This is a genomic window from Haliea sp., assembly GCF_041395985.1.
Lineage (GTDB): Bacteria > Pseudomonadota > Gammaproteobacteria > Pseudomonadales > Halieaceae > Haliea.
In genome coordinates, this window is the sequence record NZ_JAWKZJ010000003.1 from 1 (window position 1) to 115,343 (window position 115,343).

Consider the following 115,343-nt stretch of genomic DNA (forward strand, 5'->3'; position numbering starts at 1 on the left):
GGGAGTTCGGCAGCTTTCACGCGCTGGTGCGGGATTACAGTGGGGATATCACGCCGGGGGCCATGCTGCAGATTCTCCAGGCCAGCGGCAATGTCGAGCTGGTCGATGGCAGGCCCAATCTGAAGACGCGGGCCTACATCCCCACGGCCACGCCCCTCGAGCGCATCGGCATTCAAGTATAGGAAAAATAAACGGCCTGTCGGGAGTAGATTTCCTCACTGATACTGCCGACTGAACTGGATAAATTCGCGAAACAATTCCCGATTGCCCTGAAAAGTTTTTCGTTGAGGTGACCGTGCAATTCATATTCGTCCATTCCTGAACGAGAGCCCGCAGCAGTCCGTGCCATGGGGTTTTCAGTGGCGTCCCTGCTGATTCAACTCCGTTCCGGCGAAAAGAGACAGCGTGGCAGGTGGCGCCCTGGTTGGCGGTACCAGAAGGGGCCGGGCAGGAGCTTCCTTTTCCTTCTCGCGAAGATGGGCTAGGATCTGGTCGATGACGTCCTGGTCCTCAATACAAGCGATGACTCTGACGGATCCGCCGCAGCGGCTGCAGACTTCAATGTCGATATTGAATACCCGTTTGAGTCGCTGGGCCCAGGTCATGACGACATGGCGCTCAGTCGGTGAGACGACGTCATTATCGGAAGGACGCATTACCCCTTTGCCTCGTTTTGCCGGAGTGACCTCCCCACGCCATCGGTGGTTCGGTGCCAGTACTCCGTGGTAGCGAGTGAGATTGACCCTGGGCTTGGGAACCAGTGCCGCCAATCTGGCCATGAAATCCACCGGATCGAAGGCCACTTGTGTCGTTCCATCCCGGTACGGTGTCTTCAGGCTGTAAACCACCTTGCCTGTGGAACTCAGTGAAAGTCGGGGAACTGCCACCGCTGGCCTGGCGATGTAACGGCACAGGCGCTCTCGCTTGTCCTTTTGATGCCCCTCACAGCTCACCCCGGCGTGTAGCGAAAATCCGTTGGCTTTGGCCACCCGCTCCAGTCCGGGATCAGGCCGGTCCAGTGGACGGATGGTGCGGATCATGAAGGCCTTGCGCCCCTGCTGCGGCCCGACGGCGATGCGATAAGACACGGAACTACCCAGTAGATGAGGCATGGCATCCGTGTCGTCTGCAGGCTCCAGTTCCAGCCAGGCGCTCTCGGTGTCCTGTTCCAGCAAGCCCTGGCGTTCCAGGCAGCGACCTACCCGTTGGCTGATAAGCTGAACCAGGTCCTCAAGTTCGCTTTTATCCGGCGTTTTGAGGCGTTGAAACCGGGGTGATCGATCGCCTCGATATACATAGACGCCATCCAGAAACAGGATGTGAAAATGTATATTGAGGTTTAGGGCTGATCCGAAGCGTTGTATCAACGTTACCGCACCAGTCGCCCCGTCCTGGAGTCGGTATCCAGCCTTGTGGATCAGATGTGTAGAAATTGCGCGGTAAATAATGCCCAGCACCTTGCCCATTGCTTGGGGATGGGCAGCGAACAGGTAGCGTAGCGGAAAGGGGAAGCTGATCACCCACTGGCGAAGCGGTACATTGGGAAACACTTCATCCGAGAGAAGGGCCGCTGTCTCGACCATGCGGCGGGCGCCACAGCTGGGGCAGAATCCTCGCTTCTTGCAGGAGAACGCCACCAGGCGCTCGAAGTGACACGTATTGCAACGCACGCGAAGAAACCCGTGCTCGAGGCGACCGCATTTGAGATACGCTTCAAATTCTCGATGGACATGAATCGGCAGACTTTTGCCCTGGGCTTCCAATTGCTCAACCAGGGCTGGGTAGTGTTTCTCTACAAGTTGGTAGAGCAGAGTTTGCTCTGGGCGATGGCGTTCATAGGTGGCGTGACCAAGGGCATGCCCATAAAAAGGGGCAGCCCCTCCTGTGCCTGGTGACAGCATGCTGCGTCGACTCCAACAGAGTTGAAGTCAAACACAATGGGGCCGTGAGCTTTGGCGGGGAACATCCGAAGTATCCAACCGCTTGGTTATATTCGAGCAGATCTGGTCACGCCCACCGACTCCAGTCTATGAGTCAGCACCCATAGTCGGATGCTCTAACGAGTTATAAGGCTATGAAATTTATTGAGCTTCTCGACACATAGGTACCACTTTATTCGTAAGCGCTCAATAAACCACGCTCTACCGCTCTATTGATTTCACCGTCACCCTGCGGTCTTCATTTTTCTATGGAGACTGCTCGTGACAGACACCGCTGAAGATTCGTTGACCGAACGCCAACAATACTGGCTGCAACACATCAAAGCCTGCGAGGCGGCCGGTGTCAGCTCAAAAGCCTATGCCGATTCGCGTGGATTGTGCGTCAAAGCACTGTATTCCGCTCGCAAAGAACTGGCTCGCAAGGGAGTCTTGTCCCGGCCGTCCCGTCATAAATTCCAGCGAGTTGAGATCTTTGATTCGACACCAATTGCTGAAGGCCTCTGTCAGATACAGCTTCCCAACGGGGTCTCCGTCTCGATCCGCGGAGATGTTGGCTCTGCGATACTAACTCAGGTTTTGACAGTGGCGGCGTCGCTGTCATGATGCGACCCTCGAACGACATCCCGGTCGTGCACTTGTGCCGCGATGCCATCGACTTCCGCAAGGGCATCAACGGCCTGGCAATTCTGGTAGAAGAACTGTTGTGTCTGGATCCGTTCTCGGAGCAACTGTTTGTGTTCTGCAACCGCTCACGGGATCGCATCAAGATTCTGTACTGGGAAGGCAGTGGCTTTTGTCTATGGCAGAAGCGGCTCGAGAAAGCTCGATTCCACTGGCCTCGACGTGATTCCAATGCTGTGGTGGCTCTGACGTCTCAGCAGCTCAACTGGCTGTTGGATGGCTATGACATTACCCGCATGAAGCCGCATCAAAGACTGCAATTTACTCAGGTTTTATAGGGGGCAAGGCTCGGTTCCGGTATAATGCCGGGCATGTCCAGCCTACCCGATTCCCTGCCAAACGACGTCGACGCACTCAAAGCCCTCGTGCGTCAGCAGGCGGAGATCAATGACGATCTCATCCGGAAAAATCGGCAACAATCGAACCAGATTTTCTCCCTTCAAGAGCAATTAAATCTCGCCCTGGCGCGACGTTACGCCGCCAGCAGCGAGAAGGTCTCTGCCGATCAGATTCGCCTGTTCGATGAAGCCGAGGCTGATGTCGATGAACTGGAATCATCAGATGTGGACTCGTTGGCCGATGGTGATGACGACACCATTGAGGTGCCTGCCCATACCCGCAAAAAGCGCGGTCGCAAGCCGTTGCCAGACACGCTGCCGCGGGTCGATGTCGTACACGAACTGCCGGAGTCAGAGCAGGTGTGCCCTCATGATGGACAAGCACTTAAAGTCATTACCGAGGTGATCTCGGAGCAGTTGGATATTGTGCCAGCTAAGATCCAGGTCATTCGCCATATTCGCAAGCGCTACGCCTGTGACTGCGGTCAGTGCATCCGCACAGCTCCGTTACCGAATCAGCCCATCCCCAAAAGTTTGGCTTCACCGGGTCTGCTGGCACATGTCACCGTTTCCAAGTATCAGGATGCCTTGCCCCTGTACCGTCAGGAGCAGATTCTGCAGCGCATCGGCGTGGATATCCCTCGGGCGACACTGGCGAACTGGATGATCCGTGCAGGAGAACTGATTCAGCCGCTGATCAACCTGCTCCGGGATCGATTACTGGGTTATGACGTGATCCAGATGGATGAAACGCGGGTGCAAGTCCTGAACGAAGCCGGCAAGGCGGCACAATCGCAATCCTATCTCTGGTTGCAACGGGGTGGGCCACCGGAACAACCGGTAGTGCTGTTCGATTACGACCCATCCCGCAGTCAGTCGGTACCGCTACGTCTGTTGTCAGGCTATCAGGGTTACTTGCAGACCGATGGTTACGCGGGTTACCACGCGGTCATCCGTCAAAACGATCTGGTGCATATAGGATGCTGGGCGCACGCCCGTCGCAAGTTCAGCGAAGCCGTCAAAGCTCAGGGCAAGAAACCGAAAGCCGGCAAGGCACAGCAGGGGTTATCACTGATCCAGAAACTCTACCGGGTGGAGCAACAGGCCAACGAGTTGTCGGCGGATGAGCGCAAAGCTCATCGACTGCAACATGCCCGTCCCATTCTGCAGACGTTGAGGGAATGGCTCGACAAGAGTTTGCCGCAGGTGCCACCAACAACCGCCGCGGGCAAAGCGCTGAACTATCTGAACAACGAATGGGAGAAGCTGATTCGCTATCTGGATGACGGTCGTCTGGAGATTGATAACAACCGAGCTGAAAACGCCCTTCGACCGTTTGTCGTTGGCAGGAAGAACTGGTTGTTCAGTGATTCGGTCAAGGGAGTGACCGCCAGTGCGAATCTGTACTCGCTGATCGAAACGGCGAAGGCGAATGGCCTTGAACCTTACGCCTACCTGCGTCAGGTTTACACGCTGCTACCGAGAGCGGAAACCGTCGGGGATATTGAGGCGCTACTGCCGTGGATACTCCGGCAAGAAACCGCGAGCTGAAAGATACCGGGAAGGCAGCCGCCTTCCTGGCTGCACCAACAATCCTTTGCAGATCTCTCATTCTGAGAGTGCCTTCCTGGCAAGCGGGTTTATCCTGAGCTCGCGAAAATCGACGATACCGTCCCCAAGAAAAATCAGCAACCTTGTCAAAGCGTCAACACGTGGATTACCGATCGCTTACGGAGAAACCCCATAAAAAACCCCGAAGCACAGTGTACTTCGGGGTTTGGGTTTAGAAGCCTGGCGATGACCTACTCTCACATGGGGAGACCCCACACTACCATCGGCGATGCGTCGTTTCACTACTGAGTTCGGGATGGGGTCAGGTGGTTCCAACGCTCTATGGTCGCCAGGCAAACTGGCTTGACCGAGTCGGGTCTTACGCGCGCCTTGCGCTGCCCTCGTCTTGTCAAATAGGGTGGTAAATCAAGCTGATACCGCTGTTCACGCGCTGTACTGACGTACATCTCGCCATGACTACTGGCGCTTACATCCATCTCACTACGACTTGTCACAACATCCAGCGCTCGTGTGGCATACGCCACGCAAATCACTTGGATTATATGGTCAAGCCTCACGGGCAATTAGTACTGGTTAGCTCAACGCGTTACCGCGCTTCCACACCCAGCCTATCAACGTTGTAGTCTTCAACGGCCCTTCAGGGGGATCAAGTCCCCAGGGAGAACTTATCTTGGGAGGGGCTTCCCGCTTAGATGCTTTCAGCGGTTATCCTGTCCGAACATAGCTACCGGGCAATGCCACTGGCGTGACAACCCGAACACCAGAGGTTCGTCCACTCCGGTCCTCTCGTACTAGGAGCAGCTTTCCTCAAATCTCCAACGCCCACGGCAGATAGGGACCGAACTGTCTCACGACGTTCTAAACCCAGCTCGCGTACCACTTTAAATGGCGAACAGCCATACCCTTGGGACCGGCTTCAGCCCCAGGATGTGATGAGCCGACATCGAGGTGCCAAACACCGCCGTCGATGTGAACTCTTGGGCGGTATCAGCCTGTTATCCCCGGAGTACCTTTTATCCGTTGAGCGATGGCCCTTCCATACAGAACCACCGGATCACTAAGACCTACTTTCGTACCTGCTCGTCTTGTCAGACTCGCAGTCAAGCGCGCTTGTGCCTTTACACTAACCTCATGATTTCCGACCATGATTAGCGCACCTTCGTGCTCCTCCGTTACTCTTTGGGAGGAGACCGCCCCAGTCAAACTACCCACCACACACTGTCCTCGACCCGGATAATGGGCCTGAGTTAGAACCTCAACGTTACCAGGCTGGTATTTCAAGGTTGGCTCCACAATGGCTGGCGCCACTGCTTCAAAGCCTCCCAGCTATCCTACACAAGTAAAGTCAAAGTCCACTGTGAAGCTATAGTAAAGGTTCACGGGGTCTTTCCGTCTAGCCGCGGGTACACTGCATCTTAACAGCGATTTCAATTTCACTGAGTCTCGGGTGGAGACAGTGTGGCCATCGTTACGCCATTCGTGCAGGTCGGAACTTACCCGACAAGGAATTTCGCTACCTTAGGACCGTTATAGTTACGGCCGCCGTTTACCGGGGCTTCGATCAAGAGCTTCGCCGAAGCTAACCCCATCAATTAACCTTCCGGCACCGGGCAGGCGTCACACCCTATACGTCCACTTACGTGTTTGCAGAGTGCTATGTTTTTAGTAAACAGTTGCAGCCACCTGGTCACTTCGACTCCCCTCAGCTTACGTAGTAAATACTTCACCAAAGGGAGCGTACCTTCTCCCGAAGTTACGGTACCATTTTGCCTAGTTCCTTCACCCAAGTTCTCTCAAGCGCCTTGGTATTCTCTACCTGATCACCTGTGTCGGTTTACAGTACGGTCAGCTTTTACCTGATGCTTAGAAGTTTTTCCTGGAAGCAGGGCATCAACCACTTCTCCCGAAACTCGCGTTAAGGGATCGTCATCACGTCTCAGGGTAGCGAACTCCCGGATTTACCTAAGAGCTCCCCCTACACGCTTAAACACGGACAACCAACGCCGTGCTGGCCTAGCCTTCTCCGTCACTCCATCGCAGTAAAAGCCGGTATCGGAATTTTAACCGATTTCCCATCGACTACGGATTTCTCCCTCGCCTTAGGGGCCGACTCACCCTGCCCCGATTAACGTTGGGCAGGAAACCTTGATCTTCCGGCGGGGAGGTTTTTCACCCCCCTTGTCGTTACTCATGTCAGCATTCGCACTTCTGATACCTCCAGCAAACCTTACGATTCACCTTCAACGGCTTACAGAACGCTCCTCTACCATACACAACCTATAAATAGATCGCATATCCGCAGCTTCGGTTATCAGTTTAGCCCCGGTATATCTTCCGCGCAGGCCGACTCGACTAGTGAGCTATTACGCTTTCTTTAAAGGGTGGCTGCTTCTAAGCCAACCTCCTAGCTGTCTGAGCCTTCCCACATCGTTTCCCACTTAACTGATATTAGGGACCTTAGCTGGCGGTCTGGGTTGTTGCCCTCTCGACGACGGACGTTAGCACCCGCCGTCTGTCTCCCGTGATAAAACTTACTGGTATTCAGAGTTTGCATCGGGTTGGTAAGTCGGGATGACCCCCTAGCCGACACAGTGCTTTACCCCCAGTAGTCAAACACGAGGCACTACCTAAATAGTTTTCGAGGAGAACCAGCTATCTCCGGGCTTGATTAGCCTTTCACTCCGATCCACAGCTCATCCCCGCATTTTTCAACATACGTGGGTTCGGTCCTCCAGTGCCTGTTACGGCACCTTCAACCTGGCCATGGATAGATCGCCCGGTTTCGGGTCTATTACCAGCAACTAAAGCGCCCTATTAAGACTCGGTTTCCCTACGGCTCCCCTAAATGGTTAACCTCGCTACTGACAATAACTCGCTGACCCATTATACAAAAGGTACGCAGTCACCCCCCGAAAGGGGCTCCCACTGCTTGTACGCATACGGTTTCAGGTTCTATTTCACTCCCCTCTCCGGGGTTCTTTTCGCCTTTCCCTCACGGTACTGGTTCACTATCGGTCAGTCAGGAGTATTTAGCCTTGGAGGATGGTCCCCCCATATTCAGTCAAGATAACACGTGTCCCGACCTACTTGTCGCAAGCTCAGTACCACAACGCAGTTTTCGTGTACGGGGCTATCACCCTCTATCGCCGGACTTTCCAGACCGTTCCACTAACCGCACTGCTATTACTTGCAGGCTTCTCCCCGGTCGCTCGCCGCTACTGGGGGAATCTCAATTGATTTCTTTTCCTTCAGGTACTTAGATGTTTCAGTTCCCTGAGTTCGCCTCCTTAACCTATGTATTCAGTTAAGGATACCTGGCTTACACCAGGTGGGTTTCCCCATTCGGACATCTCCGGATCAAAGTCTGTTTGCCGACTCCCCGAAGCTTTTCGCAGGCTACTACGTCCTTCATCGCCTCTGACTGCCAAGGCATCCACCGTATGCGCTTAGTCACTTGACCATATAACCCAAGTTATCTGATCTCGAGACAGTTCCCTGACACCCTTGTGATCATGTCAGGTACTTGAGATGCAGGCCGATCAAAGCCTGCACCCGCCGGATGTTGTGACGCTTAAGTCACAGTGTTGTACAACTCGTTTGGATACGCCGAATTGAAGAGCGTATCCAGAACAATATCTTAGGATCGTTCCCACCACACAAACCCCCAAAGGGATCCAAGTGCCAGGCTACAATCCTTAGACTCAGCTTGATTTACCTTGTTAAAGAACATCTGGTTGCCAGAACCAGTTGTAAACGCTCTGTCACACAAAACGCTTACAACTGAACTGATGACGAGAGGACGATAAATGGTGGAGCTATGCGGGATCGAACCGCAGACCTCCTGAATGCAAATCAGGCGCTCTCCCAGCTGAGCTATAGCCCCATAAATGGTAGGCCTGGGCAGATTTGAACTGCCGACCTCACCCTTATCAGGGGTGCGCTCTAACCAACTGAGCTACAGGCCTATGAGTCAGCACCCACTGGCAATCTCCTGCCCTTAGGCAAGTCTCTCATCAACCAAACAAAACGAAGACAAATGTGTGGACACTCATTGAGCAGTGCACGGTCGTTTAAGGAGGTGATCCAGCCCCAGGTTCCCCTAGGGCTACCTTGTTACGACTTCACCCCAGTCATGAATCACTCCGTGGTGATCGTCCCCCCGAAGGTTAGACTAACCACTTCTGGAGCAACCCACTCCCATGGTGTGACGGGCGGTGTGTACAAGGCCCGGGAACGTATTCACCGCGACATTCTGATTCGCGATTACTAGCGATTCCGACTTCACGGAGTCGAGTTGCAGACTCCGATCCGGACTACGAAACGTTTTCTGGGATTAGCTCCACCTCGCGGCTTTGCTGCCCTCTGTACGGTCCATTGTAGCACGTGTGTAGCCCAGGTCGTAAGGGCCATGATGACTTGACGTCGTCCCCACCTTCCTCCGGTTTGTCACCGGCAGTCTCCTTAGAGTTCCCAGCATTACGTGCTGGCAACTAAGGACAAGGGTTGCGCTCGTTACGGGACTTAACCCAACATCTCACGACACGAGCTGACGACAGCCATGCAGCACCTGTCTCAGAGTTCCCGAAGGCACCAATCCATCTCTGGAAAGTTCTCTGGATGTCAAGACCTGGTAAGGTTCTTCGCGTTGCATCGAATTAAACCACATGCTCCACCGCTTGTGCGGGCCCCCGTCAATTCATTTGAGTTTTAACCTTGCGGCCGTACTCCCCAGGCGGTCTACTTAGTGCGTTAGCTGCGCCACCAAGAAATCAAGTCTCCCAACGGCTAGTAGACATCGTTTACGGCGTGGACTACCAGGGTATCTAATCCTGTTTGCTCCCCACGCTTTCGCACCTCAGCGTCAGTATCGAGCCAGGAGGTCGCCTTCGCCACCGGTATTCCTCCACATATCTACGCATTTCACCGCTACACGTGGAATTCTACCTCCCTCTCTCGTACTCTAGTCGGCCAGTATCGGGTGCAGTTCCCAGGTTGAGCCCGGGGCTTTCACATCCGACTTAACAAACCGCCTACGCGCGCTTTACGCCCAGTAATTCCGATTAACGCTTGCACCCTCCGTATTACCGCGGCTGCTGGCACGGAGTTAGCCGGTGCTTCTTCTCAAGGTAATGTCACAGCTGAAAGGTATTAGCCCCCAGCCTTTCTTCCCAAGTGAAAGTGCTTTACAACCCGAAGGCCTTCTTCACACACGCGGCATGGCTGCGTCAGGCTTTCGCCCATTGCGCAATATTCCCCACTGCTGCCTCCCGTAGGAGTCCGGGCCGTGTCTCAGTCCCGGTGTGGCTGATCATCCTCTCAGACCAGCTAAGGATCGTCGCCTTGGTGAGCCTTTACCTCACCAACAAGCTAATCCTACGCAGGCTCATCCGATAGCGCGAGGTCCGAAGATCCCCCGCTTTCCCCCTTAGGGCGTATGCGGTATTAGCTTGGGTTTCCCCAAGTTATCCCCCACTACCAGGTAGATTCCTACGCGTTACTCACCCGTCCGCCGCTCTACTCAACCCGAAGGCCTTTCGCGCTCGACTTGCATGTGTTAGGCCTGCCGCCAGCGTTCAATCTGAGCCATGATCAAACTCTTCAGTTTAATCTTTAACCTCTACCCCAAAGGGCAAGAGGGGATGTTTGCGCGGTAACCCCGCGATAACACCCAAATCTCGGCTCAGACACAGTTCGTAATCATATATCCATAAATGAATCGATGAGTCACTTGTTGTGTCTGAATAGTCGTACAACTATCCCAACAAGTGCCCACACATCTGTCTTCGTTTCTTTGTTAAATAGCTCGGAAGCGCTATGGCTGCCGTGTTTCCGTTGGTGGTTGCCCCCAACCGAGGATGCGCATTATACGTATCGGCGAATGCCCTGCAAGGGCTTTTCCGAAAATATTTGAAAGTATTTTCCACGGGGGCTCAAAGCCGAGCGGGGGCACGCCCGCGGCGTGCTCCCGAAAGCTCTATCAGGCCTCGCTCTGGCGTGCCTTGCGCCAACGCTGCAACTGCATGACCGGGCCAGAGGCCGCGTAGACCAGAAATGCGAGCAGAAACACACTGGGCGGGTCCAGCGTCACCAGGCTGAACACGAGGACCAACAGGATCATCGCGACAAAGGGCACACGACCCCGAAAGTCCACGCCTTTGAAGCTGTAGTAGGGAAAGTTGGCCATCATCAGCAGCCCGAGCACGGTTGTCAGCAGGGCTACCAGCACCGCCACTTCGAAGGGCAGGTCCGGTCCAGTCCAACCCAGATCGTGGCAGACCCAGACCGTGCTCGCCACCACCGCCGCCGCCGCTGGGCTCGCAAGGCCGGTGAAGTAGTTCTTGTCGGCGGTGTCGATCTGCGTATTGAAGCGCGCCAGCCGCAGCGCCGCACAGGCAACGTACACAAAGGCTGCGCTCCAACCGAATTTGCCCAACTCACCCAGAGCCCAGCTGAACATGACGAGGGCCGGCGCCACACCGAAGGACACCATGTCGGACAGACTGTCGTACTCCGCGCCAAATTTGCTCGACGTGTTGGTCATGCGGGCGATTCGCCCATCGAGCCCATCGAAGATCATGGCGAAGAAGATCGCCACCGCAGCGCTTTCGAAATCACCGCGCATGGCCGCAACCACGGCATAGAAACCGGCAAACAGGGCGCCCGTGGTCATCAGGTTGGGCAGCAGGTAAATGCCCTGCCGCCGCACCGTGCGGCCATCCTCGGAGACCTCCTCCTCGTGCTCATCCACGATCAGCTCGAGCGACGGGGTCACGCCTTGTAGCTTCCCGTCTATATCGGCGGCCTTGCCTGTCTCGCCCTGTGCCTTGTCGTTCATAGGATTGCCCATCTCTTCACTACCGTGAGTATATCAAAGAGCGCTGTCGTAGGTCTGTCGTGCCACCTCCCACAGGGATTTGACCCTGGGATCCTCAAGCCGGCTATTCAGACTACACAAGCCGATATCCAGCGGGGGCAGAGGTTCCCACACAGGAACCGCGGTCACGCGCGAGGCCATGCCGCTGGCCTGAATCACGAGTTCCGGCGCAATACCCACCCCCAGACCCAACCCCACCATAGCCACAATCGCCTCATGCCCGGCCACCTGGGCATAGATACGCGGCCGGCTGCTGCGCCTGTCCAGCCACCCATCCAACAGGTCCTTGGTTACCCCACGCTCGGGCACAATAAACGGGATACCGCTCCAGTCGAAGTCAGCCGCCGCCACGTCGCTGGCGAGCAACATACGGCGCACCGCACAGTCGGCTGCGGGCATACAGACCACCATCGGTGACTGCAGCAGTGACAGAAAGGCAAGGCGTGGCGGCAGGTAGCCCGGCCGCCCACTCACCGCGACGTCATCCTGGCCGGACAGCACTCGATCCACACCATCGGCCTGGTCACCAGTGTGCATCATGAGCTCAACACCGGGCTGACGCTGACGGAACGCTTCCAGGATCGGCGCGAGAATGCTGTAACTGGCGGTCACAGAGCAGTAGAGGTTCACCTCTCCTGCCAGTTGCTGGTCGCCGCGCAGCTGTCGCCGCAGGTTCTGCCAGTCGGACACGCTGCGCTGGGCATAGTCACGGAGCGTGCGGCCTGCGGGGGTCAGCTGCATATTCCGCTGATCCCGCTCCAGCAGCGACTGCCCGAGCTCGTCCTCCAGGCGCTGCACCGTCCGACTGACGGCGCTCACACTCATGTGCAGGCGCTCCGCGCTGCGGCTGAAATTGAGGCTGCCGGCGACCGAGAGAAATACCTGGAGTGCTTTTGTGTCCATCATCCTACTTTGCGATAAACGCAACACAGTTTCAACTATTTAGCTTTTTACGCAACGAATGCTTTGCCGTATCCTTTATCAATCAACACTCAACTCAGGGCCTCATCATGGGACAGAATTACTTCAATACGCTGCCGCTGCGTCTGCAGCTGCAACAACTCGGCAAATGCCGCTTCATGGATGCATCGGAGTTCGCCGATGGCGTCGAGAAATTGCGCGGCAAGAAGCTGGTTATCATCGGCTGTGGCGCACAGGGCCTGAACCAGGGCCTCAACCTTCGCGATAGCGGGCTTGATGTGTCCTACACCCTGCGCGACAGCGCCATCGCCGAAAAACGGCAATCGTGGAAAAACGCAACCGAGAATGGCTTCACGGTAGGCACCTACCAGGAACTGATCCCGCAGGCCGACCTGGTGCTGAACCTCACGCCCGACAAACAACACAGCGCTGTTGTCGCCGAGGTCATGCCGTTGATGAAAAAGAACGCCTGCCTCGCCTATTCACACGGCTTCAACATCGTCGAAGAGGGAATGAAGATCCGTGAAGACCTCACGGTGATTATGGTTGCACCCAAGTGCCCCGGCACCGAGGTGCGGGAAGAATACAAGCGCGGGTTTGGCGTACCAACCCTGATTGCGGTGCACACCGAAAACGACCCGCGGGGTGAGGGTCTGGAGCTGGCAAAAGCCTATGCCGCGGGCACGGGCGGCCACCGCGCCGGCGTCCTGGAATCCTCCTTCATCGCGGAAGTGAAATCCGACCTGATGGGCGAGCAGACCATTCTCTGCGGCATGCTGCAAACCGGCTCCATCCTCTGCTTCGACAAAATGGTGGAGAAAGGTATTGAGCCCGGTTACGCCTCCAAACTGATCCAGTACGGCTGGGAAACCGTGACTGAAGGCCTCAAGCACGGCGGCATTACCAATATGATGGACCGCCTGTCCAACCCCGCCAAGCTGCGCGCCTTTTACCTGGCGGAAGAACTCAAGGACATCATGCGCCCGCTGTATGAGAAGCACCAGGACGACATCATGACCGGGCACTTCTCGCGCACCATGATGGAAGACTGGGCCAACGACGATGCCAACCTGCTCAAGTGGCGCGCCGACACCGCAGAAACGGCTTTCGAGAACACGCCCAACACCGCAGCGGAAATCAGCGAACAGGAGTTCTACGATAACGGCATCCTCATGATTGCGATGGTCAAGGCCGGCGTCGAACTGGCCTTCGAGACCATGGTCGCCGCCGGCATTATCGACGAATCCGCGTACTATGAGTCCCTGCACGAAACACCGCTCATCGCCAACACGATTGCGCGCAAGAAGCTGTACGAGATGAACGTGGTAATTTCCGATACCGCAGAGTACGGCTGTTACCTCTTCGATCACGCCTGTCGTCCGCTGCTGAAGGACTTCATGACGAATATCGACACAGACGTGATCGGTAAAACCATCGCCGGTGATAACGGTGTCGACAACCGGGAGCTGATTGCCGTGAACGAGAAGATCCGCTCACACCCGGTGGAGATCGTGGGCAAGAAGCTGCGTGGCTACATGACGGCGATGAAACGTATCGTCTGAGGGTTTCAGGCGCTGGAACATCCGTGGGGCCCTTCGGGGCCCTTTTTTATGGTGATGGTTGTTCGGGGCAGGCTTTGGTGCGTGCCGGAATCGGGGGCGTGGCGGAATCATGGGCGTGGCGGGCGCCAACGCCCTTCGCGCGGAAGGATGGTGCATTGAATGGGCTGGGAAAGTGCCAGCCTGTGGCTACAGGGAGAGCTTATAGCTTTGCTATCGGTCACCTAGACTTTATCGAACAAGCTTGCCACTGCTGAGCGATTCAAATCGCAGAACGCGATGGCCGCAAGGGCCGGGCGGGAATGTCGACGGCCATGGATGGCCGTCGCCAAGCGCACATGGATGTGCTCGTAGCGGTTCCCGCCCGGCCCTTGCGGCCATCGCGTTCGCCACCCAACCCCCACTCAACCCACGGACCAGGAAAGCCCCGAGCCGAGCACCCTAGAGCCTGAGCACTTTCTCCCCACGAGAGATCCCAGCCACCCCAGACCGCACAACCTCGAGAATATCTGCCTCGGCCATCGCCGCCACGAACGAATCGAGCTTCTCCCCCGTCCCGGTGAGCTGGATGGTATAGGTATTGGGCCCGACATCCACAATCTGGCCACGGAAAATGTCCGTCGTGCGCTTGATTTCGTCGCGCATGGCGCCACTCGCCCGCACCTTGATCAGCATCAGGTCGCGCTCGATGTGCGCACCCTCGGAAAGATCCACCAGTTTGACGACATCCACCAGCTTGTTCAGCTGTTTGGTGATCTGCTCCATGGTCTTGTCGTCACCGGTGGTGGTCAGTGTCAGGCGGGACAGCGTGACATCCTCGGTGGGCGCCACGTTCAGCGTCTCGATGTTGTAACCGCGCTGGGAGAACAGGCCGATAACCCGCGACAGCGCACCCGGCTCGTTTTCCAGCAGAATGGAAATGATGCGTCGCATGTCAGGTCCTCTCGTTTTTGCTGAGCCACATATCCTTCATGGCACCGTTGGGCGCGACATGCATCGGATACACGTGTTCCATGGGGTCGATAAAGATGTCGAGGAACACCAGCCTGTCCTTCATCGCAAACGCCTCCTCCATGCGCTGATCCAGTTCCTCGAGGCGTGTCACCTGTATCCCGACGTGACCGTAGGACTCCACCAGCTTCATGAAGTCCGGCAGTGAGTCCTCGTAGGTGCTCATGGCATAGCGCCCCTCGTACTGCATGTCCTGCCACTGCTTCACCATACCCAGGTAGTTATTGCGCAGGTTGATGATCTTGATTGGAGTGCTGTACTGCTTGCAGGTGGAGAGCTCCTGGATATTCATCTGGATACTGCCTTCACCGGTCACGCAGGCGACTTCCATATCCGGGAAGGCCAGCTTGACACCCATCGCTGCGGGCAGGCCAAAGCCCATCGTCCCCAAACCGCCCGAGTTGATCCAGCGCCGTGGCTTGTCGAACTTGTAGTACTGTGCGGCGAACATCTGGTGCTGGCCGACATCGGACGTCACATAGGCATCACCGCCGGTCACGCGATACAGGCTCTCGATAACCTGCTGCGGCATGATGCGGTCACTCTCGTCGTAGCGACGCCCGGTCCACAGGCCGTGCTTGGCACGCCACTCATCGATTTGCTGCCACCAGCGCCCGAGGGCCGCCGTGTCCGGCTGTTTGGGGTCTTTTTCCTGCAGGCTTTCGAGAATGTCCAGCAGGTCCTCAAGCACCGACTGCACCGGCCCGACAATGGGAATGTCCGCCGCCACAGTCTTCGATATCGAGGTGGGATCGATGTCGATGTGAATGATCTTGGCGCCGGGGCAGAAACGCGAAACCGTATTGGTGACGCGATCGTCGAAGCGCGCGCCCACCGCCAGAATAACGTCGCTGTGGTGCATCGCCATGTTGGCTTCATAGAAGCCGTGCATGCCCAGCATGCCGAGGAACTGGCGGTCTGTTGCCGGGTAGGCCCCAAGCCCCATCAGGGTGTTGGTCACCGGGTAATTGAGCTTGCGCGCCAACCTGGTGAGCAGCTCACTGCTCTCTCCCAGAATAACACCCCCCCCTGCGTAGATAACCGGTCGCTTGGCGCTCAGCAGCAGCTTCGCTGCCTTGCGGATCTGCCCCGTGTGGCCACGCTGGGCGGGCGCGTAGGAGCGCAGCTTGACGGTTTCAGGGTAGTGGTACTCGAATTTCGCGTCGGGGCGCGTGCAATCCTTGGGAATGTCGATGACCACGGGGCCTGGACGGCCGGTGGTGGCGATATGAAACGCCTTGCGAATGGTCGCCGGAATATCCTCGGCACGGCGAATCATGAAGCTGTGCTTCACAATGGGGCGAGAGATGCCCACCATGTCGGTTTCCTGAAACGCGTCTTCGCCGATCAGGTGGGTCGCTACCTGCCCGGACAGGACCACCATGGGTATCGAATCCATGTAGGCCGTGGCGATCCCGGTAATCGCGTTGGTCGCGCCAGGGCCCGAGGTGACCAGCACCACCCCCGGCTTGCCGGTGGCGCGCGCATAGCCGTCCGCCGCGTGGGTCGCAGCCTGCTCGTGACGTACCAGTACGTGAGGCACCTTGCTGGTTTTGAACAGGGCGTCATAAATGTGCAGGACCGCACCGCCCGGATAGCCGAATATGTACTCTACGCCCTCGTCTTCGAGCGCTTTCGCGATCATCTCGCCGCCGGATAACAACTCCACAATGTCTCTCCCACTAACATAAACGCTCGACGCGTAACCCTCGCCGAAGCAGTTCAAGTTGCTGTGTGGACGTTGCGGAAGCCGGTACCTGACCCGGCACCTGGCTGGCGACGCCACCCCCTGGGCGCGATACACTGCTCGAGACCCGCCACCGGCATGCTGCGGCGGCGCTCCGCGGAGGAAATCGATCACGAACACCCGTGTATCGGTCGCCCTGCGAGGTAGCGCAGTGTCTGGCCCTCAATCCCGCCAGTGCGGCGCGGATTGAATACGGGACTCATGAACAGCCGCTGTGAATAATGACATCACAACGGTAGACCAGTGGCCGGGGGTACCCGGAATTAGTCGTTACCACTCAAGAGACCCGCCTATTGTTTGCGCGGCGCGCAGGCTTGTCAACGTGAAAAAACCGCAGAGGATGGAATTTGCCTGAACAGGCGCATTGCGCCTCCGCCCGGGCTGGGGTACTTTAACCACGAACGCCTTCCAGAACAGGGACAATGCGTGTGAAATCAGCACTCCGCAAGGGTCTCGGCAGCGCCCTGATAATGCTGTTGGCTACGGCCAGTCTGCCACTGGCCGCCGCAGACACCCACTACCGCTGGCAGGATGGCCGCGGCAACCCGGTGTACAGCGATAGGCCACCGCCAAAAGGCACCGAGTATGAGGTTATTTCCTCACGCTCGGGGCTGAAGCGTGTGGTGAGTGCTGATGAAGGTGCTGTCCCCCCGGAAGTCGTACCGCGCCCGGGCAACCGGTTTGACCAGGTCGATGAGTCCGACATGGCGCGCAGCAAGAAAAACCCGGAGTTCTGTGAGACAGCCCGCAATAACCTCGCCACGTTGAACAAACCAGGGCGCATCCGTCTGCGCAACGACCAGGGCGAGCTGCGGTATCTCGATGAAGAGCAGATTGCCGCTGAACGCGCGAAGGCAGAAGAGGCTATCCGCCAGTACTGCGACTGATCCGGCGAAACATGCGCGCCTCCAGCGTGTCACGCGCACCTGAGTGAAGCCTCCCCGACTGCAATCGGCGCTGGTCGTGCTGGCTGTGGTACTCCTTGTCGGGGCGTTACTGGCCTGGGCAATCCACCCGCAACTCAGCAGCAACCGCCGCAGCGATGCGATGAACAGTCTGCTCCGCGCACAGCTCCTGCAACAGCGCTGGCAGGCGACGCATGGGCGTTTCGGCAGTGTGCAGGACATCTGGCCTCACCCTGAGGGACTTTCGCTGGCCGGACACTATGTCCTTGGCGACGCCACGGGTGTTCTGCCCGAAGGCCCGAGTGAAGCGGCTTACGCCATGCAGGCAACACCGCGAGGTCGCCGGGCCGACGACCCCTGCGGCACCTTCGTGGTGACACAGGACGGTGTCCTGCTGCAAGCGCCCTGGGCCGGAACCGCATGCTGGTCGCGGTGAAACGACCAGCAGTGACCCGGCTCAGGCTTTGCTGAACGCGCTGCCTTCGCCTGCCACATCCACCCGAATCGTATCGCCCGGCACAAACTCGCCGGACAGGATACGCTGTGCCAGCGGGTTCTCCAGCTCCTGCTGGATCGCGCGCTTCAGGGGCCGGGCACCGTACACCGGGTCGTAACCGACGGCTGCGAGGCGGTCCATGAAGGCATCGGTAATCTCGATGGACAGCTCACGCTCTGCCAGCCGCTTGCGCAGCCACTGTAGCTGGATGTCGGCGATATGCCGTATCTGGTCCGCGGCCAGCGGATGGAAGACCACGGTCTCGTCGATACGGTTGACAAACTCCGGACGGAAGTGTCGCCCGACCACACCCATCACCGCCGCTTTCATCGCCGGGTAGTTCTCCTCGCCCGACATTTCCTGAATCAGGTCTGAGCCGAGGTTCGAGGTCATCACGATCACCGTGTTGCGGAAATCGACCGTACGCCCCTGGCCGTCAGTCAGGCGCCCGTCGTCCAGCACCTGCAGCAGGATATTGAACACATCCGAGTGGGCCTTTTCGATTTCATCCAGCAAGAGCAGGGAATATGGGCGCCGACGCACGGCCTCGGTCAGGTAACCGCCTTCCTCGTAACCCACATAGCCGGGCGGTGCGCCGATCAGCCGGGCCACTGAGTGCTTCTCCATGAACTCGGACATATCGATGCGCACCATGGCCTGCTCGCTGTCGAACAGGAACTCGGCCAGGGCCTTGCACAGTTCGGTCTTGCCAACCCCGGTCGGCCCAAGGAACAGAAACGAACCGTTGGGGCGATTGGGGTCGGAGAGGCCGGCGCGCGAGCGACGCACGGCATCGGACACCGACTTGACCGCCTCGTCCTGGCCGACAACCCGCTGGTGCAGGAAGTCTTCCATACGCAGCAGTTTCTCACGATCACCCTCCAGCATCTTGGATACCGGTATGCCGGTCCAGCGGGAGACCACCTCGGCCACCTCTTCATCGGTAACCTTGTTGCGCAGCAGCGTGCGCTCATCGGTTTCGGCTGCCTGTGCGGACGCCAGCTGCTTCTCCAGCTCCGGTATGCGCCCGTACTGCAGCTCGGACATGCGGGTGAGGTCGCCGGCACGGCGCGCCGCTTCCAGCTCGAGCTTGACCTGTTCAAGATCACTCTTGACCTGTGCCTCGCCCTGCAAGGAGGCCTTCTCGGCCTTCCACACTTCCTCCAGATCCGAGTATTCGCGCTCGACCTTGTCGATCTGCTCGGTGAGCAGTTCCAGCTGCTTGCGGGCCCCGGCATCGGAGTCCTTTTTCACGGCTTCACGCTCGATCTTGAGCTGAATCAGGCGGCGCTCAAGGCGATCCATGGCCTCAGGCTTGGAATCGATCTCCATGCGGATACGGCTGGCGGCCTCATCAATGAGGTCGATGGCCTTGTCCGGTAACTGCCGGTCGGTGATATAGCGCGTCGAAAGCCGGGCCGCAGCGATGATGGCGCTGTCGGTAATATCGACCGAGTGATGCACTTCGTAGCGCTCTTTCAGGCCGCGCAGGATGGCAATGGTGTCTTCCTCACTGGGCTCATCCACAAGCACTTTCTGGAAGCGCCGTTCCAATGCCGCATCTTTCTCGATGTACTTCCGGTATTCGTCCAGGGTAGTGGCGCCCACGCAGTGCAGTTCGCCGCGCGCCAGGGCAGGCTTCAGCATGTTCCCGGCATCCATGGAGCCCTCGGCCTTGCCGGCACCCACCATGGTATGCAGTTCATCAATGAACAGAATGACCCGGCCTTCCTGCTTCGAAAGCTCGTTGAGCACGGCTTTCAGGCGCTCCTCGAAGTCGCCACGATATTTGGCACCCGCCAGTAGCGCACCGAGGTCCAGCGACAGAATACGTTTGTCCTTCAGGCCCTCCGGTACTTCGCCGTTGATCACGCGCTGCGCCAACCCCTCGATAATGGCGGTCTTGCCCACACCGGGCTCGCCGATAAGCACCGGGTTGTTCTTGGTGCGGCGCTGCAACACCTGAATCGTGCGCCGAATCTCGTCATCACGGCCGATTACCGGGTCCAGCTTGCCCTGCTCGGCCCGCTCCGTGAGGTCGATGGTGTATTTGTCCAGCGCCTGCCGGGACTCTTCGGCTTCCGGGTTGTTCACAGCTTCACCTCCACGCATTTGTTCAATCGCGCCCTGCAGGGCGAGCGCGGTCACACCGTGCTGTTTCAGCAGCTCGCCGGCGACGCCCTTGCTCTCGACCAGCGCCAGCAGGACCAGTTCGCTGGAGATGTAGGTGTCACCGCCTTTCTGTGCCAGCTTGTCGCTGACGTTGAGGATGCGCGTCAGGTCGTTGGAGACATGCACATCACCGGCATTCCCACTCACCCGGGGCAGGCCCTCCACCGCCTTGTTGACGCCTTCTGCGAGACCGGCGACGTTGGCCCCGACCTTCTGCAACAGCGGCCGGGTGGAACCACCCTGCTGCTGGAGCAGGGCGGCCAGCAGGTGCACAGGCTCTATAAAATTGTGATCCTTGCCCAGGGCGAGTGACTGGGCATCGGCCAGTGCAAGCTGCAGCTGGTTGGTCAATTTGTCCATTCTCATTGCTCAATATCTCCTTGCGCGCCAGTCGAAAGTGCTGGCAGTGCATCAATCCATGAGCAATCAATGGGGGCCAAAAGACCCTGTTTCAAGTGTGGGTTCAGGCAGAATCTGACGCGCGATTGAGGTAGATCAAGGTCGCCATGCGGCCGGTCACCCCGTCGCGCCGATACGAGTAGAAACGCTGGCTGTCATTGAAGGTACAGAATTCACCACCGTAAATGGCCGGCACGCCCGCGGCCTGCAAACGCAGCCGCGCCAGCTGGTAGATATCGGCATAGAAATGGCCACTGCGCGCCGCCGGGAGGAAGGCCCGAGCCGAGTCGGGGCCGGTGCCACCGGCAAGAAACGCGTCCCGGACTTCGGCACCTACCTCAAAGGCCGCCGGGCCTATGGCCGGCCCCAGCCAGGCCAGCACATGCTCAGGGGCCACCGGCAGAGCGCGCACGGTAGCCTCAAGCACCCCCGCTGCAAGGCCACGCCACCCGGCATGTGCCGCCGCCACCACGGTCGCCCCACGGTCGCAGAACAGCACCGGCAGGCAGTCCGCTGTCAGGACGGCACAGGCAACACCCGCCTCATGCGTCCAACTGGCATCCGCCTCGGGTACCTCGCCGGCACACTGCGCAGGCACCACAACCGCGCCATGCACCTGCTCCAACCACTGCACCCGGGTGCCTGCGGCGAGGCAGGCCTGCAGCCGCTGTCGGTTGCCCGCCACAGTCGCCGCCTCGTCGCCGACATGATCTCCGAGGTTAAGCGTGTTCCACGGCTTGCCGCTCAACCCGCCCAGGCGGGTGGTCGCCAGCGCCGACACCGTCGCGGGCGCTGGCCAGTCAGGCGTGATCAGGCCGGGCCTGTACACCATCTTCTTCCTCCAGCACGGCCAGCAGGACCCGCATGTCCTCGGGCAAGGGACATTCAAACTGCATTGCCTCACCGCTGACAGGGTGCAACAGACCCAAAGATTCGGCATGCAAAGCCTGGCGCGGGAAACCCCGAAGCGCAGTGATCAGTCGCTCCGAGGCACCGCGGGGGATACGCGGACGCCCGCCGTAGGCCGGGTCGCCGACCAGCGGATAGTGTCGATGGGCCATGTGCACACGGATCTGGTGGGTGCGCCCGGTTTCGAGATTCACGGTAATGCGGGTGTGATGGGCAAAGCGACGGGCGATGCGGTAGTGCGTGACCGCCGGCTTGCCGCCACTGACCACCGCCATTTTCTTGCGCTGCCGCGGATGCCGCCCTATCGGCTCGTCGATGGTACCACCGCCGGTCATGGCCCCGATACACACGGCACAGTACTGGCGTTTGACGGTACGCGCCTGCAATTGGGCAACCAGGTGATGGTGCGCAGAGAGCGTTTTAGCGGCCACCATCACGCCCGAGGTCTCCATATCCAGCCGGTGCACAATGCCACCGCGGGGCAACTGCGCCATCGTCGGCGCATGCCCGATCAGGGCGTTGACCAGGGTGCCATCGGCATGCCCCGCGGCCGGGTGCACGACCAGGCCCGCGGGTTTGTTCAACACCAGGATGCTCTCGTCCTCGTACAGGATATCCAGTGCGATGCGCTCCGGCTGCCAGCTGACCTCGTCCTCCAGTGCGGCGTCGACGGTGAGCGCCGTGCCCGCCCTGACCTTGTCCCGCGGTCGGCAGACCTTGCCGTCCGCCAACAGTTCACCGCGCTTGATCCAGGTCTGCAATCGGGAGCGGGAGTATTCCGGAAACAACCTGGCTGCTGCCTGGTCGAGCCGCTCGCCGTCGAGAGCAGCCTCCACTTCAGCTGTGCCACGGATCCTGTCTGTCATCGGAATTCCTGTTTATGCCCCGCAGGCGATGTGGTTAAATAGCGTCCTCAGTACATCCCTAGTCTATCACGCCAGCGGTTGCCACTTTGTTGAAATCACTGAAAGTTACTCCGTTCCTGCTGCTCCTCGCCCTGCTCGTCGGCTGTGCCGGGAACGATGAACTCGACGATCTGTCTGCCGACAGCGGCGAACAGCAGATGTATGAAAACGCCCAACGCTACCTGCGCAGCCGTAATTACGACCTCGCGGTGCGCAGCCTGCAGCTGCTGGAGTCACGCTATCCGTTTGGCAAATACGCCGAGCAGGCGCAGCTGGAACTGATTTACGCCCACTACGGCGCCTACGAGCACGAGGCCGCAGTAGAGGCCGCGGACCGATTCATCCGCCTCCACCCCCAACACCCCAGCGTCGACTATGCGTACTACATGAAAGGACTGTCCGCTTACTCGGCAAAGTCCGACATCTTCGCGCGCTTCCTGCCGACCGACGAGAGCAGCCGCGACATGAAACATGCGCGGGAGGCCTTCGCCGAGTTTGCCCAGCTGGTGGCCCGCTACCCCAACAGCCCCTATGCGGCGGACGCCAAGGCGCGCATGGTGCACCTGCGTAACCTGCTGGCGCGGCATGAAATTCTGGTGGCCAACTACTACTTCCGTCGCGGCGCCTATCTGGCCGCCACGAATCGCGGGCGCTACGTGGTCGAGAACTTCCAGCGCACACCCGCCGTCGCCGATGGCCTGGCCGTCATGGCCCAGGGCTACATCCTGCTCGGGATGAACGACCTTGCCGAGGATGCTATTGAGGTGCTGAAACTCAACTACCCGGATTACCCCGCCCTGGACAAGGACGGCAACTTTCGCTCGGATTACTCACTGGACGGGCCGGAACGCTCGATCATAAACCGGGTCACACTGGGCCTGTTCGATCCGCCAGAAGTCCCTGAGTTCGATACGCGGGAACTCTACCGCCAACCGCGGTAACTACTCGCCGGGTGTCCAGGCAGAAGTGATCGGGTAGCGCCGGTCGCGGCCGAAGCCGCGGCGCGTAATACGGACCCCGATAGGTGCCTGGCGACGCTTGTATTCGTTGAGGTCCACCAGCCGCAACACCCGGTGCACCTGTTCGGCTTCCATGCCAGAGGCAATGATGGCCGCGGCACTGAAATCCTGCTCCACATACAGCTCCAGTATGCGGTCGAGTACCGGGTAGGGAGGCAAACTGTCCTCGTCCTTCTGGTCAGGTGCCAGCTCTGCCGATGGCGGCCGGTCAATCACACGCTGGGGAATGCATGGCGCTATGCTGTTACGGTAGCGCGACAGTTCGAACACCAGGGTCTTGGGCACATCCTTGAGCACATCGAAACCGCCCGCCATGTCGCCGTACAGCGTGGAATAACCCACGGCCAGTTCGCTCTTGTTTCCGGTGGTCAACACCAACAGGCCCTTCTTGTTGGAGATCGACATCAGCAGTACACCGCGGCAGCGCGCCTGCAGGTTTTCTTCCGTGGTATCCACAGGGGTGCCCGCGAATTCGTCCTGCAGGGCGGCCATGAACGACTCGTAGATCGGCTCGATGGAAATGACCTTGTGGGACACGCCCAGCAGGGCAGACTGCTCCGCAGCATCCTCGACGCTCATTTGCGCGGTGTAGCGGAAGGGCATCATCACAGCCTCCACCCGCTCGGGCCCCAGGGCCTCAACGGCAACCGCCAGGGTCAACGCGGAATCAATGCCACCCGAGAGACCCAGCACAACGCCACGAAACCGGTTTTTATTCACGTAATCGCGCAAGCCCAGTACCAGGGCCTGCCAGGTAGCCTCCAGCTCGTCCAGCGGTGGCGCCTGCTCCTCACCTGCCAGACAAAGCACTTCGCCTTCGCGGTGCGCCGTCAGCCAGTACTCCCCCTCGACAAAGTTCGGCGCTGTGGCCACCCGGTTGCCCTGTGCATCAACGGCGAAGGAGCCGCCATCAAACACCAGCTCATCCTGCCCGCCCACCTGGTTCACGTAGACAATGGGGCACTGGTTGCTCCGCGCGCGATCCGACACCAGATCCCAGCGCTCGATGCGCTTGCCGCGGTGATAGGGTGAGGCGTTCAGGTTGAGCACCAGCTCGGCACCGGCACGTGCGGCTTCACGTACCGGCCCCGGCTCCCAGATATCCTCGCACACCGTCAGTCCGACGCGAATGCCCTCGATCTGCACCACACAGGGACTGTCGCCCTTCTGGAAATAGCGCATTTCGTCAAAGACCTGGTAGTTCGGCAGGCACTGCTTGCGGTACTCCGCAACGATTTCCCCCCGATGCAGCACCGCAGCAACGTTATACAGGGCGATGCCCTCCCGACGCGGATAACCCAGCACCAGCCAGCTGTCACCGGTCATCGCCGCCTTGATCGCCTGCAGCGACTGGTTCACACGCAGCTCAATACTGGGACGCAGCAGCAGGTCTTCGGGGGGATAGCCGCTGAGTGTCAGCTCGGGAAACACCAGCACCGGGGCGCTGACCTGACTCTCGGCCCGTCGCATGGCATCGATGACGCGGGCAGTATTCCCCTCGAAATCGCCGACGAGGGTATTCATCTGCACCATGAGTATGTTGAGCCTGGACATGGAGTTTCCGCGTTTGCTGTGAGAGAGGCTGTATTTTCCGGGAAAGCGGGCCCGGCTGCCAGACCCGGGCGCGAATTACTCGCCCGCGGCAGTTGCGCCACGCCCCGGCGTTTCACAGCCTGCGCAGCCTGTTACACTAATCGCTCCACTGGACTCAGGCTCGATTGCCGCGTGACTCGACCCGCGATTTTGACCCGGCCTCCCCCACGGGCGGTCTCGCAACAGAATGTTCTGTTGTTTCGTATCTACGTCGCCTACCGCTCGATGTTATCCGTGGTGCTGCTGATCATGTTGATAAGCCCCAACACGCGACAACTGGTCGGCGCGCTGAATCCCCCACTGTATGTGGGCGTCGCGTCCGCCTATCTCGCTTCCAGCGCACTCCTGCTCGCGGCGTTGGCGTGGCAGTGGCGTTTCAACCAACGTGCACTGTTTGGCGTGTTCCTGGTCGACATCATCGCCGTCGTACTGATGGCAGATGCCAGTGGCGGGATGATCAGCGGCCTGCCCGTATTGCTGGTCGTCACCGTGGCGGCCTCGTCGGTGATGATCCCCAACCGTACGCTTGCGACGCTTCTGGCGGCCCTCAGCTCACTGGCCATCCTGTCTGACACCGTCTGGCTGATTCTGCGCAACAGCCTGGAGCTCAATGCGCTGTTCCCCGCCGGGCTACTGGGACTGCTGATCTTCGGCGTCTCACTGATGGTTCAGTTCGTCGCCACGCGCCTGGGGCGCGCCGAGGAACTGGCCCGGAGCCGGGCCAGCGACCTGTACAACCTGCAGCGCCTCAACGAGCAGATCGTGCAACACATGCAGACCGGTATTCTGCTGGTCGCCGACAGTGGTGCCGTGCGCGTAATGAACAAGGCGGCCAGTGTGATGCTGTCGCCAGAACGCCCGATCACCATGGAACAAGGGCGAAAGCTGAGCGACTACAGCGAGGACCTGGCGCAGCAGTTCCAGCACTGGAGAGAAACCCAGCAGCACCGCGCACAACCTTTCAGGGTCGCCGAGGATGCACCGGCTGTCATTGCCCACTTCCGAGAGCTCCAGTCCGGTGGCGAACGGGAGACGTTGGTATTTATTGAAGACTACACACCCATTACCCGCTACGCACAATCGCTGAAACTGAATTCTCTGGGGCGCCTGACCGCAAGCATTGCGCACGAGATCCGTAACCCCCTCGGCGCCATCAGCCATGCCGCTCAGCTGTTACACGAGTCTTCCGGACTGTCCGAGCCAGACCGGCGCCTCACCGACATCATCCTGCAGCACAGCCGGCGGGTGAACCAGACCGTAGAGAGCGTGCTGCAGATATCGAGGCGCGAACCGCCGAGGCCGGAGTACATCCTGCTCGCCGAATGGCTGCCGAATTTCGTGGGCAACTACCTTGATTCGGGCAAGGACATGGCGGAAATCACCATCGATTGCAGCTACCCGGACCTGCTGGTCGAGTTCGACCAGGAAAACCTGCAACGCGTGCTCACTAATCTGCTGGACAATGCGCTGCGCCACAGCCGAATGGCCATCGGCAAAGAGACCGCCCGCATCGAGGTCAGCCTGGACTTCACCAAACACCAGTGCCTGATTGACGTGATCGACGCAGGGACCGGCGTTCCCGCCCAGGAGCAGCCCCTGTTATTCGAGCCGTTCTACACAACGGTCAGCGAAGGCAGCGGCATGGGTCTGTTCCTGTGCAAGGAGTTATGTGAAATGAACAATGCCGACCTGTACTTTCGCAGCACCACGCGCGGAGAAAGCTGTTTCCGGGTGGCGCTGAACCAGAGGGACCTGTAGCAAGATGAGCGCTCAAACCGTCCTTATCGTTGATGACGAACCCGACATTCGCGAATTGCTGGCGATTACCCTGAACCGCATGGGTCTGGAGTCCTTCAGCGCCGCGACGCTGGATGAAGCACGCAAACAGCTGGCCAAGGTGAAACCCGACCTCTGTCTTACCGACATGCGTCTGCCTGACGGTAATGGCATACACCTGGTCGAGTACATACAGCAGGAGTTTCCCGACATGCCGGTGGCCATGATCACCGCGCACGGCAGCGTGGAGACCGCCATCGCCGCCCTCAAGGCCGGTGCCTTTGACTTCATCAGCAAACCCATCGAACTCGAACGTTTGCGCAGTCTGGTCAGTTCAGCGCTACGGCTCAACGAAGGCACACCCTCCGTCGAGCCTGAAGCCGACGGAGACGACCTGCGCCTGCTGGGCAGCGCGCCGCAGATCGTGGCACTGCGCGCAAAAATCGCCAAGCTCGCGCGCAGTCAGGCACCCGTGCACATACAGGGGGAGTCCGGCGTCGGCAAGGAGGTGGTGGCCAGGCTGATTCATGCCAACGGACCGCGCGCCGCAAAACCCTTCATTGCCGTGAACTGCGGCGCGATTCCCCAGGAACTCATGGAAAGCGAGTTTTTCGGCCACCTGAAAGGCAGCTTCACAGGCGCCAATCGGGACAAGCTGGGCCTGTTTCAAGCAGCTGAAGGAGGCACGCTGTTCCTCGATGAAGTGGCAGACCTGCCGCTGGCGATGCAGGTGAAACTGCTGCGGGCAATTCAGGAAAAAGCCGTGCGGCCGGTGGGGGGCAGCAGTGAACAGGCAACGGATGTGCGGCTACTCAGTGCGACCCACAAGGACCTCGCAGCAGAGGTGGCGGCGGGACACTTCCGCAACGACCTCTACTACCGTATCAACGTGATCGACCTGCGCGTGCCCAGCCTGCGTGAGCGCAGCGGAGACATTCCGGAGCTGGCGAATGCCCTGCTGCGGCGCGTTTGCAGAGATCTCGGCGTCGATGCGCCGGCCATAGCGCCAGACGCCATGGCGGCCCTGCAACGTTGTACATTTCCCGGCAACGTTCGCGAACTGGAGAACGTACTGGAACGCGCCGTCGCGCTGGCGGACGGCGACACCATCAGTGAAACAGACCTGCAGTTCACCGACCGCCTCGACACGGCGCACAAGCTGCTGGGCGAGCCGAGCGAGACTCCCCTTGACATTACTGCGGCCTTTGGCAACCTCGAGGGCTATCTGGAGGACATTGAGCGCCGCATACTGCAGGCGGCGCTCGAACAGTGTCGTTGGAACAAAACTGCCACTGCGCGCCTGCTGGGTATCAGTTTCCGCAGTCTTCGCTACCGCCTGCAAAAGCTGCATATCGAAGACTGAAACGGGCTACCAGCAGGCATTGCTGCCGGCGTAGCCACTGTTCGCGTAGACACCGGCTGCGTCCAGGCTGTAACTGCCACAGCGCAGGTCCCCGGCCTGGTGCCCCACGGGCTGGGCCCATACCCGAAACTGGTAGGGGTCATGCAGCGGCTCAAGGGATATCTCGTAGAGCGCGTCCTGTTCAACCTCTTGCCCACCAGGCCCCAGACCGACACGCTGCTCCCTGCTGAACCCCAGCTCGACAAGGCTTGTCGCATAGCGCCGGTGATAGAGCAGGAATTCCTCCTGTCGACCCGCAATCACCAGCAGCGCACTGGTCGCCACCTTGCGTCGCCCCCTGAAGACCTGTTCGCTGTACTGTGGCACGGCAATCACCAGCAACACCGACAGCAGCACCAGAACCAGCAGCATTTCCAGCAGCGTTACGCCGGCGCGTTGTGGTGTGAACACCCCTGCCAGCTCACTACAACGGGTCGACACCCGGCTCACGCCAGTAGGTGCGGAGCAATTGTGGCGCGCGCGAGCGCTGCAATGCCGCGTCCGGAAGTAGTCCTGCGCCTGAAGCTGCCGCCTCCGGAACGCCCCCAGGCAGCACCAGCCACTCACCGGCTCGCAGCAACTCGGACGGCACCCCCACGCCCAGATCCCACCCTGCCGACCCACCGTCAGGTGCGGCGCCATCCACCAGGTTCACCGCGTAGAGGCGGGCCCGCCCGGGGGGTGCTTCACAGGGGGCCTGCCGCGGCTCGAAACTACCAAACAGCACCCGCCCGCCGTCAATCACCGGACTTCCCCAGCCTTTCTCCCCAGGTGCAGGCATAGCGAGCTTCCAGCCCGGCCCCTGCACCGCAGCACAGGGCCCGGTCTGCTCCGGGGTGCAGCTACCAGCGGGATGCAGCTGATCAAAAGTCAGCGCAAGCCGTTCCCGAACCCGGGCATCACCGCTGCGGACAAGGCCATCCCGCAGGTAGAAGGCATAGTTCACTGTGCGTCGCGCCAGAGGCTGGGCGCGATTGCCGCTGGTGATCAACACACCGTCCACCGGTCGCCCCCGGTCATCCACCGTCCGCACCAGTGCGGGCGCAGCGAAAAAGCGCCTGTCGTCCGGACCGACAGTCTCTGCACCCAGCTCCGCAAGCACTGAAGCGGACCAGTGCCGTGCGCGGTGCTGTGGATCGTGCAAGCCGCCCGGCGGCAGGTCAACGCGCCAGACACGTCCTCCGGTGTCCCCCACATACAGGCGGTGGATAATGCCCGCTGCGTTCTTCAGCACCGCAATCTCCGACGCAATACTGTCGCGCATATCCGGATGCGGGAAGCGGCTGTTGTCCGCCGCGGCCGAGTCGCCCCGGACCGCTTTCCAGATCAGTGCACCGCTTCTGGCATCCACCACATAGATCGCGTTACCCACAGGATCATCACCTGCTGTGGCATCCTTGCCCAGGCGCTCGCCGGTTGCTGCGTCGACACCGCCGTTGTAGCCGCCACCCAACAGAAGTACGTCCCGCACTTGACCATCAAACTGCACGCGGCCGACCACTGGAGTGGAAAACGTCAGACCAAGCTCATCAAAATCACCGCCCACCGTACGCTCAAGGCGCCACTGCAGCCTGGGCGGCTGCAGTGGGTCAGAGACGTTCAGTGCGTAGTAGCGGCTGCCGCCACGACGCAGCCCAAAAACCACAATGGCCTCGTCACCGTCGTCGGCGCGCAGCGTGCCATCGCCGTTTCGATCAACACGCAGGACCACCGGACTGCCATCTATGCCGTAGGCGACGGGCACCGGTGATGCAGCAGACCGCCGCCGGAGCAGAGCAGCCAGGGAGCTGTGTGGCAGGAATCCGAACACTTCCCTGCCGCTTTCACGGCCCGCAGCATCGGTGTTCTCCACAGCGTGCAGCACGCCGTCAGCGCTGCCGAAGAAGATGCGAACTCTCGGATTCGACACGCCATAGCCGTCACCGGTTGCACCGTAATCCAGTGCCAGAGGCCTTGAGTGATATACAGGACCCAGCAACCAGGCGCGGCCCCGCTGGGGAGCCTCATCAACGTCTTCGCCCAGTATCCAGCGCAGCAGCTGCAACCCCTCCGCCTCATCGGCAAACGGTAGGCTGTCACGCAGCGCGCGAACACTCGCGAGATCAGCCCGCAAGGGCACCAGTGGCCGAGGTCCGATTGCGTGATCCGCCGGCTCTGGAGCCTCAGTCAGCAGCAACCTGCCGCCGTCTACCGGCGGGTCGGACACCGTCGGATGGCTCACGAGATGCTGCCCGACACCACCGCGACGCACCGCACCACCATCAGCGCCTGCGCGAACGGGAGGTTCGAGCCCCGGCAGCACTCGCGCGGGATCGGTCCAGAACGTCACTGCGGAATCCCGCAGGCGTACAGGGCCCGCAGCCGACTCCCGCAGGGCAGGCTGCCCCCTGGCGTCTTCCACTGTAGCAAGGCCGGCGCCAGCGACCGGGATGCGAACCTTCTTCACATTACCGGCCCAGGAAGCACCCGGCCCAAGCTCGAACCCGGCGATCAACAACTCAGACTCTGTGGATGCCCCAGCCCGAAACGTGCTGGAAACCAGACTTCCGGAGCGACGCGCAAATCCCAACACAGCCTCCTCCAGACGGCGCTCCAGCTGTATCGGGTCCCTCGTGGACAGCGCGATCGCGCCGGGCGCCGGTGTATCGGTCAGCGACAATGTATGCTGGCGGAAACAGGCTCCCGCACGTGCCAAGGGCACAGTCGCCGCGGTGCCGCGCACGAGGTAGATCTCGTCGACCGCCCGAGCGCCTGAAAACGCCGATAATGGACGTTGCCGCGTCTCCACCGTGACCTGGGGCGGCAAGCGCTGCAGGAGCGACCGGATGACTGCCGCGACCGCATCGCCGGATGTCACGGGCGCACCCTCTGCATGCGCACCCTCCAGCAGGCGATACGCAGAGGTGGTGAAGCGCTGACGGCAGTCCTGTCCCAGCGTACAGAGTGCTGGCGTCGACGACTGGCGCAGAGCCAGCTCCAGTAGCAGGTGAGTGTGGTCCCCCGAAGCCCACCAGGCATCCAGATCCAGCGCCTGCAGCGGAGCCGCCCCCAGAAGCGAACACGCCAAAAACAGCCATACTCGAGTTCTCCACATGATCGACACTCCCTGTCAATGCTCCGAATCTGCAAGCCGCAACAACACACCTTGCACCACATCTGCCCTCAGCGTTGCATCCTGTGGGTCACTCACGCTGACCCGCAGCTCAAATGCGACAAAGGCGTCGTACCCCGCCTCCGAGACCTGTGTCTCACCCAGGCGCGGCGCCAGAGCGCCCTGCACGCGCGGGTTGATCCGGCGTATCTCATAGTGGACACGGAGTCGTTGTACAGACGGCTGTGCAGCATCGAGCAGTTCGCGAAGCTGCTGATCGAGATCGGCGTTGCAGGCATCGGGCGCAGCACAGTGCGCAAGCCCTGCCTGGTGCATGGCGGCGAACGGCAAGGGCGTACTGCTGAGCACGGCGGCAACACCCTGGGCAAGCTGGAGTGCCTCCTCACGCTGCAGCAGGTTACCGGTCATACGCAGCTCCAGCACGCTGTTGCGCAACATGGCGATGGAGACGGCGCTGATCAGGCCGAGGAACACCAGTGCCAGCAGGAGTATGTAGCCGTCTGCACGAGACAGATGGTTGACACCGGGATCAACAAGAGACTTCATGTTCTCACCCACGCGACCGCCGGCCGCAGATTGCGCAAGCCTACCGTAGTGCTGAAGACACGCCGTACATAGCCATCATCGTCGGCGACGAACTCGCGCTGCCCCAACCGGTAGCGCCGCGGACCGGCATAGCCTGGGACCGGCACGAGACTGCGCACCAGCAACGCAACGCGTGCGGTGACTGCGCGCCGCAGCTGTGCCGCGTCCGGCTGCGAAACGTAATGCTCCGGCACACCATCCCCGTCGCCATCTACGCCGAGTTCGATGTGGAAGCGCTCAATACCCTCGACCAGGCAATGACTGAACATGCCCGCCGGAGAGAGTGCAGCAGCACACAGTGTGGGAATGTGATCAGCCGGCGTCACTGAATAGCGGCGGACGTAAAACAGGCGAGCGAGCAGACGCCAGTAATCCACACCGCTGCCGGGCACCGCCTCGGCTGCGGCTACCCTGCCCGCCTGCCACCATTGCACGGAGGCCGTCTGGCCGCGAATCTGCAGGTACCAGTGCCCGCGATCGACGCCGGATGCCGCAGCCGCCCACTCCCCGTTCGCCATCGTAGCCTCTGCCGCGGTACGCCGAATAGCGAGCAGGTCGCTTCCCCGCTGGAGCATCGCAGCAGGAAGACAGTCCAGCACGACGCCGGTCACGGTCTGCGGCGCTCCCCCCGCGTAACCCACCTGAAGATCCAGCGCGTCCACGTCGCCCAGAGGCCAGCGCGCAGCGACCCCGCAACCGTCGACCGTCACCGGCAGTGCAACTGCGGTATGCAGCGGCAGGCCGCCGTGAAACCCGGCGAGGGCAAGTTCCCTGCGCAACAGCGCCATGGCGAAGCGCCCGTTCTCCCTGACGCGAGCCAGCTCGTCAGCCAGCAGAAACTGGCGCCTGGCTTCCGCGTAGGACCATACCAGCAGCACCGCAAAGAGCAGCCCGAGAGCCATCGATATCAGCAGCGCAGGCAACGTAATCCCCGAAGAACGCGGTTCTGGATATCGCTCCCTACGCGCCATCACCGCGACTACCCCCGGGGAACCCAGGTCTGCAACGCGACTACGCGGCGTTGCCGGTCGTTCACGCCGTACCGGCCATGACCCGCACCGCAGCTAGAAGCAACCTGAGCCACCCTCGCGCCAGCGCCACGCCAGGCAATCGCCACCGTGAGACCGTTTGCCTGGACCGCAATACAGACATGCGGCTCCGGCAGACCCGCCACCGGCTCCCCTGCGACTGACCGCTCACCGCCATCCTGAAGCAGAGACAGCCAGTCCGCCAGATCGTACTCAGCAAGTGTCTCGGCGGTGCAGAGGCCTTCTTCGAGGGAACCGTGGCAGGCCGCGGCGGCATGCGGTGGCAGCTGCGGCAGACCCGTGGGCGCCAGGCCCTCCTGTGTATAGATGGCAAGTGGCTCCGGGTTACTCTCCATGCGAGCGAGCAGGTCGCGCGCCAACGCCGTGGCGCGAGCGACCTGAGCGCTCTCCAGACTGTTGCGCCAGGCGACAGCCTGCCCCGCAAGCAGAGCGGACACACCGACAGTGAACAGTAGAGAAGCGATCAGCAGTTCGATCAGCCCGAACCCGCCCTCTGCCCGCCTCACGCGACGGCTGCCTGCGGACAGTCGCCCCAGCCCCGCACCAACCTGGCACGACCGACCACGTTCATTACCACGCTCCAGGAGACGAGGCGGGGATGAGGGCCGGAACACACCATCAGGGTGCGATTACGGCCGGCTGTACCATCGGGCCGGAAACTGATCGGGTCCGCCACCTGTCGCGCTCCCGCCCGATCCAGTACACTCAGGCCTGCCGCCATCGGCGACCAGGCACGCAGCAGTGCCGCGGCGGGAAGCCGCCCCACAGCGGGGCGGCCGCGCAACAGAATCCAGCCGTCGCGGTAGTCGCCAGCGCATTGCAGCACACCGCTGCGCGCGTACGCGGATGGGCAGAGGGTCACCACTTCGTTGCGGTTCACGGCCTCACTGCGCGCGAGATGGAGTGCCGTGAACAGACGCCCGGCTTCGGCGCGAATTTCAAGGCGCTGCTGCACACGCTCAAAGCCCGGCACGGCCACCAGCAACAGCACGCCCAGCAGCACAACCACCAGCAGCAATTCGATCAAGGTGAGCCCGCGAAGCGGGCCGCGATGTAACGTCCTGTCCATGCACAGCCTCCCTGCAAAGGGGAAGCTTAGCGGGGAACCCCGGACGCGCCAGCGCCCGGCTGCAATTGACTAAATCAGACGTTGCGCAGAGGTATACGCAGTTCGCGCGGCAGGGAGAAGGTCACGTTTTCCGGGCGCCCGGCCAACTCCACCGGTGGATTCGCGCCCAGCGCCTGCAGGCCCTGTATGACCTCGCTCACCAGCACCTCGGGCGCAGAGGCGCCTGCCGTGACGCCGACGCGCTGCCGACCCTCAAGCCACTCGGGACGAATGTCCCCCGCGCTATCGATCAGGTAAGCGACCGCACCCATGCGCTCTGCCAGTTCCCGCAGGCGATTGGAGTTGGAGCTGTTGGGTGATCCCACCACCAGTACCAGGTCGCAATCGGCGGCCAGCTGCTTTACCGCATCCTGCCGGTTCTGGGTGGCGTAGCAGATGTCATCCTTGCGCGGACCCTGAATGGCCGGAAAGCGGGCGCGCAGCGCGTCGATAACCCGCGCCGTATCGTCGACCGAGAGCGTAGTCTGGGTGACGTAGTGCAGGCGTTCGGGGTTGCGCACAACCAGAGAGGCCACCTGGGCCTCATCCTCCACCAGGTAGATGTCGCCACCGGCACTGCGATCAAACTGGCCCATGGTGCCTTCGACCTCGGGGTGACCGCAGTGCCCAATCAAAATGCACTCACTGCCGTCAGCGCTGTAACGCGCGACCTCGATATGCACTTTGGTGACCAGCGGGCAGGTGGCATCGAATACCCGCAACCCGCGCGCGGCGGCTTCCTTGCGCACCGCCTGCGACACGCCGTGTGCGCTGAATATGACGATGCAGTCGTCGGGCACCTCTTCCAGCTCCTCGACGAAGATCGCCCCGCGTGCACGCAAATCATCCACCACGTACCTGTTGTGTACCACCTCGTGGCGCACGTAGATCGGTGCGCCAAACATGTCCAGCGCGCGATTGACTATATCAATGGCGCGATCGACGCCGGCGCAGAAACCCCGGGGATTGGCGAGACGAATGTCCATCAGTGCAACTCTGCCGGTTCAACCCGGTGCACATGCACGTCGAACAGTATGGTGCGACCCGCCAGTGGATGATTGAAGTCCACTGTCACCTCCTCTTCGTCAAACGCCACGATCAGGCCCGGTAATTCGCCACCGGCTGCATCGGCAAAGGAAAACACCAGGCCGATTTCCAGCGCCACATCGTCGTCAAAATGATCCCGCGCCACCGTTTGCACATTGTTGTCGTTGGGCTGGCCGAAGGCGTCCTCGGGCAGGATGGTAAATACATGGCGCTGGCCGGGCTGCATTCCCATCAGGGCCTGCTCGAAGCCTGGCAGCAGATTGCCGTCGCCCACCACAAAGCTCACCGGTTCACCGCCGAAGTTACTGTCCACCTCAGAGCCGTCCTCAAGGCTGACAGAAAAATTCAGGAACACGCGTGTGCCCTCGCCTACCGCTACATCGCTGTTTGTCACTGGGGCCCTTTACCTCCGGTCTGCGCCGCCTGCCGCGGTGCCAGGAAACTGTCGAGTATCATCAACGCGGCGCCCACGGTAATCGCCGAATCGGCAATATTGAACGCCGGAAAGAATGCTCCCGCATAGTGTAGCGAAATAAAGTCGACAACGTGGCCGAGGACCAGGCGATCCCACAGGTTACCAATCGCGCCGCCGAGAATCAGTGCCAACGCAGCGGGTAGCAGGCGCTGACCCGCGGGCAGGCGATACAGCCACACGATCAGTACCCCACTGATGACGATGGCAATACCGCTGAAAAAGTAACGCTGCCAGCCCCCTGCATCGCTCAGAAAGCTAAACGCCGCACCCGGGTTGTATTGCAGGGTGAGATTGAACCAGCTGGTCACCGGCAGCGGACGAGCGTAGCTGAGGTAGTGCTCCGCAGCGACCTTGGTGATCTGGTCGAGAGCAATGACCAGCAAGGCCAAAGCATACCAGCCGATAACGGGGTGCAGTTTAAGCAAAGTGGCGCTGCTCCCCTTGACCGTCGACATTGTCGACGCAGCGGCCGCACAGCGTTGGATGCTGTGTGTGGCGGCCCACGTCCTCGCGACGGTGCCAACAGCGCTCGCATTTTTCCGCGGGACTCACGTGCACCTGCAGGCGGAGCTCGGGCAACTCGGTCGCTGCGGCCTCAGTGGGTGCCGAATCCAGCGAAGCCAGCGTAGCGCCGGAGGTAATCAGCACGAACCGCAGCTCATCTCCGAGGCTTGCCAAAAGCGCCTGCAGCGGTGCTGCCACGTACAGTGTGACATCGGTATCCAGCGAGCCGCGCACCAGCCCCGCAGCGCGCTGTACCTCGATCTCCCGGTTCACCGCGGCGCGCACTGCCATGACCTGCTGCCAATACGCGGCCCCCATGGTCTCACTGCCCTCGAGTACCTCAAGCCCCTGATACCATTCACTCAGAAAGACGGATTCGGCGTGCTCACCGGGCAGGTTCTCCCAGATTTCTTCTGCGGTGAAGCTGAGAATCGGGGCGATCCAGCGCACCAGCGCCTCGGCGATATGGTACAGCGCCGTCTGTGCCGAGCGACGCGCGCGGCTGTCCGCCCGCGTGGTGTACTGGCGATCCTTGATGACATCGAGATAAAAGCCACCGAGATCATTGCTGCAAAAGTTATGCAGCTTCTGGTAGATCACATGGAACTGGTAGCTTTCATAGGCCGCCTCGATCTCGGACTGCAGGCGTGCGGTACGATCAATCACCCAGCGGTCAAGCGACAACAGATCGGCAAAGGGCAGAACGTGCTGCGCCGGGTCGAAGCCGTTCAGGTTAGAGAGCAGGAAGCGCGCCGTGTTGCGAATACGCCGGTAGGAATCCGCGGTGCGCTTGAAGATCTCGTCGGACACGGTCAGTTCACCGCGGTAATCCGTCGCCGCAACCCAGAGACGCAGGATGTCAGCACCCAGATCGTTCATCACCGCGTTCGGCGCGATAACGTTGCCCAGCGACTTGGACATCTTGCGACCCTGTGCATCCACGGTGAATCCGTGGGTCAGCACCTGCCGATAGGGCGCCTCAGCGAAGGCCGCAATGCCTGTGAGCAGCGAGGACTGGAACCAGCCCCGGTGCTGGTCCGAACCCTCGAGGTACAGATCGGCAGGTGCACGCAGGCCTTCCCGCCGGCGCAGCACGCAGGCGTGCGTTACCCCGGAATCAAACCACACATCCAGCGTATCGGTGACCTTGTCGTAAGCAGCCGCCTCGTCGCCAAGGAGATCGACGGGCTCGAGGTCAAACCACGCCTCTATACCGCGCTGTTCAATGCGCTGCGCGACGGCCTCAATAAGCTCCGCGGTGCGCGGGTGCAACTCGCCGGTTTCCCGGTGTACAAACAAGGTGATGGGCGAGCCCCAGGTACGCTGGCGGGAAATACACCAGTCCGGGCGTTGTGCCAGCATGGCATCAATGCGTGCCTTGCCCCACTCGGGCACCCACTGCACCTGCTCGACCGCTGCCAGGGCGTCATGCAGCAGTCCGTTCTGCTGCATGCTCACAAACCACTGGGGCGTGGCACGGAAAATAATCGGCGTCTTGTGCCGCCAGCAATGTGGATAGGAGTGGTCATAGCCCTCGCTGTGCAGCAAAACCCCGCGTTCGCGCAGCAGTTCCAGCATCGGCTGGTCAATCTTGAACACATGCTGGCCGCCAAACACTGCCGTATCCGGCAGATACACGCCGTTGCCTGCAACCGGGTTGTAGACCTCAAGGCCATAGGCCTGGCCGACCAGGAAGTCGTCCTGACCGTGTGCCGGAGCCGTATGCACAGCCCCCGTGCCGGCTTCAGTGGTCACGTGCTCGCCCAGCACTACCGGCACGTCGCGCGCCTGGAAACAGTGCTGCAGCCGCTGGTGCTCCAGCGCCCGACCCTTGCAACGTCCCAGCACGTTCACACCGGGCAGGCCGTAGCGCGCGGCGACCGCCGTTGCCAGTTCCTCGGCCACCACCAGCGCGCGCCCTTCACCGGCGAGCAGCACATAGTCAAGGTCGGGATGCAGGCAGACGGCCATGTTGGCCGGCAGCGTCCAGGGCGTGGTGGTCCAGATCGGGACAGCGATTTCACCGGCGTATTCGCTATCGCAGGCCTCGGCGATGGCCGCGGGATCCAGCGCGATAAAGGCGACGTCGACCGCGGTGGAGCGCTTGTCGTGGTATTCGACTTCAGCCTCCGCCAGCGCAGACCCGCAATCCAGGCACCAGTGCACCGGTTTGAAGCCCTTGTGCAGGTGCCCGTTGTCGATGATGCGCCCCAGGGTGCGCACGATATCCGCCTCGAACTGGAAATTCATCGTCAGGTACGGGTTTTCCCAGTCACCCAGCACCCCCATACGGATAAAGTCCTGGCGCTGCCGGTCCACCTGCCCTGCCGCGTAATCACGGCATTTCTGGCGAAACTCCGCGGGTGACACCTTGACGCCGGGCTTGCCGACCTTCTTCTCGACGTTGAGTTCGATGGGCAGACCGTGGCAGTCCCAACCGGGCACATAAGGCGCATCAAAGCCGGCCAGCGAGCGGGACTTGACGATGATGTCCTTCAGGACCTTGTTGACCGCGTGCCCCAGGTGCAGGTCGCCATTGGCGTAGGGCGGACCATCGTGCAGGATAAAGCGCGGGCGACCCGCGCTGGCGGCGCGAATCTTTCCGTACAGGCCGTTTTCCTGCCACTGCCGAATACGCTCCGGTTCACGCTGGGCGAGGCTCGCCTTCATCGGAAACCCGGTCTGTGGCAGGTTCAGCGTGTCCTTGTAATCACTCATGTAAACGTCAATCCCGTATCAATCAGTTCAGTCCGCGTCAGCCGACGCCGGACCGTTTGTGTGTTCGCTCAGCCACCGCCGCGCCGCTTCTGCGTCCCGGTCAATCTGGCCTCGCAGCAGGTCGACCGAGGCGAACTTCTGCTCATCGCGCAGTTTGTGCAGAAAGGTCACCTCCAGATGCCTGCCGTAAAGCTGCGGGCTACCCTGCAGAACATGGACCTCAAGGTTGGCCTGTATGCTGTCACCCACCGTCGGCCGCGTGCCGACGTTTGCCACCGCCGGCGCATCGGCCAGACCGCCGCCGGTGACGGTCACCGCGTACACACCGGAGAGCGGCGAGCGCAGCCGGTGCAACTGCAGGTTCGCGGTGGGAAAACCCAGCTCCCGCCCCAGTTGCCGGCCATAAATCACTTTGCCGCTCATGCGGTAAGGGCGGCTCAGCAGGCGCTCGGCCAGGGCGAAGTCGCCCTCGGCCAGGGCCGCGCGAATACGCGTACTGCTGACACGCTCCCCGTCAAATTCACAGGTTTCCGTGGCGCTGGCCTCGTAGCCATAGCGTCGGCCCTGCGACTTGATGAACGCATAATCACCCTGGCGGTCGTTACCGAACCGGAAATCATCGCCCAGAACGATGTGCTGTATGCCCAGCCCCTGCACAAACACCTCGTCGACAAAAGCCTGGGCTGACATGCTGCGCAGGCTGGGCGTAAAGCGAATACGCAGGACACGGTCTACGCCGAGGCACTCCAGGGCGCGAAACTTGTCCCGGAAGCTCATGATTCTGGCCGGCGCTTCCAGCGGTGCAAAATACTCCCGGGGCAGCGGCTCGAACACGATCACCGTCGCCGGCAGTGCGAGTTCTTTCGCCTTGCCCTGAAGCTTGCGAATCACCGCCTGATGACCGAGATGCACCCCATCAAAAGCGCCTATCGTGGCCACGCAGGGACGGTGTTGCGGCCCCAGGTTATGCAGGCCTCTGATCAGCTCCATGAGGTCAGGCTTACTCTGTCACAGCAAACGCTGGAGTATAGCGAAAAGTACCGCACTAGCCTATGCCGGGGGGCGCCGTGTGTCGTGCTCAGGACCCCGAGGGCGGCGTGCGCAGGTGCTGCAGCCGCGTGCCCAATGCCACATGGACCAGCAGGTAGGTCAGGCCACCGAGGCCACACACCAGCACGAGATGAGCAACACGCGCGAACAGCGTCCAGGCCAACCAGTCCTCCACGCCCGGGCTGAGCAGGACCAGCACCGCGACCATCGCGCTGGTGGCCAGCAGCAGACGCCCGGTGTAAACGGCCCAACCTGCCTGCGGCTGCAGGACGCCGTCACGCAACAACCCGCGCAGCAGCAGGCCTGCGTTGAGGTAGGCCGCAACACTGGTGGCGAGTGCAAGGCCCACATGGCCGGCCTGGAACCAGTACATCAGCGGCAACACGAACGCGAGGTTCAACACCATATTGGCGGCCATCGCAATAATGCCGTAGCGCACCGGCGTCGCCGTGTCCTGGCGTGCATAGTAGCCCGGGGCCAACACCTTGATCAGCATGAACGCTGCCAGCCCCAGGCTGTAGGCCTGCAGGCTCAACGCCGACATGGCAACATCCTCCGGCCGGAACTCGCCGTACTGGAACAGGGTCACCAGAATAGGCCGCGCCAGTACGGCCAGGGCCACGGCGGCGGGCACAGCCACCAGCAGAACCGAGCGCACCGCCCAATCCAGGGTCAGGCCGAACTGGCGCATTCTGGCCCCGGCGCGATGCGCCGACAGGCTGGGCAGGATCACGGTGGCAATGGCGATGCCGAAAACCCCCAGCGGCAGCTCCATCAGGCGGTCCGAGTAATACAGCCAGGAAACGCTGCCCGTCGGCAGAAATGACGCCAGTACCGTATCCAGCAGCAGGTTGATCTGGCTCACCGACACGCCAAACAGCGCGGGCACCATGAGCTTGAGAATACGCCGCACCCCGGGATGGCGGGTATCCCAGCGCGGGCGCGGTATGAGATCCAGACGGTAGAGGAAAGGCAGCTGGAACAGCAACTGTATGACGCCTGCCAGCGCCACCCCCCAGGCCAGCGCAAAGACCGGTTCCTCCAGCTGTGGCGCGGCCAGCAGCGCGGCGCCGATCAGGGACAGGTTCAGAAACACCGGGGTCAGGGCCGGCACCGCGAAGCGACCGTAGCTGTTGAGAATCGCACCGCAGAACCCGGTCATTGAGATGAGCAGCAGGTAGGGAAAGGTGATGCGGATCATCTGCGACGTGAGTTCGAATTTTACCGGGTCAGCGACGAAGCCCGGGGCAAACACGGTGGCCACCAGCGGCGCCGCGACCATCGCCAGCACCGTCACCAGCAGCAGCGTGCCACCAAGCACGCCGGCTACACGGTCCACCAGCGCCCGCACTGCCACCACGCTGCCGTCCTCGCGGTAGTCGGCAAGCACGGGCACAAAGGCCTGGGCAAAGGCGCCCTCGGCGAACAGGCGCCGAAGGAAGTTGGGGATCTTGAAGGCCACAAAGAAGGCGTCGGCGTTGGCGCTGGCGCCCACCACCGCCGCCATGACCACGTCACGCAAGAGGCCGAGCACCCGCGACAGCAGCGTCATGCTGCCGACCACCGCGCTGGAGCGCAACAGCCCCGGTGGCGCGGGCTCCGGTGTCCCGGGGGCGGCGGGGCCGGTCACTGCACGCTGGCCATCAGGCGAGCCAGCGCTGGCGCAGGGACTCCCCCTGCAACTGCAGCCATTGCAGGGCGATCAGCGTGTGGCCGTTGGGCACACGATCCGCGGCCAGCAGTGCCAGCGCCTCAAGACGGGGAATACGGTGCACCAGAATGTCCTCGCCTTCGCCACGGGCGCCGTGCACGGCACCGGCGCCCGCCCGCCTGACCCGGCCGCAGAACAACCGCACATGTTCGGAACAGGCGCCCGCGCTGGGGTAATAGCTGGCGATGGGCAGCAACTCGGCGAGCTCGCAGGCGGCCTCTTCCCCAGCCTCGCGGTGTACGACCTCCGCATCAGTCTCACCGGGCTCTACCACGCCGGCAATCACCTCAAGCATCCAGGGACTGCGGGCATCGCGCAGGGCGCCGGGACGAAACTGTTCAATAAGAATGACACAGTCGGTTTCCGGCTCGTAGGGCAACACGGCAACCGCATCACCGCGTTCGAAAACCTCACGCACGAGGGGCGGGCTCCAGCCGCCGCCGAACAGCCGGTGCTGCAGCGTCAAACGACGCACAGCAAAATACCCCTCAAACACCGCCTCGCTCTGCAGCACGCGCAACGCGTCGCCGGCAAAGGTGAGTTCAAAGGGCATCGAAGCGCCCGCCGGTGTACCAGTTGACGTCGCGCGCGTACCTGTGCACCTGCTCCGCCACGTCCAGCACCAGGGTGAACAGCGCCATGCGCACCAGCACGCCGTTGTCGGTCTGGCGAAAAATTGCCAGGTTGGGGTTGTCGTTGAGGTCGTCATCAAGTTCGCGCGCGGTCACGCGAGAATCTCGCGGCAGCGGGTGCATGATGACCGTGTTGGGCTCACAGTGTTCGGTGTAGATGCTCTGGTTCAGGCGGAAGCGGCCGCGGTAAAGATCCGCCTCCTGCTGGGAGCTGAAGCGCTCCTCCTGAATGCGTGTGGAATATACGATATCGACGTGACGGATGCTGGACTCCAGTGCCTCGGACTCCAGCACTTCATGGCCCGCCGCGCGCAGTTGCTCGACGATATCGCCCGGCATACGCAGCTCAACCGGCGACACCAGGACCACCTGGATGCCCTGAAACAGGCACAGCAGCTTGCAGAGTGAATGCACGGTGCGGCCGTAGCGCAGGTCGCCTACCATGGCGATACGCAGGCGGTCGACGTCGCGACCGCGGGCGGACAGTTCCTTGCGAATGGTGTAGAGGTCCAGCAGGGCCTGCGTGGGATGCTCATTGCTGCCGTCGCCGCCATTGAGCACGGGCACGCGGCTGGCAGCGGCAAACTCGGCCACCGAGCCCTCCTGCGGGTGACGCATGGCAATCACGTCGGAATAGCCGCTGAGCACCCGCGCGGTATCGTAGAGTGACTCCCCCTTGGCAATGGCCGACTGCTCGAAGCCGGTGGTTTCACGCACCTCGCCGCCGAGGAGATTGAAAGCACTACCGAAACTGACCCGCGTGCGCGTGCTGGGCTCGAAAAACATGGCGCCCAGGATAGCGCCGTCGAGCACTTTGGTGACGCGGCGCCGGTGGGCGTAGGGTTCCATACTGTCTGCCACCGCGAACACCCGCTCCACATCGGGGCGCTCGAACTGGGCGATGGAGAGAATATGACTACCGGCAAACTGCACGCAAACACTCCCTGCTCTGGCATCTGGCGGTGACCCGCCACCGACGTCGGGCATTATACGGCCTGCGCCAGCCGCTTGCCCATGGGCGATTCAGGCCAGTAGCGCGTCCCCGTACTCCAGCAGTGCCTCGAGGAGCTCGCGCTCGCCTGCGGGGCGCTGCTCCGCCAGCAGCGTGTCGATCAGTGCCTGATACGCTTCCATATCCAGCGCACCCGGGGCATTGGGTTCAGTGATGCGCTGCAGGCGAAATTCATCCCACTGGGCGCGCTCCGCCGGCGACAGGGTCTGCGGGAAGTTGCGCGCACGGTAGCGGAACAGCATCTCCGGCAGGCGGGCATCCTCGAAGGCAAAGGACTGCTGTGCGAGGGCCTCCGGGGTGGCAGATCGTACCTGCTCCATACTGCGCCGGTCCGCCTCCGAGAAGAATCCGCCGCCGTAGAGCATGCGGTCCGGGTCCGTGACCGGCGCAAACTCGCGCCCGGCGTAGATGGCCTGCAACTTTTCAACCATACCCCTGGCATCATCCGCGTGCCAGGCACGCAGGGCTGCGAGGTGCCGCCGACAGCGCGCACCGTCGAGACCAATCCGCGCGGCGACCTCGGGGGTCACCATCGTCGGCGGCGCCAGTACCGGACAGCGGTTGATGTGCACGCTTTTCAGGCCAGGGCGCTGCTGGCCGGGCGGCAGGGCATCGCGCCGGGCGAACAGGGCCTGCTGCAGGGCGGGCACTGCCTCCTCGCGCAGAACGGCAGGGTCCTCATTGAGATCGGCGCAGATGATTTCATTGCGATTCACAGGATGCGCCGCCAGCGGCAGTATCAGTGCCGTGTTGAAGCGCTCCGCACCAAACATGCCGGAGACATGCAGCACAGGCTTCAGCGAGCCGAGCTGCAGCTGCCCCTGCACCCAGCGCTTGTCGCGGCTTTGCAGCACCCAAGCGTACAGCCGCGGCTGGCGTTCGCGCACCAGGCGCGCCATCGCCAGCGTGGCCTCGACATCGGACAGGGCATCGTGGGCCGCGGTGTGCGCGATGCCGTTTGCCGAGGTCAACTCTTCCAGACGAAAGCTGACGTGGCCGTCTTCGCGGCGCGGCCACGCGAAGCCCTCGGGGCGCAACGCCCAGGCGGTGCGCAGCAAATCGATAATATCCCAGCGGGAATTTCCGTTCTGCCACTCGCGGGCATAGGGATCGTAGAAATTGCGATACAGCGCATACCGCGTGACTTCATCGTCGAAACGCAGTGAGTTGTAGCCCACCGAACAGGTGCCGGGCTGTGCCAGCTCAGTGTGGATACGGGCAACAAACTCAGATTCGGGCAGCCCCTTCTCGAGTGCGAGCTGCGGTGTGATACCGGTGATCAAACAGGCCTGGGGGTGGGGCAGAAAATCGTCGGCGGGGCGGGCATAAATGACCAGGGGGTCACCGATGACGTTGAGGTCGTCATCGGTGCGCAGACCGGCAAACTGTACCGGCCGGTCCCAGGCGGGGTCCGCGCCGAAGGTTTCGTAGTCGTGCCAGTAAAAGGTCGACATGCGTGGCTGCGTGCGCGGCTCAGATCAACTCGATGGCCTGCTCCTCGATCTTTGCCTGCCAGATACGCGGGCCGAGTTCGTGCACCGAAACCCCACGAGCATCCACGGCGACACTGACCGGCATGTCCTTGACCTCGAATTCGTAGATCGCTTCCATGCCCAGCTCCGGGAAGGCCACAACACGGGCCGAAGTGATGGCCTTCGACACCAGGTACGCTGCACCGCCGACGGCCATCAGGTACACCGCCTTGTGCTTCTTGATCGCCTCGATGCCGGCAGGGCCGCGCTCTGCCTTGCCGATCATGCCCAGCAGACCGGTCTTCTCCAGGATAAAGTCGGTGAACTTGTCCATGCGGGTGGAGGTGGTGGGGCCCGCCGGGCCGACCACCTCGTCGCGCACCGGGTCGACCGGGCCCACGTAATAGATAAATCGGCCTTTCAGGTTGACCTCGGCGGGCAGACCTTCACCGCTGTCGATCAGTTCCTTCATCTTCTTGTGCGCCGCATCGCGCCCCGTCAACATTTTGCCGGAGAGCAGCAGCGTATCGCCGGGCTGCCACTGCGCCGCTTCTTCCGGGGTCACCGTGTCCAGGTTGACGCGGCGCACCTGCTCGCCCACTTCCCAGGTGATCTCCGGCCAGTCATCGAGGTTGGGCGGCGTCTGCAGGGCGGGACCGCTGCCATCCAGCACAAAATGCGCGTGGCGCGTTGCCGCACAGTTGGGAATCATCGCCACCGGCAGCGACGCCGCGTGGGTGGGATAATCGCGGATCTTCACATCCAGCACCGTGGTCAGGCCGCCTAGGCCCTGCGCACCGATACCGAGGCGGTTCACCGCATCCATGATTTCAAGGCGCAACTCCTCGCTGCGGTTGGCGGGGCCGCGCTGGCGCAGTTCGTGAATGTCGACCGGGTCCATCAGGGACTCCTTCGCCATCAGCGCCGCCTTCTCAGCTGTGCCACCAATCCCGATACCGAGCATGCCCGGCGGGCACCAGCCGGCCCCCATGGTGGGTACCGTTTTCACCACCCAGTCGACGATACTGTCGGAGGGGTTGAGCATCGCCAGCTTGGACTTGTTTTCGGAACCGCCGCCCTTGGCCGCAACCTGCACGTCCACGGTATCACCCGGCACGACCTCCATGTGAATCACCGCCGGGGTGTTGTCCTTGGTGTTGCGTCGCGCGCCCGCGGGATCTTCCAGTATCGAGGCACGCAACACGTTGTCCGGGTGCGTGTAGGCCCGGCGCACGCCCTCGTTGACCATCTCCGCGACCGACAGCGTGGCTTCCCAGCGCACGTTCATCCCGATCTTCAGGAACACGGTCACAATACCTGTATCCTGGCAGATGGGCCTGTGACCCTGGGCACACATCCTCGAGTTGATCAGGATCTGTGCCATCGCGTCCTTGGCCGCGGGATTCTGCTCCATTTCCCAGGCACGGTGAACCGCCTGCACGAAGTCCAGGGGGTGATAGTAGGAAATGAACTGCAGCGCGTCGGCGACGCTATCGATAAAATCATCCTGGCGGATAACGGTCATGGCAGGAATCCTTGGAGTCTGTTCAGGGAGTAGAGGGCGTCGACTGCAGGCTCCTCACGGAAGACTGCAGATCGGTAATCGAGCGGTTGATCTGGCCGCGGAATGCATTGATCGAGTTTACCCAGTCCTCGTTTTCCTGCACCCGCTTGTTCAGCTTGGACAGCTCAACGTTGACCCGGTTGACGCTGTCCGCGACACGCTCCACCTCGGCCTGGTTGGCCTTGGCACTGGCCATCAGCCGCTCGAGGTCGCCCGCCACGCTTTTCAGGCGCGCGATGTCGCCGGAGGCACTTTTGATCTGCTCGGCATTGGCGGCCAGGGTTTTCTCCGCCGCGGCCACTTTCTTCACCTGGCTGGCACTGGTCTTTTCCAGTTCTTCAATCGCGGCCTTGTTGCGACGCCAGGCCGACGCCCACAGCTTGTCGACCTCCGAATACAGTTCCTTGATCTTGACGGCCATCGCCTGGGTGTTCTGGCTCAGCCCCTCATCGGTATCCGACAGCCGGTCTTCGAGGTCCGAAATTCGCTTGGCGTAGCGCTCCATCTGCGCGGCGCTGCTGTCCAGGGCCTGCTGCAACTGGTAGGCCCAGGCACAGGCCACACCCGCCACGGCCAGCGCGAGCACCAGCATCAGGCGCAACAGGATGCTGCTGCCGCCAGCCGCGGGGGTACCCGCGCCACCCGAGGGCGGCCGCGTGTTTCCCGCCCGCCCCTTCTCGGGCTTGCTGCCGCGAGGCTTGGGCGCAACAGGTTCCTGCCCGGTTTCCCGGGAGGGAACGATGGAGGGCATGTGGTCAATATCGTCCTGAGACATGGTCGGTCACTGGCAAGAAAATGAGCCGGCATTATACATGTGCAGCACCGCTATTGCAGAGCCAGCGTGACACAGGGGTTGCCGCGTGGGCAGGTGCCGGGCCTGGGATATCGGCCCGGCGACAGGAACGGTGTTACAGGAAGGCGAGCAGCGCCCAGACCACGCCGGTGAGCAGGATGCTCATGTGAATGACGCCCACCACCTTGGTCATCGGCCCCTGCTTGCCGAACAGGGCATTGGCTTCCAGCGCCAGAATAAGCGCGGCACAGGCAATCAGGCCCGTTGTGCTGGGGGTGATAAACGGTGCGTGCTTGGCGCCCAGCATGCCGAACAGCATGGGGCCGGAAAACAGCGTGTTGGTGCGCGAGGCCAGGCCGGCCTTGGCAGCCGCGACCGGGCCGTCGCCCTCTGCCAGCCCGAGGACGATTTTCTGGTTGGGCCAGATAATCAGCCAGACGTTGAGGAACATCAGCGTACCGGTCAGGGAGCCCATGAGGATCAGGGCGCTGGCGCCCATGTTACCGAAGGGGCGTGCCGCCATGAGCAGGATGAAGCCGGTCAGGAAGGTAAACATGGCACCCCAGCGGAACCACCACAGTGCCCGGGGCGCCAGTTTCTTCATGGCGTCTGCCTTGGCACCCGCCTCGGCTTCCTTGAAGTACTCAGTCTGCACGAAGTTGAAATAGTAGAGCATGCCGATCCAGGTGATACCGAACAGCACGTGCGCCCAGCGGAAAACAAAATCAACGATAAACATGTTCATAGGAGTTTCCTTCTTGTCGTTATAAAACCCACTTGATTGTACACGCTGGCATGGGCCACGTAACTGCTCGCGCGTGAAATGTGCAGACCAAAAAAAACCCCGCACAAGGCGGGGTTTTTCGGGTCTGAATAGCAGACGGCTTACATCATGCCGCCCATGCCACCCATACCACCCATGCCACCCATGTCGGGCATGCCGCCGCCAGAAGACTTGTCTTCCGGTGCATCGGCAATCATCACCTGGGTGGTGATCATCAGCGCCGCAACAGAACCGGCGGCTTGCAACGCCGTGCGGGTCACTTTGGCAGGATCGAGGATACCCATCTCGATCATGTCGCCGTACTCGCCGGTCGCCGCGTTGTAGCCGTAGTTCCCCTTGCCTTGGCGCACTTTGTCGAGCACTACAGAGGGCTCGCCACCGGCGTTGGCAACAATCTGCCGCAGGGGGTTTTCCATGGCACGCAGGGCAGCACCGATACCGTGGTTCTGGTCTTCGTTGTCACCCTTGAGGTCGCGAATGGCATCCACCGCACGCACCAGTGCCACGCCGCCGCCGGCTACCACGCCTTCTTCCACCGCTGCACGGGTCGCGTGCAGGGCGTCTTCAACGCGGGCCTTCTTCTCTTTCATCTCGATTTCCGTGGCTGCGCCAACCTTGATCACCGCAACACCGCCTGCCAGCTTGGCTACGCGCTCCTGCAGTTTCTCGCGGTCGTAATCGGAGGACGTGTTCTCGATCTGCACACGCACTTCCTTCACGCGGGCTTCAATGGCTGAGGCTTCACCAGCACCATCAATGATGGTGGTGTTGTCCTTGTCCATGGTGACGCGCTTGGCGCTGCCCAGATGTTCCAGGGTAGCGGACTCGAGATCCATGCCCACTTCTTCGGAAATCACGGTACCGCCCGTCAGGATGGCGATATCCTGCAGCATCGCCTTGCGACGATCACCGAAGCCGGGGGCCTTACAGGCCGCCACTTTCACGATACCGCGCATGTTGTTGACCACCAGCGTCGCCAGCGCCTCACCTTCAACATCCTCGGCAATGATGACCAGCGGGCGTGAGGACTTGGCGACCTGCTCCAGCAGCGGCAGCATTTCACGGATGTTGGAGATTTTCTTGTCGACCAGCAGGATGAAAGGCGACTCGACGTCGGCGCTCATGTTCTCCTGGTTGTTGATGAAGTAGGGGGAGAGGTAACCGCGGTCGAACTGCATACCTTCAACCACATCCAGCTCGTTTTCCAGGCCGGACCCTTCCTCAACGGTGATCACACCTTCCTTGCCGACCTTATCCATCGCTTCCGCGATGATCTGGCCCACAGCGTGGTCACTGTTGGCGGAAATGGTGCCTACCTGGGCGATCGCCTTGCTGTCTTCACAGGGCTTGGCGGCATCCTGGATCTGCGCGACGGCTGCGGCGATGGCCTTGTCGATGCCGCGCTTCAGGTCCATCGGGTTCATGCCGGCGGCCACAGACTTCAGGCCTTCATTGACGATCGCCTGTGCCAGCACAGTCGCCGTGGTGGTGCCGTCACCGGCCTGGTCAGACGCCTGGGAGGCGACTTCCTTGACCATCTGTGCACCCATGTTTTCGAACTTGTCTTTCAGTTCGATCTCTTTGGCCACGGATACGCCGTCCTTGGTCACGGTGGGGGCACCGAAGGACTTGTCGAGAATCACGTTGCGCCCCTTGGGGCCCAGGGTGGCCTTGACTGCATCGGCCAGTACGTTGATACCTTTCAGCATGCGCTGACGCGCGTCGTCGCCGAAAATTACATCTTTAGCTGCCATGATCAGAATCCTTTAACTCGAAACTTGATTGTTGGGTAACGGGTTCACATTCACTCGACGATCGCGAAAATTTCGCTCTCGCCCATGATGATCAGCTTCTCGCCGTCAACCTCAATGGTGTTGCTGCCGGCGTACTGACCGAACACAACCTTGTCACCCACCTTGACGGCCAGGGGACGCAGTTCGCCGTTTTCCAGCACTTTGCCGTCGCCAACCGCAATGACTTCACCCTGGTTCGGTTTTTCCTTGGCAGAACCCGGCAGGACAATGCCACCGGCCGTGGTTTCTTCCTCTTCCTTGCGACGAACGACCACACGGTCGTACAGCGGACGAATTTTCATCGATCACGTTCTCCTGATTACAGTGTTATACAGGCCCGCTTCGGGCAGACCCCGTCGGGGCTTGCTCGGGATATTGGGGCGCAAGGGAGGATTTCAAGGGATTTTTTAGCACTCTTTTTTCAAGAGTGCCAAATTCATGTCAACGCGCCCCGCCGCGGCCTCCAGTGAAGGCACTCCACAACCGGGATAAAGGCACTTTTTCAATATTTATCAACGGGTTATACACTTACTTATCTACCCGGCGGTAGTCGCCCTCCAGCGTCGTTGGCCCGGCCCGGTCCTGCTCCGGGCGATAGGTCTCTACCTGCGGCGCACCCAGCCAGCGCGCGAGGCGCCGTCGTAGTGGCCCGATCATGACCACCAGCGCCGCCACATCCGACAACAGGCCGGGCACCATCAGCAATACGGCAGCCAGCCCCAGCGCCATGTCGTCCAGCAACAGTTGCGGACCGGGCACAACACCCTGCTGGGCCGCCACCAGACGCTGGAAAATGTCCAGGCCCTGCCGGCGCAGCAACCAGAGACCCAGCAGCAGCGTGCAGAGCACATAGCCGAGCGCAGTCAGGGCGCTGGTCTCAACCCCCAGCTGGATCAGGGTAAAAAGCTCGAACCAGGGCAGCAAGAGTATCAGTAGGCGCATAGTCATTCTCCTCACAGCAAGTATGGGGACGCAAAACCCAAATGCAATGCAGGGAGCGAGGCTTCCCGGGAAGCGATAGCCGCCCGCTTACGGATTTTGTTACACTTCCGCTCCCCGACATAAGGAACGTGTTGCCCATGGGCAAGGTTCGGCCCTGCCGCGCGGCGTGGCTACTCAACAAGCAACCCTGGCAGGCCACCGTCGGCCGTCAAGCGGGCTTTACCCCATGACCCCCGAAGCGCAAGAGCAGCGTCGCCTTGCGGCCCTGCACCGCCTGGGCATACTCGACTCCGCCGCAGAACGTCGTTTTGACCGGCTGGTGGAAATCGCCGGTCGCTTCTATAAAACCCCCATCGCGCTGTTCTCGCTGCTGGACGAAAACCGTCAGTGGTTCAAGGCGCGCCGCGGGCTGGAGGTCACCGAAACGCCTCGCTGCATGGCGTTCTGCGACCACACGGTGCACCAGGACGGGATACTGCTGGTAGAAGACGCCTCGCGCGATCCGCGGTTCTGCGCCAATCCCCTGGTGACAGGCGCTCCGCACATCCGCTTTTACGCCGGCGTGCCTGTGCGCGAACCCACCGGCATGAAAGTGGGCTCCCTGTGCATTATCGATCCGCAACCGCGGCAGATACCGTTGCAGGAACTCGACGTACTGCGTCACCTCGCAGACATTCTGGAGGACGAGCTCGAACGCACCTCGGAAGAAGCTCAATCCCGTGCGGCCGTGCCGATCACCCGGCTCAACCGGGCGATCCACCGGGCGCAGAATACGTTTCATGCGCAGGCCTACCAGGACGCTGCCTTCGACCTCATGCTGGCCGACCTTCTGGAGCTGACGGGCAGCGAGCGCGGTTTCATCGGGGAGGTGTTGCTGGACAGGCGGAACAGGCGATACCTGAAGATCGGTGCGACGACAGAGACCATCCGTCGAGCGGCTGGCAAAGATGCCACGGATGCCAACGGTGAAACCCTCGAAGAGTTCGATACCCTGATTGCCCTCGCCCTCGCCTCCGATGATATGGTGATCAGGAATGGGACCGACGATACCGGTTCCCCTGACAGTCCCGATGGGCAGGCAACCGGGGTCTGGCCGCAACTGGGTATTCCCATTTTCTCCGGCAGCAACCGCGTGGGTCTGGTGGGACTGACGGCACAGCGCAAGGCCTACACGACCGAAGCGGCGCATCATCTGGACCCACTGCTGCAGACAGTAGGCCAGTTGATCGAGCACAAACGCCTGTATCAGGAGAAGCTCGATCACCAACGGGGGCTCGAGCAGGCCGCCAACTACGACGCGCTCACGGGATTGCCCAATCGGCGGCGCCTGACCGAGCTGTTTGACGATGAGTTGAAGCAGGCTGAACTCCGCAATGGCACCTTGTCCATCTGCTTTATCGACCTGGATGGCTTCAAGGAAATCAACGACGCCCACGGCCATTCCGTTGGGGACAAGGTGCTCAGTGCTGTGTCCTCGCGCCTGAAAAACGCTTTGCGCGAACATGATATTGTCGCCCGTCTGGGGGGCGACGAATTCGTGGCCATCATCCGGGACGTGGAAGAGAATACGGTGTACGAGCGCATCCTGGGCGCCATACGCCAACCCATCCGCCTCCAGAATCAGGTGCTGACGCTCGGCGGGAGCATGGGTGTGACGGTCTATCCCCAGGACAAAGCTGCCCCTGACCTGCTTCTCCGGCATGCGGACCAGGCAATGTATGCGGCGAAGGACGCCGGCAAGAACCGCTACCAGATGTTCGATTTCGAGACCAACCAGTACCGCGCAGAACGGGTCAAGATCCTGGAGAACATTTCCCTCGCCCTGCAGGAGGGGCAGCTCGAACTCTACCTGCAACCGAAGATCACCCTGAATGCGCGACGGGTTGATGGCTTTGAAGCCCTGATACGCTGGAATCACCCGGATGAGGGCCTGCTGTCGCCGATCAGCTTCCTGCCACAGCTGGAGAGAACCGAGTATGCGGCCACGGTGGGGCGCTTCGTCATTGCCGAGGCGGTGCAAAAGCTGCAGCGCTGGGCACGCGCCGGCCTGCCCTACACACTGAGCATCAACCTCAGCCCCACGCACTTTCTTGGCAGCACCTTTGTGCAGGACCTCAGACAGGCTCTGCAGGACTGCGACGTAGAACTGCGCTCACGACTGGTGATAGAGCTGCTTGAAACGACGGCCCTCGACGACGCCCACAAGATCATCGAGACCCTGCTGGAATGTCGCGAGCTGGGCGTGGAGGTATCACTGGACGACTTCGGTACCGGCTACTCGTCACTGGATCATTTTCGGCGCCTGCCGGCCCAGGAAATCAAGATCGACCGGTCCTTCGTCGCCGACATGCTGGACGACCCCGAGGACGAGATGATCGTGAAATCCATCATTGCCCTGTCGAGAAACTTCAACCGCCGGGTGATTGCCGAGGGCATCGAGAACCGCGAGACACAGGAGAAGCTGATTGCCATGGGGTGCAACCTGGGCCAGGGTTTCTTCTACAGCAGGCCGTTGCAGGAGGCGCATGCGCTGGCCTGGGCGCAACAATTTCACGACAGCCACCCGACGCCGGTACACTACCAGATATAGGCGCCAGACACGCTGCGCACCCTCGCACCGGAGAGTGATCATGCACACCCCACAGCCAGAGTTTGTCGCCCCGATCAGGCGGATCCGGGCACAGGATGCCGAGCGACTGAGCGCCCGGATCAGCCATTGGCAGGAAGCGCCACCGGCACCCCGGCCCCCGGCCACCGCGCCGGAGGAAGGGCACGGGGCAGCGCTCTGCAACGGCCTGCCGGAGGTGTCCGCCGCCGCCCTGTCCGCGGCCGGACTGCGTCACGGCATACAGACCCACGGCGCCGTTATCGTCCGCGACCTGGTCCCGGCGTCCCTGCACCCGGCACTGCGCGACCTGATTGACCGGGTCATCGCGGCGTGCGCTTCCCCCGGTGACAGGCACGATTGCTATTTCGACCCGCCCGACATCCTGCGCCAGAAAATGCCCGGCGGTGAGCTGGGCCGCTCCCGCGCGTTTCACCGCGACTCCGGGTCCGCCATGTGCGCGGAAGCACCCTGCGTGGCCGAGAGCCTGCTGGAGCTGTACGGGAGCCTGGGCCTGAGAACGCTGTTCACCGACTACCTCGGCGAGGCCCCCTGCCTGTCGGTAAAGAAGTGGGTGCTGCGCAAAACCCGGCTGCCAGTGCACCAGGCGGGCTGGCACCAGGATGGCGCCTTCATGGGCGAGTACATCAACAGCATCAACCTGTGGATACCGCTGACCCGCTGCGGCGGCGAAACCGGCGCCCCCGGCATGGATGTGGTACCCGCGCGCCTGCAGCGCATTGTTTCCGCCGATGGCGCGCTCTTCGACTGGTCAGTCAGCTCGGAGTCGGTGTCCAGCTACTTCCCGCGCACACCGCCGGTGGCGCCGGTATTCAATCCCGGTGACGCGCTGCTGTTTGATCACCTGTTCCTGCACCGAACACAATACCGCACGGACTTCCAGCGCCCGCGCTATGCGATCGAAACCTGGTTTTTCGGGGAGAGCGCAGCCCCTCTGAACCAGGTACCGATTCGCTGGTAACGCCGGGGCCGCATTCAATCCTCGTGGTCTGGTCGATTGCGACTGCGAAAACGGCGCTGACGCGTCCGCTCATAGATCATGTCCTCGCGCAACGCCTGGTCCCAGTGGTCGGCTGGCAGCGCGTGCAGGGACTCATCCCAGGGCACCAGGCTGTAGTCCCGCTCCTGCCAATAATATTGCAGTCGGGTTGATTCCCAGCCACGGTAGATATCCTCCCAGGACTGGCGCGCAAAATGCGGCCGCAAGCACTGTTCGGTGAGAGGCTCGCCGGCGGGCTGGTAGCGGAAGTCCACGGACAGCCGCATGCGGGTCGGATGCTGATTGGGCAGTGCCCGATGTACCGTCAGCGCAGGGAACAGCAACACGTCGCCGGCGCGGAAATCCTCCGTCACCCAGGCAGTGTGCATCAGGCTCTCAGGCAGCACGGCCTGGCGATTGCCCGGCCCCAGGTGAAAGGACAGCGGCAGGACACCACTGCGGTGCGAGCCGGGCAGGATCGCCAGCGGACCGCAGTGGCGCGGGCAATCTGCCAGGGGTATCCAGGCAGCCGTCAGGCGCGGGGTCCCCTGGTTATTGCGGTAGTCCTGGTGCGGGGGTGTCGTCACCTCCGGGTTATCCGGAAACACCAGGCGCATCACGCCGAGGGGGTGCGGAAAGGCGCCCTCTCCGAGCAACAGTGTCATCAGCTGCAGTAGCGCGGGCTCGTGGGCCAGCGCATGAAATCGCTCCAGACACTGAATGCGGTCCAGCGCCTCGAAATACCGGGGCTCGCCTTCGCGACACGGGAGCACCTGTGACTCCGCCGCCAGACGTTCCGGCCCGCCGCGGATCCAGCCGATGTCACTGAGAATCCCCGTGACCTCCTCACGCAGGGCATGCAGTACGCGGGTAGGTAACAGGTCGCGAAAAAAGAGATAGCCGTCCTCCGCCATCCGCGCCTGCAGGGCAGGGCCGTCAGCGAGTAGTGCATTGGCCACCTTCATGGGCAGATAATCGGGTTCTTCGGGGATCATGATCCATCACAGCGCCTGTATCGGCGCCAGTTTTGCCCAGAGCACGGGCCGAAGTAAAGAGCCGCTGCACAGGCCCCGCCGACGCCCGCTGCAGCGCTTGCTCGGGACAGCGAAAAATACCACCATACGCGTCTGGCACAGGAAGAGACCGTCCGTGGAAACCGACCCGCAGGGCACCAACCAACGCATCTGGCACGTGGTCGCGAGCATCCCGCAAGGCCGTGTATCCACCTACGGCGACATTGCGCGGTTTGCCGGCCTTGGCAGGGCGGCCCGCCGGGTTGGCTGGGCGCTGCGCCAGCTGCCATCGGATACCCGCGTTCCGTGGCACCGGGTCATCAACAGTGCCGGCAAGCTGTCCCTTCCCTCTACGTCGGATGCGGGCAGGTTGCAGCGAAAAAGACTCGAAAAAGAGGGCGTCACCGTGCGCAGCGGCGACCGTATCGCACTCGCCACCTACCGGTGGATACCGGGTGACACATGTCGCTAACCACCGGGCCGGCCGCGTCCACAGCTGGAGCTCCGGCTTCGCTGGATCTCGCTGAGGGACTGCGCGACCGTCGTACCTACCTGCAGGAATTGGATTGCATTCGCGGCCTGGCCATTCTGCTGGTCTTTCTGTTTCACGCCTGGGGGCTCAGCGGCCTGCAGGTCCCCGGCAACCCCACACCGGGCATCGGTTTCATCGCCGGCGGCAACACAGGCGTCACCCTGTTCTTTGTTCTCAGCGGGTTCCTGCTATCCCTGCCCTGGCTGCGCCACGCCGCCGACCCGGGGCAGCCAAAACCCCTGCTCGGGGCCTACTTCAAGGCCCGGGCACTGCGCATCGTACCGCTCTACTACGTTGCCCTGCTGATCACCTGGCTGCTCACGGGAGACACCGCGACGATCACCCGGGCGGCCCTGTTCCAGTTCGTCGGTTTCCAGGCATTCCCCTACAGCGTGGTGTGGTGGACCTTGGTGACGGAGATCCAGTTCTACCTGTTGCTACCGCTGGGTATGCTGCTATGGACAGCCGGACCGCGCGGGCGACTGTGCTGCATCGTCCTGCTGCTCACCTGGGCCGCCGCCTATACGGCGCTGGTGGTGGTTGGCGAGATGGCGGGTGGGAAAACCTTCCTGCTCAGCAAATCCCTGTTTGCGCGCGCGCCGGCTTTTCTGATCGGTATCGCTGCAGCGGCGGCGTGGCTGCGCCTTGCGGATGCACCCGTCCTGCGGCAGCGCAGCCGACTGGTGGCCGGCCTGTCGCTTGCATTGCTGCTGCTCGCCCTGGCACTGCTGGAACGCATTCTGCTGGCGGTCACGCAGATGGCAAAGGGCGCGGCGGAAGTGACCTGGCACCTGCACCACAGCTACGAAGCGGCGCTCTGGGCGGTGGTCATACTCTGCCTGCTGCTGGGCCAACTGCCCGCAAAGCGCCTGCTGGTCAATAATGCGCTGGCAGTGGTTGGCAAGCTGTCCTACTCGCTCTACCTGCTGCATGTGCCGGTCCTGTTCTACCTGATCTATCCCCTGCGTGAGTCCATGGGGCCTGAGGCGTACCAGGCTTCCGTCTGGCTGTACCTGGTGCCCGCTGCAGCACTGGCGCTGGCACTCGCGCTGTCGCTGGCGAGCTATCACTGGGTGGAAAAACCCTTCCTGCGCCGCAAACGCGCGCTGCCCGTGTAGAATCACCCCATGCAAGACACCCCCAACATTCTGCTGTTGATGACCGATCAGCAGCGCTACGACTCCCTGGGCTACGGTCGCGGGGACGGCGTGACTGACACCCCGAACCTGGACGCCCTGGCGTCCCGCGGTGTCATCTTCGAACAGGCCTACAGCAGCGACACGGCCTGCATTCCCGCCCGCTCCTCCCTGCTGACCGGGCTGCTGCCGCACCGCGTACCCACCGGCGGGGGCCGTCGACCGCGGGCGCAGACGGCCAGTGGCCTGGCGTTGACAGAAGGGTACTGGACACTCGCCCATGCACTGCGGGACGTGGGTTACGATACGGCACTGTTCGGCAAGATGCACTTCTCGCCGATACGCGCGCAGCACGGCTTCGACACCATGGCGATGTGCGAGCACCTGCCCGCGGGCTACCCACGGGATGAGGCCGACGACTACCGCCACTGGATCACGGGTTCCGGGCGCGAGGATCTGCGTTTTCAGCGCCCGGGCATACCGCGCGTCTTTCCCTATGCCGCGGAGTGGCACCCGACACGCTGGATCACAAGCCACGCTCAGGCGTTTCTGCAGGACCCGGCGCGCCGGGACTCACCGTGGTTCACCGTGGTGTCCTACACGGACCCGCATACGCCTTACAGCCCCCCCGAACCCTACGCCTCCCGTTTTCGACCCGAGGATCAGGTACTGCCGCAATCGGGCATGGAGAGCAATGCAGGGCTGCCCTGGCCGTTTTCCAACATCACCGTGCGCCACCCGCGAGGCACCTTTTTCGAGCCGGACCGTGTGGATCACCACGCTGCGGACCACCTTCCCAAAGTCCTGGCTGCGATACGTGCCGGCATCAATCACGTCGACGACATGGTGGGTGAGCTGCTGCAATCCGTGGATCTCGACAACACACTGGTGATCTTCCTCTCCGACCACGGCGACTACGGCGGGCATCGCGGTTATCTCGGCAAGATTCCCTGGCTGCCCTTCGACGACATCGCACGCGTGCCTTTCTTCATGGCCGGTGCCGGGGTCAGCGGCGGCCGCCGCGTGCAGGAGCCGGTACAGAGCTTTGACGCTGTCGCCACGGTGCTTGAGCGCGTCGGCTTGCCCGCACCGTGCAGTGATCTGGACTCACACAGCCTGTGGGGCGTTCTTGAAGGGCGCGCTCCCGTACCCGAGAGGCCAATTTTCTGTGGCACGCTCGAAGGGTCACCGATGCTGCGCCGGGGCCGCTACAAGCATATCTGGCACACCGTCGCCAACGTGCACATCCTGTACGATCTGGAGTCCGATCCCGGCGAAACGCACAATCTTGCCGCTGAACCCCGCCACCGTGGGCTGCTTGATGCCAACGTGGACACGCTGCAGGCCATGCTGGCGCGCCCTGTGCCGCCGCTGTGGCGGGGCCCCACCCGCTGAGGCGAGGGCGTTATCGCTGGCGCTTGCGCAAATGTATTTTCGACGCCTGCGTGGGCAGGTGCCCGAGGAAATGCAGTGGCTTGTCGCTGAGCAGCTGGTCGTGTCCACGCAGTGCCTGGTACTGCTGCCGGTAACCGGCCAGTTTTGCCTCACGGGCCACGCGCTCGCTATTGGTCGTCGTGCCACCATGCACCTGATGAAAGCTGCCCTCCCCCACCAGTTGCACCGAAACCGCCCCGTCTGCATCCAGCGCGCGCTTGTACAAGTCGAGGTTGAGAAAACCGCCACCGGGCAGGTCGAACCGCTCATCGCTGCCGCCCACTGAAAAATAGTGTTCCCGGCTCATGAACAGACAGTTTGATTCGAACATGCGATTGAACCAGGTAATGCTGGCGGCGCCGCCCGAGAGGGGTGTACCCACCTCAAACAGCCTGTAGCCGTCTTGCGGCCAGTCGATGCGGCGCAGCAGGGCATCCTCCGCGTTCTGGTCGTAGCCCTGCAGCACGGTCTCGGGCTGTTCTCCCGGACCCATGTAGAAATAGCGCGCCGCGACCACCGGGCAGGGAAAGGCGGCAAAAGCCCGCAGGGCCCACTCGAAGACGCCCGGCGTCAGCAGGTGCGCGCCGTCAATCATCAGGCACAGCACCTCGCCCCGCGCCAGCGCTGCCGCGCGGTTGAGGGCCTGGGCCGGAGACGCCAGCGCATCGTCGATACGCAGCAATTGCACGGGCACGTCGTCACTCAGACCATCAACCTGCAGCGGCCGGAGTGAGCCGTTGTCCACCAGAATGACTTCGTAATCGAGGTCGGCTCCGATCGTCTGGTAGCTGCGCGCGAGGGCCTGCAGCGTCCGCGGAATCTCACGCTGCATGGCATAGGCAATGACAATCACGGACAGTTGCATGGGAGGTCGGTGGTGCTCCAGGCGTCAGATAAACAGCGGCTGCTGCCGCGCGGGTGCGGTAGAGGCGGCGAAGAACCAGGCCTCGATGGCATAACGGACCGCGCTGTGATGATCCTCGAGCGCGGTGCGGTGCAGACTGTATTGATCGAACAGCAAGGCGTCACCCGGGGCAAAACGCGGCTGGACTATCGATGCCTCCCTGGCGAGGCGGGCCACCCGCTCCGGCCCCACCGTCCAGTCAAACCAGGCGCCGTCGGTGCCCGTGGGGTGTATCTCCCGAGGCCCGTCGACCAGCAGATCCATGCCGGGGGCAGGCGCATCGCCACCACAGTCACTCAGCGCCAGCCACAGATTGAGGGAGCGAATGTCTTCACCCAGAAAGCGGCCATCCTGGTGCCATCCCGCATTGCCGTTTTTCTTCGGCGCCATCTTGCGCAGCACCCATTTCTTGACCGACAGTCGAGCGGGCTCACCGAAATAGGACTCCAACAGCGCCGGCAGGCCCAGGGACTCGTAGAGCGCCAACAGTTCACAGGCCATGCGCGGTGAATCGGCGACCCAGATGGAACTGCTTTCCACGGTCTGCCCGGGGCGGCGAAAAAATTGTGACGGCGCACCCCAGGCCTCGGGGGAGCGCACATACCAGGCCGCCTGCGACTCCACAGGGGGAAACAGATCGGGATTTTCCCGGGCCCCGACCACGCGCTCGATCTGCTGACGCAGTGTCTCGACCGTGGGCGGCTTGAGCAGGCCACGGACGATCAACGCACCGCTGGAATACACGGCTTCCCGCACCCGCGCAGCGCTCAGCTCAGAGGGTGCGATTTCGGGGATGCCCACGCTGCCAGCCGCGCCCAGCGGCGCTGTTACCCGCGGTGCGCTTTCGGGAGACGCCGGCAGCGAACGCCCCGCCTCGATACGCCAGTCAATCAGCTGCTGCTGCACATCCGCCGAAGGGCGCTGAATATTGGCCCGGGTCAGCGTGGCCAACGCCTGCGCCCAATCGCCCTGCTCGCGAAAAGCGAGAGCCTGAGCCAGCAGCGCATCGTGGTTCACGCCAGCGACAGACACTACTCAGCTTTCTCCGGCCTGCTTGCCCTGCCCCCCTTTGGGCGCATAGGCACTGTCCTTGGGTTTGAAGCGCTTCGCCTGCCGGCGCGCCTCCAGGAAGTGGGCGGCGTGAGAGTAGAATTGGCGCAGGCGCTTCTCCGTTTCCGGGTCGCCGGAAAACAACAGCTCCGTCAGCTCAGATTGCACCGGCGTGCCTCCGGGCTTGCGCAAGACACCCAGCCCAAACCCGTGATTGAACTTGAAAATTTCACCGTGGCTCGCTTCCAGTTCCTCGAAAAACTTCCAGGCGCCAAAATCCTTGAGCCTGGCCATCACATCGTGAAACAGCACGATGCCACCGGGGCGCACCTTCGGGTACCAGTTGCTGAAGTCCTCCCGGACCGCCTCGTAAGTGTGCAGTCCATCGATGTGCAGCAGGTCGATGCTATCGTCCTCGAAATGGCGCAGCGCCTCATTGAAGTACATACGCAGCAGGTAGGTAATGCCGCGGTAGTGCTCCCGCGCATGCTGCTGTACATCCTGGTATACCGAATCGTCGTAGGCGTCGGTGTGCTCGTCCCCCTCCCAGCAGTCGATGGCGTAGGCGACGCCGTCAATATCGTTCTCTACCATGGCCTGGCAGAAGGTGAAAAAGGACAAGCCGTTGTACACCCCCAGCTCCACCACCAGCCGGGGCCGCAGGGCGGTGACCAGGTCGTAGGCAAAGGGCAGATGGTCGACCCAGGTGCTGAAGACCATGCGCCGGGGTTCGAAGCGCTGGAGTGACGGTGGGAAGTAAATCTTGCTGCTCACTGGGTGTCCTCAGGCGGGGCCGTGGGTCAGGGGGGACTCCCCGCGCGCGAGGAGCACACGGGACGCCGAGTAATGCACAAATTTCTGCGCCTGCTCGGGAATCTCACCGAGATACAGGGGCTGGCTGCGGGGGCTGACAAATTCCTCACCGCGCAATTCCCGATACTGGGCCTTGCTCTGCTCGATATACGCTTCGCGTTTCTCGCGACTCTGGCCACCGGTGGTGACGCCGCCGTGGAACTGGTGGAAGGTGCCCTCACCGGGCGCGATGATGTGCTGCACCCCCGGGTATTCGCAGGCGCGCTTGTACAAATCGAGATTGATCAGGCCGCCGCCGCGGAGGTTGAAGCGCTCATCATAGCCGCCCAGGCCTCGCCAGATATCGCGGGGAATACTGATGCAGTTGCTTTCGCTGTTGGGCATGAAGAGTCCGGGGGCGCTGGAGCCGCTGAAACAGGCGATATCGAAGAGTCGATAGCCCGCCTCGGGCCAGGCGATGGAGTCCAGCAGGGCGCGCTCCTGCTCCAGGCTGTAGCCGCTGTTCACCGCCTCCTGCTGCAGTTCCCGGCCGAGGTGGTAGCCGGGAATCGCCACCACTGCGCTGTCACTCAAGCGATGCCCCATGAGGATGGTGCGCACCACACCTGGCGTGAGCATGCGCGCGCCGTCAATGATGACGCAGATATTCTCGCCCCGGGCCTGCTCGGCGCCAAAATTGATGGCTTTCGCCGGGCTGGTTTCGGGGTTCTCGCGCAGGAAGTAGCGCACGTTGGCAGGCAGGCTCTGCAGGAATTCACGACGCATCGTGTTGGCAGAGGCATTCTCCACCACGATCACTTCATATTCATCGCCGCTGACCCCCAGCTGATAGCCGGGCAGCAGTGAGCGAATGGTGTTTTCCGCCTGCTGCTGCATGTCATAGACGATCACCACAAAGCTGACGCTGAGCACATCCCTGGCGCGCGCAGTGCGATCATCTTTTTTAAGGAAACGTGCCAGCATTTATTATCCGTTCAGCGGCCCCGGTGGCGTGTGCAGATAGTAACGGACTGGCTGCCATACCGCCACGCCGTCAGGGGTGCAGGCTTGACCCGCCTCACAGGCTCACCCGCCGCAACCGGTAGTAGAGGTAGCGAATCTTCCACGGCAGCCGCGGCTGTGTACTGGCCTGGTAGGTTTTCAGGGTGTTGTCATAAAAGCGGGTGGGCGCCGCAACGGGCTGCAGGCGCAGCCGGTCAATCACATCATCGACGTTGCGGTTGAACAGGGCCTCCCCATCGTCAAAACACAGCAGTGGGAAGGGCTTGCGGCGATATTCGCGATACAGCAGGCGATTGTAGGCATACCACAGCGCAAGCGCCTGCTGCCGCGGCATCTGGCTGCGGTTCAACAGGGAGGCTGCAACCGCTTCCGGGTGGCGGAATATACCGACCCGCTCCAGCCCCGGAACCAGCTCACGCCAGCCGGCCAGCAACAACAGGCATCGCGGGTCCTTGAAGCCGAGCGCCTCCACCCCCGCATACTCGGCCAGCAGGCGGCGGGCCCGCTCGCGGTGGGCGTCGGACCAGTTTGTGGTCCGCGGCGGGCTGTCCCAGGCACCGCCATTCGCCGCGAGGATACTGTCATGCAGGTCGACAAAATCCTGGTTCTCGCGATTGCCCTTGCGATTGTAAGGGTTCCAGGTGTGGTGCTCGCCCAGCTCCAGGCCCGCTTCCTGCAGCGAGCCGGTGAGGCAGCTGGTGCCACTGCGGTGCATGCCCAGTATGGCGATCACGCGCCGGGGTTGGCCCGTCATGCCGGCGCCTCCCGCCAGGGTGCCACCCACAGCAGCAAGAGCATGCCAGGCACGGCCAGCAGTGTGCAGAGCAGGAAAAACGACTGCCAGCCCACCGCCTCGACAATGACACCGGTACTGGCATTGGCAAAGGTTCTTGGCAGTGCCGCAATAGCCGTGAACAGCGCGAACTGCGTGGCGGCGTAGGTGCGGCTGGTTTCACGGGCAATGAAGGCGGTAAAGGCCGCCGTGCCCATGCCGACACCGAGGTACTCAAAGGCAATAACGACCGCCAGCAGCCAGAGTAGCGGCCCGCTGCCGGCCAACACCGCGAAGCCGAGGATGCTCAGCAGCTGCACTGCACCGAAAACCCACAGGGAGCGATTGATACCCAGGCGCAGCATGGCGATACCGCCCAGCAAGCCCCCCACAATTGCCGGCCACAGCGCGGCGTTCTTGGCAACCACACCGATCTCGGTCATGGAAAACCCCATATCGATATAGAACGGGGTCGCCAGGGCCGTCGCCATATTGTCGCCGATCTTGTAGAGCACCATGAAGCCAATCACCAGACAGACGCCCGTCCAGCCACGGCGCTGCAGGTACTCCGAGAATGGCGCTACCACCGCCTCGCGCAGCCCCGTGCCGGTCGGCAATTCGGAGTCTGGCTCTGCAACCAGCAGGCTCATGCACAACGCCACCAGCATGAACGCGGCCGTTATCCAGAACACCGTGCTCCAAGGCAGAATATCCGCGAGGATCAGCGACAGGGAGCCCGGTATCAGGCTCGATATGCGGTAGGCCTGTACGTGAATCGCGTTGCCCAGGCCCAGTTCCCGGTCGGGCAGAATTTCGCGACGAAACGCATCCAGCGCAACATCCTGGCTGGCGCTGAAAAATGCCACCCCAAAGGCCAGCCAAGCGATCACCCAGGTGGATTGCTGCGGATCAAAGGCGCCCAGCACACCAATGGACGCAATCAGTGCCAACTGGCAAAGGAACATCCAGCCGCGACGCCTGCCCAGCAGTGGCGGGATCCAGCGATCCATCAAGGGCGCCCAGAGAAACTTCCACACGTAGGGGATGCCGACCAGCGCGAAGAGGCCGATCTCGGCAAGGGAAACCCCCTGGTCACGCAACCAGGCCGGAACCAGCTGCAGCAGCACATACAGCGGCATGCCCGAGGCAAGCCCGGTGAACACGCAGATGAGCATGCGCCGATTGAACACGGCTGAGCGCCAGCCGCTGCTTTCCAGGTTCATGTCAGTCGCGCCTACACCCAGGACTCGAAGGTCACTCTATCACTGCGGGGAACCGCATCCCACAGGCCCTGCTCGGCGATGACCAGCAGCGCCGCGCGGGCAAACAGCCCGCGCAGGCTACCCAGGTGCCCGCCGAGGCCGGCCGCCAGAAGCCGCTGCAGAAAATCCCCGAGGAGAGCCCGGTCCAGCGCATATTCGGGCACTGCGGCGGGCTCCGGTACGGGCGCGTGGAAGAAGTTGCCGCCGTCACCGACCACCGCGCCGAGGCGCTGGTTGGTCCGGGTCCAGCGCTCGCGCAGGCGCCCGTAGCAACCCATATTGACGTAGCGCACGCTTTTCAACGGCGACTCTCTACACAGGTTCAGCAGCAGGCCCACCACGCGGTCGTTGTCCGCCTTGTCGTATCCCATGTGGTTGAGGCAGCGCTTGATATACAGCTGGTTCGCACCCAGGCCGTCGTTGGGTTCCGCGCCCACAGCACGCAGCGGTGGCAGTCCGGTCACCTGGCAGAAGTCCTTGACCATGTCGCCACCGGGCCACTGCGCCGGCTCAAAGGGGCGCACGCGGAGATTGACGTGACCGAACGCGGCACCCCACATATCGACCACCTGGTCGTAGTCGCGCTGGAATATCTGGTGCGTCTCATAGAACTCGTAGGCGCTGCCCGGCCACTGCCGCGCCCCCTTGACGTCCTGGTTATAAAACGAGGCATACAGCTGGTCCTGGCGTCGCAGGTACATCAGGACACGCACATCGTGGCCGGCGAGTGCCGCCTGGATATCGCCCAGCATCCGCTCGATGTTGATCGACTGGCCAAAGAACAGTTCCGAGCTGACGATCGCCGTGTGCACGGTGGGCCCGGCGGCAGCAAGCTCGGCCCGCAGGCGCGACCAGGCCTGGCCGCGGGGAAAATCGCCGTACCAGATGTCCGGCATCGGGTTGGCCTGGTATTTATCGATCAGGTCCGCCACCAGCACATGGTGCGCGTCCCCGTGGCGACAGGTCGCGGGGTAGAGAATACCCGCAGCCAGCAGGTCATCGTGGTGCGCGGCCAGCATCGCCTGCAGGCTGGATGTGGCCGTCTTCGGCGCGCCGATGTGAAGGTAAACCGTGGCCATAACGACTTCCCTTAACGCACGATATCGTGCATGGGGCGGGCAGAGAGCCGGCGTTTGATCGCCTGCTGCACCCGGAAGGGGACCCAGGATACCAGCCGGGCCACCAGGGGGTGCCGACTGATGCGCCAGATCAACCCCAGCAGACGCTCTGAGCGACTCAGGCGCGGCGTGCCCGCATGCAGATTGCCCGCCAACGAGGCAATGCGCCCCGGCGCAAAGACCCCCTGCCGGGGGACCACAGGCGCCAGATAGGCGCCCGCATAGAAACTCGCGTCAGGATTCGCCACCGGGCTCTGGGGTGCGCTGCCGGGCTGTTCGCCACGCGCGAAGCGCTGCCACAGCTCACCCCACTGTGCGGTGCTCGTATTCCAGGGCATGATGGTACTCAGGGGCCGGCCCGATACCCGCTCGACAAAGGCACCAATGTCCGGCACCACGACGGGCAAGCCCAGGTGCAGGGCGAGGCTCAAGGTGTAGCTGTAGGTCTCGGGCCACTGGGCCGGAAACCACACGACATCCGGGGCAATCGCCTCAATCAGGCTCCAGGCCTCGGCGTTGGCGTAGGGACCGTGGGTGACTACCGACCGGCCCAGCGCGCGATAGGCATAACCCAGCAGGTGGAACTCCACCAGGCCGCTCGCGGCCAGTTCATCGGCCACCGACTCCAGCACATCAGCGCCCTTCTCTCGACTGATTGCCCCCACCACCAGCACCTTCAACGGCCGCGACGGCACATGCCGCCAGACCGGCTGCGGGTAAGGCTGTGAGGCGAGAAAATCCGGATGCCAGGCCGTCACGGCGTTACGCACCGGGAAGAACCTCTGGAAGCGCGCGGCGCAATCGGCAGAGGGGAAAATCACGCGCTCAGCCTGCTCGATCAGCAGCCCCTGGCTGGCACGCCACTGTTCCGCAGAAACACCCTCGGGCAGCGGGTAGTGCCCGGCACAGCGCTGGTCAAAATCACAGGCGTCGTCACCGACAAAACGCGCATCCGCATCAGTGAGCGTCGGGTTGCCGTTGATCAGGTAATAGTCGTGGATGGTGAGGTCGTGCTTGCAGCCCAGGGCACTGGCGAGCACCCACAGCCGCGGGTGCAGTCCCATGGTGTGGTGGAAATGTACCCGGCCGATACCCAGCTCGCGCAGCAGTGCCACCAGCGCATCGAACTCGCCGTCCACCGAGAAGTGCAGACCATCGGCCAGGCGCACACCGGCGTCAAACACACTCAGCGTGACCGTCTGCCCCTCCACCGCGGGTGTCAGTTGTACAAACAGGGCATCGGCCGTGTACAGGCTGGCCAATTCATCGACATGCTGTTGCGCACCGCCACCGAGTTTGTGCGACAGGCAGAGAATCTTGGGCCGCGGCTGCCCGGCCAGCAGGGCCAGCAGGGCGCCGGTACGTGCGCCGCGCGCGGGGTCACGCGCGATGAAGGCCTGAATTTCCGCGTGATACCGCGGGTAGCGCTCATCCAGCAGCGCCATGGCCCTGGCAACGCGCGGCGTTTGCTCGTCGGCGAAGCTCACTCCACCCTTGTGGTAGACAAAGCAGTTGGCGAGGTGCAGATTGCGCCAGCCGGCACGCTGCGCGCGCTGGCACCAGTCGTTCTCTTCACCATAGCCGCGGCCAAAGGTTGCCACATCGAACAGGCCAACCTCGTTCAGGCAATCCCGCCGCAGGTACATGCAGCAGCCGACGCCCGTGGGCACCTCGTAGGCATCAGCCGCGCTGAACTGCTCCGCGAACACCCGGTCGATCTCTGCGACATCAAGACCGAACAGCAGCGCATTGTCCTTGCAGAAATTGGGAAAACTACAGATGGTTGCGTTGTTGGCGAAGGGTGTGAGACTGCCTGCACGGGGATGGTGGTAGGCCGCCTCCCGGAGGCGGTGCAACCAATCGTTGGCCACTTCGACATCACTGTTCAGCAGCACGACATCGCGTTCCGCATCGTACTCCATGCCCCGATTGGCCGTCGCGACGAAGCCCAGATTCTGCGCGTTTTCCAGCAGCACGACGCCGCTATGCTGCCCTGCGAAATCACGCAACAGGGCGGTGATTTCAGGGTCCGGCGAACCGTCGTTGACCACCACCAGCCGCGCCCAGGCAGGGTCCGCCGTCGCCAGCGCGGTTTCCAGGCAACGCCTTGTCTCCTCCACACCGGTATAGACCGGCACCACGATGTCAACGCTGCGCACGTTCACTCCTGTTGACCGCCCCGCGTTGTTCGCCCGGACTACGGCTCACGTTTGCGGTGCACCCGGCGCAGAATGCGGCCGACCACCGGGGTGGCATAGATTTCGGCGATCTCACTATCCTTGTCGGCAATTTCACGATCCTTCTCAGCAATCACCTGCAGCGCATGGCTGTGCATGTCACCAATGTCGGCCAATCTGCGGTCCAGTTCTGCGATCTGCCCGTCGCGCTCTTCAACCGTCGCCAGGGCGCGCTCCAGCCAGGCGCCGGTTTCCTGCAGTCGGCGATCCAGATCGGCAATTTGTGCATCGCGCTCCGCGATGGTCGCGAGGGCACGACTGTGCGACTCACCGAGGTCAGTCAGCTGTGTGCCGCGCGCTACAAAGCCCTCGGCCCACTCAGACAGCAACCCCGCAACGGGGTACTGCCGCTCGATCGCCGCTTCCAGTGCTGCCAGCTCACTGGCGGCAATCACCGGCTGCTCCAGCAGATTGAGAGCGCCCGACGCACCGGCGCCCGACCCGACGGCGCCCGAGGCACTGTGGTGCCGCAGGTCGCATCTCACGGCCGCTGCAACGGCATCCTCGCCCGCCTGCAGGGGCAGCTGTGTTGCCAGCCGCGACATGACCGCTGAGGCGTCCTGCAACAATTCCGGAAAGCTGACCGCAAGCGCTGAGGACGGTACGGCCGCATCCAGCGCGCGGCGGTAAGCCAGGTCAAGCCGCAGACCATAGCCCAGCGGAAAGCCATCGCGCCGCTGCAGGGATTGCGCCACCTCAATCGGCGCGCGGGATGCGGTGCACACCTGCGCCTCCACGGCCAGGTCAGCGCAGGCACGCAACCAGAGCGGCAAGGTGATGCACAGGCGTGGATCCTTGACCACCTGCACAGGGCCACTGCCGAAGCCGCGCTGCAGTATGGCTTGTGCACAGGCCTGAAAGCGCTGCAGGGCCTCCTCGGGCCACCGGCACTCATCGCTTCGGGACACGGCGTACCAGCGCATTCCTGCCGCCGCCAACAATGCCTCGTTGGCCGCCACGACATCGATGTCCTCCCAAAAACCCTCGTCGTTCACGCCGGCCATGGGCGCCAGCAAACGGTCGCCGAAGGTCGCACCGCAGGCGTGCAGTGCGGCACACAGCGCCGAGGTGCCGGAGCGGTGCATTCCCACCACGAACAGTAACACTGGCGCGCCGGACAGCGGACTAGCGGGAGGCATGACGCCTATACCCGGTTGCAAGCATCACGCCGCTGATCAGGGCGTCGCTTTGTAGGGCGCCAATAACGCGTCCACCACGTCCCCGTTGATATACCCCTCGTCGGAGATCATCAGATTCGCTTCGAAATCCTGTACCGCCAGCTTCTGGTACTCTGCTCTCAGGCTCTGCAGGATCGCGGGGCGCACCTCTTCAAAGGTGCGGTAGTGCTCGGGCTGGATATCGTCCAGTCGGATGATGTGTACACCAAACTGGGTCTCCACCAGGTCGGAGTAGCCACCCACCTCGGCAATGTCAAAGGCACCGCCGGTGTAGCGGGGTTCTACGCCCTTTTCACCCAGGCTGAACCACTTTTCGAAGCGCCCGCCCTTGTCGCGGGAGCCCGGATCCTCGGAATATTCCGCAACCAGGGCCTCGAAATCCGCCCCTTCACGCAATTTGGCGAGCACCTCACGAGCCACCGGCCGAACCGCCTCGCGGTCACACTGGCCCGGGGGACACATAAACAGAATGTGGGAGGTCAGGCGCTTCTCCGGCACCAGGGCAAACTTGTCCTTGTCCGAGGCATAACGCTCCTCTGCCAGGGCCGAAAGATCGGGCACCTCAATCGACGCCACCAGCTGCTCAATGGCAAAGCGTCGCTTCAGGCCCTGCAACTGGAAGTGCAGTTTCCAGTAGTCGTCACCGTGGGTTTCCGGCGTCATGCCGTCGACCGACTCAGCGAGGCGCTTGTTCATGAAGGCAATGTTGAGCAGTTCCATGCGATCGCCCAGATCGTTGGCGGCCGCCGAGCGCATCTCCGCGCTCCATCGGGAGATGATCTGTTCGAGCTCGGCTCGATTAATGCGGGTTTCGCCATCCGCAATGGCAACCGGATTATCGGCAGCGGCGCCCACAGTGATGCTCAAGAACAGCGCGGCACAGCTGAAAAAACGGGTAAGGGACATGCATAAACCTCTGGCAATAAAAAAGCCGGCACCTTGCGGTGCCGGCCTTTATTTTACTACAACAGCGCGTTAAGACGCTATTACGGTGCGCTACCGTAAGAGTGCTCAACGATACGACCGTAGTTGGCATCCGGGTTGCCGGGGAAGCTACGCTCCCAAGCTACGAAGCCAATTTTCGGGATCTCGTCAGCATTCACACCCGTTGAGTCACAGCCGTATGCTGTTGCCGCGGCAACGATACCAGAAGCGCCATTTGCCAGGCTGGCAGCGGGCAGACCGTTATCAGCCGTCGCGTCACAGATTGCCTGAACCTTGCTGGCCGCGCTGGTTACGTTCAGCTCAGCCCAACCGAAGGGGCTTTCCGGTACAGCAACTGTGATATCGGAGTTCTCGCTGCCCAGTACGGCTTCAGGGCCCCACTGCACGACGTTAACCTCGAAAGGCAGAAGAGTCTGAACCGTCAGGCCGGGAAGCTGCGGAGAAACAACCAGTTCACCATCGGGCTGTGAACGCTGCTGCTCTTCACGATCGTACACGTCAAACGATGCTACGGCCGGGATGTCACGGTGGTCGCACGCGCCAGTGGTACCAGCGAATACACCTGTAGCCAGCGGAGCACCAGCGTTACAGGGGATTGCGTCGTCAGTGCCTGCAGTCAGCAAAGAGCCGAAGTAGTGCGGCAGGTCAAGCATGGTGTACTGGCCCGGGAAAGTGATAACCCAGTCGGTACCCACGTTCAGGTCAGCGTTGGCGGACCAGTCGTTGATCACAGACGCACCACCCAAGATGCTGCGCAGGGTTGAGAACTGGCCACGGTCGCCCTGCTCAGGAATACCACCGTTCAGGTCGGGGTAGTCGAAGCCGAGAAGGTCAGCAGAGAACAGACCAAACTGCTGGTTGGTGATCGCTGCCTGGGTCAGGAAGCCGGCAATGTGCGTAGCGCTGTTGCCGAATTCACGACCGCTGCTTGCGTCGCGGATGAAGTAAGAGACTTTCAGCACGTCTTCAGGTGCGTCGTACTCGTTCAGTGCCAGCGTGGTGCCGGCAGACGAAATACGCTGCACGGTAGATACGCCATCTACAACACCGCGGGTGGTGGTAGCTACACCGCCAGCGAAGAAGTTGTCACGCACGGCAGCACAGTCAGCCGGGATACCGGTCGCTGCGTGCTTGGCAGAAACCGCGATCGGAGCCGTTTCGCTGGTGGGCTGACCCATGCCGATGATTTCGATGTAGCCTTCATCAGCGTCTGCACGGTAGATACCGGGCATGGTGAACTTGCCGTTGGCCGCTGCGGGCGCGGTGCAAGAGTTATCGGTGGTGTTGAAGACAACATTCTCGCCTTCAGCCGCCAGGAAGCCGGTCCATACGTCCTTGGGGGACAGGATCAGGTTAAAGTCCAGGGCGTCCATAGAGTCGGTACCACGACGCAGGCGTACTTTGACAACCTGGGTGGCATCGCTCGTGTTGGTGATGTGAACGCCGGTGACGTTGCCGTCACGGACAGTGTAGTAAGGGATCAGTGCCAGGTTACCCAGGTCGCTTGCAGCAGCCAGTGACTGTGCATTTGCGACGCCGTTGTAACCCGCGGTTGCCGCTGCTACTGCAGCAACAAGACCCAGAGGCTTAAACTTTGCATTCATAAGGAGACTCCTAATGTGTTTTTACTTCACAACCAAAGTACAGATTGCTAGCGCTATTATTGCTAACTGCAGCTAGCTGTCAACCAACGTGCCCTCTCAACCACTGGCACTATGCCACCATTCGCCATTGATGCTAACCCATCGCTCGCGAACAGTTGAAGGCATAAACCCGAACTGAGCCGACACCGAGGTTTGTTTGATCGGCTTGGACATGACCCGAACCGCCACACTCGCCACAGCTGCCTCGGCATCATAGGCAAGGACTTCAACAGCTGTCAACTGCCAATCCAGCGAATAGGAAAAATTGCGAATAAACATACTCTTGGAGAAAACAGCTCGGTAATTAGGTGAAGCGAACTCATAGGCCGCCTCAAAGTCCCTGTCGATGATCGCCTGCCAGCGCCCGCGCACACGATCCTCCAGTGCCGCCACCTCGGCCGGACTGAGGGTTTGCGGCTTGCCGGGCGCGGTACCGCAGCCACTCGCCAGGGTGAGCACACAGGCCATCAGCAGCGCTGCGGAGATTCGATACATTGCATCTAACATTATGAAAATATTACCTTTTGTTGCATTGGGCGCGGATTATACCGCGCCGGTGGAAGAGACGGAAAGGGCGTAGCGCTCAGCCCTGTGTGCGCCGCCGGGCCTCGCGTTTCTGCAACGCCCACTGGTACAGCGCCAGATCCTGGGCATGAAATTCACGCACCCGCTGGCGCAGCGCCGGCGCCAGTTGCTCGGGGCCCGCGGGCAGCTCAGCGGCGTTGACGACTTGCGCCTCGACATTTATTCCCAGGAATTGTGTGGAAAAATCACGCAAATCTTCTGCGAAATATTCGGTAATTCCCACGAAATCGAGGGCTCGCAGCGGAAAGGCCCACAGGAACTGGCTGTACACGTTCCGCAGCTCCGGTGCCAGGCAGAACTGCTCCAGCGTCCACGCCTCCTCGACCACACGCCGGTGCAGGCTGGAAGTGTCGTCCGCCACCGGATCGTAGCTGCGCTGCCAGTAATGATAGTGGGAGACCAGACGCTGCAGTGGCTCGCGCAGCCAGGTCACGAACCGGCACTCCATGTAATCCGCCAACAGCAGGTACTTGATGGGCAGGAAGTGGCCGTGGATACAGCCGACGTCACGGTAGGCAGCGGGCTCGGCAGCGAGACTGAACTCCAGGGCCGCCGCATGCCGCTCGGGCAGCGGACTGGCCAACGGATAATCGGCATAGTCGGGCGCAAAGCCGGCACCGTAATGCGTCTCCAGCGCCGCCCTGAAACTCAGGCCCGCGGTTTTCGGCATGTGGATCGAAACCAGCACCCGCTCTACTCGGCCACCAGGGGGGCACTGATCAATTCCATATTGCGCACCCGCGAGCGCAGCTCGCGGCTGACATCGCGCAACTCCTGCTCATTGTTGATGACCCGCGGCGTAATGATGACCAGCAGCTCGGTGCGCCGGTTGCTCTCGGAGGTCGTGCCGAACAACGCGCCCAGCACTGGCATGCGGTGCAGCAGGGGCACTCCGGAATCAGTCGCGGTAGCGTTTTCCCGGATGAGGCCGCCCAGCACAACAGACTCATTGCTGCGCACGGCGACCCGGCTCATGATATTGCGCTCGAGGAACGTGCGCTGGCCGGTGGCGGAATCGACATTGCCGACGTCCGTCACCGACTGCTCGACATCCATGGTCACCAGCTGGCCCGCATTCACCGAGGGCCGCACCATCAGTTTCACACCGGTATCCCGGTAGACGATGTTCTCGGTGACCGTGCCACCGTCGGTGGAGGACGTACCCTGGCGCACAGGCACCTGGTCACCCACGTGTATATAAGCAGGATGATTGTCCAGCACCATCACCGAAGGCGAGGAAATCACGTTGATCAGCGAATCCTCCGAAAGCGCGTTGAGCACCGCACTGATATCACCCAGCGAGTTGGTAACCGTGTAGGAGAACCCGGGTGACGTCGCCGAGGGGCCGCCGGTGCTGTTGGCCAGCTGGCCAAAGCCGTCGTAGTCGCTACCCAGGCCGTTCTTGAAGGTCCATTCCAGGCCGTAGCGCAGTTCGTCGGTCAGGCTGACCTCGAGAATACTGGCCTCGATAATCACCTGGGTGGCTATGACATCCAGTTGCCGCAGCGCGTCCTTGATCAGGTCGTACTGTTTACCGGTCGCGTAGATCATCAGGGCGTTATTTTCCTCGTCGGCGACCACGCGCACGTCGGCAACCCCCTGGCCTTCGTCACCGCCGAGGGTGGATGCGCTGGCCGAGCTGCCCGGCGCACTGCCAAAATCGGCACTGAATCCCGCGCTGTCACCCGCACTGTTCGAGTTGCCGCCAAAACCGCCGGAGCCCGAACCGCTGGCTCCGCCACTGGCGCTGCCGATAGACTCCATGGACAGCCCGGGCGCGACCTCGCGATCCGCACCGTACCCGCCGCCCCCGCCGGCACCACTACCGGCGACACTGGCACCACCGGCGTAAATGTTGCTGATCAGGTCCGCCAACCGCGACGCCGTTGTGTTCTGCACGGGATAAACGAACAGCTGTTTTTCAAACTTGGAATCCGGACGCGAATCCAGCCGCTCTATCCACGTGCCCAGGGTATCGAGGTAATGCGAGCGGGGTGTCACCACCAGGAGACTGTTCAGACGCTCGATGGGGATGATTTTCACCAGCTGTCCCACCTCTTCATCGCCATTGCCACCGGTTTTGAGCATACCCTGCAGCACAGTCGCCGTTTCTCCTACCCTGCTGTGCTCCAGGGTGAACAGGCCCACCGACATGCCCTTGAGCAGGTCGACATCAAAGGTGTCCACCATGTCCAGCCAACCGTCGATCTGCATCCGCGTTCCTGCAAGCAGCAACAGGTTGCGCGTGTTGTCGATACGCAGGAAGGCCTGCTCGTCCGCCACCGGTCGCAGTATCTCCGCCATGTTGCTGGCACTGATGTACTGCAGTGGCACAACGACGGTGCTGTAACCCGCACCGGGATCGCGTGGGTTGGAGAGCCGCGGCGCCTGACGGCTCGCCTGCTGCGCGCCTGTAACCAGGTAGCGGTCCTGGCTGTCACGTACCATCACCATCTGGTTGGCACTCAACAGGGATTCAAGGATCGTCAGCAACTGGTCACGGGGGATCGGCGTGCGCGAACGCAGGGTGATCGTGCCCGCCACGGGGCCGTCGAGAATGTAGTCCAGGCCCAGAATATCGCCGAGCACGGCGTGCACCACCTCGCTGAGAGGCGCGTCTTCAAAATTGAGGCTGACGGCATCGCCGACCAGGCGCACCGCGTCACGCTTTCCCGGAATGTGGACCTGCTGGTCGCTGCCGCGATAGATAACCGGCTTCACCCGTTCCTCGGCCGACTCGGCGAGTTCACCGGCACTGCGTGACAGCGCCGGCTCCTGCGCCGCGGCCGATGCGCCGGCAGACGGCTCGGTGGGTTCGCCGCGGTACTGATTGTCCAGCAGCGCACAGCTGGTCAGCAATGGCACCAGCACCAGCAATCTAGAGAACCGTCGTAACATAACCTTTCCTTGACCTTTCCATTATCGTCAGCGCTCGCTGCGCGGCCCTGCTTGTACATGCCTTGTTCAACGCCGACCTCCGAGGGTCAGCTCATCCAGGCCGTCTGCGGCCTGGCCCTGGGGGGCCGAGCCCGGTGCGCCACCGGTCTGCGGGGGAGTGATGATTGACGACGCGCCCTGCGCACGCTCCAGTTCGAGCCGCTCGCGACCGCCACGTGCACTACTCAGCGTGGCGCCGCCACCGTCCATCGACTCCAGCGTCCAGCCCCTGAGCTCATCCCCCACGGCAAGGCGCTGCTGCTTACCTTCCACACGCACAATGATACCGCCGCTCTCGCCACCGCCATATATCCCCAGCAAACGGATACCCTTTAACGGCGACGCCTTCTGCGTCGACGTCTCACCACTGGGCATGCCGCCGTCGTCAACCGGGCGGCGCCCCTCCCAGAACAGCGGGCGCTCGCGCAGTTCAGCGCTTCCCTGGGTATCGAGCAGGCGTCCGGCAATGCGGTCAGCCACAGTCAACGAGGCCGCCGTCGGTTCAATGGGCTCGGGAGACGGCGGCAACAGCACGCGGAGCAGAAACCAGGCAAGCTGCAGCAGCAACAACAGCCCCAGCAGCAACACCAGCAACTCCACGCGGCGCTCGGTACGCTGTGGCTCGTGCTGCACACGATAGCGGTTCATGGCTGCCGCCAGATGCCTCATGAGCGCACCCGCAAGGCCAGAACCTGTACCGTGGCCGTGACGGTTTGCGCTTCAGGTTCGTCGCCACGTGCCCGGTTGCGATCCGGCCACACCTCGATGGACTCCAGCAGCAACAACGGCAGGTAGGCATTGAGGTCTGCGAGGGCGGTATCCAGGGCGGGCAAGCCGCCCGAGGCCGTCAGCTTGACGGCGATATGATCGAAACCATCCTTTTCGCGCACCGGGAGTATCTGGCTGTTACTGACCGACAGACCCGCCGCGCCCAGGATCTCGCGCACGTTCTTCTGCAGGTTGGCGGATACCGTGCCGGGATCGTCCGTCGCGGGATAGACCAGATCAAGCACATCGGAACCCACGACCTGGGCTGCCTCGCGCACCTGGTCTTCCCGGTTCAGCAAGCCCTGGAGGCGGGCAATGCGCGGCTCCAGGCGCTCGATCTGCAACTGGTACGCGCTGCGCATGCCGAACAGACTGATGGCGAGATACAGCAGCAGCAGTGCGGGCACCGCCAGCGTGCCGAGCACCATCACCGCGTAGCGGGGGTTGCCGCGCAACCAGTTCATTGCCCGCCCTCGCGCAGACGCACATTGACGTTGAACTGCTCGATGCCACTGTTGCCGACTGCGGTGATGCCCTGGTCCGCCACTTCCTCGTAGGCGGCTTCCCGTGTCAGGGTCTGCACCACACCGGCCGCGTCCGCGGCGCGTCCACGCAGGCGCAGGTCACGCCCACGCTGGGTGTACTGCACAATATAAGCTTCATCACCCAACAATGCGGTCAGGCGTGCCAGCTCGCGGTGCGGATCCGGGTATTCACGCAGCACATCGTTGACCGCAAGAATCGTCTGGTTGGCCACGGAAAGCGACTGCCGCTGGCGGGTGACACCCGCGGCCTCCCGCTCGACCCGTGTCGCCAGGGCCTCGTACTGCTGTAACCTGAAGTACTTGCTGCCGGCAGCGAGCGCCAGAATAAGCAACAGCAGCAGCAGGGCACCGCCTAGCAGCAGCGCAATGCGCAACAGGCGGCGCTGATAACGCGCCAGACGCGCGCCCTCGCCAAAACCGCGCAACACGATCGGCCGCTCTCCGGCCAGCGCCCAGACCTCGCGCTCGTGCACATCATGGACACCGTGCTGCTGCCCCAAGTGCCGCATGGCCGCACTGCGCGAGGCAATAGCGAGCGTCACCTGCAGGCCCTTCTCGCCGCGCTGGCTCAGCGCCCAGCCCGCAGCGGTATCACCGGCGGGAAAGGGGCTGTTGGCCATGACTTCCAGACGCATGACCGAGTCGAGTTCATCTTCTGCTGCCAGCGGCAGGTGCAGGGTTTTGAACAGCACCAGCGAATCCGGCAGAACAATCGCCGAGCAGGTCGGCTCACCCGCAAGCACCGGTGCGCCCGCATGGAAATTGCCGTGGACACCCGCTCCTTGTACCTGCACCACGTCGTCGAGGCGCGCACGTACGGGGGAGCGGTCACCCCAGAGAAACTCTGCCCAGGCCACCTGCCAGTGGTGCCCTATGCGGCGCATATCGTAGCCGAAGAGATACCATTGTCGGGATTGATCAAGCATAACGCCTAGCGTGCCCCAGCTGTTGTCGTTCTGTCGTCAAGCACTCGCGGCGCCTCGGTTCGTGTTACTCGCCAGGGGAAACCGCTCGCACCCGAACCGCCCTGCAGCGTTACCCAACGCCTGCGCAACCAGCGCCGGCCATCGTATTCGATTATCGCGTCCAGCCGGTATGCAGCGCCAGCGTCCATGCGCAGATGGTCTCGAATACCGTCCAGCAGCGCGCGGTCGAATCCCGGCACCTGTAACCAGTCTTCCACCACACGCGGCCTGAATCCAGCGCCGAAACGCGCAATTCCGCCACCGCGCAACTGTACCACAGCAGCGGCCAGGCGTTGGGCATCTTCGCGCTGTAGAGCGCCAGGCCCGGCAAAGAGCTCCAGCAGCTGTTCGGCTGCGGCGCTGTCTATATCCAGCAACCTTGAAACGGGCACCATACGCACCTGTACCGGCTGTTCACCGAGCATGAAGCTCGCCTCCAGAACCGGCTCCGGAGCAGCGCCCTCGGGCGTACCCTGGGTTTCGCGCAACAGCGCCTGACGTGACAGCAGAAGATGCATCGCACCGTCGCCTGCCGCCATCACCTTGGCACGCGCAATGTGTGTTTGCGCCATGCGCGTATCGACACGCACCTCGGACACAATGCCCACCACCAGCAAGGACATGGCAGCGACAAACCACACCACCATCGCCAAAGCGACGCCACGCTGGCTCTTCGCTTGACGTATCAGCGGCGCTGAATATTCCCGGATCGCGAGCGACATCAGCGTGGCACCGGCATGATCAGCTCCGGCCAGAAACGCCCCGCAGCGCGCAGGCGCAGACGCAAGGCCACCGGCACGCCACCGTTCCGCCACTCCGGCAACCAGTCGCCGCCGGGAACCGCACGGTAGGCCACCTCGAACCCATCCACCCGGGCCACCAGCCGGCGCGACGGCGCCTGCGCCCAGTCAATCGATCGGGCGTCGCCATTGGCCGCCTGCCAGCGCATCACCAGGGCGTCCTCCTCGCGGCTGAAGTGCAGTACGTACTGGCCGCCGAAGCGCTCACCGAAGATGATGTTTGCCTTGAAGGTGAGCACATCGGCCGTGCCCGAGAAATACGCAGCATCCCGCGCCCCGCCACCGAGTGTGAGACCCTCGCCACCGTCGGCACCGAGCGCCGCGCCGTCGACCAGGTCACGCAGCAGACTGCTGACCGTACGCACCTCGTCCACGCGACCCATCATGCGGTCCAGAGACTGCTGCGTATTGGCGAAGGTGCGCAGCGCGGTGATGGTCGCCAACATGATCAGCGACAGCACGGAGAGCGCCACCACCACTTCGACCAGCGTAAAACCCGCCTCGCGAGACCGCATGCTCACTCGCGAGCAACCCCGGCGACCACCGAGTTCAGCACCACCTGTCGCGCCTTGCTGCCATCGGTCCAGCTCACCGCGACCTCGATATCCTGCACGGTACCGGGGGGCAGGCTGCCGCTGCCGGCCTGCGCGGGGCGAGCCTGCACACGCCAGAGAAAGCCCCCCGCTGTTTCACCCTGGGTGCTCAGACCGCTGGCGGGCACCTGCGCATACTCGGCGACCAGCGAGCGGGCCAGCTCAACGCCGTAGGCATATTTTTCCGCAGAACGCGCATTGCGCGTGGCACCACTGGTGGCCTGGTACAGTGCGCCCAGAGACAGCGCGAGAATGGCCAGGGCGACCAGCATTTCCAGCAGCGAAAACCCCAGCCCCCGCCTAGCGTACCGCATAGGTTTCCTGCGTGACCGAACCCAGCAGCCAGTCTACCGTGATACTGACGCCGGCACCCGTTGCCGACTCGATATCGACCCCGCCACCGCTGGCACCGCCCTCGGCGTAGAAGCGAATCACGCCCACGCCGCCGCGGTTCAACTCACTGGCCGAGTGCACCGTCATGGCCACGCTACCCGGCAGCACTTGCTCGGTATTCGCGAAGCGCACGCTGCGCTGCTCGGGGTTGACCTCTACCGTTTGCGTCCGCCCGCTGTGCAGGGCTTCGTAGCGCGCACTGGCGAACAGGGTGACCACATCGCGCACCGCCTGACGATAGCGAATATTGTCGTACATGCGCAGGGTCGAAGGCACCGCCAACGCCATGACCAGGCCGGCGATGGCCAGCGCCGCCATCAGCTCGAGCAGGGAAAACCCGGCGGCCGCTCGCGGCTGCAGGCGCGCCGCACTGCAGGTCACCCTGGCGCTACCAGTTGCCCACATCCTGGTCCTCGCCTTCACCACCGGGGGTGCCGTTCTGACCGTAGCTGAAAATATCGATCTCGCCGTGCTCACCCGGGGATTTGTACTGGTATTCCCGGTTCCAAGGATCCAGCGGCACCGCCGATTTCAGATAGGGCCCATTCCAGCCAGTGGCACTGGCCGGCTTGCTGACCAGCGCCTCAAGCCCCTCGCTGGTTGAAGGAAAGCGCCCCACGTCCAGCTTGTACATTTCCAGCGATTGTTCGAGATCCTTGATCTGTATGGCGGCCGTTTTGGTTTTGGCGCCACCCAGCTGATTCAATACCCTCGGGCCCACCAGACTCATCAGCAGCCCCAGAATCGCCAGCACCACGAGCAGTTCCATGAGTGTAAAACCCGCTGAAGTGCGCCGTGTGCCGCGGCCGCGTCCTGAAATCATGTGCTTGTCCTCGTTAACAGAATGAATGGTCAGCAATGCAGGGGGAATCCGGGGCCAATTACAGCGCCAGGTCGTTGACCGACAGGATACCCAGCAGAATCGCAATAATGATGACGGCGATGATGGCGCCCATGCCCAGGATCAGCACCGGCTCCAGCAGGGTCAGACCACGCTTCACCCCCGCCTGTACATGACCGTCGAATACCCGCGCCAGTTCCAGCATCATCGCATCGAGGCGCCCCGACTCCTCGCCGACGCGGGTCATCTGGATGACCATGGGGGTAAACAGCCCGGTCTCCTCCAGCGCCACCGACATGCGCTTGCCGGACTTCACGGCCGGCGGCAGAACCTGCAGTGCCTGCTTGACCACGCGATTATCCACCGTATCGATCGCGATGGATATCGCCTTGAGCAGGGATACGCCGTTGCCCAATAGAGTGCCCACCGTGCGGGCAAATTTGGACACTTCGAACTGAAACAGTATCCCCCCCACCACCGGCATTTTCAGCAGTCGCGCATCCTTGCTCGCCTGACCTGCATCTGTCGCCAGCCAGTTGCGCAGCCACCAGCCGGCCCCCAGGGCCACCAGCAGCAGCAACCAGCCGTAGCCCGCGATGAAATCCGCCGCGCCGACCACCAGCGCGGTAAGCGGCGGCAGCGCCTCGCCCATGTCCTCGAACAGGGTTTCAAACTGGGGCACCACAAAGCCCAGCATGAGCACGATGGAAAGCACCGCGACCACCAACAGAATCGCCGGGTAGATCAGCGCCGATACCACGTTATCGCGGTTCGCCTTGGCGTTTTGCAAATACTCGACCAGACGGTCCAGGACCGCCGAAAGCTGGCCACTGGCCTCCCCGGACCGCACCATGTTGATGTAGAAATTTCCGAAAACGGATTGGTGCGGCAGCAACGCCTGGCTCAGCGCCTTGCCCGCCTTGACGTCCCGCAGCAGATCCTGCAGCAGCGCCTCCAGCGCGGGCTCCGAGGCCATATCAATCAGCACCTTCAATGCCCGGTCCAGCGGCAGGCCGGCGCGCAGCAGGACGGCCAGTTCACTGGTTGTCGAAAGCACATCGTCGCGCTTGACCGGCTTGCTCGTCGCCGCCTGCTTCGTTTTCCCCGCACCCTCTTCAAGCGCCAGCAGGGTCAGCCCCTGGGCGCGCAACAGGCGGGATGCCACTTCCAGGCCATCCGCTTCCAGCGTGCCATCCAGCGGCTTGCCGTCACGGCCGATGGCCCTGTAGCTGAAATACGCCATATCTAGACTCGCACCCGACAACCGCTCAGGCGGCGTCCGCGCCTGTCGCGGAAGCCCCGGCTTCGCTCTGGTCCTGCGTGACCCGCATGACCTCCTCCAGCGAGGTCTCGCCACGCACCACCTTGCGCAGCCCGTCTTCGTACAGGGTGATCATGCCCTGCCGCCGGGCCGCCGCGTGCAGCAGGGTGGCGTCGGCACCCGACATAATGACGCGATGAATCTCCTCGTCGAGGCAGAACAGTTCGTGAATCGCCGTGCGCCCGGCGTAACCGGTCTGCAGGCAGTGGTCGCAGCCCCGGGCCTGATACACGGTGGTGGCCTGTTGCTGGCTGATGAACGGTGCAAGGCCGTAGCGTTGCACCGCGCTGGCCGTTAATTCCACCGGAACCTTGCAGTGCTTGCAGAGTGTGCGAACCAGGCGTTGTGCCAGCACGCCATTCACCGCCGACGTAATCAGGTAGCGCTCAACCCCCATGTCCTCCAGTCGGGTAATGGCACCGGCGGCCGTATTGGTGTGCAGGGTGGAAAGCACCAGGTGGCCGGTAAGCGCCGATTGCACCCCGATCTGCGCCGTCTCGGTATCGCGCATCTCGCCAATCATGATGATGTCCGGATCCTGACGCAGAATCGCGCGCAGCGCGCGTGCGAAGTTGAGCTCGATCTGGGCCTGCACCTGAATCTGGTTCACGCCCTGCAGCTGATATTCCACAGGATCCTCAACCGTGATGATCTTCAGGCGCTCGGAGTCCAGCGACGCCAGCGAGGCGTAGAGGGTGGTGGTTTTACCGGAACCGGTGGGACCCGTAACCAGCAGCACTCCATGGGGGCTGGCCAGCAGTTTGCGATATCGCTCGAGGGTATCGGCACTGAACCCCATGTCGCTCAGGCTGAGACGGATATTGTCGCGATCCAGCACGCGCATCACGATGCTTTCGCCGTGTACCGTCGGGATGGTAGACACACGCAGGTCCAGCTCGTGGCCCTTCACGCGGATCATGATGCGACCGTCCTGTGGCAGCCGACGCTCGGCAATGTTCATCTGCGCCAACAGTTTGATACGCGATGCGATGGCCTGCCCCAGGCCCGCCGCCGGCGTATCGGTATCCTCCTGCAACACGCCGTCAACCCGGTAGCGCAGCTGCAGGCCGTCTTCAAATGGCTCGATATGAATATCGGAAGCGCCCATATCCACGGCACGGTGAATCAGCTGATTGACCAGACGGATGACCGGCGCCTCGCTGGCGAGGTCGCGCAGATGTTCGATAAAGTCGTCGTCGGACTGGCCGGCAAACTGGTCACCGAGCGTGCTTTCCTCGTCGGCGTCCTCACCGCCCTGCAGACGCAGTTGCTGGGCTCTCGCGATATCACTTTCCAGACCCAGAACGATGCGCACGGGCCGGTCCAGCGCCATGGACAGCGCCTTGGCGAGGAAAGGGTCCTGTGGAACCGCTGCTGCAAAACAGACACCGTCGTCGTCGGCAGCCACCGGCACAACGAGGTTGTTGACGAGGAACTCCTGAGCCACGCCCTCCACCGGCACCGGTTCCTGGGGGTATTCGGTAGCCGGATGCAGCGGAATGCCGAGCTGTTCGCTCAGCGCCACCGCCACATCCAGCTCTGACACCAGGCCCAGCTTGACCAGCACCTGGCCGAAGCGATCGCCCATTTCGCTCTGGGCCAACAGGGTACGTTCGACATCGCGCTCCGATATCTTGCCCTGCTGGACCAGCAGCTCACCAATCCTGATCATGCCCTACCGCCGCTTGCCTTCATTCATGACAGACGGTTGAGACTACCATCTGCTTCCATCAAGCGGCGGATTGTAGCACAGGCCCGGCGCGGATCAGGCGACCTCAAACAACCCGGCTGCGCCCATGCCGCCACCGATACACATGGTGATCACCACATATTTCACGCCGCGGCGCTTGCCCTCGATGAGGGCGTGTCCGACCATGCGCGCGCCACTCATGCCGAAGGGGTGACCGATGGAAATGGCGCCGCCATTGACGTTCAGCCGGTCGTTGTCGATACCCAGTTTGTCACGGCAATACAGCACCTGACAGGCGAAGGCTTCGTTCAGCTCCCACAGGCCAATATCGTCCATTTTCAGACCATGGCGCTGCAGCAACCTGGGAATGGCGAACACCGGACCGATGCCCATCTCATCCGGCCCGCAGCCGGCCACCGCCAGACCGCGATAGATCCCCAGCGGTTGCAGACCCTGCTTGCTCGCCAGCGCGCCGTCCATCAGGACACAGGCGGACGCACCGTCCGACAGCTGTGAGGCGTTGCCCGCGGTGATAAAGCGGCCCTCCTTCACGAACTGCCCGTCCTTGAACACGGGCTCCAGGGCGTTGAGGCTCTCCAGCGTTGTGGAAGGGCGGTTGCCCTCATCCTTTTCCAGGATTACCGCCTCAAAGGTAGTCTCTTTGGTTTCCTTGTTGAACACCGCCTTGGTCGATGCCATGGGCACGATCTCGGCGTCGAACAGCCCGGCCTTCTGCGCCGCCGCGGTGCGCATCTGGCTCTGGAAGGAATACTCGTCCTGCGCTTCACGCGAGACGCCGTAGCGCTCGGAAACGATCTCCGCTGTTTCGATCATCTGGATGTAGGCCTTGGGCGATACGTCCAGCACGGTTTTGGACACATTCCGGTAGCTGTTCTTGTGCTTGTTCTGCACCAGGGAAATGGACTCGAGGCCACCCGCAACAGCAACGTCGTACTCGTTGCACATGATGGCCTTCGCCGCGGTGGCGATGGTCATCAGCCCGGAGGAGCACTGCCGGTCCATGGTCATCCCGGCGGTGGTGTCGGGCAGACCGCCCGCCACGCCACAGAGCCGGCCGAGGTTGTAGGCCTGGGTGCCCTGCTGCGCCGCCGCACCCATGATGCAGTCGTCGACCATCGCGGGATCGATACCGGCGCGCGCAACCGCCGCGCGGACAACGTGGCCGCCCAGCGCGGGTGCTTCAGTGTCATTGAAGGCGCCGCGGAAGGCCTTGCCGATGGGGGTTCTGGCGGTGCTGACGATAACTGCGTCTCTCATGGTGTACTCCCTTGGTTCGGTTGTGACGGTTACGTTGTTGTGTCGAGTTGGCGATTGTACTGCGATGGGCCTGAAATTGCTTTGCGACCGGTGTTTGCCGTTCTGTGGCTGTTAGTACCTCAAGCGGAGAACTGGCGGTGCCTCAAGCCGGATGGCTGGTGGTGACTCGATCCGGAACGGCTGGGGTGCCTCAATCCCGAGTGGCTGGTGGTGCCTCAATCCGGAGTGGCTGGTGGTGCCTCAATCCGGAGTGGCTGGTAGTGCCTCAATCCGGAGTGGCTGGTGGTGCCTCAATCCGGAGTGGCTACGGGGTTGCCCCTGACAAAACACGCCGTGAACCCATCCATGGGGGCTTCGCGCTCGCATCCATGCGAGCGAGAGTTTTGTCAGGGGCAACCCCGCATCCACTCCTGACTTACAGGAAGGCTGCGGATGCGTACGCCTGAACAAACCCAAAACACCACCAAACATCACACTCACGAACTGGCAAGGTCGGTAGGAGGCTGTGGGGCCGGGGCGCCGGGCGGGATCGTAGCAAACAGGGATGTTTGCTTCGAGCCTACAGGGACGTATTCACGGCGAGTCCCGACCGGCGCCCCGGCCCTACGGCCTCCGGCACGCCTCACCATAAACCAGCGACACAACCCACCATCACGCGCCCCCATCAAGCCCGCTGACTGGAGCAGGACACAATTTCCCCGGTCATGTACCCCGAATAGTCCGAGGCCAGAAACATCATCACGTTCGCGACTTCCCAGACTTCCGCGGCGCGCCCGAAAGCCTCCTTCGCCGCCAGCTCCTCCAGCAGTTCCATCGGCGTGGTTTTTTTCAGGAACTCATGGAAGGCGATGGAGGGTGATACCGCATTGATGCGGACACCGTGATCCGCCGCTTCCAGTGCGGCACAGCGGGTGAGCGCCATGACCCCGGCTTTGGCGGCGGCATAATGGCACTGCTCTTTCTGTGCGCGCCAACCAAGCACCGAGGCGTTGTTCACGATAACGCCGGCACCGCGGGGCTGCATTTTACGCAGCATGGCGCGGGTCATGCGCATGGTACCGGTGAGCGTAATATCCAGCACGCGACTCCACTCGTCATCCGCCATATCCACCAGCAGCCGGGTGCCGCCCAGACCTGCGTTGTTGATGAGGACGTCAACGCCATCCATGGTGTCTTCGGCGAAATCCACCAGCGCCTGCACGTCGCTCTCCACCGTCACATTCGCCAGTTTTCCGTACACGGCCTGCAGGCCGGTGTCTGCCTTCAGCTGCTCAACGGCTTTCGCCAGTCGGCCTTCGTGAATATCGCTGATCATGACCGCGCGGGCGCCTTCTTCGGCAGCACGGGTGGCCGCCGCGAAGCCAATGCCGGCACCGGCTGCTGCGGTGATGAGCACCGACTTGCCTGCAAGCAGGTTGTGTCCGGCGACGTAGGGTGGTGGTTCTTTCAATGCCATGCTGTCAGTCTCCTTTGGCCCGCAAGGCCCTAGCCGCGAGGTTCGCGGGGCATGCCGAGTGCACGCTCGGCGATGATGTTGCGCTGGATCTGGTTGGTGCCGCCGTAAATGGTGTCAGCGCGGGTAAACAGGTACATCGACTGCAGCCGGCTGAGGCCGTAGGGCGCCTCGGGAACAATCTCGCTCTCCGCGCCCAGCACATCCATCGCCAGCTTGCCGAGGTTACGGTGCCAGCTGGACCAGTAGAGCTTGTAGATCATCGCCTCTTTTTGCAGGCTGCCGTCATCGCCACCGCCAGAGAGCATACGCATGCTGTTGAAACGCATGATGCGCAGCCCGATATGCGCCTCGGCAATGCGCTGGCGCAGTGCGGGATCGCGCGCCGCGCCGTTCGCCCTGGCCACACGGACGATTTCGTCCAGTTCGTTCTGGAACAGCATCTGTTGTCCCAGCGTGGACACGCCACGCTCAAAGCCCAGCAGCCCCATGGCCACTTTCCAGCCCTCGCCGGGAGCACCCACGATATCGTCGGCAGCGCAGACCGCGTCGTCGAAGAAGACCTCGTTGAACTCACTGGTTCCGGTGAGCTGCTCGATCGGGCGCACAGTAACGCCAGGCTGATCCATCGCTACCAGAAAAAAGCCGAGCCCCTTGTGCGCGACAGATTCGGGATCGGTGCGGGCGATTACGAATACGTACTGGGATTCGTGGGCCAGCGAGGTCCACACCTTCTGGCCGTTGATGCGCCACTCCCCGGTATTTTCATCCAGCCGCGCACGGGTTTTGACGTTGGCCAGGTCGGAGCCGGCGGACGGCTCGGAATAGCCCTGGCACCAGAACTCACGGCCCGCCCGTATGCCCGGAAGGTAACGCTCCCGCTGCGCATCGCTGCCAAAGGCAATCAGCGTTGGCCCCATCAGGGTCTCGCCGATGTGCCCCATACGACCCGGGCCGCCGGCGCGCGCGTATTCCTCGTTGAAAATCACCTGCTGTTCCACAGTGGCCGCGCGGCCGCCGTGTTGCTTTGGCCAGCCGATACAGGTCCAGCCGCCTTCCGCCAGTTTCTGCTCCCAGGCCTTGCGCTCCTCGACAAAGGAATGCTCGTCACCCGGGCCGCCGCGAAAACGGATGGGTTCAAACTCACCGCACAGATTGTCGGCCAGCCAGCTCACCACCTCTTCACGGAATAGCTCGTCCTCGGGACTGAAGCTTAGTTTCATGCAACACCTCCATCAAGCAGCTGCCGCGCGAGTCGCTCACGGTGCCAGGCCGCATCACCCAGCAGGGTCTCGGTTGACTTGGCGCGTTTGAAGTACAGCTGTATGTCGTACTCTGCCGTGATCCCGACGCCGCCGTGCAGCTGAATACCGGTGCCGGCATTGAAAAATGCCGCCTCTGAGCAGTAGGCCTTGGCGATGCTCGCAGCCTCCGCCAGGCCGGAACCCAGCGGCCTGTCGGCCAGCGCTTCGTCGGCGATGCAGGCCGCGTAGTAGGCGGCGGAGCGCGCTGCCTCGACCTTCAGCATCATGTCGGCGGCCTTGTGTTTGATCGCCTGGTAGGAGGCGATAGTACGCCCGAACTGCACACGCTCCGTGGTGTAGGCCACCGAGCTGTCCAGCGACTGCTGTGCGACACCCACCTGCTCCGCAGCCAGCGCCACGGTGGCCAGGTCCAGTATCTTCGCCAGCGCAGGCCAGGCCTCGCCCGCTGCGCCCATGCAGGCGTCGCCGCCCACCCGCACCTTGTCCAGCACGATGCGCGCCTGTTTGCGCGTCTGGTCCATGGTCGGCAGCCACTGCCGGCTGATGCCCGCCGTATCTGCCGGCAGCACAAACAGGCTGACGCCTTCGACACCTGCACTGCCCGGCGCACGCACGGCGAGCACGAGAATGTCGGCAGTGTGTCCGTCCAGGACGTAGCGGTACTCGCCGTTCAACAGAAAACCGTCACCGTCGGCGGCACAGGTCACCTGAATCGCGTCGGCATCGGGGCGACTGCCCGGCGCCATAAACGCCAGGGTGGCGGTTTTGCCGCTGGCGATCTCACCCAGGTAGTGGCTCTGCTGTGCTTCGCTGCCGGCAACCAGCAGCGCGTTGACCGCAAAGCCGACGGTAGAGAGAAAGGGGGCACACAACAACGTACGACCCATCTGCTCCTGCATGGCAGCCAGCTCGACAAACCCCAGCCCAAGGCCACCACAGGCTTCCGGGATGTGCAGGGCGGGCCACATCATCTCCTGACTGATCTGCTGCCAGAGCGCTTCGCTGTAGCCGCGCTCGGTCGCCATCGCCTCGCGCACCGCGGCGGGGGTGGAGACCTCGGCGAGAAACGCCTCGGCGGTGTCGCGGATCATTTGCTGCTCTTCGGTAAAACGAAATTCCATGCGACCTGCCTCAGGTGCCGTAGACTTTTTGCGCCGGCACCTCACGCGCCAGCAACTGCTGTACCGCACCGGCCACTTCCTCCGGTAGCCAGCGATCCCCCTTGTCCACCGGCTCTGTGGAGCGCCAGCCGTCGGCAATGGAGATGCGACCGCCCTCGGCTTCGAACACGCGACCGGTGACCGCCGAGGACTCGGTGGAGACCAGGTAGGCAAACAGCGAGGACACATTTTCCGGTGCCCAGTAGTCGAAGCTGCCATCCTCGGGCTTGGCCATGCGCTGCGCCATTTCCTCAACAGCGGTAGTCATGCCAGTGCGCGCTGCGGGGGCCACGGCATTCGCCGTGATGCCGTAGCGGGCCAGCTCTGCCGCCTGGTTCAGGGTCAGCGCGGCAATGCCGGCTTTTGCCGCCGCATAGTTCGACTGGCCGATAGAGCCCTGAAGGCCGGCACCGGAGGTGGTGTTGATGATACGTGCGTCGACTGCCTTGCCCGCTTTCGACTGACCACGCCAGTAGTGCACAGCGTGGGAGCTGATGCAGAAATGCCCCTTCAGATGCACCGCCATGATCGTGTCCCACTCGGCCTCGGTCATCGAGGCGAACATGCGATCCCGATTGACGCCGGCATTGTTGACGACGGCATGCAGGTCACCGAAGGTCTCAATGGCCTGCTTCACCGCATTCAGGCTGTCGTCGTAATGGGTGATGTCCGATGTATTCACCACCGCCTCACCGCCTGCCTTGCGGATATCGTCCACCACGGCCTGCGCCGCCGCCTCGTTGATGTCGTTGACGACGACCTTTGCGCCCTCACCGGCGAGCACCCGCGCGTGTGCAGCACCCAAGCCGCCCCCGGCACCGGTGATAATTACCACACGTCCTTCACATATCTTGCTCATATCACAGCCTCTCGATAATCGTCACGTTCGCCTGACCGCCGCCTTCACACATGGTTTGCAGGCCGTAACGGCCGCCACTGCGCTCCAGCTCGTGCAGCAGGGTGGTCATCAGTTTGGTGCCGGTTGCGCCCAGCGGATGTCCGAGGGCAATGGCACCACCGTTGACGTTGGTCTTGGCCGGATCGAAGCCGGTGTCATGCAGCCACGCCATCGCCACCGACGCAAAGGCCTCGTTGATCTCCACCAGATCGATGTCGGCCAGGCGCATGCCGGCACGCTTGAGCGCGTACTCCGTTGCAGGGATCGGCGCGGTGAGCATCCAGATAGGGTCTGCAGCGCGCACGCTCATGTGCGCAATGCGGGCCCGGGGAGTCAGGTTATAGCGCTTCAGGGCGGCCTCGGAGACAATCAGCATCGCGGAGGAGGCATCACAGGTCTGGCTGGACACCGCCGCCGTGATCGTCCCACCCTCCTGCAGCGGCTGCAGCTCGGCCATTTTCTCCATGGTCGTCTGGCGCGGGGTTTCGTCCATTTCCACGCCGGCCAGCGGCGCGATTTCGCGCGCGAAACGGCCTTCATTGATGGCCTGCAATGCCCGTGTATGGGATTGCAGTGCAAACGCTTCCATATCGCTGCGGCTGAAGCCCCACTTATCGGCGATCATTTGTGCCGAGTTGAACTGTGACACGGGTACCTTGCCGTAGCGGGCCACCCAGCCCTCACTTCCCGAAAAGGGATCAGTGAAGCCCAAAGGCTCCGCCGCCAGCATGGCGGAGGAGATCGGGATTTGCGTCATGGTTTGTACGCCACCCGCAATCACCACATCGTTGACACCTGCCATGATCGCCTGCGCGGCAAAATGCACAGCCTGCTGCGATGAACCGCACTGCCGGTCGATTGTCGTACCGGGCACGGCTTCATCCAGGCCGGCAGCCAGCCAGCAGGTACGGGCGATATCTCCGGCCAGCGGGCCAATGGTGTCCACGCAGCCAAACATGACGTCGTCGTAGTCCGCGTCTGGAATACCATTGCGCTCCACCAGGGTCTTCAGCACGTGAGCCCCGAGATCCGCGCCGTGAACCCCCGCAAGCCCGCCCTTGCGGCGGCCGGTCGGGCTGCGCACTGCATCTACAATATAGGCATCCGCCATGATTCTCTGTCCTCGTTTGTGTTACTGGAAGGTGGCGCCGGCACCCAGTGCCGCGTCATCCGCGAAAATTGCCGCCGCGACCTGCTGTTTGTGCCAACCGGCGTCACCCCAGGTATTGGCCAGTGCCCAGGCTTTCTTCATGAAGATGTGCAGGTCCACCTCCCAGGTGTAACCCATCGCTCCGTGCACCTGGATGCTGTTCTTGGCAGCCAGATTGGCCGCTTCACAGGCCATCAGCTTGGCCTGGGCCACCGCCAGTCCCGCCGCCGCTGCGTCTTCCGCGACGGCGTAGGCTGCGCGGTGCACCGGCGCCTTGGCGTACTCCAGGCGCACCGCCACATTGGCCATGTGATGCTTGACCGCCTGGAAGGAACCAATCGGCTTGCCGAACTGCTTGCGATCGGCGGTGTACTGCACGGAAAGATCAATCATCCGCTGCGCCAGCCCCAGCGCCTGGGCCGCGCACCCCAGCGCACCGCGGTTCAGGGTTGCACTGCGCAGGATCTTTGCCTGCGCCCCGTCGGCTACCGGCGTTGCGTTGGCCGGCAGGGTCACCGAGAACAGGCGACGGCCGGGGTCGACACTCTCGTTGCGTTCGCAGCTGAACTGCCCCTGTTCCAGGGCGTACCACTGCCCGTCACGCTCCAGCAGCAGGAGATCCGCGACATGGGCATCCTCGACCACGAGGTTCTGCGCCACCGCCGCCACGATGCGGGCTTCTCCTGTGGCGGCCAACGGCAGCCAGCGTGCCGCCAGCTCCCCACCCAGACCCTCCAGCAGCGGCACCGCGACCAGCGCATGATTCACCAGCGGCTCCGGCAGGGCGACGTAACCGCACTCCTGGGCCAGCAGCACAAAATCCACCGCATTCATGCCCAGGCCACCGTGTTCTTCCGGCACGGTCAGCGCGGTGAGGCCCAGCTCCGCCAGCTGCTGCCAGAGTGCAGGGTCGCGGCCGGTGTCTGTGTCCCAGCCGGCGCGCAGCCGCTCGGGCGTGATTTCATTGACCAGAAAGCCGCGGACGGAATCCTGAAACAGCAACTGGTCTTCGCTGAATGTAAAATCCATGGTTACCTCGGCATACCGAGCATGCGCTCGGCGATGATGTTGCGTTGAATCTCGTTGGTGCCGGCGTAGATGGGGCCCGACTGTGAGAACAGCCAGCCGTCCAGCCAGTGGCCCACGCCGCTGGCCGCCGGCGCATGCGGCAGGAGTTCGGCGCGCGCGCCCAGGATACTCATGGCTGTGGCGTGCATATTCTGGTCCAGCTCGGACCAGAAGATCTTGTTGGTAGACGACTCGGCGCCGATCTTGCCACCCTGGCTCAGGCGGCAGGCCGTCTGGTAGGTGCTCAGGCAATAGCTCTCCGCGTCAAGATAGGCGCGCATCACCGCTTCGCGAATCTGCGGATCGTGACTCACACTGGCCTCATTGGCCCGGTACAGCTCCACCAGTCGGCGCGCCGTTTCCTGAAAGCGCGCCGGGGAACGGAGCATCAACCCGCGTTCGAAACCGGCGGTCGCCATGGCCACCGCCCAGCCTGCGCCCTCGTCGCCCAGGCGATTGCTGACATCCACTTCGACGTTGTCGAAGAAAATCTCGGCGAAGCCCGGCAGCCCATCCAGCTGAGGGATGGGCCGCACCGTGATACCGGGGGTTTTCAGGGGCACCAGGATGAAGGTGAGGCCGCGGTGGCGCTCCGACTCCGGATCCGTGCGGAACATGCCGAACAGCCAGTCCGCCCAAACGGCCCGCGTGGACCAGGTTTTCTGACCGTTGATGATGTACTTGTCACCATCGCGCTGGGCGGTGGAGCGAATGGCTGCCATATCGGATCCCGCGCCCGGCTCCGACCAGCCCTGCGCCCAGATATCGCGGCCTTCTGCCATGGCCGGCAGGAAGCGCGCTTTCTGCTCCTCGGTACCGTACTCCATAAGGGTGGGGCCGAGCAGGAAGATACCGTTCTGGTTCACCCGCAGGGGCGCCCCTGCGCGGTAGTATTCCTCCTCGAAGATCAGCCACTCGATCAGGTCACAACCGCGCCCGCCGAGTGCCTCGGGCCAGGTCACCATACCCCAGCGACCCTGATTGAGGGTCGCTTCCCATTCGCGGTGCTGCTGGAAGCCCTCTTCGGTGTCGAAGGTCCTGAGCGGCTCCGCGGGCACATTGGCCTTGAGCCAGGCGCGGATTTCGCTGCGGAAGGCCTGTTGCTGTTCAGTAAATGCCAGTTGCATGTGTCAGTCCTGCGTTCAGAATTTGGCGTCGCGTTTTTCCACAAACGCATCCCGGGATTCCTGGGAATCTCCCACGGTATAGGCCTCCAGCGTGAAGCCCTGTTCCCAGCGGTACTTGTCCTCCAGGTTGCCGTCCTCGATGCCGGTCAGCGCCTCCTTGGCCAGCTTCACCATGGCCGGTGACTTGCTGGCGATGGTGGCGGCAATGTCCCGAGCCGTCGGCAGCAATGCCTCACGGGTGACCACCTTTTCGACGGCGCCCAGGCGATAGGCCTCCTGCGCGTCGATGAACTCGCCAGTGAAATACATGTAGCGAACTTTCTGCACCGGGAACATACGTTGCAGGTGGGCCCCGCCCCCCATGGCGCCGCGGTCGATCTCCGGTACGCCGAAGCGGGCGCAGTCAGACGCAACCAGAATGTCCGCGGCGCCTGCCATGCCGATGCCACCGCCCAGAACAAAGCCGTGCAAGGCGATGATGACCGGCTTCGGGTTGCGATGTATGGCACGGAAGGTTTCGTAGTTCCCCTTGTTGACGTCAACGATGCGCGTCGGCTCAGCGGCAAGTTCCTTGATATCGACCCCGGCGCAAAAACCACGACCCTCGGCGGCAATCAGTATGACGCGCACGGCGTCATCCCGGCCCAGCGCATCAATTTCCTCGGCAATGGCGAACCAGCCGGCACTGTCGAACGCATTCACGGGCGGCTTGTCCAGGATCATCTCGGCGATGCCGGCGTCGATGGTGGTGTGAAACGGTTTGCTCATGATTCTCTACCTGTCGGTACGTTGAATTAGGCGTTGGCGGGAACACGGGCCGCGAGCACCCGCAGGCGCGCCTCGGCCTCATCGACGATGGACTGGATCAGCTCCTCGCAGGTCAGCAGCGTGTCGATCACGCCCGCGACCTGACCGCTGGGCAAAACGCCGCGGGCGGGTTCACCATCCACCATCGCTTTCTGGATGATCATCGGCGCATTGGCCGACATGATGGCCTGGGCAGCGGTCATGTCGTCACTGCGACTCATGGCGATCGCCGACTTCAGCAGGCTGACCACGCTGGCCCCGGTGTACTTGCGAAAGGCAAGACCGTTGCGCATGGCGATAAGCAGTTTGCGCAGCTTAGAGGCGCGCTCGAGTTCGGCCAGCAATTCGTTCATGATCATGCGCTGGGGCATACCGTCCATGGCGCGTGAGACAATGATATCCGCCGGGTTCTTGCAGTCGAGGTAGCGCTGCTTGGTGGCCTCCGGCACCGGCGACTCTCGGGTTAGCAGAAAGCGTGTGCCCATGGCAACGCCATCGGCACCCCAGGCCAGTGCGGCGACCAGGCCGCGACCGTCCTTGAATCCACCCGCGGCGACCACCGGCACCTGGGCGCCGACCGCATCCACAACCTGCGGTATCAGCAGCGTTGTCGGCACCGCACCGGTATGGCCACCGCCCTCACCGCCCTGCACAGTGACCGCGTCCGCACCCAGCTCCACGGCTTTCACCGCATGCTTCGGCAGGCCGACCGTCGGCATGCAGATCACGCCCGCATCCTTGAGCCTGCGAACCATCTCCGGGCCCGGCGAGCGCGAATAACTCACGGCGCGCACCCCGTGCCGAATCACCATATCGATGATGTCCGACGCATTGGGCTGGTACATGTGGAAGTTCACGCCGAAAGGCCGGTCGGTGAGTGCCTTGACCTGGAGAATATCGCGCTCCATCTCCTCCGGGGGGATGGTTGCGCCGGCCAGAAAGCCGAACCCGCCGGCATTGCAGCTGCCCGCAACCAGACGGGGATCTGCCACCCATCCCATCGCGGTTTGCACGATGGGGTAACGGCAGCCTAGCAGGTCGGTCAGTCGAGTGGTGAGCATGGCGGTGCCTCAGGCCCGGATTCCGGGCGGGTTGTCAGCGATTTGTGCAGCGCGCTGGTTGTGCGGATCAAGCGCCGCGATGATCGCCAGCTGCTCGGCGGTCGGCGCGGGTGTTGTCGGCACATCCGCCGGTACCGCAATAGGGTATCCGGTGTTTTCCTGCACCTCCTCAACCGTCACTCCGGGGTGTAGCGAGAGCAGGCGTATCTGGTGATCAGGCCCGCCGAAATCCATCACACAGAGGTTGGTCACGACACGGCGTATATCAACGTCATCCAGCGAACGACCACGCGGCAAGCGCGCCGGGTTATAACCGATGGAGGAGACAAAATCACACTCTCCGTCCATGAATACCCGCGTGTTGTGCCCGGGCACAAAGAAGCTGTTGGCGTGGCAAATGGAGTTGCCCGGGAAGCCGCGCGCACCCAGCATCATCACTTTCGGTTGCTGATAGGTGCCGCCGAGTGCCGAGGTGTTGGTCTGACCGAAACGGTCAATCTGGGTGGGGCCCAGCATGGCGTGACGCTTGCCGCTCCATACGTTGTCGAAAATGCGCGAGAAGCCCATCCAGCTTTCATTGGCCTGGCGGAAATCTGCCGGGCGCTTGCCCAGTGGATTGGGCTCGCTGAGCATGAATGCCTCGGAGTCCGTCATCATCAGGTCCGGGTTGAAGGTTTTCATGGCCAGGCTGGCGGCCAGCCTGGGCACCACGCCGATGCCTGTGGCCAGCACTTCGCCGTCATGGCGGAAGGCCTCGGCGGCGGCAACGATGCACAGTTCGGCAAGGGTGTAACCGGTTGCTACAGTTGACATGCGATAGTCTCCCTGGGCGTGTCAGTAAGTGGGCAGCGCGAGTGCGCGGATGGCATCCAGCCCACCCACGTTGCGCTGGTATTCGGCCTCATCGGCCCCCAGGTATTTCTCCAGGTAGCTCTCTATGCCACCCTCCTTGGCTGATGCGGTGTACGCCTTGAAATGAGGCACATCGAAACCGTACAGCGGATTGCAGGACGTGGGATGCGCACCACCGGGTATCTCCACAATGGCGCTCGTGGCGGAGCGTTCCCAGAACACCTCCCGCGCCCTCGCGGGATCGGCGAAGAACGCGGTATCGACCAGCTCGTCACAGGACACGATGGTGGTCTTGGCAGCGCGTGCAAACCAGTCGTCGAGGTAGTGGTCCGGGCCCGCAATCTGGCAAACACCGCGAAAATCGGCACGGTCGACGTGAATCAACGACACGTCGAGATTCAGCGCCGGCATGGCCACCCACTCCTTGTCGTCGTACGGACTGTCGATCAGCTTGATATCCGGATTCTGGGTGATGACATCGGTACCCAGACCTACCTCGGTGGGAATGAAGGGTAGGCCCCAGGCAGCCGCGCGCAAGCCCAACAGCATCATGCCCTCGTCGATCTCCATCACCTCGATGGAGCCGCTCTGGCGAGCCTGGCGGAAATACGGTTCCAGCGGAATGAAGTCCAGTGACACGAAGGCGAACACCAGTTTTTTCACCTTGCCCGCGGCACAGAGCATGCCAACGTCGGCACCGCCGTAGGCGACTACCGTAAGGTCCTTCACATCTGAGCGGAGGATTTCGCGCACCAGTGCCATCGGCTTGCGCCGCGGCCCCCAACCGCCGATACCCACGGTCATGCCGTCTTCGATTTGTGCCACCGCATCGCGGGCACTGAGCCGTTTATCCATGTTGCTTTCCTTCAGCTGACGATCCGCGCCATGCGGTAATCGTGTTTGACAAAATTGACCCCGAGCGTGCTTTCAGTACGCCGCACACCGGGAATTCCACTGATGCGCTGGTGCACAAACTCCGCGAGATGCTCGTTGCTGCGCACCATGGTAATGGCCAGCAGGTCAGACCGGCCAAGCATCTCGCCGACAAAGCCGAGCTCAGCGATTTCCGCAAGTGCCTGCGCGACCGCCTGTACCTGGTGGCTGCGCTCGACCTCTATCCAGATATACGCCAGTGCGCCATTGCGAAAGCGATCGATGTTGGTGACCGCGGTGATGCGAATCTGCCGCTCCTCTTCCATGCGCCTGACCCGCGCCCGCACCGTGCCCTCGGTGACACCGAGGTCGGTGGCAATCTGACGGTTGCTGATGCGGGCATCCTCAGACAACCTCGCAACAATCTGCCGGTCTACGGCGTCCAGACAGCGCCGCGTCATGCCCCCGCACCCCGATCAAAAGGCACCCAATCGGGCTGATTCTTCAGCACGTTAACCGCCAGCGCTGGCGTCAAGCGGCGCACACCGGGCATGGTCGCAATACGCTCGTGCAGCAGCCGGTGCAGCGCAACCTGATCTTCGGCCACCATCAGAATCTCGATATCCTGGGCGCCTACCACGACGTTGACCGAGAACACCTCGGGCACGCCAGCGAGCTCACGCGCCACATCCTCAGGAGAGCGGTTCTCCACCTGTACGCCGATCGCCAGCAACATGCCGAACCCAGCCGCCTCGATATCGGTCACGGCCACCACGCGCATGGTACGTGAGTCTTCCAGGCGCCGCACCCTTGCCCGCACGGTCGCCTCGGTCAGGCCCAGTTCCCGTGCGATAGAGCGGAAGGGCAGCCGCCCGTCCGCGCGCAGCAGGGCAATGATGGCGTGATCCGTCTCATCCAGGTCAATCGGGGGTATGCGCTCCGCTCGCTGCTCCTGCCCGGCCATCAGCGCGCTAACCCCGCTCCGCTGCCATGCGCTGGCGCAGTTCGTTCTTCAACACTTTGCCACCGGCATTCATGGGCAGTTCGGACACAAACCGCACGAGGCGCGGGACTTTGTAGTTGGCCATGTTCTCCCGCGCCCAGGCGATGACTGCGGCCTCATCCAGGGCCGCGCCCGGGGCCGGCACAATCCATGCGCAGGCGACTTCGCCCATGCGCTCATCCGGCACGCCGATCACCGCAGCCCGGGTGACGCCGGGCATGCTGTGCAGGCTGTTTTCAATTTCAGCGGGGTAACAATTGAATCCTCCCACTATGAACATATCCTTGATGCGGTCGGTGATGCGCACGTAGCCATCTTCGTCCATTACGCCCACATCGCCGGTTTTCAACCAGCCGTCTGCGGTGATGGTGCGCGCCGTTTCTTCCGGATTGTCGAGGTAGCACTGCATGACATTGTAGCCACGACACCAGATTTCCCCCTCGGTACCCGCCGGGACGGCGACACCATCGGCGTCGACACACTGCATTTCCACACCGTCCATGGCGCGCCCTGAGCTGTGTGAAATGCGCTCAGCGCTGTCTTCCGGGCGACAAATGGAGATAACGCCACAGGACTCGGTGAGCCCGTAGGCGGTCACCACCACCTTGAAACCCAGCTCGCTGCGCATCTTCTGGATCAGGGACACGGGCACCGGTGCAGCGCCGGTCACCGCCAGCCGCAGACTGGAAAGGTCGTAGTCCGCGCGCCGCGGATGACTGAGCAAGGATTGATAGATGGTGGGCGGGCCGGGAATGACCGACACCCTGTCCCGATGAATCTGACCGAGCACAGCATCGAGGTCAAACTGCTTGACCGGCAGCATGCGCGCCCCGGTGATGGTAGCCGCGAGCCAGCCCGCCTTGTACCCGAAGGAATGAAAAAACGGGTTGATAATCAGGTAGTTGTCTTCACTTGTCAGACCTACCGTCGCGCTCCAGGTGGTAAAGGCGCGAATATTCTGCCCGTGGCTGGTGACCACGCCCTTGGGTTGCCCCGTGGTGCCTGAGGTGAACAGGATGTCCAGGGTGTCGTCGGGGCGCAGCTCACCGGCGCGAGCCTCAACCTCTGCCAGGGGCACATTGTCGCCACGCGCGAGGAAGTCGGCCCAGGATGTGTCATCCCCGGCTTCGCCCTCAAACAGCACGATATCCTGCAGGTCAGGCAAGTCCTCCCCTGCCAGCATCGCCGGGTAACGCATGCCGAGGAACTCGCCCACCGTGAACAGCCAACGGGCACCACTGCGACGCAGGATGAAACCGGCCTCTGCCCCTTTCAGGCGTGTGTTCAAAGGGACCAGCACGCCCCCCAGAGTCTGTGCGCCCATGGCCGCAACAATCCACTGCCACATGTTGGGCGCCCAGATGGCGATACGGTCACCGTGACCCAGGCCCGCCGCGAGGAAGGCGCGCGCAGCCTGCAGCCTGGCAGCATCCAGTTCGGCATAGGTAAGCGACACAGGCCCGTCGCTGATGGCCACCCGCTCCGGCAAGGCCCGTGCAGTAGCTGCGACAACCTGCGGCAATGTACGCTGTTGTGATTCGTTGTTGACCATGGCGACACGTGCAAACTGGTAACTCGGATCACAATACTAGACAGTGAAACGCGGTTTTACAACCGAAATTCGTAATTATCAGAGCAACAAACTACGCATAGTGAAGTCATACCCCAGCCGCGAGGGCCGGGGCACAGAGGGCATTTACTGCCCGGGGAAGCTGTAGTCCTTGAACTGCTCGCGCAGCGATACCTTGTGGATCTTGCCGGTAGCGCCGTGTGGCAGCTCGTCCACAAACTCGACGGCATCCGGCCTCCACCAGGTCGCGACCTTGCCCTCGAACCACGCCAGCATATCGGTGGCCGACAAGTCCTGTCCATCGCCCTTGCGCACGACAATCAGCAGTGGCCGCTCGCTCCACTTGGGGTGGTAGTGACCAATGACCGCCGCCTCTGCGACCTTGGGGTGACTCATCGCGACGTTTTCCAATTCGATCGAGGAGATCCACTCACCGCCGGACTTGATGACATCCTTGGTGCGGTCGGTGATGGCCATGTAGCCATCGGGATCGATCGTGGCGACGTCGCCGGTTTCGAACCAGCCCGATTCCGCGTGCGCGCCGTCTGCATCGCGCTTGTAGTAACCCGAGCAGATCCAGGGGCCCCGCACTTTCAGGGAGCCATAGGCCTTGCCGTCCCACGGCAATTCCTGGCCGTCGTCACCGACAATCTTCATCTCCACGCCGAAGATGGGCCGTCCCGCCTTCAGGCGAAGCTTGCGATACTCTTCCTCACTGAAGCGCTCACGCTCGCTATCGCTGGCGTTGATGCTGCCGAGGGGGCTCATCTCGGTCATTCCCCAGCCGACCCGGGTCACCACGCCGTAGCGGTCAAACTCCTCCGCAATGGCCAGGGGACAGGCGGCGCCGCCGACCACGATGCGCTTCAGTGATTCCACCTGCTTGCCGGTTGCCTTGAGGTGCGCGAGCAGGGCCAGCCAGACGGTGGGCACACCGGCCGACATGGTCACCTGCTCTTCGTTGATGAGGCTGGAGAGGGTTTCGCCATCGCCCATCTTGTTCCCGGGGAACACCAGCTTGGAGCCCGCCATCGGGCAGGAATACGGATTGCCCCAGGCGTTGACATGGAACATCGGGACGATGGGCAGCACCACATCGCTGGCCGAGAGACCCATGGCGTCGGGCATCATGGTGGCGTAGGCGTGCAGCATGGTGGAACGGTGCGAGTACAGCACGCCCTTGGGGTGACCCGTCGTGCCCGATGTGTAGCACAGGGCACAGGCGTCACGCTCGTCCAGTTCCGGCCAGTCGAAGTCGCTGCTGGCGCCGTGAATAAGGGTTTCGTAGCAGAGCGCATTGGGCAGCGTGGTCTCCGGCATATGCTCGGCGCTGGTCAGCACCACCCAGCCCTGCACCCCGGGGCATTCCGGGGCCAGCTTCTCCGCCAGCGGCACGAAGTCGGGGTCGATGAATACGTAGCGGTCTTCCGCGTGGTTGATGATGTAGACCAATTGCTCGGGAAACAGCCGCGGGTTGATGGTGTGACAGACGAAGCCGCTGCAGGCTGAGGCGTAGTAGGTTTCCAGGTGTCGATAGTCGTTCCAGGCCAGGGTGCCGATGCGATCACCGCGCTGCAGGCCCCAGGGCTCCATGGCATTGGCAAGCTGGCGGGTACGCGCGAACGCCTCGCGATAGGTATATCGATGACGCGGGTTGTCGCGGGTGACCGATACGATTTCCTGGTCGCCATTAACCCGCTCGGCATGCTGGATGATCGAGGTGATCAACAGCGGCATATCCATCATCAAACCGTGCATTGGGGTGTTCTCCTTTTATCGTGACGGGGATCGTTGAGCGCAAATTGTAGTCATTTACGCGGAGGATAACACCGCCAGCGGCCCGCGACTGTCAAAAACCGGCAGCGGCCTGACGCCTGCAACGGGCGGCGCCTTGCAACACCACTCACCGGCCACCGCAGCGCGCGGGCGTTTTCCCGGGCGCTGGGCAGTGATACCGTATCCGCTAGCAACCGCCCGCGACGATAACAACAGTAATGGAGGACCCCATGTCACGTTTGACCGAGGCCCAGGCGCTGGCCTATTGGCGCCGTAATCTTGCCCTGATGGTGAAACTTCTGCTGGTCTGGTTCGCGGTGAGTTTCGGCTGCGGCATCCTGTTTGTCGATGTGCTCAACCAGATCCAGATAGGTGGTTACAAGCTCGGTTTCTGGTTCGCCCAGCAAGGCTCCATCTTTATTTTCGTGCTGCTGATTTTTTACTACACGCGCAAGATGGCCAAACTCGACCGCGAATTCAACGTGGAAGAGGACTAGGGCCGCCTCATGGAACTGCAAACTCTGACTTACCTCGTGGTTGGTGCCAGCTTCGCGCTGTACATTGGCATCGCGATCTGGTCGCGCGCCGGCTCCACCAGGGACTTTTATGTCGCCGGCGGCGGTGTGCATCCCGTCGCCAATGGCATGGCCACGGCGGCGGACTGGATGTCCGCTGCCTCATTCATCTCCATGGCCGGCATGATTGCCTTCATGGGCTATGGCGGCTCCGTGTTCCTGATGGGCTGGACCGGCGGCTTCGTCATTCTCGCCATGTTTCTGGCGCCCTACCTGCGCAAGTATGGCAAGTTCACGGTCCCCGAATTCATCGGGGACCGGTTTTACTCCAACGCAGCACGCGCGGTAGCGGTGGTGTGCCTGATCATCTGCTCCGTCACCTATGTGATTGGCCAGATGAAGGGCATCGGTGTCGCCTTCTCGCGCTTCCTCGAAGTGGACTACGGCACCGGCTTGCTGGTGGGCATGTGCATTGTGTTCTTCTACGCGGTGCTGGGGGGTATGAAAGGCATCACCTACACGCAGATTGCACAGTACTGCGTGCTGATCATGGCCTATACCATTCCCGCAATATTCATCAGCCTGAACCTGACCGGAAATCCCTTCCCGCAGCTGGGCCTGGGGAGCACACTGATCGGCACCGACACCTATCTGCTCGACAAGCTGGACCAGATGGTGATGGAACTGGGCTTCAACGAGTACACCACGGAATACCGGCTCAGCGGCCTGAACATGTTTGCCTACACGGCGTCACTGATGATCGGCACCGCGGGCCTGCCCCACGTCATCATTCGCTTCTTCACCGTACCCAAGGTACGCGACGCACGCAGCTCCGCCGGCTGGGCACTGTTGTTCATTGCCATTCTCTATACCACAGCACCCGCAGTGGCCGGCATGGCCCGCCTGAACCTGATGCAGACCATCGAGCCCGCGCCCGGTGAACACCTGGTGTATGACGAGCGCCCCGACTGGTTCCGCAACTGGGAAACCACCGGTCTGCTGGCCTTCGAGGACAAGAACCGGGATGGCCGCATCCAGTACAACGCCGACCCGACGGTCAACGAGATGGTGACCGTGGACAACGACATCATGGTACTGGCCAACCCCGAAATCGCACAGCTGCCCAACTGGGTGATCGCGCTGGTGGCTGCCGGCGGCCTCGCCGCCGCGCTGTCCACGGCGGCCGGGCTGTTGCTGGCCATTGCCTCGGCCATTTCCCATGACCTGCTGAAAGGCATGATTGCGCCCGGCATTTCCGAACGCGCCGAGCTGCGTGCCAGCCGGGTCGCCATGGCCGCCGCGATCGCCGGGGCAGGTTATCTGGGCTTCAACCCGCCCGGTTTTGCCGCGGGCACCGTGGCGCTGGCGTTCGGACTCGCCGCGTCCTCCATCTTCCCGGCCTTGATGATGGGCATCTTCTCCAAACGCACCACCAAGGAGGGCGCGATTGCCGGCATGGTCGCAGGCATCGGGGTGACCCTGTTCTACGTGTTCCAGCACAAGGGTATTATGTTCATTGCTTCGACCGCGTTCCTCGGTGACATGCCGGCCAACTGGTTCCTGGGGATTGAACCCAATGCCTTCGGCGCGGTAGGTGCGGTCGTCAACTTCGCCGTGGCCATGCTGGTCAGCCGCGTCACCAGCGCGCCGCCGGAGTCGGTACAGGAACTCGTGGAGCACATCCGCGTACCGGCTGGCGCCAGCGCCGCACACGACCACTGAGAGCAGGAGAAAAGCCGATGTTCCGCAACCGACACGTCATCATCGCCCTGCTGGTGGCCCCGTTGCTGTCCATTGGCGCGTGGTTCGCCGTGGGTCAACTGGTCGGCGAACAGCCGCACCGGGCTGAGGCGGGGCGCGACTACCCGCTCATTGCCAAGAGCAGCTGTCGCTACGACAGCGGCCGTTGCGCATTGGCGAATGGCAACCTGGAGCTTGAAATCGACGTACAGGCGCAGGGTCCTGGCTGGCAACTGCGGTTGCAGGCGTCGCACCCGCTGGAGGGCGCTGTCGTGGCCATTGAGGAAGCCGGCCGCACGGCCGAGCCGCGGGCGATGCGTCCGCAGGACTCAAGCCCCCAACACTGGGTGCTGAATCTGCCCGCACTACCCACCGCAGGGGCCAGACTGCAACTGGTTGCTGCCGCAGGCGGCAGCCGCTACTTCGCGGACACGGGTTCGGATTTTCTGCAGCGCTTCCGCACGCTGGGGCCCTGACTGTGGCCACAGGTGATGATGCGCCCGCCCTGCCACGCGCGCCCGTGGATCTGGCACCGATCACGGATTTTCTCGCCGGCACACTGCCCTTCGACCGGCTTTCTCCGGCAGCGCTGGCGGACCTCCTGACGTCGGTTGCCATCAGCTACCACACCCGTGGCGAATCTTTTGATGCCGGCTCCGAGCCCCGCGGCTTGCGCATACTGCGCAGCGGTGCCGTCGATCTGCGCGATGCAGACAACACCCTGCTGGATCGCCTGGGCGAAGGCGAGAGCTTTCACATTGGCGGCCTGAACGCCGAACGCGGCGAGGTGCGGGCCTGCGTGATCGAGGATGCGCTGGTGTATTTTGTCCCGGACAGCGCCTACCAGGCACTGCGCCAGGCACACCGGGATATCGACCGCCATTTCAGCAGCCAGCGCAGCCGGCGACTGCGGCGCGCCGCCCGTTATCAGTCATCCCCCAGCACGCTGCTGCTGAGCATCCGCGACTCTATGAGCACGGAGCTGCTCACCGTCCGCGGTAGCGACACCCTGCAGAGCGTTGCCCACGCCATGACGCAAAGGCGAGTCTCTTCGGCACTGGTACTCGATGGCACCTGCCTGCAGGGCATTATCACCGACCGCGATCTGCGAGCGCGGGCGTTGACGGCAGCACTGCCTGCCGACACACCCATTGCCCGCATCATGACAACACAGCCGGAAACAGTGGGAGCGGACTGCACCCTGTTTGATGCAACCTTGCTGATGACCCAGCGTGGCTATCACCACTTGCCGGTCATGGAAGGGGGCCGGCTCGCGGGCATGATCACCACGTCAGATCTGATACTCGCGCGCCAGAACGACCCGGTGTATCTCGTGCAGCATATCTCCAGGCAAGACAGCGCCGAGGGCATCAAGACACTGCTGGGGAGCATGCCGGCGCTGGTGGTTCAGTGGAGCCAGTCTGGCATGCACGCACATCAGGTCAGCCGCGTCCTGACAGCCATATCGGATGCCGTAACCGTGCGCCTGATTCAGCTGGCAGAAGCCGAACTGGGGCCTGCCCCCGCGGGGTGGTGCTGGGTCGGATTCGGTTCCCAGGCGCGTGCCGAGCAGCTGTTTGGCGCCGATCAGGACAACGGCGTGATTCTCGCCGATGATACGCAGCCTGAACACGCGGGCTGGTTTACCGACCTGGCGCGGCGCGTCTGCGACGGCCTGCAACTCTGCGGCTACCCTTACTGCCGCGGCGAAATCATGGCAACCACGGACAGCTGGCGGCAACCGCTGCACCGCTGGCAGGATACTGTGCGCGGCTGGACCATCACCCCCTCTCCGGCGGCGGTGATGCGTGTCAGCATCTTCTTCGACCTGCGGCCCATCTACGGCGAGGAGAGTCTGTGCGAAGCTCTTCAGGAGGTGATGCTGCAGGAGGCGTCGCGCAACTCCATTTTTCTTGCCGCGCTGGCCGCAAATGCTCTGGAGAGCCGGCCACCGCTGGGAATGTTCCGCCGTTTTGTGGTGGAGCGCAATGGCGAGCACCGCGACGCGGTGGATGTCAAGAAACGCGGGGTGTTGCCGATCACCGAGATCGTCCGCCTGCACGCGCTGGCTCACCGCATACCGGCTGTCAACACAGAAGAGCGTTTACGGGCTCTGGCGCGGGAGAAGAAAATGACCATGGGCGACAGCCGCAACCTGGCCGATGCCCTGCACTGCATTCAACAACACCGCCTGCAGCACCAGTGCCAGCAGATCATGGCGGGGGAAACACCGGACAACTTCCTTAAACCACACGAGCTGCCGACATTGGCGCGCGAGCAACTGCGCGATGCCTTCACCCTGATCGACGAGTCACAGGCCGCCGTGCGCCAAACCTACCGGGCGGGTATGGGCTGATGTGGCTGCGGCTGCGCCGCTCACGCCGGCGGCAGGCGGCGGGGACGCCGTTGGCGGCATGCTGGCAACACCCCACGCCAGCCGGCCGGACCGCCTGCAGAGAAGCACCGTTTCTGGTTTGTGACGGTGAGATGTCCTCCCTTGATCCCGCGACAGGTGCGCTGCTGAGCCTCGGCTGGGTTGCCATCGAGCACGGCGCCATTCAGCTCGCCAGTGCGCGCCACTACCTGATTGCCGGAGAGCAGGCTGTTGGCCAGAGTGCCACCATTCACCATATCCACGACCGGGAACTGGCCCAGGGCGCGCCCATCTCAACGGTCATGGAAGCGTTCCTGCAGGCGGCGGCCGGCCGCGTGCTCGTGTTTCACCACGCCGCACTCGATATCGCCTTTCTGGATCGACAGTGTCAACGCCTGTACGGAGCGCCACTGCTGCTACCGACAATCGATACACTGCGCCTTGAGCAGAAACAGCGGGAACGCCGTAACCAGGCCTGTGCACCGGGCGCGTTAACCCTGGCGGGCTGCCGCGCGCACTATGGCCTGCCTGTGCACGCTGCGCATAATGCACTGCTGGACGCCATTGCGACCGCAGAGCTGTTGCTGGCGCAGATTGCACACCGCGGACGCAACACGACCCTGCACCTGCGCGACCTGCGCTGAGTCACCCGATCAGCTGACCGGGTGCGCGCGGTTGGCGACCAGATGATCAACCACAGAAGGGTCGGCCAGCGTGCTCGTATCGCCGAGACTGCCGACCTCATTTTCCGCAATCTTGCGCAGAATCCGTCGCATGATCTTGCCCGATCGGGTTTTTGGCAGACCCGGCGCCCACTGGATCACGTCCGGCTTGGCGATCGGGCCGATCTCGCTGGCACAGAGTTGCACCAGCGCCTTGCGCAGTTCTTCGCTGGGCTCGACGCCGTCCATCGGCGTTACGAAGCAGTAAATGCCCTGTCCCTTGATATCGTGGGGGTAGCCGACGACCGCCGCCTCCGCGATATCCTCATGCAACACCAGCGCGCTCTCAACCTCGGCGGTACCCATGCGATGCCCAGACACGTTGAGCACATCATCGACACGACCCGTAATCCAGTAGTAACCGTCTTCATCGCGAGTGGCGCCATCGCCAGTAAAATAGTAGCCGGGGTAGTTGCGGAAGTAGGTGTCTACCATGCGCTGGTGATCACCGTAAATTGTGCGAATCTGACTCGGCCAGGACGCCTTTATGACCAGGTAGCCGGACCCCGCGCCGTCAATTTCGCTACCGTCCTCATTGAGCAGGGCGAGTTGCACACCGAAGAACGGCATACTCGCAGAACCCGGCTTGAGGTCCGTTGCACCCGGCAGTGGCGTGATCATCTGCGCGCCCGTCTCCGTCTGCCACCAGGTGTCGACAATTGGACAGCGGGAATCACCGACGACCCGGTAGTACCATTCCCAGGCTTCGGGATTGATGGGTTCACCGACCGACCCCAGCAAACGCAGACTCGCGCGGGAGCTGCGCTTGACGGGCGCATCACCGTGGGCGTGCAGCGATCGGATGGCCGTCGGCGCCGTGTAGAACGTGTTGACCTGGTGCTTGTCGATCACCTCCCAGCAGCGGCCTGAATCGGGCCAGGTGGGTACCCCCTCAAACATCAGGGTCGTGGCGCCGTTGGCCAGGGGACCGTAGAGGATGTAGGTGTGTCCTGTTACCCAGCCAACGTCTGCTGTACACCAGAAAATCTCACCCTCGCGGTAATCGAAGGTGTATTTGAACGTCATCGCGGCCTGCAGCAGATAGCCCCCGGTGGTGTGCAGAACCCCCTTCGGCTTGCCGGTTGAGCCCGAGGTATACAGGATAAACAGCGGGTCTTCCGCCTCCATGCTCTCCGGCTCGCACTGTGCGGAAGCCGCGGCTGTCGCTTCGTTGTAGCAGACGTCCCTGCCCTGCTTCCAGGCCACGTCGGCGCCAGTCACCCGTGCGACTATGCAGGTGTGCACATTGGGGCAGGACTCCAGCGCCGTGTCGACGTTACTCTTCAGGGCGATGGTCTTGCCACCGCGCCGACCTTCATCCGCCGTAATGACCGTCTGGCAGTCGGCGTCCTGGATGCGATCTACGATGGCTGTGGGTGAGAACCCGCCGAAGACCACCGAGTGGATGGCGCCAATGCGGGTACAGGCCAGCATTGCGTAGGCTGCCTCCGGCACCATGGGCATGTAGATGCACACCCGGTCCCCCTTGCCCACGCCGCGTGCGCGCAACACGTTGGCCAGGCGGCACACCTGCTCGTGCAACTCACGGTAGGTGACATGCTGGCTCTGCGTCGGGTCATCGCCCTCCCAGAGCAGCGCGGTCTGGTCTGCGCGGGTGTCGAGGTGGCGGTCTATGCAGTTGACGCTAACGTTCAGCCGGCCGCCCGCAAACCAGCTGGCACGCCCCTCGTGAAAATCGTAGTCGACAACCGTGTGCCAGGGTTGGTCCCACTTCAGGAATTCGGTGGCTTTCTCGCCCCAGAATCCCGCGGGATCGTCAACGGAACGCTGGTACATCTGACGATAGCGCTCGGACGTGATGTGCGCATCACGGAAATTCTCGGGAACCTTGTGTATGGGGAAATGGGACATGTTATTGCTTCCGCCGGTGGTGACTTTGGAGTCGATGATACTGCTTCCCGGAAGGGGCGCAACTCGACCAAGGTCTATGTCCGATGCACTAGCCCAGCCACGTCCAGCGCTCCGCCGCGACATCACCGCGCGCTCGCCCCTCGTCAGCCAGCTTGATCAGATGGGCGGACAGCGAAAGTTTGGCCCAATCATGACGCGCGGGATCGACGTCGTCGTACACCACCTTGACCAGCGCATTGAGGTCCGCCTGTCCCAGCGAGGAGAGCCCCGCCACCACCTTGCGCTCGCGTGCCAGACGATGCTCAACCAGACCCGCCACTTCCTCGCGGGGGGTGTGAATCAGGTCGCCATGGCCGGGCGCGATACTCTGCAGGGGGTAATCCAGCAACAGCTGCAGGGAGTCAATATAAGCCTTCATGTCGCCGCCGGGCGGCACTATCACGACGGTTGACCCGTTCATGATGTGGTCGCCAGCGAACAACATACCGTCGTCTTCCAGCAGAAAGCAGTAATGATTGTTCACGTGGCCCGGCGTATGCAGGGCCCGCAGTGTGAATTCCGGGGCCGACAACACCCAATCGTGACTGAGCAGGGTTGTCGGTGAAAAGGTATCGTCCTGGAACCGGTCGTCGGCAGGCATTGCGCCGATCACCTCAGCGCCGGTGGCCGCTGCCACGCCCTGCCATGCCGGTGAGTGGTCGGGGTGGGTATGGGTGCAGATAATCCAGCGAATCCGCCCGGCGCCAGCTGCAAGGATGGCCTCGATGTGCTCCGGGATAGCGGGGCCGGGGTCGACCACCGCGACCTGCTCCTCACCGAGCAGATAGGTGTTGGTACCCGGGCCCGTCATCATGCCCGGATTGGGCGCCACCAGGCGGCGCACGCGGTCGTTAAGGCGAAACGGCACGCCATGTTCAAACATCGGATTACACCATATTCTCAATGGGAACCAGCGGATTCACATCGGCGTCGTAGTCAACGCCATCCACCTCAAAACCGAACAGTTGCAGGAACTCGCGACGGTAACCCTGAAAGTCCGACAACTGATGCAGGTTATCGGTATCGATCTGTTGCCAGAGCGCCGCCACTTCAGCCTGCACTTCCGGATCCAGTTCCTTGCCATCAGCCCGCAGGCGACCCTGGTCGTCCAGTTCAGGCGTCGGGTTGTACAGCGAGTTGCGGAACAGGCCATCCACCTGCTCGATACAGCCCTCGTGTGTCCCCCGGGCCTTCATGACCTTGAACAGAATCGCCAGGTAAATCGGCATGGCGGGAATGGCCGCACTGGCCTGGGTAACCACCGCTTTCAAAACCGAAACACGCGCGTCGCCGCCCTGCGCGGCCAGGCGCTGACGAATCCCCACGACGCGCCGATCCAGATCCTGCTTGGCGGCACCGATTGTGCCGTGCCAGTAGATATCCCAGGTCATTTTCTCGCCGATATAGGTGTATGCCGTGGTTTTCGCGCCCTCGGCCAGCACGCCAGCGTCATCCAGCGCTTCGATCCACATTTGCCAGTCTTCGCCTCCCATCACCGCTACCGTATTGTCGATTTCTTCCTGCGTGGCGGGTTCGAGGTGAAAATCCTGCACTTCCTGCTTGTCGGTGTTGACGCCCTTCTGCACGGTAGGCTTGCCGATGGGCTTCAGGGTGGAATTGTGTACCACGCCGGTGACCGGATGCTGCCGGCGGGGAGACGCCAGGCTGTAGACCACCAGGTCTACCTGCCCCAGATCCTCGCGTATCGTGGCGATGGCCTTCTGCTTGACCTCATCGCTGAACGCATCGCCATTGATACTTCTGGCGTAGAGCCCCTCCGCCTCGGCAGCCCTGTGAAACGCTGCACTGTTGTACCAGCCCGCCGTACCCGGCTTGGACTCGGTGCCTTCTTTCTCAAAGAAAATACCGAGGGTCGCCGCGCCGGCGCCAAACGCCGCTGTGATCCTGGAAGCCAGCCCGTAGCCGGTAGAAGCGCCTAGGACCAGCACCCGCTTGGGGCCGTTGTCGACAGGGCCCTGCCGCTTCACGTAGTCAATCTGGTTGCGCACGTTGGTGGCGCAGCCAACGGGGTGGGTTGTGGTGCAAAGGAAACCGCGCACGCGGGGCTTTATGATCATGATCGGTTGTTTCCCTGATTTTGTTCAGTCGAGTGCGCCGCCTGCGGGCGCTGCCGCGAGTGTATCACAGGCAACACCGCCTCAAAGTCGCTTCCACCAGTCACAGAATGGTCACCGAACTGTTACCTCAGCGCCATCATCACGTCACAAAGTCCTCGCATCCTGCAGCTGCATTCACTGCTGAACCGAACGGAGAATCCCATGCGTCGACTCAACCCCTGGCTGCTGGCCACCTGCCTGACTCTTCCTGCCATGCTTGCAGGCTGCGATGGCGACGATGGCCGCGACGGACTCGATGGCGCTGACGGTAGCCCGGGTGAACAGGGGCCCGCAGGGGAGAACGCCGCCAACAGCCGCATCGCGTTGAGCTTTCTGGGCCGCTATGAGACCGGGGAATTTGATGAGAGCGCCGCAGAAATTGTTGACTATGACCCGGCCACACGTCAGGCGTTTGTGGTCAACGCGCAATCCGGCAGGGTGGACATCCTCGACATCAGCGCACCCGATATGCCAGTGCTGGCGGGTACTCTCAACGTGGCGGCTGATATCGCCGGCGCCGTGACTGCGCTGGCTGATCCGGAAGCGCTCGGCGCGGCTAACAGTGTAGCGGTTGCCGGTAGCCTGCTGGCCGTGGCCGTGGAGGCCGACAGTAAACAGGACAACGGCTACGTCGCCCTGTACCAGACAGACGGCACTTTCCTTTCTGCCATCGAAGCTGGCGCGCTGCCCGACATGCTGACATTTACCCCCGACGGTAAAAATCTGCTGGTCGCCAACGAAGGCGAGCCCAATGGCGACTATAGTGTCGACCCCGAAGGCAGTATCACGCTGATCGATCTCACTGCCGGCGCAGGCAATCCCGTGAGTAGAACGCTGCGTTTCACCGACTTCAACACCGGTGGCAGCAAGACGCTGGGGGCAGGTGTGCGTATTTCCGCAAAGAGCGCGAGCGTTGCACAGGATATCGAACCCGAATTCATCACCGTAGCAGCTGACGGCAGCACGGCCTGGGTAGCGCTACAGGAAAACAATGCGTTGGCGGTTGTCGACGTGGCAGCAGGCGAAATCAGTGCGGTTATCGGCCTGGGTTACAAGGACCATGGCCTGACCGGCAATGGTCTGGACGCCAGCAATCGGGACGGCGGCACCAACATTCGTGAATGGCCTCTGCGGGGAACCTTCATGCCTGACAGCCTGAAGAGCTACACCGTCAATGGCATCACCTATGTCGTCAGTGCCAACGAGGGCGATGGCCGAGAATACCTGACCGATGCGGCCAACGAAGCCGAGTGCAGCGCACAGGGCGGTTTCGACTACGACGACGGCGATTGCTTTCACTATCTCGACGAGATCCGCGTCGGCGACATCCTGGATACGGGCGCGACTATAGAATTGGCAAATCTGGAGCGTTTTGCACCGGACCTGGACTCCCTGCTTGACAACGCCAACCTCGGTCGTATCAAGGTCATTACGAACCTCGGTGTACGAGACTGTCCCGCGGGCAGTCTGGAATCGAGCGGACAACCCACCGCTGGCTGCGTATATGAGCACTTGTACAGCTTTGGCGCGCGCTCTTTCAGCATCTGGGACAGCCGCAACGGTTCACTGGTGTTCGACAGCGGCGCCGACTTCGAAACTGTCACCGCGCAGCGTCTGGGTGACAGCTTTAATGCCAGCAACGACGACAATACCGGTGATGATCGCTCGGATGACAAGGGCCCGGAGCCAGAAGCTCTGGAAATCGCCAGCATCGACGGCAAGTTCTATGCGTTTGTCGGACTCGAGCGTGTGGGTGGGATCATGGTTTACGACATCAGCAACCCAGAGAACGCGACGTTTGTGCAATACGTCAACACGCGAGACTTCAGTCAGAATATCGAAAGCCTGGTTGACGGGGGCAACTTCTCTGCGGTGGGCGACCTGGGCCCCGAATCCATTCGCTTCGTGCCGGCAGAGCAGAGTCCCAATGGCGAGGCGCTGCTGATCGTCGGCAACGAGGTCAGCGGCACCACGGCCCTGTTTGCCGTTACCCTGGTGAGCGGGGAGTGAGCGTCACGCGACAGCTGATCCAGACGGTCTGGTAGGGTTCCAGCTGCAGTGACTGGTCAGGATCGGGATAACGTTCTCCGCTGATCAGGTCTTCCCATTCCGCCTGCTCGGGCAGACTCAGGTCGAGGAGGCTCAACAGGCGTGGCTCATCGGTGATATTACTGATACAGAATATCTGCTGCGCAGGCTCCTGACTGTGCCTCGAGAAGCCAAACAGGGCGCTGCCGAGTTGCAGGGTAAACTGGGCCGCATTGGGATGGAATGCCGGCTGTGCGCCGCGCAGGCGCAGCAGGGCTTCCAGTGCCAGCATCACCTGGCGGTGGGTGCTCGCTGGATCCGCAAGCTGCGCCTCCAGCTCTGACCACTGCCACTGATGCCGATTGATCGCGCGGTTATGTCCCGTGTGTTCCATACGCTGATAATCATTGCGCGTGCCCAGAAGGCTGTGGATATACAACCCGGGGATGCCCTCCAGCGCGAACATGATGGCATGTGCGCAGACAAAGCGCGCAAAGGCCCAGCTATCCGGCCCGCGCACGGTGCCCTGCAACGCGTCATAGAGCGCGATGTTCACCTCGTAAGGGCGCTGCGCCCCGCCCTCCAACGCACGCCAGGACACCTGTCCACCAAAGCGCTGCAGAGCACCGAGCAGGGCAGCCAGCTCGTCGTCACTCAACAGGCCCTCAACGGGGCGCAGGCCGATGCCATCGTGAGAAGCGATAAAGTTGAAAAACGTCGTGCCGCTGCGGGCTGGCGGCATTGCCATCAGCCACTGCCGCAGGTAAGTGCAATCGCCGGTCAAAAGCGTATTGATCAGCAGCGGCGGCAGCGAAAAATTGTAGACACAGTGGGCTTCGTTGGCGTTGCCAAAGTAGGACAGATTCTCCAGGTTGGGGATGTTGGTTTCCGTAATCAGGATGGCATCATGTCTTGCATGCTCGATCAGTGTGCGCAGCAGGCGCACCACTTCATGTGTTTGCTCAAGATTGAGGCAGCTGGTCCCCGGGATTTTCCACAGGAAAGCGATGGCGTCGAGGCGAAAGATGCGCACACCGCGATCCAGATACAGCCGCACGATGCGCACGAATTGCAGCAAGACTTCAGGGTTGCTGAAATCGAGATCGACCTGGTCATGGCTGAAGGTGCACCAGACATGACGAGGGCCGCGCACGGTCTCCACCGTGCGCAGCAGCGGGGAGGTCCGGGGCCTCACCACCGCGGAGAGGTCCTGTGCGGGGTCCGCGGTGAAGAAGTAGTCGCGGCCCGGTGACTCGTCACGCAGGAAATTTTCGAACCAGGCACTCCGGCTCGAGCAGTGGTTTATCACCAGATCCGCCATCAGGTCGCAGGACGCGGCGATCTCACCGATATCGTCCCAATCGCCCAGCGCCTCATTGACGCTGGAGTAGTCAAGCACGGCAAAGCCATCATCTGATGTCCAGGGATAGAACGGCAGAATGTGCACGCCGCTGATCACGCCCTTGGTATAGGCATCGAGAAACCGCTTCAGCGTGTGCAGGGGCTTCTCGCCAGGTGCCAGCAGACTGTCCCCGTAGGTAATGAGCAGGGCATCGCGCTCACTCCAGGTGTTCCTGCCTGGCGCCGGGGTGGCTACATCACGCTGCAGGCGCATCGCCTGTATCAGCTGGGGCACCAGCTCAGAGGTTGATGCTGCGGCCGGTGTATCCGCGTAGATCACCTCCAGATGCTGCTGTACGCGCGCCTGCAGCCATTCGAAGTCGGACTGTGCGGAACCCATCACCGCTGAGTGCCGTAGTCCTGCATGTCTGCGTCCACCGCCTCCTGCAGCCGCTCAAGGATATCCGGCACCGCACTGATCACACGGTTCCAGCTGGGAATGAAGGGCCGCTCCATGGGGTACTCGAGGAAGGCTTCACCGGCCTTCATAATATTCTCGGCAAACATTTCGACCGCCATTTCCTCCTTGTGGATGTCCAGACTCAAGCCATTCATCACCGCGTCATTGTGATAGGTCTCTACAAAATCGAGGGCGATGCGGTAATAGGTCGCTTTCAGTGAACGGAAGGTTTCGCTGTTGAAGGTGACCCCGCGGGTAGCAAGCTTGCGGAACAGCGCTTTGGCAATGTCGATCGACATGCGCGAAAGGCCGCGGGTCGCATCATCCTGCGACATCTCCTGATGCTTGTGATCATAGACGTCCGCAATGTCGACCTGGCAAAGCCGGTTGTTGGCATAGTTGCGATACACTTCCGACAGCACACCGATTTCCAGCCCCCAGTCACTGGGTATGCGAATATCGGTGAGCACATCGCGGCGGAAGGAGAACTCGCCAGCCAGCGGGTAGCGGAAGCTGTCCATGTAATCCAGGTACTCCATATCGCCCACGGTTTTTTTCAGGGCGCGCAGCAGCGGCGTCACCAGCAGACGGCTGACCCGCCCATTGATTCTGCCGTCCGCCACCCGCGCATAGTAGCCCTTGCAGAACTCGTAATTGAACTGCGGGTTGGATACGGGATAAATCAGGCGCGCCAGCAGCCCGCGCTCGTAGGTGAGAATGTCGCAATCGTGCAGCGCCACTGATTCGGCACGACCGGAGGCCAGCGTGTAGCCCATGCAATACCACACGTTGCGACCCTTACCGGCCTCGCGCGGCGCCAGATCGCGCGCCTCCAGCTCCGCATCCAGGGCGCGCAGACGCGGGCCGTCGTTCCAGAGCACACGATGGCGTTGGGGCAGGTCCGAGAAGAAGGCCAGGGCGGCCCGGTATTGCGCCTCGTCCGCCCGGTCGAGGCCGATCACGACTTCTGCCAGATAGGGCACATGCGCCAGCTCCTGCACGATATGCGGTAGCGCCGCACCCTCCAGCTCCGAATACAGGGAAGGCAGGATGAGTCCCAGTGGACGGGTCCGCGAAAAGCGCAGCAGCTCGGCTTCCAGTTCGTCCACGGAGCGGTGCGAGAGATTGTGCAAGGTGGTGATAATGCCGTTCTGGTAGAAATCGCCCATTCTGATCAGTCTCCTGCTATTGTGTATTGGTGCAGCCAGGCAAGCACACCCTCGCACCAGCCTGCCGGACCCAGCCCGGTGCTGTGCAGCACACCGTCCGTGCGTGCCAGCGGTGGAAAGTCGTGTGTCGGCGAGCGCACCAGCAGCGCGGTTTCTGCTGCCTCCAGCATCGGTACATCGTTGCCGCTGTCGCCGATGGCGAGGTCATGCAGCGGCCGCCCCGGCGCGTCATGCCGGTAGGCGCTGCGCAGGTAGCGCAATGCCTGCCCCTTGTCACAATCCCCTGCCACCGTCAGGAAACGTCCTCCCTGTTGGACACGCGCCCCTGCGGCTTCCAGCGCGTCTACAAACTGCGCGCGACGCCCGGGGGTACCCAGCCACTGCACCGGCTCACTGAATTCGCGCCGTGCCGCCAGCGCCGCCGCGTCAGCATCAAGGCCCGTCGCCGCCACGATGCCGTCGATGCCCAGGCGCTCAAAGCCGGCGAACTCACCCGCAAACTCTGCCGCCAGCGCATTCAGCAGGGCCAGCCAACGGTCCCGGGGGGGTGCGAAACGCACCTCCTGCCCGTCCCCGCAGGGTAGCGCCTCGGGCAGTGGTTCACGAAAGGTGCCCGAAGGCACAACGATCGCCGCGCCATTCTCAACGATCATGGGATACCTGAGGCCCAGCGCGCTTTGCAGGGGCAGCATTTCCGCACGGGTCTTGCTGCTCGCGAGGATCACCGGGATCTCGGCCTCACGCAGCTGGCGCAGCGCGTCTGCAGCGGCATCCCAGCGATAGCTGTGGTGGTCCAGCAAGGAGCCATCCAGATCGGTGAATACCAGCAGGCGCGGCTTCATCGGGGCACCATGGGACCTGCCCAGGCGTTTATGCTGCGGTCGCTGCCAAGTGTCCACACCAGGTCCATGCGCGGCGGCAGGCTCGCCAGACAATGCCGTGTAAGGCGCTCGTAGTGCTGCACGAAATGCGC

99 protein-coding genes, 2 tRNA genes and 3 rRNA genes (1 of these 104 running past the window's edge) are annotated in these 115,343 nt (G+C 62.3%); 21 read left to right on the forward strand and 83 right to left on the reverse strand.

All coding sequences use genetic code 11. The features are described 5' to 3' along the window. Positions 1-182: hypothetical protein (locus tag R3E49_RS06485; protein WP_371294303.1), on the forward strand; the 182-nt coding region annotated here is incomplete at its 5' end. A gap of 174 nt (positions 183-356) precedes the next feature. Here R3E49_RS06485 and R3E49_RS06490 read toward each other — a convergent pair. Continuing rightward, entirely contained in the window at positions 357-1,901 is a 1,545-nt protein-coding gene (locus R3E49_RS06490) for a transposase (RefSeq protein ID WP_371294304.1), read from the reverse strand. Between the two features lie 300 nt (positions 1,902-2,201). Between R3E49_RS06490 and R3E49_RS06495 the strand changes: the two genes are divergently transcribed. From R3E49_RS06495 to R3E49_RS06505, 3 genes are read left to right on the forward strand one after another with little or no spacing between them, the layout of a single operon-like run. After that, positions 2,202-2,543 (forward strand): hypothetical protein, encoded by a 342-nt coding sequence (locus tag R3E49_RS06495; RefSeq protein WP_371294305.1) that lies wholly within the window; start codon positions 2,202-2,204, stop codon positions 2,541-2,543. Then, on the forward strand, positions 2,540-2,899 hold the full coding sequence (gene tnpB / locus R3E49_RS06500; protein WP_371294306.1) for an IS66 family insertion sequence element accessory protein TnpB: 360 nt from the start codon (positions 2,540-2,542) through the stop codon (positions 2,897-2,899). Before R3E49_RS06495 ends, tnpB begins: the two co-directional genes overlap by 4 nt. A 33-nt stretch (positions 2,900-2,932) precedes the next feature. Continuing rightward, positions 2,933-4,510, forward strand: a complete 1,578-nt coding sequence (locus R3E49_RS06505; RefSeq protein ID WP_371294307.1) for an IS66 family transposase — start codon at positions 2,933-2,935, stop codon at positions 4,508-4,510. Between the two features lie 238 nt (positions 4,511-4,748). Here R3E49_RS06505 and rrf read toward each other — a convergent pair. The 7 genes from rrf to ilvY form a co-directional block, all read right to left on the reverse strand. Continuing rightward, positions 4,749-4,864: ribosomal RNA gene (gene rrf, locus R3E49_RS06510) — 5S ribosomal RNA — on the reverse strand. 209 nt (positions 4,865-5,073) lie between these two features. Next, positions 5,074-7,991: ribosomal RNA gene (locus R3E49_RS06515) — 23S ribosomal RNA — on the reverse strand. A gap of 347 nt (positions 7,992-8,338) precedes the next feature. Then, positions 8,339-8,414, reverse strand: a tRNA-Ala gene (locus R3E49_RS06520). Positions 8,415-8,419: 5 nt separating this feature from the next. Then, positions 8,420-8,496, reverse strand: a tRNA-Ile gene (locus R3E49_RS06525). 106 nt (positions 8,497-8,602) lie between these two features. Further along, a 16S ribosomal RNA gene (locus R3E49_RS06530) occupies positions 8,603-10,136 on the reverse strand. Together the 16S, 23S and 5S rRNA genes with 2 tRNA genes alongside form the textbook arrangement of a ribosomal RNA operon. A gap of 372 nt (positions 10,137-10,508) precedes the next feature. Further along, the gene (gene pssA / locus R3E49_RS06535) at positions 10,509-11,366 is read right to left on the reverse strand and encodes a CDP-diacylglycerol--serine O-phosphatidyltransferase (protein ID WP_371294308.1); all 858 of its coding nucleotides are present in this window, start codon (positions 11,364-11,366) and stop codon (positions 10,509-10,511) included. A gap of 33 nt (positions 11,367-11,399) precedes the next feature. Next, positions 11,400-12,311 (reverse strand): HTH-type transcriptional activator IlvY, encoded by a 912-nt coding sequence (gene ilvY / locus R3E49_RS06540; RefSeq protein WP_371294309.1) that lies wholly within the window; start codon positions 12,309-12,311, stop codon positions 11,400-11,402. A 104-nt stretch (positions 12,312-12,415) separates the two neighbouring features. Here ilvY and ilvC point away from each other — a divergent pair, with 104 nt between their 5' ends. Beyond that, entirely contained in the window at positions 12,416-13,888 is a 1,473-nt protein-coding gene (gene ilvC / locus R3E49_RS06545) for a ketol-acid reductoisomerase (RefSeq protein WP_371294310.1), read from the forward strand. Positions 13,889-14,326: 438 nt separating this feature from the next. Here ilvC and ilvN read toward each other — a convergent pair whose 3' ends face one another. Together ilvN and R3E49_RS06555 are read right to left on the reverse strand one after the other, a co-directional pair. Next, positions 14,327-14,818: an acetolactate synthase small subunit gene (gene ilvN, locus R3E49_RS06550; RefSeq protein ID WP_371294311.1), complete on the reverse strand. Its 492-nt coding sequence runs from the start codon at positions 14,816-14,818 to the stop codon at positions 14,327-14,329. Between the two features lies 1 nt (position 14,819). After that, complete coding sequence (locus tag R3E49_RS06555) at positions 14,820-16,565, reverse strand: acetolactate synthase 3 large subunit (RefSeq protein ID WP_371294312.1); 1,746 nt, start codon at positions 16,563-16,565, stop codon at positions 14,820-14,822. 506 nt (positions 16,566-17,071) lie between these two features. Here R3E49_RS06555 and R3E49_RS06560 point away from each other — a divergent pair. Both R3E49_RS06560 and R3E49_RS06565 read left to right on the forward strand, forming a co-directional pair. After that, a complete protein-coding gene (locus R3E49_RS06560) occupies positions 17,072-17,530 on the forward strand; it encodes a DUF4124 domain-containing protein (protein ID WP_371294313.1) in 459 nt (152 codons plus the stop codon). A 43-nt stretch (positions 17,531-17,573) separates the two neighbouring features. Then, positions 17,574-17,984, forward strand: coding sequence for a type IV pilin protein (locus R3E49_RS06565; RefSeq protein WP_371294314.1), 411 nt, complete (start codon positions 17,574-17,576; stop codon positions 17,982-17,984). 21 nt (positions 17,985-18,005) lie between these two features. On the opposite strand, the gene clpB is transcribed toward R3E49_RS06565, so the two are convergent. From clpB to rluD, 3 genes are all read right to left on the reverse strand, one after another. Continuing rightward, positions 18,006-20,582 carry an ATP-dependent chaperone ClpB gene (gene clpB / locus R3E49_RS06570; RefSeq protein ID WP_371294315.1) on the reverse strand — a complete coding sequence of 859 codons (2,577 nt, stop codon included), beginning with the start codon at positions 20,580-20,582 and terminating at the stop codon, positions 18,006-18,008. 97 nt (positions 20,583-20,679) lie between these two features. Further along, positions 20,680-21,447: a peptidoglycan editing factor PgeF gene (gene pgeF, locus R3E49_RS06575; protein WP_371294316.1), complete on the reverse strand. Its 768-nt coding sequence runs from the start codon at positions 21,445-21,447 to the stop codon at positions 20,680-20,682. Continuing rightward, on the reverse strand, positions 21,416-22,390 hold the full coding sequence (gene rluD / locus R3E49_RS06580) for a 23S rRNA pseudouridine(1911/1915/1917) synthase RluD (protein ID WP_371294317.1): 975 nt from the start codon (positions 22,388-22,390) through the stop codon (positions 21,416-21,418). Before rluD ends, pgeF begins: the two co-directional genes overlap by 32 nt. 89 nt (positions 22,391-22,479) lie before the next feature. On the opposite strand from rluD, the gene R3E49_RS06585 reads away from it, so the two are divergent. Next, positions 22,480-23,370 carry an outer membrane protein assembly factor BamD gene (locus R3E49_RS06585; RefSeq protein WP_371294318.1) on the forward strand — a complete coding sequence of 297 codons (891 nt, stop codon included), beginning with the start codon at positions 22,480-22,482 and terminating at the stop codon, positions 23,368-23,370. On the opposite strand, the gene R3E49_RS06590 is transcribed toward R3E49_RS06585, so the two are convergent. Then, the gene (locus tag R3E49_RS06590; RefSeq protein ID WP_371294319.1) at positions 23,371-25,002 is read right to left on the reverse strand and encodes an NAD+ synthase; all 1,632 of its coding nucleotides are present in this window, start codon (positions 25,000-25,002) and stop codon (positions 23,371-23,373) included. It lies immediately after the preceding gene. Positions 25,003-25,236: 234 nt separating this feature from the next. Between R3E49_RS06590 and R3E49_RS06595 the strand changes: the two genes are divergently transcribed. After that, a complete protein-coding gene (locus R3E49_RS06595) occupies positions 25,237-26,799 on the forward strand; it encodes a PAS domain-containing sensor histidine kinase (RefSeq protein WP_371294320.1) in 1,563 nt (520 codons plus the stop codon). 4 nt (positions 26,800-26,803) lie between these two features. Further along, positions 26,804-28,180, forward strand: coding sequence for a sigma-54-dependent transcriptional regulator (locus R3E49_RS06600; protein WP_371294321.1), 1,377 nt, complete (start codon positions 26,804-26,806; stop codon positions 28,178-28,180). A gap of 6 nt (positions 28,181-28,186) precedes the next feature. Here the strand turns inward: R3E49_RS06600 and R3E49_RS06605 are convergent, their stop codons facing one another. The 21 genes from R3E49_RS06605 to R3E49_RS06705 all read right to left on the reverse strand — a co-directional run bounded on the left by R3E49_RS06605 (position 28,187) and on the right by R3E49_RS06705 (position 50,570). Then, on the reverse strand, positions 28,187-28,660 hold the full coding sequence (locus tag R3E49_RS06605; protein WP_371294322.1) for a type IV pilin protein: 474 nt from the start codon (positions 28,658-28,660) through the stop codon (positions 28,187-28,189). Then, positions 28,644-31,286, reverse strand: coding sequence for a pilus assembly protein (locus tag R3E49_RS06610; protein ID WP_371294323.1), 2,643 nt, complete (start codon positions 31,284-31,286; stop codon positions 28,644-28,646). The genes R3E49_RS06605 and R3E49_RS06610 overlap by 17 nt, the downstream gene beginning before the upstream one ends. 42 nt (positions 31,287-31,328) lie before the next feature. Further along, positions 31,329-31,877 carry a hypothetical protein gene (locus R3E49_RS06615; protein ID WP_371294324.1) on the reverse strand — a complete coding sequence of 183 codons (549 nt, stop codon included), beginning with the start codon at positions 31,875-31,877 and terminating at the stop codon, positions 31,329-31,331. Beyond that, complete coding sequence (locus R3E49_RS06620) at positions 31,874-32,839, reverse strand: PilW family protein (protein ID WP_371294325.1); 966 nt, start codon at positions 32,837-32,839, stop codon at positions 31,874-31,876. Before R3E49_RS06620 ends, R3E49_RS06615 begins: the two co-directional genes overlap by 4 nt. 56 nt (positions 32,840-32,895) lie before the next feature. Continuing rightward, on the reverse strand, positions 32,896-33,471 hold the full coding sequence (locus R3E49_RS06625; protein WP_371294326.1) for a prepilin-type N-terminal cleavage/methylation domain-containing protein: 576 nt from the start codon (positions 33,469-33,471) through the stop codon (positions 32,896-32,898). Then, positions 33,468-34,034 (reverse strand): GspH/FimT family protein, encoded by a 567-nt coding sequence (locus R3E49_RS06630; RefSeq protein ID WP_371294327.1) that lies wholly within the window; start codon positions 34,032-34,034, stop codon positions 33,468-33,470. The genes R3E49_RS06625 and R3E49_RS06630 overlap by 4 nt, the downstream gene beginning before the upstream one ends. A 74-nt stretch (positions 34,035-34,108) precedes the next feature. After that, positions 34,109-35,059 (reverse strand): 4-hydroxy-3-methylbut-2-enyl diphosphate reductase, encoded by a 951-nt coding sequence (gene ispH / locus R3E49_RS06635; RefSeq protein WP_371294328.1) that lies wholly within the window; start codon positions 35,057-35,059, stop codon positions 34,109-34,111. Next, positions 35,059-35,514, reverse strand: coding sequence for a peptidylprolyl isomerase (locus R3E49_RS06640; protein WP_290740228.1), 456 nt, complete (start codon positions 35,512-35,514; stop codon positions 35,059-35,061). Before R3E49_RS06640 ends, ispH begins: the two co-directional genes overlap by 1 nt. Continuing rightward, complete coding sequence (gene lspA / locus R3E49_RS06645) at positions 35,511-36,050, reverse strand: signal peptidase II (RefSeq protein ID WP_371294329.1); 540 nt, start codon at positions 36,048-36,050, stop codon at positions 35,511-35,513. Before lspA ends, R3E49_RS06640 begins: the two co-directional genes overlap by 4 nt. Continuing rightward, a complete protein-coding gene (ileS, locus tag R3E49_RS06650) occupies positions 36,013-38,817 on the reverse strand; it encodes an isoleucine--tRNA ligase (RefSeq protein ID WP_371294330.1) in 2,805 nt (934 codons plus the stop codon). The genes lspA and ileS overlap by 38 nt, the downstream gene beginning before the upstream one ends. 27 nt (positions 38,818-38,844) lie before the next feature. Then, a complete protein-coding gene (gene ribF / locus R3E49_RS06655) occupies positions 38,845-39,807 on the reverse strand; it encodes a bifunctional riboflavin kinase/FAD synthetase (protein WP_371294331.1) in 963 nt (320 codons plus the stop codon). Positions 39,808-39,895: 88 nt separating this feature from the next. Beyond that, positions 39,896-41,497 carry a murein biosynthesis integral membrane protein MurJ gene (gene murJ, locus R3E49_RS06660; protein ID WP_371294332.1) on the reverse strand — a complete coding sequence of 534 codons (1,602 nt, stop codon included), beginning with the start codon at positions 41,495-41,497 and terminating at the stop codon, positions 39,896-39,898. 13 nt (positions 41,498-41,510) lie between these two features. Next, positions 41,511-42,131 (reverse strand): NUDIX domain-containing protein, encoded by a 621-nt coding sequence (locus R3E49_RS06665; RefSeq protein WP_371294333.1) that lies wholly within the window; start codon positions 42,129-42,131, stop codon positions 41,511-41,513. Beyond that, on the reverse strand, positions 42,121-43,143 hold the full coding sequence (locus R3E49_RS06670) for an aspartate carbamoyltransferase (RefSeq protein ID WP_371294334.1): 1,023 nt from the start codon (positions 43,141-43,143) through the stop codon (positions 42,121-42,123). The genes R3E49_RS06665 and R3E49_RS06670 overlap by 11 nt, the downstream gene beginning before the upstream one ends. Positions 43,144-43,233: 90 nt before the next feature. Continuing rightward, on the reverse strand, positions 43,234-44,676 hold the full coding sequence (gene sbcB, locus R3E49_RS06675) for an exodeoxyribonuclease I (protein ID WP_371294335.1): 1,443 nt from the start codon (positions 44,674-44,676) through the stop codon (positions 43,234-43,236). Between the two features lie 19 nt (positions 44,677-44,695). Next, positions 44,696-46,219, reverse strand: coding sequence for a fumarate hydratase (locus tag R3E49_RS06680; RefSeq protein WP_371294336.1), 1,524 nt, complete (start codon positions 46,217-46,219; stop codon positions 44,696-44,698). 22 nt (positions 46,220-46,241) lie between these two features. Then, positions 46,242-47,033 carry a hypothetical protein gene (locus R3E49_RS06685; protein WP_290740254.1) on the reverse strand — a complete coding sequence of 264 codons (792 nt, stop codon included), beginning with the start codon at positions 47,031-47,033 and terminating at the stop codon, positions 46,242-46,244. A gap of 133 nt (positions 47,034-47,166) precedes the next feature. Further along, the gene (locus tag R3E49_RS06690) at positions 47,167-47,796 is read right to left on the reverse strand and encodes a urate hydroxylase PuuD (protein WP_233248852.1); all 630 of its coding nucleotides are present in this window, start codon (positions 47,794-47,796) and stop codon (positions 47,167-47,169) included. Between the two features lie 140 nt (positions 47,797-47,936). Continuing rightward, positions 47,937-49,589, reverse strand: coding sequence for a chaperonin GroEL (groL, locus tag R3E49_RS06695; RefSeq protein WP_290743288.1), 1,653 nt, complete (start codon positions 49,587-49,589; stop codon positions 47,937-47,939). Positions 49,590-49,639: 50 nt separating this feature from the next. Next, on the reverse strand, positions 49,640-49,930 hold the full coding sequence (locus tag R3E49_RS06700; protein ID WP_290743284.1) for a co-chaperone GroES: 291 nt from the start codon (positions 49,928-49,930) through the stop codon (positions 49,640-49,642). A 226-nt stretch (positions 49,931-50,156) separates the two neighbouring features. Next, positions 50,157-50,570: an FxsA family protein gene (locus R3E49_RS06705; RefSeq protein ID WP_371294337.1), complete on the reverse strand. Its 414-nt coding sequence runs from the start codon at positions 50,568-50,570 to the stop codon at positions 50,157-50,159. 226 nt (positions 50,571-50,796) lie between these two features. Between R3E49_RS06705 and R3E49_RS06710 the strand changes: the two genes are divergently transcribed. Together R3E49_RS06710 and R3E49_RS06715 are read left to right on the forward strand one after the other, a co-directional pair. Then, positions 50,797-53,160 carry an EAL domain-containing protein gene (locus R3E49_RS06710; RefSeq protein WP_371294338.1) on the forward strand — a complete coding sequence of 788 codons (2,364 nt, stop codon included), beginning with the start codon at positions 50,797-50,799 and terminating at the stop codon, positions 53,158-53,160. A gap of 40 nt (positions 53,161-53,200) precedes the next feature. Then, positions 53,201-54,157 carry a phytanoyl-CoA dioxygenase family protein gene (locus R3E49_RS06715; protein WP_371294339.1) on the forward strand — a complete coding sequence of 319 codons (957 nt, stop codon included), beginning with the start codon at positions 53,201-53,203 and terminating at the stop codon, positions 54,155-54,157. Between the two features lie 14 nt (positions 54,158-54,171). On the opposite strand, the gene R3E49_RS06720 is transcribed toward R3E49_RS06715, so the two are convergent. Beyond that, on the reverse strand, positions 54,172-55,170 hold the full coding sequence (locus R3E49_RS06720) for a phytanoyl-CoA dioxygenase family protein (RefSeq protein ID WP_371294340.1): 999 nt from the start codon (positions 55,168-55,170) through the stop codon (positions 54,172-54,174). Positions 55,171-55,324: 154 nt separating this feature from the next. Between R3E49_RS06720 and R3E49_RS06725 the strand changes: the two genes are divergently transcribed. The 3 genes from R3E49_RS06725 to R3E49_RS06735 are packed head-to-tail and all read left to right on the forward strand — an operon-like array spanning position 55,325 to position 58,251. Beyond that, on the forward strand, positions 55,325-55,660 hold the full coding sequence (locus R3E49_RS06725; protein WP_371294341.1) for an MGMT family protein: 336 nt from the start codon (positions 55,325-55,327) through the stop codon (positions 55,658-55,660). Beyond that, positions 55,651-56,838 (forward strand): acyltransferase family protein, encoded by a 1,188-nt coding sequence (locus tag R3E49_RS06730; protein WP_371294342.1) that lies wholly within the window; start codon positions 55,651-55,653, stop codon positions 56,836-56,838. Before R3E49_RS06725 ends, R3E49_RS06730 begins: the two co-directional genes overlap by 10 nt. A 9-nt stretch (positions 56,839-56,847) precedes the next feature. After that, positions 56,848-58,251 (forward strand): sulfatase, encoded by a 1,404-nt coding sequence (locus R3E49_RS06735; protein WP_371294343.1) that lies wholly within the window; start codon positions 56,848-56,850, stop codon positions 58,249-58,251. Between the two features lie 10 nt (positions 58,252-58,261). Here R3E49_RS06735 and R3E49_RS06740 read toward each other — a convergent pair whose 3' ends face one another. The 40 genes from R3E49_RS06740 to R3E49_RS06935 all read right to left on the reverse strand — a co-directional run bounded on the left by R3E49_RS06740 (position 58,262) and on the right by R3E49_RS06935 (position 99,975). After that, on the reverse strand, positions 58,262-59,155 hold the full coding sequence (locus R3E49_RS06740; protein ID WP_371294344.1) for a glycosyltransferase: 894 nt from the start codon (positions 59,153-59,155) through the stop codon (positions 58,262-58,264). Between the two features lie 24 nt (positions 59,156-59,179). Next, on the reverse strand, positions 59,180-60,226 hold the full coding sequence (locus R3E49_RS06745) for a phytanoyl-CoA dioxygenase family protein (protein WP_371294345.1): 1,047 nt from the start codon (positions 60,224-60,226) through the stop codon (positions 59,180-59,182). A gap of 3 nt (positions 60,227-60,229) precedes the next feature. Beyond that, the gene (locus R3E49_RS06750) at positions 60,230-61,018 is read right to left on the reverse strand and encodes a class I SAM-dependent methyltransferase (RefSeq protein WP_290743257.1); all 789 of its coding nucleotides are present in this window, start codon (positions 61,016-61,018) and stop codon (positions 60,230-60,232) included. Between the two features lie 9 nt (positions 61,019-61,027). Then, positions 61,028-62,020 (reverse strand): glycosyltransferase, encoded by a 993-nt coding sequence (locus R3E49_RS06755; protein ID WP_371294346.1) that lies wholly within the window; start codon positions 62,018-62,020, stop codon positions 61,028-61,030. 94 nt (positions 62,021-62,114) lie between these two features. Next, complete coding sequence (locus tag R3E49_RS06760) at positions 62,115-62,813, reverse strand: hypothetical protein (RefSeq protein WP_371294347.1); 699 nt, start codon at positions 62,811-62,813, stop codon at positions 62,115-62,117. Beyond that, positions 62,810-64,054: an AmpG family muropeptide MFS transporter gene (locus tag R3E49_RS06765; protein ID WP_371294348.1), complete on the reverse strand. Its 1,245-nt coding sequence runs from the start codon at positions 64,052-64,054 to the stop codon at positions 62,810-62,812. Before R3E49_RS06765 ends, R3E49_RS06760 begins: the two co-directional genes overlap by 4 nt. Before the next feature lie 11 nt (positions 64,055-64,065). Then, on the reverse strand, positions 64,066-65,172 hold the full coding sequence (locus R3E49_RS06770; protein WP_371294349.1) for a hypothetical protein: 1,107 nt from the start codon (positions 65,170-65,172) through the stop codon (positions 64,066-64,068). Between the two features lie 11 nt (positions 65,173-65,183). Beyond that, complete coding sequence (locus R3E49_RS06775; protein WP_371294350.1) at positions 65,184-67,370, reverse strand: glycosyltransferase; 2,187 nt, start codon at positions 67,368-67,370, stop codon at positions 65,184-65,186. Positions 67,371-67,408: 38 nt separating this feature from the next. Further along, entirely contained in the window at positions 67,409-68,587 is a 1,179-nt protein-coding gene (locus R3E49_RS06780; RefSeq protein ID WP_371294351.1) for a sulfotransferase family protein, read from the reverse strand. A 36-nt stretch (positions 68,588-68,623) separates the two neighbouring features. Next, a complete protein-coding gene (locus R3E49_RS06785; protein WP_371294352.1) occupies positions 68,624-69,532 on the reverse strand; it encodes a peptidylprolyl isomerase in 909 nt (302 codons plus the stop codon). Positions 69,533-69,612: 80 nt separating this feature from the next. Beyond that, positions 69,613-71,175 carry a hypothetical protein gene (locus R3E49_RS06790; RefSeq protein ID WP_371294353.1) on the reverse strand — a complete coding sequence of 521 codons (1,563 nt, stop codon included), beginning with the start codon at positions 71,173-71,175 and terminating at the stop codon, positions 69,613-69,615. A 96-nt stretch (positions 71,176-71,271) separates the two neighbouring features. Then, on the reverse strand, positions 71,272-71,721 hold the full coding sequence (locus R3E49_RS06795; RefSeq protein WP_290743231.1) for a hypothetical protein: 450 nt from the start codon (positions 71,719-71,721) through the stop codon (positions 71,272-71,274). 76 nt (positions 71,722-71,797) lie between these two features. Then, entirely contained in the window at positions 71,798-72,487 is a 690-nt protein-coding gene (locus R3E49_RS06800; protein ID WP_371294354.1) for a hypothetical protein, read from the reverse strand. A gap of 5 nt (positions 72,488-72,492) precedes the next feature. Continuing rightward, positions 72,493-74,697, reverse strand: a complete 2,205-nt coding sequence (gspD, locus tag R3E49_RS06805; protein WP_371294355.1) for a type II secretion system secretin GspD — start codon at positions 74,695-74,697, stop codon at positions 72,493-72,495. Positions 74,698-74,763: 66 nt separating this feature from the next. Next, positions 74,764-75,405, reverse strand: coding sequence for a hypothetical protein (locus R3E49_RS06810; protein WP_371294356.1), 642 nt, complete (start codon positions 75,403-75,405; stop codon positions 74,764-74,766). Continuing rightward, complete coding sequence (gspM, locus tag R3E49_RS06815; RefSeq protein ID WP_371294357.1) at positions 75,402-75,968, reverse strand: type II secretion system protein GspM; 567 nt, start codon at positions 75,966-75,968, stop codon at positions 75,402-75,404. Before gspM ends, R3E49_RS06810 begins: the two co-directional genes overlap by 4 nt. Continuing rightward, positions 75,965-76,975: a hypothetical protein gene (locus R3E49_RS06820; protein WP_371294358.1), complete on the reverse strand. Its 1,011-nt coding sequence runs from the start codon at positions 76,973-76,975 to the stop codon at positions 75,965-75,967. Before R3E49_RS06820 ends, gspM begins: the two co-directional genes overlap by 4 nt. Before the next feature lie 5 nt (positions 76,976-76,980). Continuing rightward, positions 76,981-77,736 carry a hypothetical protein gene (locus R3E49_RS06825; RefSeq protein WP_371294359.1) on the reverse strand — a complete coding sequence of 252 codons (756 nt, stop codon included), beginning with the start codon at positions 77,734-77,736 and terminating at the stop codon, positions 76,981-76,983. Then, positions 77,736-78,329 carry a type II secretion system protein J gene (locus tag R3E49_RS06830; RefSeq protein ID WP_371294647.1) on the reverse strand — a complete coding sequence of 198 codons (594 nt, stop codon included), beginning with the start codon at positions 78,327-78,329 and terminating at the stop codon, positions 77,736-77,738. The genes R3E49_RS06825 and R3E49_RS06830 overlap by 1 nt, the downstream gene beginning before the upstream one ends. Positions 78,330-78,331: 2 nt before the next feature. Next, entirely contained in the window at positions 78,332-78,721 is a 390-nt protein-coding gene (locus tag R3E49_RS06835; protein WP_371294360.1) for a prepilin-type N-terminal cleavage/methylation domain-containing protein, read from the reverse strand. Next, positions 78,708-79,205 (reverse strand): Tfp pilus assembly protein FimT/FimU, encoded by a 498-nt coding sequence (locus R3E49_RS06840; protein WP_371294361.1) that lies wholly within the window; start codon positions 79,203-79,205, stop codon positions 78,708-78,710. Before R3E49_RS06840 ends, R3E49_RS06835 begins: the two co-directional genes overlap by 14 nt. Continuing rightward, positions 79,189-79,623 (reverse strand): type II secretion system major pseudopilin GspG, encoded by a 435-nt coding sequence (gene gspG / locus R3E49_RS06845; RefSeq protein ID WP_371294362.1) that lies wholly within the window; start codon positions 79,621-79,623, stop codon positions 79,189-79,191. The genes R3E49_RS06840 and gspG overlap by 17 nt, the downstream gene beginning before the upstream one ends. 58 nt (positions 79,624-79,681) lie before the next feature. Next, a complete protein-coding gene (locus R3E49_RS06850; protein WP_371294363.1) occupies positions 79,682-80,884 on the reverse strand; it encodes a type II secretion system F family protein in 1,203 nt (400 codons plus the stop codon). Between the two features lie 25 nt (positions 80,885-80,909). After that, a complete protein-coding gene (locus tag R3E49_RS06855; RefSeq protein ID WP_371294364.1) occupies positions 80,910-82,634 on the reverse strand; it encodes a GspE/PulE family protein in 1,725 nt (574 codons plus the stop codon). 93 nt (positions 82,635-82,727) lie between these two features. Then, complete coding sequence (locus tag R3E49_RS06860; RefSeq protein ID WP_371294365.1) at positions 82,728-83,930, reverse strand: acetyl-CoA C-acyltransferase; 1,203 nt, start codon at positions 83,928-83,930, stop codon at positions 82,728-82,730. Positions 83,931-84,594: 664 nt separating this feature from the next. Then, positions 84,595-85,386, reverse strand: a complete 792-nt coding sequence (locus R3E49_RS06865; RefSeq protein ID WP_371294366.1) for an SDR family oxidoreductase — start codon at positions 85,384-85,386, stop codon at positions 84,595-84,597. A 29-nt stretch (positions 85,387-85,415) separates the two neighbouring features. Further along, complete coding sequence (locus tag R3E49_RS06870) at positions 85,416-86,606, reverse strand: acyl-CoA dehydrogenase family protein (protein ID WP_371294367.1); 1,191 nt, start codon at positions 86,604-86,606, stop codon at positions 85,416-85,418. Continuing rightward, on the reverse strand, positions 86,603-87,769 hold the full coding sequence (locus tag R3E49_RS06875) for an acyl-CoA dehydrogenase family protein (RefSeq protein WP_371294368.1): 1,167 nt from the start codon (positions 87,767-87,769) through the stop codon (positions 86,603-86,605). The genes R3E49_RS06870 and R3E49_RS06875 overlap by 4 nt, the downstream gene beginning before the upstream one ends. 10 nt (positions 87,770-87,779) lie before the next feature. Then, complete coding sequence (locus R3E49_RS06880; protein ID WP_371294369.1) at positions 87,780-88,667, reverse strand: SDR family oxidoreductase; 888 nt, start codon at positions 88,665-88,667, stop codon at positions 87,780-87,782. 1 nt (position 88,668) lies between these two features. Beyond that, complete coding sequence (locus R3E49_RS06885) at positions 88,669-89,817, reverse strand: acetyl-CoA C-acetyltransferase (protein WP_371294370.1); 1,149 nt, start codon at positions 89,815-89,817, stop codon at positions 88,669-88,671. A 21-nt stretch (positions 89,818-89,838) separates the two neighbouring features. Beyond that, positions 89,839-90,885, reverse strand: a complete 1,047-nt coding sequence (locus tag R3E49_RS06890) for an acyl-CoA dehydrogenase family protein (protein WP_371294371.1) — start codon at positions 90,883-90,885, stop codon at positions 89,839-89,841. A gap of 2 nt (positions 90,886-90,887) precedes the next feature. Next, positions 90,888-92,051 (reverse strand): acyl-CoA dehydrogenase family protein, encoded by a 1,164-nt coding sequence (locus R3E49_RS06895; protein ID WP_371294372.1) that lies wholly within the window; start codon positions 92,049-92,051, stop codon positions 90,888-90,890. 15 nt (positions 92,052-92,066) lie between these two features. Then, positions 92,067-92,819: an enoyl-CoA hydratase family protein gene (locus tag R3E49_RS06900; protein WP_371294373.1), complete on the reverse strand. Its 753-nt coding sequence runs from the start codon at positions 92,817-92,819 to the stop codon at positions 92,067-92,069. Between the two features lie 26 nt (positions 92,820-92,845). After that, on the reverse strand, positions 92,846-93,919 hold the full coding sequence (locus R3E49_RS06905) for an NAD(P)H-dependent flavin oxidoreductase (protein ID WP_371294374.1): 1,074 nt from the start codon (positions 93,917-93,919) through the stop codon (positions 92,846-92,848). A 9-nt stretch (positions 93,920-93,928) separates the two neighbouring features. Beyond that, positions 93,929-94,732, reverse strand: a complete 804-nt coding sequence (locus tag R3E49_RS06910) for a CoA-transferase subunit beta (protein WP_371294375.1) — start codon at positions 94,730-94,732, stop codon at positions 93,929-93,931. A gap of 21 nt (positions 94,733-94,753) precedes the next feature. Next, positions 94,754-95,626: a CoA transferase subunit A gene (locus tag R3E49_RS06915; RefSeq protein WP_371294376.1), complete on the reverse strand. Its 873-nt coding sequence runs from the start codon at positions 95,624-95,626 to the stop codon at positions 94,754-94,756. 11 nt (positions 95,627-95,637) lie between these two features. Continuing rightward, positions 95,638-96,105, reverse strand: coding sequence for an Lrp/AsnC family transcriptional regulator (locus tag R3E49_RS06920; RefSeq protein ID WP_371294377.1), 468 nt, complete (start codon positions 96,103-96,105; stop codon positions 95,638-95,640). Next, entirely contained in the window at positions 96,102-96,608 is a 507-nt protein-coding gene (locus R3E49_RS06925; RefSeq protein WP_371294378.1) for an Lrp/AsnC family transcriptional regulator, read from the reverse strand. Before R3E49_RS06925 ends, R3E49_RS06920 begins: the two co-directional genes overlap by 4 nt. 7 nt (positions 96,609-96,615) lie before the next feature. Then, complete coding sequence (locus R3E49_RS06930; RefSeq protein WP_371294379.1) at positions 96,616-98,199, reverse strand: FadD3 family acyl-CoA ligase; 1,584 nt, start codon at positions 98,197-98,199, stop codon at positions 96,616-96,618. A gap of 144 nt (positions 98,200-98,343) precedes the next feature. Continuing rightward, the gene (locus R3E49_RS06935) at positions 98,344-99,975 is read right to left on the reverse strand and encodes a 3-(methylthio)propionyl-CoA ligase (protein ID WP_371294380.1); all 1,632 of its coding nucleotides are present in this window, start codon (positions 99,973-99,975) and stop codon (positions 98,344-98,346) included. Positions 99,976-100,223: 248 nt separating this feature from the next. On the opposite strand from R3E49_RS06935, the gene R3E49_RS06940 reads away from it, so the two are divergent. From R3E49_RS06940 to R3E49_RS06960, 5 genes are read left to right on the forward strand one after another with little or no spacing between them, the layout of a single operon-like run. After that, positions 100,224-100,490 (forward strand): DUF4212 domain-containing protein, encoded by a 267-nt coding sequence (locus R3E49_RS06940; protein ID WP_371294381.1) that lies wholly within the window; start codon positions 100,224-100,226, stop codon positions 100,488-100,490. A gap of 9 nt (positions 100,491-100,499) precedes the next feature. Further along, positions 100,500-102,230, forward strand: coding sequence for a sodium:solute symporter family protein (locus R3E49_RS06945; protein WP_371294382.1), 1,731 nt, complete (start codon positions 100,500-100,502; stop codon positions 102,228-102,230). Positions 102,231-102,247: 17 nt separating this feature from the next. After that, positions 102,248-102,724 carry a hypothetical protein gene (locus R3E49_RS06950; RefSeq protein ID WP_371294383.1) on the forward strand — a complete coding sequence of 159 codons (477 nt, stop codon included), beginning with the start codon at positions 102,248-102,250 and terminating at the stop codon, positions 102,722-102,724. A gap of 2 nt (positions 102,725-102,726) precedes the next feature. Further along, positions 102,727-104,604 (forward strand): putative nucleotidyltransferase substrate binding domain-containing protein, encoded by a 1,878-nt coding sequence (locus tag R3E49_RS06955; RefSeq protein ID WP_371294384.1) that lies wholly within the window; start codon positions 102,727-102,729, stop codon positions 104,602-104,604. After that, the gene (locus R3E49_RS06960; protein ID WP_371294385.1) at positions 104,604-105,266 is read left to right on the forward strand and encodes an exonuclease domain-containing protein; all 663 of its coding nucleotides are present in this window, start codon (positions 104,604-104,606) and stop codon (positions 105,264-105,266) included. The genes R3E49_RS06955 and R3E49_RS06960 overlap by 1 nt, the downstream gene beginning before the upstream one ends. Positions 105,267-105,275: 9 nt before the next feature. Here the strand turns inward: R3E49_RS06960 and acs are convergent, their stop codons facing one another. The 3 genes from acs to fabV form a co-directional block, all read right to left on the reverse strand. Next, positions 105,276-107,216, reverse strand: coding sequence for an acetate--CoA ligase (gene acs, locus R3E49_RS06965; RefSeq protein ID WP_371294386.1), 1,941 nt, complete (start codon positions 107,214-107,216; stop codon positions 105,276-105,278). A gap of 88 nt (positions 107,217-107,304) precedes the next feature. Beyond that, on the reverse strand, positions 107,305-108,138 hold the full coding sequence (locus R3E49_RS06970) for an MBL fold metallo-hydrolase (RefSeq protein WP_371294387.1): 834 nt from the start codon (positions 108,136-108,138) through the stop codon (positions 107,305-107,307). A gap of 4 nt (positions 108,139-108,142) precedes the next feature. Further along, positions 108,143-109,333 (reverse strand): enoyl-ACP reductase FabV, encoded by a 1,191-nt coding sequence (gene fabV / locus R3E49_RS06975; RefSeq protein ID WP_371294388.1) that lies wholly within the window; start codon positions 109,331-109,333, stop codon positions 108,143-108,145. 201 nt (positions 109,334-109,534) lie between these two features. Between fabV and R3E49_RS06980 the strand changes: the two genes are divergently transcribed. Further along, the gene (locus R3E49_RS06980) at positions 109,535-111,382 is read left to right on the forward strand and encodes a choice-of-anchor I family protein (protein ID WP_371294389.1); all 1,848 of its coding nucleotides are present in this window, start codon (positions 109,535-109,537) and stop codon (positions 111,380-111,382) included. On the opposite strand, the gene R3E49_RS06985 is transcribed toward R3E49_RS06980, so the two are convergent. The 4 genes in view from R3E49_RS06985 to R3E49_RS07000 are tightly spaced (at most 5 nt apart) and all read right to left on the reverse strand, a layout consistent with a single transcriptional unit that may run on beyond the window. Next, positions 111,360-113,141, reverse strand: coding sequence for a sugar phosphorylase (locus R3E49_RS06985; protein WP_371294648.1), 1,782 nt, complete (start codon positions 113,139-113,141; stop codon positions 111,360-111,362). The two genes, R3E49_RS06980 and R3E49_RS06985, sit on opposite strands and share 23 nt — an antisense overlap. Continuing rightward, positions 113,141-114,370 carry a glycosyl transferase gene (locus R3E49_RS06990; RefSeq protein WP_371294390.1) on the reverse strand — a complete coding sequence of 410 codons (1,230 nt, stop codon included), beginning with the start codon at positions 114,368-114,370 and terminating at the stop codon, positions 113,141-113,143. Before R3E49_RS06990 ends, R3E49_RS06985 begins: the two co-directional genes overlap by 1 nt. Positions 114,371-114,375: 5 nt before the next feature. Then, complete coding sequence (locus tag R3E49_RS06995; RefSeq protein ID WP_371294391.1) at positions 114,376-115,212, reverse strand: HAD-IIB family hydrolase; 837 nt, start codon at positions 115,210-115,212, stop codon at positions 114,376-114,378. Then, positions 115,209-115,343, reverse strand: the 3' end of a protein-coding gene (locus tag R3E49_RS07000) for a hypothetical protein (RefSeq protein WP_371294392.1). The gene runs 792 nt beyond the window's last position; the window shows 135 of its 927 coding nt (coding positions 793-927); its start codon lies beyond the right edge, outside the window; its stop codon occupies positions 115,209-115,211. Before R3E49_RS07000 ends, R3E49_RS06995 begins: the two co-directional genes overlap by 4 nt.

Excerpts from the sequence above, each read along its gene's own strand:
- R3E49_RS06490 (WP_371294304.1), bottom strand. The coding sequence starts at position 1,901 with ATGCTGTCACCAGGCACAGGAGGGGCTGCCCCTTTTTATGGGCATGCC.
- tnpB (WP_371294306.1), top strand. The coding sequence starts at position 2,540 with ATGATGCGACCCTCGAACGACATCCCGGTCGTGCACTTGTGCCGCGAT.
- R3E49_RS06505 (WP_371294307.1), top strand. The coding sequence starts at position 2,933 with ATGTCCAGCCTACCCGATTCCCTGCCAAACGACGTCGACGCACTCAAA.
- pssA (WP_371294308.1), bottom strand. The coding sequence starts at position 11,366 with ATGAACGACAAGGCACAGGGCGAGACAGGCAAGGCCGCCGATATAGAC.
- ilvY (WP_371294309.1), bottom strand. The coding sequence starts at position 12,311 with ATGATGGACACAAAAGCACTCCAGGTATTTCTCTCGGTCGCCGGCAGC.
- ilvC (WP_371294310.1), top strand. The coding sequence starts at position 12,416 with ATGGGACAGAATTACTTCAATACGCTGCCGCTGCGTCTGCAGCTGCAA.
- ilvN (WP_371294311.1), bottom strand. The coding sequence starts at position 14,818 with ATGCGACGCATCATTTCCATTCTGCTGGAAAACGAGCCGGGTGCGCTG.
- clpB (WP_371294315.1), bottom strand. The coding sequence starts at position 20,582 with ATGAGAATGGACAAATTGACCAACCAGCTGCAGCTTGCACTGGCCGAT.
- pgeF (WP_371294316.1), bottom strand. The coding sequence starts at position 21,447 with ATGGTGTACAGGCCCGGCCTGATCACGCCTGACTGGCCAGCGCCCGCG.
- rluD (WP_371294317.1), bottom strand. The coding sequence starts at position 22,390 with ATGACAGACAGGATCCGTGGCACAGCTGAAGTGGAGGCTGCTCTCGAC.
- R3E49_RS06590 (WP_371294319.1), bottom strand. The coding sequence starts at position 25,002 with ATGTCCAGGCTCAACATACTCATGGTGCAGATGAATACCCTCGTCGGC.
- R3E49_RS06600 (WP_371294321.1), top strand. The coding sequence starts at position 26,804 with ATGAGCGCTCAAACCGTCCTTATCGTTGATGACGAACCCGACATTCGC.
- R3E49_RS06615 (WP_371294324.1), bottom strand. The coding sequence starts at position 31,877 with ATGAAGTCTCTTGTTGATCCCGGTGTCAACCATCTGTCTCGTGCAGAC.
- R3E49_RS06630 (WP_371294327.1), bottom strand. The coding sequence starts at position 34,034 with ATGGACAGGACGTTACATCGCGGCCCGCTTCGCGGGCTCACCTTGATC.
- ispH (WP_371294328.1), bottom strand. The coding sequence starts at position 35,059 with ATGGACATTCGTCTCGCCAATCCCCGGGGTTTCTGCGCCGGCGTCGAT.
- lspA (WP_371294329.1), bottom strand. The coding sequence starts at position 36,050 with ATGTCGACGGTCAAGGGGAGCAGCGCCACTTTGCTTAAACTGCACCCC.
- ileS (WP_371294330.1), bottom strand. The coding sequence starts at position 38,817 with ATGAGTGATTACAAGGACACGCTGAACCTGCCACAGACCGGGTTTCCG.
- ribF (WP_371294331.1), bottom strand. The coding sequence starts at position 39,807 with ATGGAGCTGATCAGAGGCCTGCATAACCTGGGGCCGCAACACCGTCCC.
- R3E49_RS06665 (WP_371294333.1), bottom strand. The coding sequence starts at position 42,131 with ATGCCCTTTGAACTCACCTTTGCCGGCGACGCGTTGCGCGTGCTGCAG.
- sbcB (WP_371294335.1), bottom strand. The coding sequence starts at position 44,676 with ATGTCGACCTTTTACTGGCACGACTACGAAACCTTCGGCGCGGACCCC.
- R3E49_RS06680 (WP_371294336.1), bottom strand. The coding sequence starts at position 46,219 with ATGACCGTTATCCGCCAGGATGATTTTATCGATAGCGTCGCCGACGCG.
- R3E49_RS06685 (WP_290740254.1), bottom strand. The coding sequence starts at position 47,033 with ATGTCTCAGGACGATATTGACCACATGCCCTCCATCGTTCCCTCCCGG.
- R3E49_RS06690 (WP_233248852.1), bottom strand. The coding sequence starts at position 47,796 with ATGAACATGTTTATCGTTGATTTTGTTTTCCGCTGGGCGCACGTGCTG.
- groL (WP_290743288.1), bottom strand. The coding sequence starts at position 49,589 with ATGGCAGCTAAAGATGTAATTTTCGGCGACGACGCGCGTCAGCGCATG.
- R3E49_RS06700 (WP_290743284.1), bottom strand. The coding sequence starts at position 49,930 with ATGAAAATTCGTCCGCTGTACGACCGTGTGGTCGTTCGTCGCAAGGAA.
- R3E49_RS06705 (WP_371294337.1), bottom strand. The coding sequence starts at position 50,570 with ATGCGCCTACTGATACTCTTGCTGCCCTGGTTCGAGCTTTTTACCCTG.
- R3E49_RS06710 (WP_371294338.1), top strand. The coding sequence starts at position 50,797 with ATGACCCCCGAAGCGCAAGAGCAGCGTCGCCTTGCGGCCCTGCACCGC.
- R3E49_RS06715 (WP_371294339.1), top strand. The coding sequence starts at position 53,201 with ATGCACACCCCACAGCCAGAGTTTGTCGCCCCGATCAGGCGGATCCGG.
- R3E49_RS06720 (WP_371294340.1), bottom strand. The coding sequence starts at position 55,170 with ATGATCCCCGAAGAACCCGATTATCTGCCCATGAAGGTGGCCAATGCA.
- R3E49_RS06730 (WP_371294342.1), top strand. The coding sequence starts at position 55,651 with ATGTCGCTAACCACCGGGCCGGCCGCGTCCACAGCTGGAGCTCCGGCT.
- R3E49_RS06735 (WP_371294343.1), top strand. The coding sequence starts at position 56,848 with ATGCAAGACACCCCCAACATTCTGCTGTTGATGACCGATCAGCAGCGC.
- R3E49_RS06740 (WP_371294344.1), bottom strand. The coding sequence starts at position 59,155 with ATGCAACTGTCCGTGATTGTCATTGCCTATGCCATGCAGCGTGAGATT.
- R3E49_RS06755 (WP_371294346.1), bottom strand. The coding sequence starts at position 62,020 with ATGCTGGCACGTTTCCTTAAAAAAGATGATCGCACTGCGCGCGCCAGG.
- R3E49_RS06760 (WP_371294347.1), bottom strand. The coding sequence starts at position 62,813 with ATGACGGGCCAACCCCGGCGCGTGATCGCCATACTGGGCATGCACCGC.
- R3E49_RS06765 (WP_371294348.1), bottom strand. The coding sequence starts at position 64,054 with ATGAACCTGGAAAGCAGCGGCTGGCGCTCAGCCGTGTTCAATCGGCGC.
- R3E49_RS06770 (WP_371294349.1), bottom strand. The coding sequence starts at position 65,172 with ATGGCCACGGTTTACCTTCACATCGGCGCGCCGAAGACGGCCACATCC.
- R3E49_RS06780 (WP_371294351.1), bottom strand. The coding sequence starts at position 68,587 with ATGCCTCCCGCTAGTCCGCTGTCCGGCGCGCCAGTGTTACTGTTCGTG.
- R3E49_RS06785 (WP_371294352.1), bottom strand. The coding sequence starts at position 69,532 with ATGTCCCTTACCCGTTTTTTCAGCTGTGCCGCGCTGTTCTTGAGCATC.
- R3E49_RS06790 (WP_371294353.1), bottom strand. The coding sequence starts at position 71,175 with ATGAATGCAAAGTTTAAGCCTCTGGGTCTTGTTGCTGCAGTAGCAGCG.
- R3E49_RS06795 (WP_290743231.1), bottom strand. The coding sequence starts at position 71,721 with ATGTTAGATGCAATGTATCGAATCTCCGCAGCGCTGCTGATGGCCTGT.
- gspD (WP_371294355.1), bottom strand. The coding sequence starts at position 74,697 with ATGTTACGACGGTTCTCTAGATTGCTGGTGCTGGTGCCATTGCTGACC.
- R3E49_RS06810 (WP_371294356.1), bottom strand. The coding sequence starts at position 75,405 with ATGAGGCATCTGGCGGCAGCCATGAACCGCTATCGTGTGCAGCACGAG.
- gspM (WP_371294357.1), bottom strand. The coding sequence starts at position 75,968 with ATGAACTGGTTGCGCGGCAACCCCCGCTACGCGGTGATGGTGCTCGGC.
- R3E49_RS06820 (WP_371294358.1), bottom strand. The coding sequence starts at position 76,975 with ATGCTTGATCAATCCCGACAATGGTATCTCTTCGGCTACGATATGCGC.
- R3E49_RS06825 (WP_371294359.1), bottom strand. The coding sequence starts at position 77,736 with ATGTCGCTCGCGATCCGGGAATATTCAGCGCCGCTGATACGTCAAGCG.
- R3E49_RS06830 (WP_371294647.1), bottom strand. The coding sequence starts at position 78,329 with ATGCGGTCTCGCGAGGCGGGTTTTACGCTGGTCGAAGTGGTGGTGGCG.
- R3E49_RS06835 (WP_371294360.1), bottom strand. The coding sequence starts at position 78,721 with ATGCGGTACGCTAGGCGGGGGCTGGGGTTTTCGCTGCTGGAAATGCTG.
- R3E49_RS06840 (WP_371294361.1), bottom strand. The coding sequence starts at position 79,205 with ATGTGGGCAACTGGTAGCGCCAGGGTGACCTGCAGTGCGGCGCGCCTG.
- gspG (WP_371294362.1), bottom strand. The coding sequence starts at position 79,623 with ATGATTTCAGGACGCGGCCGCGGCACACGGCGCACTTCAGCGGGTTTT.
- R3E49_RS06850 (WP_371294363.1), bottom strand. The coding sequence starts at position 80,884 with ATGGCGTATTTCAGCTACAGGGCCATCGGCCGTGACGGCAAGCCGCTG.
- R3E49_RS06855 (WP_371294364.1), bottom strand. The coding sequence starts at position 82,634 with ATGATCAGGATTGGTGAGCTGCTGGTCCAGCAGGGCAAGATATCGGAG.
- R3E49_RS06860 (WP_371294365.1), bottom strand. The coding sequence starts at position 83,930 with ATGAGAGACGCAGTTATCGTCAGCACCGCCAGAACCCCCATCGGCAAG.
- R3E49_RS06865 (WP_371294366.1), bottom strand. The coding sequence starts at position 85,386 with ATGGCATTGAAAGAACCACCACCCTACGTCGCCGGACACAACCTGCTT.
- R3E49_RS06870 (WP_371294367.1), bottom strand. The coding sequence starts at position 86,606 with ATGAAACTAAGCTTCAGTCCCGAGGACGAGCTATTCCGTGAAGAGGTG.
- R3E49_RS06875 (WP_371294368.1), bottom strand. The coding sequence starts at position 87,769 with ATGGAATTTCGTTTTACCGAAGAGCAGCAAATGATCCGCGACACCGCC.
- R3E49_RS06880 (WP_371294369.1), bottom strand. The coding sequence starts at position 88,667 with ATGAGCAAGATATGTGAAGGACGTGTGGTAATTATCACCGGTGCCGGG.
- R3E49_RS06885 (WP_371294370.1), bottom strand. The coding sequence starts at position 89,817 with ATGGCGGATGCCTATATTGTAGATGCAGTGCGCAGCCCGACCGGCCGC.
- R3E49_RS06890 (WP_371294371.1), bottom strand. The coding sequence starts at position 90,885 with ATGGATTTTACATTCAGCGAAGACCAGTTGCTGTTTCAGGATTCCGTC.
- R3E49_RS06895 (WP_371294372.1), bottom strand. The coding sequence starts at position 92,051 with ATGCAACTGGCATTTACTGAACAGCAACAGGCCTTCCGCAGCGAAATC.
- R3E49_RS06900 (WP_371294373.1), bottom strand. The coding sequence starts at position 92,819 with ATGAGCAAACCGTTTCACACCACCATCGACGCCGGCATCGCCGAGATG.
- R3E49_RS06905 (WP_371294374.1), bottom strand. The coding sequence starts at position 93,919 with ATGCTCACCACTCGACTGACCGACCTGCTAGGCTGCCGTTACCCCATC.
- R3E49_RS06910 (WP_371294375.1), bottom strand. The coding sequence starts at position 94,732 with ATGTCAACTGTAGCAACCGGTTACACCCTTGCCGAACTGTGCATCGTT.
- R3E49_RS06915 (WP_371294376.1), bottom strand. The coding sequence starts at position 95,626 with ATGGATAAACGGCTCAGTGCCCGCGATGCGGTGGCACAAATCGAAGAC.
- R3E49_RS06920 (WP_371294377.1), bottom strand. The coding sequence starts at position 96,105 with ATGACGCGGCGCTGTCTGGACGCCGTAGACCGGCAGATTGTTGCGAGG.
- R3E49_RS06925 (WP_371294378.1), bottom strand. The coding sequence starts at position 96,608 with ATGGCCGGGCAGGAGCAGCGAGCGGAGCGCATACCCCCGATTGACCTG.
- R3E49_RS06930 (WP_371294379.1), bottom strand. The coding sequence starts at position 98,199 with ATGGTCAACAACGAATCACAACAGCGTACATTGCCGCAGGTTGTCGCA.
- R3E49_RS06935 (WP_371294380.1), bottom strand. The coding sequence starts at position 99,975 with ATGCACGGTTTGATGATGGATATGCCGCTGTTGATCACCTCGATCATC.
- R3E49_RS06940 (WP_371294381.1), top strand. The coding sequence starts at position 100,224 with ATGTCACGTTTGACCGAGGCCCAGGCGCTGGCCTATTGGCGCCGTAAT.
- R3E49_RS06945 (WP_371294382.1), top strand. The coding sequence starts at position 100,500 with ATGGAACTGCAAACTCTGACTTACCTCGTGGTTGGTGCCAGCTTCGCG.
- R3E49_RS06950 (WP_371294383.1), top strand. The coding sequence starts at position 102,248 with ATGTTCCGCAACCGACACGTCATCATCGCCCTGCTGGTGGCCCCGTTG.
- R3E49_RS06960 (WP_371294385.1), top strand. The coding sequence starts at position 104,604 with ATGTGGCTGCGGCTGCGCCGCTCACGCCGGCGGCAGGCGGCGGGGACG.
- acs (WP_371294386.1), bottom strand. The coding sequence starts at position 107,216 with ATGTCCCATTTCCCCATACACAAGGTTCCCGAGAATTTCCGTGATGCG.
- R3E49_RS06970 (WP_371294387.1), bottom strand. The coding sequence starts at position 108,138 with ATGTTTGAACATGGCGTGCCGTTTCGCCTTAACGACCGCGTGCGCCGC.
- fabV (WP_371294388.1), bottom strand. The coding sequence starts at position 109,333 with ATGATCATAAAGCCCCGCGTGCGCGGTTTCCTTTGCACCACAACCCAC.
- R3E49_RS06980 (WP_371294389.1), top strand. The coding sequence starts at position 109,535 with ATGCGTCGACTCAACCCCTGGCTGCTGGCCACCTGCCTGACTCTTCCT.
- R3E49_RS06985 (WP_371294648.1), bottom strand. The coding sequence starts at position 113,141 with ATGGGTTCCGCACAGTCCGACTTCGAATGGCTGCAGGCGCGCGTACAG.
- R3E49_RS06990 (WP_371294390.1), bottom strand. The coding sequence starts at position 114,370 with ATGGGCGATTTCTACCAGAACGGCATTATCACCACCTTGCACAATCTC.
- R3E49_RS06995 (WP_371294391.1), bottom strand. The coding sequence starts at position 115,212 with ATGAAGCCGCGCCTGCTGGTATTCACCGATCTGGATGGCTCCTTGCTG.